The sequence below is a fragment of the Paenibacillus sp. NPDC101420 genome (assembly GCF_050277435.1).
In the GTDB taxonomy this organism is placed as follows: Bacteria; Bacillota; Bacilli; order Paenibacillales; family Paenibacillaceae; genus Paenibacillus_AQ.
In genome coordinates, this window is record NZ_JBNNSE010000001.1 from 865071 (window position 1) to 980413 (window position 115343).

General features: G+C 43.9%; 120 protein-coding genes, 1 tRNA gene, 1 other RNA gene and 1 riboswitch (2 of these 123 cut by a window edge). Of the genes, 41 read left to right on the forward strand and 81 right to left on the reverse strand.

Going from position 1 to position 115343, the window contains the following annotated elements:
• Positions 1-432, reverse strand: partial view of an MATE family efflux transporter gene (locus ACQKMP_RS03980; RefSeq protein WP_427468860.1) — the 5' portion only. The gene continues 921 nt to the left of window position 1, outside the view; 432 of the gene's 1353 nt are visible here — the first part of the coding sequence; it begins with the start codon at positions 430-432; the stop codon falls past the left edge of the window.
• Positions 429-1049 carry a DapH/DapD/GlmU-related protein gene (locus tag ACQKMP_RS03985; RefSeq protein ID WP_340968776.1) on the reverse strand — a complete coding sequence of 207 codons (621 nt, stop codon included), beginning with the start codon at positions 1047-1049 and terminating at the stop codon, positions 429-431. The genes ACQKMP_RS03980 and ACQKMP_RS03985 overlap by 4 nt, the downstream gene beginning before the upstream one ends.
• A 141-nt stretch (positions 1050-1190) precedes the next feature.
• Here ACQKMP_RS03985 and ACQKMP_RS03990 point away from each other — a divergent pair, with 141 nt between their 5' ends.
• Positions 1191-2087: a helix-turn-helix domain-containing protein gene (locus ACQKMP_RS03990; protein ID WP_427468861.1), complete on the forward strand. Its 897-nt coding sequence runs from the start codon at positions 1191-1193 to the stop codon at positions 2085-2087.
• Between the two features lie 145 nt (positions 2088-2232).
• Here ACQKMP_RS03990 and ACQKMP_RS03995 read toward each other — a convergent pair whose 3' ends face one another.
• On the reverse strand, positions 2233-3144 hold the full coding sequence (locus ACQKMP_RS03995) for a DsbA family oxidoreductase (protein WP_427468862.1): 912 nt from the start codon (positions 3142-3144) through the stop codon (positions 2233-2235).
• Between the two features lie 152 nt (positions 3145-3296).
• Between ACQKMP_RS03995 and ACQKMP_RS04000 the strand changes: the two genes are divergently transcribed.
• Positions 3297-3635: a winged helix-turn-helix transcriptional regulator gene (locus ACQKMP_RS04000; RefSeq protein WP_042126439.1), complete on the forward strand. Its 339-nt coding sequence runs from the start codon at positions 3297-3299 to the stop codon at positions 3633-3635.
• A gap of 15 nt (positions 3636-3650) precedes the next feature.
• Here the strand turns inward: ACQKMP_RS04000 and ACQKMP_RS04005 are convergent, their stop codons facing one another.
• Complete coding sequence (locus ACQKMP_RS04005; protein WP_427468863.1) at positions 3651-5639, reverse strand: GTP-binding protein; 1989 nt, start codon at positions 5637-5639, stop codon at positions 3651-3653.
• A gap of 360 nt (positions 5640-5999) precedes the next feature.
• On the reverse strand, positions 6000-6959 hold the full coding sequence (locus ACQKMP_RS04010; RefSeq protein WP_427468864.1) for a methylenetetrahydrofolate reductase: 960 nt from the start codon (positions 6957-6959) through the stop codon (positions 6000-6002).
• Positions 6960-7226: 267 nt separating this feature from the next.
• Here ACQKMP_RS04010 and ACQKMP_RS04015 point away from each other — a divergent pair, with 267 nt between their 5' ends.
• A complete protein-coding gene (locus ACQKMP_RS04015; protein WP_036689594.1) occupies positions 7227-7625 on the forward strand; it encodes a cytidine deaminase in 399 nt (132 codons plus the stop codon).
• 46 nt (positions 7626-7671) lie between these two features.
• Here ACQKMP_RS04015 and ACQKMP_RS04020 read toward each other — a convergent pair whose 3' ends face one another.
• Both ACQKMP_RS04020 and ACQKMP_RS04025 read right to left on the reverse strand, forming a co-directional pair.
• The gene (locus ACQKMP_RS04020) at positions 7672-8043 is read right to left on the reverse strand and encodes a hypothetical protein (RefSeq protein WP_427468865.1); all 372 of its coding nucleotides are present in this window, start codon (positions 8041-8043) and stop codon (positions 7672-7674) included.
• 157 nt (positions 8044-8200) lie between these two features.
• Complete coding sequence (locus tag ACQKMP_RS04025; protein ID WP_427468866.1) at positions 8201-10834, reverse strand: adenosylcobalamin-dependent ribonucleoside-diphosphate reductase; 2634 nt, start codon at positions 10832-10834, stop codon at positions 8201-8203.
• A gap of 415 nt (positions 10835-11249) precedes the next feature.
• Here ACQKMP_RS04025 and ACQKMP_RS04030 point away from each other — a divergent pair, with 415 nt between their 5' ends.
• The 3 genes from ACQKMP_RS04030 (at position 11250) to ACQKMP_RS04040 (ending at position 15243) form a co-directional block, all read left to right on the forward strand.
• Entirely contained in the window at positions 11250-12995 is a 1746-nt protein-coding gene (locus ACQKMP_RS04030) for a DEAD/DEAH box helicase (protein WP_076283112.1), read from the forward strand.
• A complete protein-coding gene (locus tag ACQKMP_RS04035; protein ID WP_427468867.1) occupies positions 12992-14056 on the forward strand; it encodes a YqhG family protein in 1065 nt (354 codons plus the stop codon). Before ACQKMP_RS04030 ends, ACQKMP_RS04035 begins: the two co-directional genes overlap by 4 nt.
• A gap of 155 nt (positions 14057-14211) precedes the next feature.
• On the forward strand, positions 14212-15243 hold the full coding sequence (locus tag ACQKMP_RS04040) for a hypothetical protein (RefSeq protein WP_042186943.1): 1032 nt from the start codon (positions 14212-14214) through the stop codon (positions 15241-15243).
• 170 nt (positions 15244-15413) lie between these two features.
• Here the strand turns inward: ACQKMP_RS04040 and ACQKMP_RS04045 are convergent, their stop codons facing one another.
• Positions 15414-15602 carry a YqzE family protein gene (locus ACQKMP_RS04045; protein ID WP_042186941.1) on the reverse strand — a complete coding sequence of 63 codons (189 nt, stop codon included), beginning with the start codon at positions 15600-15602 and terminating at the stop codon, positions 15414-15416.
• Positions 15603-15784: 182 nt separating this feature from the next.
• Here ACQKMP_RS04045 and ACQKMP_RS04050 point away from each other — a divergent pair, with 182 nt between their 5' ends.
• Positions 15785-16537: an N-acetylmuramoyl-L-alanine amidase gene (locus ACQKMP_RS04050; RefSeq protein WP_231573420.1), complete on the forward strand. Its 753-nt coding sequence runs from the start codon at positions 15785-15787 to the stop codon at positions 16535-16537.
• Here ACQKMP_RS04050 and ACQKMP_RS04055 read toward each other — a convergent pair.
• The 14 genes from ACQKMP_RS04055 to ACQKMP_RS04120 all read right to left on the reverse strand — a co-directional run bounded on the left by ACQKMP_RS04055 (position 16524) and on the right by ACQKMP_RS04120 (position 29418).
• Positions 16524-17384, reverse strand: coding sequence for a divergent polysaccharide deacetylase family protein (locus tag ACQKMP_RS04055; protein WP_042186939.1), 861 nt, complete (start codon positions 17382-17384; stop codon positions 16524-16526). The genes ACQKMP_RS04050 and ACQKMP_RS04055 overlap by 14 nt on opposite strands.
• Before the next feature lie 105 nt (positions 17385-17489).
• Positions 17490-18575 carry a glycerol dehydrogenase gene (locus tag ACQKMP_RS04060; protein ID WP_427468868.1) on the reverse strand — a complete coding sequence of 362 codons (1086 nt, stop codon included), beginning with the start codon at positions 18573-18575 and terminating at the stop codon, positions 17490-17492.
• 87 nt (positions 18576-18662) lie between these two features.
• Positions 18663-19406 (reverse strand): SDR family oxidoreductase, encoded by a 744-nt coding sequence (locus ACQKMP_RS04065; protein WP_427468869.1) that lies wholly within the window; start codon positions 19404-19406, stop codon positions 18663-18665.
• A 188-nt stretch (positions 19407-19594) separates the two neighbouring features.
• Complete coding sequence (locus tag ACQKMP_RS04070) at positions 19595-20185, reverse strand: TetR family transcriptional regulator (RefSeq protein WP_427468870.1); 591 nt, start codon at positions 20183-20185, stop codon at positions 19595-19597.
• A gap of 244 nt (positions 20186-20429) precedes the next feature.
• Entirely contained in the window at positions 20430-21341 is a 912-nt protein-coding gene (locus ACQKMP_RS04075) for an alpha/beta hydrolase (RefSeq protein ID WP_427468871.1), read from the reverse strand.
• A 68-nt stretch (positions 21342-21409) separates the two neighbouring features.
• Positions 21410-21817: a MerR family transcriptional regulator gene (locus tag ACQKMP_RS04080; RefSeq protein WP_341125609.1), complete on the reverse strand. Its 408-nt coding sequence runs from the start codon at positions 21815-21817 to the stop codon at positions 21410-21412.
• A gap of 157 nt (positions 21818-21974) precedes the next feature.
• Complete coding sequence (locus ACQKMP_RS04085) at positions 21975-22403, reverse strand: DinB family protein (protein WP_042186929.1); 429 nt, start codon at positions 22401-22403, stop codon at positions 21975-21977.
• Between the two features lie 3 nt (positions 22404-22406).
• Entirely contained in the window at positions 22407-22934 is a 528-nt protein-coding gene (locus tag ACQKMP_RS04090; protein WP_149643990.1) for a HugZ family protein, read from the reverse strand.
• A 40-nt stretch (positions 22935-22974) separates the two neighbouring features.
• Complete coding sequence (locus tag ACQKMP_RS04095) at positions 22975-23754, reverse strand: ABC transporter ATP-binding protein (protein ID WP_379422107.1); 780 nt, start codon at positions 23752-23754, stop codon at positions 22975-22977.
• Position 23755: 1 nt separating this feature from the next.
• Positions 23756-24745, reverse strand: coding sequence for a FecCD family ABC transporter permease (locus ACQKMP_RS04100; protein WP_052404239.1), 990 nt, complete (start codon positions 24743-24745; stop codon positions 23756-23758).
• Between the two features lie 16 nt (positions 24746-24761).
• Complete coding sequence (locus ACQKMP_RS04105) at positions 24762-25799, reverse strand: ABC transporter substrate-binding protein (RefSeq protein ID WP_081382743.1); 1038 nt, start codon at positions 25797-25799, stop codon at positions 24762-24764.
• A gap of 312 nt (positions 25800-26111) precedes the next feature.
• Positions 26112-26786, reverse strand: coding sequence for a DUF6320 domain-containing protein (locus tag ACQKMP_RS04110; RefSeq protein WP_076298519.1), 675 nt, complete (start codon positions 26784-26786; stop codon positions 26112-26114).
• The gene (locus tag ACQKMP_RS04115) at positions 26783-28054 is read right to left on the reverse strand and encodes an alcohol acetyltransferase (protein WP_076283126.1); all 1272 of its coding nucleotides are present in this window, start codon (positions 28052-28054) and stop codon (positions 26783-26785) included. Before ACQKMP_RS04115 ends, ACQKMP_RS04110 begins: the two co-directional genes overlap by 4 nt.
• A 26-nt stretch (positions 28055-28080) precedes the next feature.
• On the reverse strand, positions 28081-29418 hold the full coding sequence (locus ACQKMP_RS04120; protein WP_427468872.1) for an MATE family efflux transporter: 1338 nt from the start codon (positions 29416-29418) through the stop codon (positions 28081-28083).
• 102 nt (positions 29419-29520) lie between these two features.
• On the opposite strand from ACQKMP_RS04120, the gene ACQKMP_RS04125 reads away from it, so the two are divergent.
• Positions 29521-30330: a MerR family transcriptional regulator gene (locus tag ACQKMP_RS04125; RefSeq protein WP_042186918.1), complete on the forward strand. Its 810-nt coding sequence runs from the start codon at positions 29521-29523 to the stop codon at positions 30328-30330.
• Between the two features lie 86 nt (positions 30331-30416).
• Here ACQKMP_RS04125 and ACQKMP_RS04130 read toward each other — a convergent pair whose 3' ends face one another.
• Entirely contained in the window at positions 30417-30788 is a 372-nt protein-coding gene (locus tag ACQKMP_RS04130; protein WP_052404237.1) for a hypothetical protein, read from the reverse strand.
• A gap of 405 nt (positions 30789-31193) precedes the next feature.
• On the opposite strand from ACQKMP_RS04130, the gene ACQKMP_RS04135 reads away from it, so the two are divergent.
• Complete coding sequence (locus tag ACQKMP_RS04135; RefSeq protein WP_339246975.1) at positions 31194-32204, forward strand: S8 family peptidase; 1011 nt, start codon at positions 31194-31196, stop codon at positions 32202-32204.
• On the opposite strand, the gene ACQKMP_RS04140 is transcribed toward ACQKMP_RS04135, so the two are convergent.
• Positions 32196-33005, reverse strand: coding sequence for a methyltransferase domain-containing protein (locus ACQKMP_RS04140; RefSeq protein ID WP_427468873.1), 810 nt, complete (start codon positions 33003-33005; stop codon positions 32196-32198). The genes ACQKMP_RS04135 and ACQKMP_RS04140 overlap by 9 nt on opposite strands.
• A gap of 232 nt (positions 33006-33237) precedes the next feature.
• Here ACQKMP_RS04140 and ACQKMP_RS04145 point away from each other — a divergent pair, with 232 nt between their 5' ends.
• Genes ACQKMP_RS04145 through ACQKMP_RS04160 form a run of 4 tightly spaced genes read left to right on the forward strand, consistent with a single transcriptional unit; the run spans position 33238 to position 35752 of the window.
• On the forward strand, positions 33238-33609 hold the full coding sequence (locus ACQKMP_RS04145; protein WP_042186911.1) for a GntR family transcriptional regulator: 372 nt from the start codon (positions 33238-33240) through the stop codon (positions 33607-33609).
• The gene (locus ACQKMP_RS04150) at positions 33606-34499 is read left to right on the forward strand and encodes an ABC transporter ATP-binding protein (protein ID WP_076283131.1); all 894 of its coding nucleotides are present in this window, start codon (positions 33606-33608) and stop codon (positions 34497-34499) included. Before ACQKMP_RS04145 ends, ACQKMP_RS04150 begins: the two co-directional genes overlap by 4 nt.
• Positions 34496-35179, forward strand: coding sequence for a hypothetical protein (locus tag ACQKMP_RS04155; protein ID WP_042186907.1), 684 nt, complete (start codon positions 34496-34498; stop codon positions 35177-35179). The genes ACQKMP_RS04150 and ACQKMP_RS04155 overlap by 4 nt, the downstream gene beginning before the upstream one ends.
• Positions 35180-35221: 42 nt before the next feature.
• Positions 35222-35752, forward strand: coding sequence for a hypothetical protein (locus ACQKMP_RS04160; RefSeq protein WP_339246969.1), 531 nt, complete (start codon positions 35222-35224; stop codon positions 35750-35752).
• A gap of 81 nt (positions 35753-35833) precedes the next feature.
• Here the strand turns inward: ACQKMP_RS04160 and ACQKMP_RS04165 are convergent.
• A tRNA-Leu gene (locus ACQKMP_RS04165) sits at positions 35834-35917 on the reverse strand.
• Between the two features lie 187 nt (positions 35918-36104).
• On the opposite strand from ACQKMP_RS04165, the gene ACQKMP_RS04170 reads away from it, so the two are divergent.
• Positions 36105-36551, forward strand: coding sequence for a hypothetical protein (locus tag ACQKMP_RS04170; RefSeq protein WP_042186902.1), 447 nt, complete (start codon positions 36105-36107; stop codon positions 36549-36551).
• A gap of 74 nt (positions 36552-36625) precedes the next feature.
• Here the strand turns inward: ACQKMP_RS04170 and ACQKMP_RS04175 are convergent, their stop codons facing one another.
• The 3 genes from ACQKMP_RS04175 to ACQKMP_RS04185 all read right to left on the reverse strand — a co-directional run bounded on the left by ACQKMP_RS04175 (position 36626) and on the right by ACQKMP_RS04185 (position 37953).
• The gene (locus tag ACQKMP_RS04175; RefSeq protein WP_042186900.1) at positions 36626-36844 is read right to left on the reverse strand and encodes a hypothetical protein; all 219 of its coding nucleotides are present in this window, start codon (positions 36842-36844) and stop codon (positions 36626-36628) included.
• A 117-nt stretch (positions 36845-36961) separates the two neighbouring features.
• On the reverse strand, positions 36962-37279 hold the full coding sequence (locus ACQKMP_RS04180) for a hypothetical protein (protein ID WP_036689410.1): 318 nt from the start codon (positions 37277-37279) through the stop codon (positions 36962-36964).
• A 101-nt stretch (positions 37280-37380) separates the two neighbouring features.
• Complete coding sequence (locus tag ACQKMP_RS04185) at positions 37381-37953, reverse strand: xanthine phosphoribosyltransferase (RefSeq protein WP_042186897.1); 573 nt, start codon at positions 37951-37953, stop codon at positions 37381-37383.
• 174 nt (positions 37954-38127) lie between these two features.
• Here ACQKMP_RS04185 and ACQKMP_RS04190 point away from each other — a divergent pair, with 174 nt between their 5' ends.
• A complete protein-coding gene (locus ACQKMP_RS04190; protein ID WP_042186895.1) occupies positions 38128-39240 on the forward strand; it encodes a YkvI family membrane protein in 1113 nt (370 codons plus the stop codon).
• On the opposite strand, the gene ACQKMP_RS04195 is transcribed toward ACQKMP_RS04190, so the two are convergent.
• From ACQKMP_RS04195 to ACQKMP_RS04205, 3 genes are read right to left on the reverse strand one after another with little or no spacing between them, the layout of a single operon-like run.
• On the reverse strand, positions 39227-42472 hold the full coding sequence (locus tag ACQKMP_RS04195; RefSeq protein WP_427468874.1) for an AAA family ATPase: 3246 nt from the start codon (positions 42470-42472) through the stop codon (positions 39227-39229). The two genes, ACQKMP_RS04190 and ACQKMP_RS04195, sit on opposite strands and share 14 nt — an antisense overlap.
• Positions 42462-43772 (reverse strand): metallophosphoesterase family protein, encoded by a 1311-nt coding sequence (locus tag ACQKMP_RS04200; protein WP_427468875.1) that lies wholly within the window; start codon positions 43770-43772, stop codon positions 42462-42464. The genes ACQKMP_RS04195 and ACQKMP_RS04200 overlap by 11 nt, the downstream gene beginning before the upstream one ends.
• Before the next feature lie 6 nt (positions 43773-43778).
• Complete coding sequence (locus tag ACQKMP_RS04205; RefSeq protein ID WP_042186889.1) at positions 43779-44915, reverse strand: glycosyltransferase family 4 protein; 1137 nt, start codon at positions 44913-44915, stop codon at positions 43779-43781.
• Between the two features lie 157 nt (positions 44916-45072).
• Here ACQKMP_RS04205 and ACQKMP_RS04210 point away from each other — a divergent pair, with 157 nt between their 5' ends.
• Both ACQKMP_RS04210 and ACQKMP_RS04215 read left to right on the forward strand, forming a co-directional pair.
• The gene (locus tag ACQKMP_RS04210; protein WP_042186887.1) at positions 45073-46476 is read left to right on the forward strand and encodes an RsmB/NOP family class I SAM-dependent RNA methyltransferase; all 1404 of its coding nucleotides are present in this window, start codon (positions 45073-45075) and stop codon (positions 46474-46476) included.
• Positions 46477-46587: 111 nt separating this feature from the next.
• Positions 46588-46683 carry a sporulation protein YjcZ gene (locus tag ACQKMP_RS04215; protein ID WP_197069771.1) on the forward strand — a complete coding sequence of 32 codons (96 nt, stop codon included), beginning with the start codon at positions 46588-46590 and terminating at the stop codon, positions 46681-46683.
• Between the two features lie 70 nt (positions 46684-46753).
• Here the strand turns inward: ACQKMP_RS04215 and ACQKMP_RS04220 are convergent, their stop codons facing one another.
• From ACQKMP_RS04220 to ACQKMP_RS04230, 3 genes are read right to left on the reverse strand one after another with little or no spacing between them, the layout of a single operon-like run.
• Complete coding sequence (locus ACQKMP_RS04220; protein WP_427468876.1) at positions 46754-47344, reverse strand: class I SAM-dependent methyltransferase; 591 nt, start codon at positions 47342-47344, stop codon at positions 46754-46756.
• 15 nt (positions 47345-47359) lie between these two features.
• The gene (locus tag ACQKMP_RS04225; protein WP_042186883.1) at positions 47360-48001 is read right to left on the reverse strand and encodes a histidine phosphatase family protein; all 642 of its coding nucleotides are present in this window, start codon (positions 47999-48001) and stop codon (positions 47360-47362) included.
• Between the two features lie 26 nt (positions 48002-48027).
• Positions 48028-48966, reverse strand: a complete 939-nt coding sequence (locus tag ACQKMP_RS04230; RefSeq protein WP_042186881.1) for a ketopantoate reductase family protein — start codon at positions 48964-48966, stop codon at positions 48028-48030.
• 163 nt (positions 48967-49129) lie between these two features.
• Here ACQKMP_RS04230 and ACQKMP_RS04235 point away from each other — a divergent pair, with 163 nt between their 5' ends.
• Entirely contained in the window at positions 49130-49699 is a 570-nt protein-coding gene (locus ACQKMP_RS04235; protein ID WP_042186879.1) for a TetR/AcrR family transcriptional regulator, read from the forward strand.
• Between the two features lie 5 nt (positions 49700-49704).
• Here the strand turns inward: ACQKMP_RS04235 and ACQKMP_RS04240 are convergent, their stop codons facing one another.
• The 11 genes from ACQKMP_RS04240 to ACQKMP_RS04290 all read right to left on the reverse strand — a co-directional run bounded on the left by ACQKMP_RS04240 (position 49705) and on the right by ACQKMP_RS04290 (position 60703).
• Positions 49705-50688 (reverse strand): ABC transporter ATP-binding protein, encoded by a 984-nt coding sequence (locus tag ACQKMP_RS04240; protein WP_231573419.1) that lies wholly within the window; start codon positions 50686-50688, stop codon positions 49705-49707.
• Positions 50689-50710: 22 nt separating this feature from the next.
• Complete coding sequence (locus tag ACQKMP_RS04245; RefSeq protein ID WP_042186878.1) at positions 50711-51493, reverse strand: ABC transporter permease; 783 nt, start codon at positions 51491-51493, stop codon at positions 50711-50713.
• Positions 51490-52311, reverse strand: coding sequence for an ABC transporter permease (locus ACQKMP_RS04250; protein ID WP_427468877.1), 822 nt, complete (start codon positions 52309-52311; stop codon positions 51490-51492). Before ACQKMP_RS04250 ends, ACQKMP_RS04245 begins: the two co-directional genes overlap by 4 nt.
• A 49-nt stretch (positions 52312-52360) precedes the next feature.
• Positions 52361-53533, reverse strand: coding sequence for a serine hydrolase domain-containing protein (locus tag ACQKMP_RS04255; RefSeq protein WP_427468878.1), 1173 nt, complete (start codon positions 53531-53533; stop codon positions 52361-52363).
• 299 nt (positions 53534-53832) lie between these two features.
• Positions 53833-54681, reverse strand: coding sequence for a DUF6612 family protein (locus tag ACQKMP_RS04260; RefSeq protein ID WP_427468879.1), 849 nt, complete (start codon positions 54679-54681; stop codon positions 53833-53835).
• Positions 54682-54798: 117 nt separating this feature from the next.
• A riboswitch (cyclic di-GMP riboswitch) is annotated at positions 54799-54890 on the reverse strand.
• 206 nt (positions 54891-55096) lie between these two features.
• On the reverse strand, positions 55097-55897 hold the full coding sequence (locus tag ACQKMP_RS04265; RefSeq protein WP_042186870.1) for a Cof-type HAD-IIB family hydrolase: 801 nt from the start codon (positions 55895-55897) through the stop codon (positions 55097-55099).
• A gap of 31 nt (positions 55898-55928) precedes the next feature.
• Entirely contained in the window at positions 55929-56693 is a 765-nt protein-coding gene (locus ACQKMP_RS04270; RefSeq protein ID WP_427468880.1) for a pseudouridine synthase, read from the reverse strand.
• 2 nt (positions 56694-56695) lie between these two features.
• The gene (locus ACQKMP_RS04275) at positions 56696-58222 is read right to left on the reverse strand and encodes an RsmB/NOP family class I SAM-dependent RNA methyltransferase (RefSeq protein ID WP_427468881.1); all 1527 of its coding nucleotides are present in this window, start codon (positions 58220-58222) and stop codon (positions 56696-56698) included.
• 101 nt (positions 58223-58323) lie between these two features.
• A complete protein-coding gene (locus tag ACQKMP_RS04280; RefSeq protein ID WP_427468882.1) occupies positions 58324-58776 on the reverse strand; it encodes a DUF309 domain-containing protein in 453 nt (150 codons plus the stop codon).
• On the reverse strand, positions 58766-59578 hold the full coding sequence (locus ACQKMP_RS04285) for a GTP pyrophosphokinase (protein WP_042126350.1): 813 nt from the start codon (positions 59576-59578) through the stop codon (positions 58766-58768). The genes ACQKMP_RS04280 and ACQKMP_RS04285 overlap by 11 nt, the downstream gene beginning before the upstream one ends.
• A gap of 30 nt (positions 59579-59608) precedes the next feature.
• Positions 59609-60703 carry a quinone-dependent dihydroorotate dehydrogenase gene (locus ACQKMP_RS04290; RefSeq protein WP_427468883.1) on the reverse strand — a complete coding sequence of 365 codons (1095 nt, stop codon included), beginning with the start codon at positions 60701-60703 and terminating at the stop codon, positions 59609-59611.
• Between the two features lie 211 nt (positions 60704-60914).
• On the opposite strand from ACQKMP_RS04290, the gene ACQKMP_RS04295 reads away from it, so the two are divergent.
• Positions 60915-61052, forward strand: coding sequence for a hypothetical protein (locus ACQKMP_RS04295; protein WP_167348489.1), 138 nt, complete (start codon positions 60915-60917; stop codon positions 61050-61052).
• Here the strand turns inward: ACQKMP_RS04295 and ACQKMP_RS04300 are convergent.
• The 3 genes from ACQKMP_RS04300 to ACQKMP_RS04310 all read right to left on the reverse strand — a co-directional run bounded on the left by ACQKMP_RS04300 (position 61049) and on the right by ACQKMP_RS04310 (position 64341).
• On the reverse strand, positions 61049-62482 hold the full coding sequence (locus ACQKMP_RS04300) for a L,D-transpeptidase family protein (protein WP_427468884.1): 1434 nt from the start codon (positions 62480-62482) through the stop codon (positions 61049-61051). The genes ACQKMP_RS04295 and ACQKMP_RS04300 overlap by 4 nt on opposite strands.
• 134 nt (positions 62483-62616) lie before the next feature.
• Entirely contained in the window at positions 62617-62859 is a 243-nt protein-coding gene (locus ACQKMP_RS04305; RefSeq protein WP_042186857.1) for a ferredoxin, read from the reverse strand.
• A gap of 150 nt (positions 62860-63009) precedes the next feature.
• Positions 63010-64341 carry a DNA polymerase IV gene (locus ACQKMP_RS04310; protein WP_371915713.1) on the reverse strand — a complete coding sequence of 444 codons (1332 nt, stop codon included), beginning with the start codon at positions 64339-64341 and terminating at the stop codon, positions 63010-63012.
• A 179-nt stretch (positions 64342-64520) separates the two neighbouring features.
• Here ACQKMP_RS04310 and cimA point away from each other — a divergent pair, with 179 nt between their 5' ends.
• Complete coding sequence (gene cimA, locus ACQKMP_RS04315; RefSeq protein WP_042186855.1) at positions 64521-66140, forward strand: citramalate synthase; 1620 nt, start codon at positions 64521-64523, stop codon at positions 66138-66140.
• Positions 66141-66236: 96 nt separating this feature from the next.
• On the opposite strand, the gene ACQKMP_RS04320 is transcribed toward cimA, so the two are convergent.
• Positions 66237-66800, reverse strand: coding sequence for a TlpA family protein disulfide reductase (locus tag ACQKMP_RS04320; protein ID WP_427468885.1), 564 nt, complete (start codon positions 66798-66800; stop codon positions 66237-66239).
• Between the two features lie 151 nt (positions 66801-66951).
• Here ACQKMP_RS04320 and ACQKMP_RS04325 point away from each other — a divergent pair, with 151 nt between their 5' ends.
• Complete coding sequence (locus ACQKMP_RS04325) at positions 66952-67428, forward strand: M67 family metallopeptidase (protein ID WP_339246914.1); 477 nt, start codon at positions 66952-66954, stop codon at positions 67426-67428.
• Here the strand turns inward: ACQKMP_RS04325 and ACQKMP_RS04330 are convergent.
• From ACQKMP_RS04330 to ACQKMP_RS04340, 3 genes are read right to left on the reverse strand one after another with little or no spacing between them, the layout of a single operon-like run.
• Positions 67410-68159 carry an exonuclease domain-containing protein gene (locus tag ACQKMP_RS04330; protein WP_042186851.1) on the reverse strand — a complete coding sequence of 250 codons (750 nt, stop codon included), beginning with the start codon at positions 68157-68159 and terminating at the stop codon, positions 67410-67412. The two genes, ACQKMP_RS04325 and ACQKMP_RS04330, sit on opposite strands and share 19 nt — an antisense overlap.
• Entirely contained in the window at positions 68156-69229 is a 1074-nt protein-coding gene (locus ACQKMP_RS04335; RefSeq protein ID WP_427469209.1) for a DUF294 nucleotidyltransferase-like domain-containing protein, read from the reverse strand. Before ACQKMP_RS04335 ends, ACQKMP_RS04330 begins: the two co-directional genes overlap by 4 nt.
• A 39-nt stretch (positions 69230-69268) precedes the next feature.
• A complete protein-coding gene (locus tag ACQKMP_RS04340; RefSeq protein ID WP_042186849.1) occupies positions 69269-70663 on the reverse strand; it encodes an ammonium transporter in 1395 nt (464 codons plus the stop codon).
• A 546-nt stretch (positions 70664-71209) separates the two neighbouring features.
• Between ACQKMP_RS04340 and ACQKMP_RS04345 the strand changes: the two genes are divergently transcribed.
• Positions 71210-71644: a MerR family transcriptional regulator gene (locus ACQKMP_RS04345; protein WP_042186848.1), complete on the forward strand. Its 435-nt coding sequence runs from the start codon at positions 71210-71212 to the stop codon at positions 71642-71644.
• A 35-nt stretch (positions 71645-71679) separates the two neighbouring features.
• The gene (locus ACQKMP_RS04350; protein WP_042186846.1) at positions 71680-72351 is read left to right on the forward strand and encodes a zinc metallopeptidase; all 672 of its coding nucleotides are present in this window, start codon (positions 71680-71682) and stop codon (positions 72349-72351) included.
• Between the two features lie 35 nt (positions 72352-72386).
• Here the strand turns inward: ACQKMP_RS04350 and ACQKMP_RS04355 are convergent, their stop codons facing one another.
• Both ACQKMP_RS04355 and ACQKMP_RS04360 read right to left on the reverse strand, forming a co-directional pair.
• Positions 72387-73301, reverse strand: a complete 915-nt coding sequence (locus ACQKMP_RS04355) for a LysR family transcriptional regulator (protein WP_042186843.1) — start codon at positions 73299-73301, stop codon at positions 72387-72389.
• Positions 73302-73305: 4 nt separating this feature from the next.
• On the reverse strand, positions 73306-73941 hold the full coding sequence (locus tag ACQKMP_RS04360) for a rhomboid family intramembrane serine protease (RefSeq protein ID WP_379422159.1): 636 nt from the start codon (positions 73939-73941) through the stop codon (positions 73306-73308).
• Between the two features lie 116 nt (positions 73942-74057).
• Here ACQKMP_RS04360 and tpx point away from each other — a divergent pair, with 116 nt between their 5' ends.
• Positions 74058-74576, forward strand: coding sequence for a thiol peroxidase (gene tpx / locus ACQKMP_RS04365; protein WP_042186841.1), 519 nt, complete (start codon positions 74058-74060; stop codon positions 74574-74576).
• A gap of 298 nt (positions 74577-74874) precedes the next feature.
• On the opposite strand, the gene ACQKMP_RS04370 is transcribed toward tpx, so the two are convergent.
• From ACQKMP_RS04370 to ACQKMP_RS04380, 3 genes are all read right to left on the reverse strand, one after another.
• Positions 74875-75264 carry a DUF1499 domain-containing protein gene (locus ACQKMP_RS04370; protein ID WP_042186839.1) on the reverse strand — a complete coding sequence of 130 codons (390 nt, stop codon included), beginning with the start codon at positions 75262-75264 and terminating at the stop codon, positions 74875-74877.
• A gap of 159 nt (positions 75265-75423) precedes the next feature.
• A non-coding RNA gene (gene ssrS, locus ACQKMP_RS04375) (6S RNA) lies at positions 75424-75615 on the reverse strand.
• 104 nt (positions 75616-75719) lie between these two features.
• Positions 75720-76544 (reverse strand): YesL family protein, encoded by an 825-nt coding sequence (locus tag ACQKMP_RS04380; protein ID WP_042186837.1) that lies wholly within the window; start codon positions 76542-76544, stop codon positions 75720-75722.
• A gap of 186 nt (positions 76545-76730) precedes the next feature.
• Here ACQKMP_RS04380 and ACQKMP_RS04385 point away from each other — a divergent pair, with 186 nt between their 5' ends.
• A complete protein-coding gene (locus ACQKMP_RS04385) occupies positions 76731-76826 on the forward strand; it encodes a hypothetical protein (RefSeq protein WP_042186834.1) in 96 nt (31 codons plus the stop codon).
• A 120-nt stretch (positions 76827-76946) separates the two neighbouring features.
• On the opposite strand, the gene ACQKMP_RS04390 is transcribed toward ACQKMP_RS04385, so the two are convergent.
• Positions 76947-78593, reverse strand: coding sequence for a DEAD/DEAH box helicase (locus tag ACQKMP_RS04390; RefSeq protein WP_042186833.1), 1647 nt, complete (start codon positions 78591-78593; stop codon positions 76947-76949).
• Positions 78594-78925: 332 nt separating this feature from the next.
• Between ACQKMP_RS04390 and ACQKMP_RS04395 the strand changes: the two genes are divergently transcribed.
• The 4 genes from ACQKMP_RS04395 to ACQKMP_RS04410 all read left to right on the forward strand — a co-directional run bounded on the left by ACQKMP_RS04395 (position 78926) and on the right by ACQKMP_RS04410 (position 83084).
• Positions 78926-79747 (forward strand): YitT family protein, encoded by an 822-nt coding sequence (locus tag ACQKMP_RS04395; RefSeq protein ID WP_379422162.1) that lies wholly within the window; start codon positions 78926-78928, stop codon positions 79745-79747.
• Positions 79748-79939: 192 nt separating this feature from the next.
• Positions 79940-80128 carry a hypothetical protein gene (locus ACQKMP_RS04400; RefSeq protein WP_036689649.1) on the forward strand — a complete coding sequence of 63 codons (189 nt, stop codon included), beginning with the start codon at positions 79940-79942 and terminating at the stop codon, positions 80126-80128.
• A gap of 230 nt (positions 80129-80358) precedes the next feature.
• The gene (locus ACQKMP_RS04405) at positions 80359-81567 is read left to right on the forward strand and encodes a putative glycoside hydrolase (RefSeq protein WP_076283173.1); all 1209 of its coding nucleotides are present in this window, start codon (positions 80359-80361) and stop codon (positions 81565-81567) included.
• A gap of 143 nt (positions 81568-81710) precedes the next feature.
• Positions 81711-83084, forward strand: a complete 1374-nt coding sequence (locus ACQKMP_RS04410) for an MATE family efflux transporter (protein WP_042186826.1) — start codon at positions 81711-81713, stop codon at positions 83082-83084.
• A 65-nt stretch (positions 83085-83149) separates the two neighbouring features.
• Here the strand turns inward: ACQKMP_RS04410 and pfkA are convergent, their stop codons facing one another.
• Both pfkA and ACQKMP_RS04420 read right to left on the reverse strand, forming a co-directional pair.
• Entirely contained in the window at positions 83150-84121 is a 972-nt protein-coding gene (gene pfkA / locus ACQKMP_RS04415; RefSeq protein ID WP_042126307.1) for a 6-phosphofructokinase, read from the reverse strand.
• A 66-nt stretch (positions 84122-84187) separates the two neighbouring features.
• On the reverse strand, positions 84188-85270 hold the full coding sequence (locus ACQKMP_RS04420) for a tetraprenyl-beta-curcumene synthase family protein (protein WP_042193615.1): 1083 nt from the start codon (positions 85268-85270) through the stop codon (positions 84188-84190).
• Between the two features lie 201 nt (positions 85271-85471).
• Here ACQKMP_RS04420 and ACQKMP_RS04425 point away from each other — a divergent pair, with 201 nt between their 5' ends.
• The gene (locus ACQKMP_RS04425) at positions 85472-86719 is read left to right on the forward strand and encodes an MFS transporter (RefSeq protein WP_427468886.1); all 1248 of its coding nucleotides are present in this window, start codon (positions 85472-85474) and stop codon (positions 86717-86719) included.
• Between the two features lie 212 nt (positions 86720-86931).
• Here ACQKMP_RS04425 and ACQKMP_RS04430 read toward each other — a convergent pair whose 3' ends face one another.
• Positions 86932-87129: a cold shock domain-containing protein gene (locus tag ACQKMP_RS04430; protein WP_042126303.1), complete on the reverse strand. Its 198-nt coding sequence runs from the start codon at positions 87127-87129 to the stop codon at positions 86932-86934.
• Between the two features lie 174 nt (positions 87130-87303).
• On the opposite strand from ACQKMP_RS04430, the gene ACQKMP_RS04435 reads away from it, so the two are divergent.
• From ACQKMP_RS04435 to ACQKMP_RS04460, 6 genes are all read left to right on the forward strand, one after another.
• Positions 87304-87537: a hypothetical protein gene (locus ACQKMP_RS04435; RefSeq protein ID WP_036689271.1), complete on the forward strand. Its 234-nt coding sequence runs from the start codon at positions 87304-87306 to the stop codon at positions 87535-87537.
• Between the two features lie 6 nt (positions 87538-87543).
• On the forward strand, positions 87544-87714 hold the full coding sequence (locus tag ACQKMP_RS04440) for a hypothetical protein (protein ID WP_167348490.1): 171 nt from the start codon (positions 87544-87546) through the stop codon (positions 87712-87714).
• 220 nt (positions 87715-87934) lie between these two features.
• Positions 87935-89725 carry an oligoendopeptidase F gene (gene pepF, locus ACQKMP_RS04445; protein WP_042186822.1) on the forward strand — a complete coding sequence of 597 codons (1791 nt, stop codon included), beginning with the start codon at positions 87935-87937 and terminating at the stop codon, positions 89723-89725.
• Positions 89726-89812: 87 nt separating this feature from the next.
• On the forward strand, positions 89813-90124 hold the full coding sequence (locus tag ACQKMP_RS04450) for a LapA family protein (RefSeq protein WP_042186819.1): 312 nt from the start codon (positions 89813-89815) through the stop codon (positions 90122-90124).
• Between the two features lie 2 nt (positions 90125-90126).
• Entirely contained in the window at positions 90127-91167 is a 1041-nt protein-coding gene (locus ACQKMP_RS04455; protein ID WP_042193612.1) for a M42 family metallopeptidase, read from the forward strand.
• Complete coding sequence (locus ACQKMP_RS04460; RefSeq protein WP_379422169.1) at positions 91151-91981, forward strand: hypothetical protein; 831 nt, start codon at positions 91151-91153, stop codon at positions 91979-91981. The genes ACQKMP_RS04455 and ACQKMP_RS04460 overlap by 17 nt, the downstream gene beginning before the upstream one ends.
• A gap of 54 nt (positions 91982-92035) precedes the next feature.
• On the opposite strand, the gene ACQKMP_RS04465 is transcribed toward ACQKMP_RS04460, so the two are convergent.
• The 10 genes from ACQKMP_RS04465 to hemE all read right to left on the reverse strand — a co-directional run bounded on the left by ACQKMP_RS04465 (position 92036) and on the right by hemE (position 102448).
• On the reverse strand, positions 92036-92548 hold the full coding sequence (locus tag ACQKMP_RS04465) for a tetratricopeptide repeat protein (protein ID WP_042186815.1): 513 nt from the start codon (positions 92546-92548) through the stop codon (positions 92036-92038).
• Between the two features lie 12 nt (positions 92549-92560).
• Positions 92561-94498 carry an ABC-F family ATP-binding cassette domain-containing protein gene (locus ACQKMP_RS04470; RefSeq protein ID WP_042186813.1) on the reverse strand — a complete coding sequence of 646 codons (1938 nt, stop codon included), beginning with the start codon at positions 94496-94498 and terminating at the stop codon, positions 92561-92563.
• A 54-nt stretch (positions 94499-94552) separates the two neighbouring features.
• Positions 94553-95155, reverse strand: a complete 603-nt coding sequence (locus ACQKMP_RS04475) for a TetR/AcrR family transcriptional regulator (protein ID WP_042186811.1) — start codon at positions 95153-95155, stop codon at positions 94553-94555.
• Positions 95156-95166: 11 nt separating this feature from the next.
• A complete protein-coding gene (locus tag ACQKMP_RS04480; protein ID WP_339246883.1) occupies positions 95167-95970 on the reverse strand; it encodes a DUF92 domain-containing protein in 804 nt (267 codons plus the stop codon).
• A 23-nt stretch (positions 95971-95993) separates the two neighbouring features.
• Positions 95994-96617 (reverse strand): fumarylacetoacetate hydrolase family protein, encoded by a 624-nt coding sequence (locus ACQKMP_RS04485; RefSeq protein WP_042186808.1) that lies wholly within the window; start codon positions 96615-96617, stop codon positions 95994-95996.
• Positions 96618-96653: 36 nt separating this feature from the next.
• Positions 96654-97385 (reverse strand): glycerophosphodiester phosphodiesterase, encoded by a 732-nt coding sequence (locus ACQKMP_RS04490; RefSeq protein ID WP_427469210.1) that lies wholly within the window; start codon positions 97383-97385, stop codon positions 96654-96656.
• 21 nt (positions 97386-97406) lie between these two features.
• Positions 97407-98795: a CapA family protein gene (locus ACQKMP_RS04495; protein ID WP_427468887.1), complete on the reverse strand. Its 1389-nt coding sequence runs from the start codon at positions 98793-98795 to the stop codon at positions 97407-97409.
• A gap of 181 nt (positions 98796-98976) precedes the next feature.
• Positions 98977-100398 carry a protoporphyrinogen oxidase gene (gene hemG / locus ACQKMP_RS04500; protein WP_427468888.1) on the reverse strand — a complete coding sequence of 474 codons (1422 nt, stop codon included), beginning with the start codon at positions 100396-100398 and terminating at the stop codon, positions 98977-98979.
• Entirely contained in the window at positions 100395-101351 is a 957-nt protein-coding gene (gene hemH, locus ACQKMP_RS04505; protein ID WP_427468889.1) for a ferrochelatase, read from the reverse strand. The genes hemG and hemH overlap by 4 nt, the downstream gene beginning before the upstream one ends.
• 35 nt (positions 101352-101386) lie before the next feature.
• Positions 101387-102448 (reverse strand): uroporphyrinogen decarboxylase, encoded by a 1062-nt coding sequence (hemE, locus tag ACQKMP_RS04510; protein ID WP_427468890.1) that lies wholly within the window; start codon positions 102446-102448, stop codon positions 101387-101389.
• Between the two features lie 278 nt (positions 102449-102726).
• Between hemE and ACQKMP_RS04515 the strand changes: the two genes are divergently transcribed.
• Positions 102727-103947, forward strand: coding sequence for an MFS transporter (locus ACQKMP_RS04515; RefSeq protein ID WP_042126273.1), 1221 nt, complete (start codon positions 102727-102729; stop codon positions 103945-103947).
• 7 nt (positions 103948-103954) lie between these two features.
• Here ACQKMP_RS04515 and ACQKMP_RS04520 read toward each other — a convergent pair whose 3' ends face one another.
• A complete protein-coding gene (locus ACQKMP_RS04520; protein ID WP_427468891.1) occupies positions 103955-104584 on the reverse strand; it encodes an O-methyltransferase in 630 nt (209 codons plus the stop codon).
• 198 nt (positions 104585-104782) lie between these two features.
• Between ACQKMP_RS04520 and ACQKMP_RS04525 the strand changes: the two genes are divergently transcribed.
• Together ACQKMP_RS04525 and ACQKMP_RS04530 are read left to right on the forward strand one after the other, a co-directional pair.
• Positions 104783-105922, forward strand: coding sequence for a THUMP domain-containing class I SAM-dependent RNA methyltransferase (locus tag ACQKMP_RS04525; protein WP_042186795.1), 1140 nt, complete (start codon positions 104783-104785; stop codon positions 105920-105922).
• Between the two features lie 203 nt (positions 105923-106125).
• Positions 106126-108096, forward strand: a complete 1971-nt coding sequence (locus ACQKMP_RS04530; RefSeq protein ID WP_427469211.1) for an LTA synthase family protein — start codon at positions 106126-106128, stop codon at positions 108094-108096.
• An 86-nt stretch (positions 108097-108182) separates the two neighbouring features.
• Here the strand turns inward: ACQKMP_RS04530 and ACQKMP_RS04535 are convergent, their stop codons facing one another.
• From ACQKMP_RS04535 to ACQKMP_RS04575, 9 genes are all read right to left on the reverse strand, one after another.
• The gene (locus ACQKMP_RS04535) at positions 108183-108422 is read right to left on the reverse strand and encodes a DUF1450 domain-containing protein (protein ID WP_042126265.1); all 240 of its coding nucleotides are present in this window, start codon (positions 108420-108422) and stop codon (positions 108183-108185) included.
• Positions 108423-108463: 41 nt separating this feature from the next.
• On the reverse strand, positions 108464-108766 hold the full coding sequence (locus ACQKMP_RS04540; RefSeq protein WP_042126263.1) for a HesB/IscA family protein: 303 nt from the start codon (positions 108764-108766) through the stop codon (positions 108464-108466).
• Between the two features lie 125 nt (positions 108767-108891).
• Positions 108892-109143: a hypothetical protein gene (locus ACQKMP_RS04545; RefSeq protein ID WP_076283188.1), complete on the reverse strand. Its 252-nt coding sequence runs from the start codon at positions 109141-109143 to the stop codon at positions 108892-108894.
• A 110-nt stretch (positions 109144-109253) separates the two neighbouring features.
• Positions 109254-110462, reverse strand: coding sequence for a M14 family zinc carboxypeptidase (locus ACQKMP_RS04550; RefSeq protein WP_379422184.1), 1209 nt, complete (start codon positions 110460-110462; stop codon positions 109254-109256).
• A 207-nt stretch (positions 110463-110669) separates the two neighbouring features.
• The gene (racE, locus tag ACQKMP_RS04555) at positions 110670-111476 is read right to left on the reverse strand and encodes a glutamate racemase (protein WP_042193608.1); all 807 of its coding nucleotides are present in this window, start codon (positions 111474-111476) and stop codon (positions 110670-110672) included.
• 254 nt (positions 111477-111730) lie between these two features.
• Positions 111731-112183, reverse strand: coding sequence for a YtxH domain-containing protein (locus ACQKMP_RS04560; protein WP_052404235.1), 453 nt, complete (start codon positions 112181-112183; stop codon positions 111731-111733).
• A 100-nt stretch (positions 112184-112283) separates the two neighbouring features.
• Positions 112284-112949 carry a helix-turn-helix transcriptional regulator gene (locus ACQKMP_RS04565; protein WP_042186789.1) on the reverse strand — a complete coding sequence of 222 codons (666 nt, stop codon included), beginning with the start codon at positions 112947-112949 and terminating at the stop codon, positions 112284-112286.
• A 59-nt stretch (positions 112950-113008) separates the two neighbouring features.
• Positions 113009-113449: a DUF86 domain-containing protein gene (locus ACQKMP_RS04570; RefSeq protein WP_042186787.1), complete on the reverse strand. Its 441-nt coding sequence runs from the start codon at positions 113447-113449 to the stop codon at positions 113009-113011.
• A gap of 210 nt (positions 113450-113659) precedes the next feature.
• Positions 113660-113947: a Dabb family protein gene (locus ACQKMP_RS04575; RefSeq protein WP_042126253.1), complete on the reverse strand. Its 288-nt coding sequence runs from the start codon at positions 113945-113947 to the stop codon at positions 113660-113662.
• Positions 113948-114111: 164 nt separating this feature from the next.
• Between ACQKMP_RS04575 and ACQKMP_RS04580 the strand changes: the two genes are divergently transcribed.
• Together ACQKMP_RS04580 and ACQKMP_RS04585 are read left to right on the forward strand one after the other, a co-directional pair.
• Positions 114112-114696: a helix-turn-helix domain-containing protein gene (locus ACQKMP_RS04580; protein ID WP_076283191.1), complete on the forward strand. Its 585-nt coding sequence runs from the start codon at positions 114112-114114 to the stop codon at positions 114694-114696.
• Between the two features lie 147 nt (positions 114697-114843).
• Positions 114844-115343, forward strand: partial view of an MBL fold metallo-hydrolase gene (locus ACQKMP_RS04585; protein WP_042186783.1) — the 5' portion only. 304 nt of this gene lie beyond the right edge of the window; the window shows 500 of its 804 coding nt (coding positions 1-500); the start codon lies at positions 114844-114846; the stop codon falls past the right edge of the window.

Consider the following 115343-nt stretch of genomic DNA (forward strand, 5'->3'; position numbering starts at 1 on the left):
TTGAGATATTCCGCTTATCAGATAGGAGAACGAGATCACTCGCAAGAAACTCGATCCATATTGAATTAACTCGACGTCAGTTGTGAAAAACCTCATTAATTGATCCGGCATTAACAGCGATATCCCAAAAAAGATAGCGGATATAATAATAGACATCGTACATCCAATACTAAAGACTCGTTCAATTGTCATTAAATCTTTCTTTCCCCAATACTGTGCAGTCAAAATCCCTACACCTGCTGCCAATCCCATGTAAAACAGTGTTAAAACAAATGTAATTTGCCCAGCCAACGATACAGCAGACATTGTAGACTGGTTTATAAAACCTAACATGAATATATCTATTGTCACGGCTAACGATGAAATGAGGTTTTGTAAAGCAATCGGAATGACCAAATTAAGCAATTGACGATTGAAATGCTTATCTCTCATCTCAAACGTGCTTCTTCATCCAGATCTTCCTTAGTGATCTCTTTGTCTTTGTAATAGTATTTTTGGTCGTGTTCATTAATGGTGCGCATCACCCTGCATGGATTACCAACAGCAATAGAGTTAGCCGGAATATCTTTTGTTACAACACTGCCGGCACCAATAACGGTATTTTCTCCAATAATGACCCCTGGACAAATTGTAACATTCGCCCCGATCCAACAATTGTTCTCAATTTTCACCGGATCAGCATACATATATCCTCTGTAATCTGGATGGATTGGATGTCCCACTGTAGCAATCGTTACAGATGGACCGAACATAACATTTTTTCCGATAATAATTTTAGTGTCGTCAACAAAATTACAATTAAAATTAATGTACGTTCCATCTCCAATCTCAATGTTCGTACCATAGCAAAAGTAAAAGGGCGGCTCGATCCACACCTTTGTTTCTTTACCAAATATCTCTTGCATGAGTTGTGTACGTTTTTCTAGATTATCTGGCGCTGTTATATTAAAGGCATGCATTCTTCTTTTTGCCTGTAGTCTGTCTTCAGGCAGTCCTTCACAGTAATCAGTAAATAGTTTACCGGAGGCAATACGTTCTCTCATCGTCATATTTCTGGCTCCTTATAATATCTTTTGGATTTTGTATTATTGTCGAGCAATATCAAAATTGTATAATTTCTTAGTAGTCCTATCCACCGAAATCAAATATAATTCTATTAAAATCGTATTTTGTTTGAGGGAGCTGTGATTGTGAGTGCAGAGCTGGAAGTATTCTCTGATTTATCGGAAGAACTAAATTATAATCTTCCTGATTTTCCGCTATACGTACGAAAAGGAGCACTTAATCATTTCGATAAATATGCAGCAGCATGCCATTGGCATCCGGACTTGGAATTTATTTTAGTACTAGATGGGGAGATGGAGTATTTTGTAAACGGAGAAATTGTACTGATTGAACGAGGTAACGGAATATTCGTTAATAGCAAGCGTATGCATTATGGTTTCTCCACCAATAAATTGGATTGTACATTCATTGTCGTTGCTGTCCATCCTTCACTACTCGGAATAAACACACATGTAGGCAAAGTATATTGGGATGAGAAATTCGGTTCTAATACTGAAGACTATATTATGATTACTTCACAAAGCACGTGGGGAAAGGACATCCTGTATTCCTTACATCGGATTTATGAAGAAATGAACAGCACTCCTTGCAACCCACTACGCCTTCTTTCACTGGCTACATCACTATGTGCAGACGTCGGAGATCATTTACAGAGGGTTCCTGGGCAGATAAATGATGACCAGTCATGGATTGCCGTTTGGAAAATGACAGGATTTATTCATCATCATTTTGACCTTAGAGTAACCCTGAATGACATCGCTACCGCTGGGTCTGTTTGCAGGAGCAGATGCTGCGAGTTGTTTGGCACATACATTGGCCAAACGCCTAATACTTACCTAGTGCGATATCGTATTCAAAAGAGCTCCGAGATGCTGATAGGAACTAATCGATCGATTAGTGAAATTGCGATGAACTGCGGATTTCAAAGTGCGAGCTATTTTTCATCAGTTTTCCGTAATGAGACTGGATTGACGCCTCAGAATTACCGAAAGAAATCTCGAACACCTTCCCATTCAAATTAGCTTATTGACGGGTGCTTCCCAAGATCATTCCGATATTTAATTTATCATTTCCCATTATTTTCTCCTCTATTTGGTTTATCAAAGCGAATGCCAAAGAAGCCAGTAATTCCAAAGTTCTTTGGGTTACTGGCTTCTTTCATTATAATTAAGATACGACGTATGATTCACCTAAAACACGCTTAATACTGTATGACCCCTCTATCATTTCCGTGGCTATAAATGACTCCATATCACTAGATTCAATATCATACAACACTTCAATTTCCTTGGAGAACAAAATGTTTCCTTCCATGATAAGTTCAGAGAGAGGTGGAACATTTTCAGCTTTTACATCACCATTGTAAACTTGTTGAAGTCCGTCGACATAGGCTTCTAATGATCGTGCCCCCACAATTTTAACACCTTTATTTTCTTCATTCACCAAGATAATGGTTGGAAATCCACGTACACCAAGTCTGCCTGCTAACTCAAAATCCTGCTCTAACAAATCTTGTGCCGACCCAAGAGCAGCATCCGCCACTATTTCTTCGCCATTTAGCCCAATGTTGTTGACTATATCAACTAATGTTTTCTCCTCTCCAATATTCTGATTGAAGGCAAATACAGCTTCTCTTGCCTGACGCAAAAACTCATTTTCTTTAGCCGGATATATATTTTGTATAACCTTGTATACTCTAGATGGCGGGTACGAAGAAAGAATCGGATTGTTTTTCCACAAAGAACCATCGATAGGCATACGTGAATGTAAACCGACTTCTCTCCAATGCTCCGCAACATCTGAAGGCTGTTGAATGCCATTGGAGACATCTGCAAAACCATGCCAGCTAGAAAGCAAACCACCCATAATCGTCTTCACGTTAAAATATTGTCCATACTGCAGAATAAAACGATTGAGTACCGGCTCAAGCGCCCAACAGTGGGAACAGATCGGATCAGTTGCATAGTAAAGTGTGATTTTTGGGGACTGTAGATTAAAGTCGATCATTTCCATTTGCTCTTCATCCCCTGGCCCACAGACACCGGTTTTAAGGTCACACATCATATTTGAATTATTCATATATAAATCACCTTTCGCTGGAGAATCAAAGAAAGTGCCCTCTTGTAGAAGTTCTTTGTATGGGAGTATTATAATACCAATACAAATTCAAACAAGTACGTTTATTTTTAATACTAAGTATCTTTAATAATACTATTGGAAAGGAGTTATGTATGAAATACGAATTTAGACTTGATCAATTATGTCCTGCAACCTTCGCATTCCATGTAATCAGCGGAAAGTGGAACCTCCCGATCCTAGCCATTCTTAGTGAGAACGACAACATACGCTATAACGAGTTAAAAAGAAGACTGCATGGAATAACAGGGACTACCTTAACCAACTCACTGAGGGATCTTATAGAATATGGAATCATTCATCGGGAGCAGTATAACGAAGTGCCACCAAGAGTTGAGTATTCTCTGACTTCATCTGGAAAAGAATTAGTGCCTTTAATTGAATCCGTTGTTGAATGGGGACAAAGAAATATTGGGGTGAAGGATAATTCCTAGACTGCTTTCTCACTCCTATTCCTGAATCTCCAAATGCATATACGAAGGCGCTTCATCCCAAGGAACGCTATATCCCGCTCCCTTTGCACAGAACATAGAGCTGGAGGTGTACTCAGGATCAGCGCTGCGGTCGTATCCAATCCTTGCGATGACCTGTTCCGGGTTATGACATGGCTGATAACCGCCTAACTTCATCGAGATTGCTCCCTTGCCCTTCGTGAATGATGCAAGCTCTACTGCATAATGCATGAACGTCGCGACAGGCGCACGTCCCTGAATAAACATCGATTCACCTAGCATTTCTGGCGGGTCAAATTCACCATGGGCCAGCTGTATATCAGACATTACGCGTCCGATAAGCTCTACATCGACTTTGATTTTGAATTGATAATAGGGTTCCAGTAGAATCTTGTTCGCTTGCTCCAATCCCTGCCGCAGTGCCCGCAGTGTCGCCTCCCGAAAGTCACCGCCATGAGTGTGCTTCTGATGCGCCGCCCCGGTTAAAAGCGTTATATGCAGATCGGTGACGGGAGAGCCGGTAAGAACTCCACGATGGTCCTTTTCAAGTAAATGCTGACCGACGAGATGCTGATACCCTGTGCTGAGCTGCTCCACATGGCATGTACTGCGATATGTAATTCCCTCACCACGTTTCGCAGGCGCAAGCCGGAGATGCACCTCTGCATAATGCTTAAGAGGTTCGAAATGCCCACAACCAATCACAATGTCTGCGATCGTCTCTTTGTATAATATCTCTGGCTTGGAGAACGATACCTTGAGCTGGAAACGGTCTAACACCACCTGCTGAAGTACCTCTAGCTGGATCATTCCCATCACATGAACATGAATCTCCTCCAGCTTGTCCTCCCATGTCACTTGCAGCGTAGGGTCTTCGGCTTGCAGGATCATGAAATAGCGTAGCACTTCTCTGGATGATATCCCCAAATTGAATACAACTTTGGATTTCAACGCTGACACAAGACGGGATTCTACTCGATCTGAATGATTACCTATACCCAGTCCAATGGCTGCATCAGTTAGGCCCGTAACGGCAACAAGCTGTCCCGCGGAAGCTTCATCGCATGAAGTATATTTCCCCCCATGATAGATACGAATAGAAGTGATTTTCTGGCTTAACTCCTCATGTTCTGAAGTTCTATAGCAGAGATCCTCCCGTACCCGTAATTTCCCAGCTAATATCTTCATAAAAGTCAGTCGCGTGCCTTGCAGCTCATGACGCACCTTATATACTCGTGCCCCGAATACTGCGTTTACTTCATAAGTCGATTCCATTAGTAGTTGCATCGTCTGCATCCATTCCGCAATCCCCTGATCCATTAGAGCTGCTCCACTCATAACGGGAAAAACCACCCGTTCTTTAACCATTTGTTTCAGCGTAGCCAATACCTGCCCAGGATCAATGTTGTCTTCGAGATATGCCTCCATCAAGGCTTCATCTCGCTCAGCAACGGCGGTAATAACCTCTTCAGGCAGCATGCTCTGATCTAGACCTTTTGCCAAATACAACATATCCGGCGAAAATTGCTGTCTTAACGCTTTTAGCACACGCTGGACGTCAGCACCGGTACGATCTATTTTGTTAATAAATATAAAAGTGGGTATGCCATATTCCTGTAGCAATTGCCAGACCGTCTCAGTATGCCCTTCAATGCCCTCCACAGCACTTAAGATGACTACCGCATAATCCATGACCTGTAAAGCGCGCTCCATCTCAGCTGAAAAATCGACATGCCCCGGTGTGTCAATGAGCTGATACGATTGTTCGTTATATTTCATCACCGCCTGGTCAGCAAAAATCGTTATCCCCCGTGCCCGCTCCATCTCATGACTATCCAAAAAGGCATCCTGATGATCGACTCTCCCCCGAGTCTTAATTCCGGAAGCATGGTATAGGAGCTGCTCTGCGAAGGTGGTTTTGCCGGCATCAACATGTGCTAGCAGTCCGATGGTGATTGGTGATGCTTCTGACAGTTTACAATACATATTTCTACCATCCATTCAGTCAATCTGTTATATAAGAATCGTAGCCGAAATCTAGTAGCTTGTACAGAATCTCTCACCACCGACAGCATGCGGTAACGCCCGAAGATCCATATTATCCAATGACATAACCATCCTCGATGAAGGATTTAGCTAGAATAATATGCAAGAAAGACACTAGACAAGCTATTGAGATGATGATCATGTCCCTATTAACTTATAAAAAAACGGTAACCCTTAACAGAAAGGATTACCGGCTCAATGAATAGTAAGTTTTTGTGGTTTTTCATTTTAAACGAGAATTCACTGTTAGAAAATTCAATGCGATAACGTTAATATTTCTAATCTCCTTAAAACAATTAATCATCTACTCTCTAGACTCAACAGCTTTTTATCTAGAAATGCCTTTACATCTTTAGCAAGCTGAATGGATGCTTCAATTTCCAACTTAGTTGTTGAAACACTTTCAATGCTGCATCCAATTGGAATTCCCTTCTCCAGCCCGAACTCAAATAGTTCTTCAAATATTTTTTGAGATAGCTGAATTGATTTATCCAAAATGTCGTTCGAGTATTTCAACTCGTTTTCTAACCATCCCGGGATACTGATCCCCAACCATTTCATAAATTGTAGTGTTTTCGCTGTGCCACATGGTGCAAGATTAAATAAAATAGGAACCATTTCAAAACCCTTATTTGTATTGTAATAATATAAATCAGACAATAAATTCTTTGATGCCTCTACATTATAAGTTGCCTGAGTGATAAAAAAGCTGCACCCATTGTTAATCTTTTCGACAATCCGTGTATGCTCATCATTCTTTTTTATATGTCTTTCAGGAATGACAACTCCTCCAAAATTCAAATTACTATTTAACTGTTTGCTTAGCTTATAAGCATCTGGTAAATTCAATTCCACCTCTTGCTTACTTGACGAAGCGCCCACATACACGGAAAATCTGTCTTCACTTTCGTCAGTCTTAATCCAATCCGCGAACGAAGCTCTTGTATCATTACCGACGCACCGATAAATTATTTTCGGGACCTCCACTTGTCTTAAATATTTATCACCATAGACAGCCGGATCAATCGTTGGTAAATATGGGTAAGGTCTTTCATGATCAACTCTTTCTGCTTCCTCCTGGACGTCGTAAAGAATTAAAGCATCTAAATCAACGTTTTTAAGTCTTTCAACCTGTTTCTGTGCAATTTCTGATATCTTTTCTGGTGAATGGCTTGCCTTCGGTGGTGTCATCCCATATGTTAAAATACCAGGTTTCTTGCTCAATATTTTTTGTTTAAATGTACTCTCTGCCGCTCCCAAAATAAAAAACTCCTCTACACGTCTCTTTTAAGTTAAGGCTACCATGGCAGGCTTAATATGTATAACTTATATTTACTATATCTAGTTATATTTTAAAGCTATGATTCCCTATTGGTACTTATCGAGTAGTACATCATGGAGGCGGAACTTCTAGATTTTAATGTTGACAACCATTTGGTCTGACTATAATATTAGAAGTCCTGCCAACCTTAAAGTTGGCGATAAGGGGACCGAAAGGTTCATTCTTATTTAAAAAGGGTGAGTATTATGAATAAAGAAGAATTAATGGAAAGCGCACGTAACACAAAGAAAGCTGCTTATGCCCCTTATTCTAAATTTCCAGTTGGAGCAGCCTTATTACTTAAAGATGGAAATGTTATTAATGGAGTAAATGTAGAAAATGTATCTTTTGGTGCTACTAACTGTGCAGAGAGAACAGCAATCTTCACAGCTATTACAAAGGGCTATACTAAAGGTGATTTTCAGGCTATAGCTGTAGCAGGTGACACAATGGATTTTCTGCCGCCATGCAGTATCTGCAGACAAGTATTATCGGAATTCTGTTTGCCCGACATGCCTGTCTATTTAACCAATGAGAAAAAAGAAATCTTAGAGCTGAGTTTAAGGGATTTATTGCCTTACGCATTCAAAAATTTAGATATGTAAAAATAATACCTACCATAGTGGAATATCAAAAACACGCGTACCTGTGTTAGACAAGTACGCGTGTTTTTGTGTTTAAAAGCTTATTTACCTTTATCATTTCCAAAGCATTTCTTACACTAAATTCAATAAATTCTTTATCATAGTCTGTATGTAGTTCTATAGTATCTAAATTATCAAGCAAAATAAGGAATTCACTTTCCAGTTTTTCTATTCCTACATCAAATGCAAAAATATTCGTATTCTTTAAAGAATATATTAACTCACATCCGAGTTCACCAATTAAATCATTTCCCCAGAGAGTTTTTCTGCATGATTCGAAACCAAACAAATTATTATGTGGTGCGGGTACCTGCTCCTCCAAAAAATTAGTATCTACAATTATTCTTCCCTTTTGAATTACACTAATTATCAAACTCATATAGTTAAAACCTCTCAATGAACATCATCAATAATAAAAAAACAAGCGATCCATTGAGATAAAAGATTAACACTTCCTCTCGATGATCGCTTGCTTTTAGTAGCTATGCATAGTCACATTTCTAGTTTTCCCATAAAACATTTATTGGCTCTACCGTTTACCCGCAGCGACTATACCCGCAATTGCCACAAGTCTTACAGCCCTCAATATTAATCAGCGAAGCGCCGCCGCAAGATGGGCAAAGATCACGTGAAGCGCTAGTGTGGTTATGCGCACCATGACTATCATCGGTAGACGTTGCCGCAGGAACGCTCGCTTTCAACTCCGCATTTAAAGCTTCATTGAAATCTTCTAGCTCCAAAGTTGCTGCAATCGGTGCAGGCAAATGATCATCATGAGCGTTATTCAGTACATGAGTCTCCAATGCCTTAGCTACAGCATCTGCAATGGATTCTACTCGATTCGCACCGAAGCCGATTGCACCTGATCCGCCGATACCTTTCAGATGTTTGATTAATAATTCTACCTTCTCACCATGATCTCCATAACGGAGGAACAAGGAGCAGACACGACCGAGTGCTTCTGCCATCGCAAAGACATCAGAACCTGCTTTACCTACATTCAGGAATATTTCTGCCGGTGTGCCATCTAGATCATTGATCGTAATATACGCCATACCAAAAGGTGTGTTAATTTTATAGGTTGCTCCGCGCAGAACCTGCGGACGTTTCTTGTATTGTTTATCCAGCTCTTTAGTAGGAGCTTGAGGTGCTGGGCTTGCCGCTACAACATTTGCACTTGCTTCAGGAGTCGCTGCAACTTCAACTGCTGGAGCTACCTCTTCTACTGCATCTTCCTTCTTCGAGGTTTGCAGAACTTGTACATCACGGCTACCATCACGGTAGATCGTAACGCCTTTACAGCCCAAATCGAAGGCCATTTCATATAGCTCAGCCGTCTCTTCTACTGTGAAGTCAGACGGGCAGTTGGCTGTCTTGGAAATCGAGCTATCTACCCAGCGTTGAATCGCTGCTTGCGCACGAATATGATCCTTAGCTGATAAATCCATCGAAGTCACGAAATAATCTGGCAGCTCTTCACCTGGATGAGCTTCAAGCCATTCTTGGGCGATTGGAACGAACTGCTCATCGTAGCCAAGGCGACTTTGACGGAAATATTTAAAGGCGAAATAAGGCTCAATACCTGTCGAGGTGCCTACCATTGTACCTGTGCTACCTGTAGGTGCTTGTGTTATCACTGTAACGTTACGCATGCCATGTTTACGAATCGCTTCACCAACCTCTGGATACGTTTCGAGCATATTTTTCATAAAACCGCTCATTAAATATTTCTCTGTGTCAAAAGCTAGGAAAGATCCCTTCTCCCCAGCAATCTCTGCAGAAGCAAGGTATGCTTCACGAGCCATAAAGCCGTAAAGCTTGTCCAGAAACGCCAAAGATTCCGGGCTACCGTAACGGATGTTCAATTTGATCATCAGCTCAGCAAGACCCATCGTTCCGAGACCCACACGGCGTTCGTTTTTCTGATTCGCTTCATTTTCCGGGAAATGATAAGGCGTCTTATCAATGACATTGTCCAAGAAACGTACGGAATAACGCGTCGTAGTCGCGAGATCTTCCCAGTCTACATCATGATTCTTCTCATCGTAGAATTTGGACAGGTTCACAGCGGACAAATTGCAGACTCCCCAGCCTGGCAGTCCTTGCTCCCCACATGGGTTCGTACAAATGATCGGATTAAAATACCAGCTGTTGGACATCTGATTGTAGTATTCCATGAACACAACGCCTGGCTCAGCGGATTTCCAAGCGGATTCAATAATGGTGCGCCACACATCACGCGCTTTAACGGTGCGATAATGAATAACGTTTTTGCCTGCAGCCTTCCACTTGTCTAGATCGCCATCCCACACATCGTTGTACTCTGGATCTGTAGTATCCGGAAATACGAGATCCCAATCCAGATTTTCTTTTACAGCCTTCATAAAGCTATTGCTCACACATACCGAAAGGTTCGCATTCGTAACTTGACCCATCGTTTGCTTTACGGTAATGAAGTCCTCCACATCTGGATGCCAGTCATTAATCATGAGCATAAGTGCACCACGTCGGCTACCGCCTTGTTCAATTAATCCAGTGGTATAGCTAAACAGACCGCCCCAAGATACAGAACCACTAGAAGAACCATTAACACCTCTCACAATTGCCCGGCGTGGACGTAGAGAGGATAGGTTAATCCCTACACCGCCACCACGAGCCATAATTTCTGTCATTTCAGCCAACGTCTGCATAATGCCGCCACGGCTATCTTTTGGAGAAGGAATTACATAACAGTTGAACAGGGTTAGTTCTTCACTAGCGCCTGCACCAGCAGCAATTCGACCACCCGGTACGAGCTTCCAATCATCCAGAATCGAACGGAATTTACCCGCCCATTCTTCTTGAAGCTCAGGCGTCTTCTCCACAGAAGCCATAGCTGTAGACAGACGATCCCACATTTCCTCTGGTGTTTTTTCTATATTAAGCGTCAGCTTTTCAACATCTGATTTCACAAGTTCGCCGCTGCGCGTCTTCACGGTTACGATTCTGCCGTTACGTTCTACGATCTCTCCGACTTCCTTCGTGGGAAACTTCGGATCATCTTTTGTTAGAACGAGTACAACATCGCCCACTTTAGCATTATTGCTGTCGGCATCCTTCCAAGCATAACGATCCAAAAATATTTTTTCACTTAGCCCTTCAAGGCGTTGCTTACGTTCCACTTTACCCAATAGAAAAACCTCCCGCAATGTAGTAAATATTAGTTCCAGTTCAGGTGTGGGCGTACATTTTGTGACCCACAACAAAAACTTCCTTACACTTATCTTCCGTCTTACGGGTGTATGTAGGAAGTTCATCTTGTCAATAACAAATAGCAGCTACGCACTTTAAAAAAATCACATTTTCATGCTTTTGTCACAATATATTGTGTGCGTCAGCTTTTAAACTATACCACATATTGTATCGAAGGTCTTTTTCGAAAATAGAGTCAAGCAGCCGAAATATCGCAAACCTTGCCGCGTTTTCTCGCTTTTACTCTCTTTTTTAAAGGCTATCAAGAAAAATAGAAGGTTATGAATTCTCTTGTTTAAGAGCATACTACTCCTACGAATGATGATATAAATTAGCACCTGAGGAGGCTGTACCATGACGCAATTATTCCGTAATTCTCTACCTCACAAAGGTGGAAAGTCAGCGCCTATACTGCCTGTTCCTCTTTCTTTTGACCGGAATTGGCTGCAGGATCTAGAACTCAAACTAGATAAAGGTGGTCCATGGGGAGACTACCGTCTGTCCAAGCTTGCTGTGCAAGGTGAACAAACGGGTCTAGTAACCAGCTTCGATGAGCTGCAATGCATGAAACATTTATCCGGATTATCCCCGCTTCCTCATCAGCTCGATACCGCGCATAAGGTTTTGTTTGAGATGTCGGGCCGCGCGATTCTTGCAGATGAGGTTGGACTAGGAAAGACGATTGAAGCAGGACTTGTACTCAAGGAATATCTTGTCCGCGGTCTAGTCTCTAAAGTGCTTATTCTGGTACCCGCTTCCCTCGTATTGCAGTGGGTCCGCGAGCTGAATGCCAAGTTTGGCATCTCTGCTGTTGCACAGAAAAAAGCATATTCCTGGGGGAATGCGATTGTCGTCGCATCTATGGATACCGCGAAGCGCGATCCTCATAAAGAGATGCTGCTGGAAAATGAATATGACATGTTGATTATTGATGAAGCGCATAAGCTAAAGAACAAGAAATCGACCAATTATCTATTTGTACAGCAATTACGCAAAAAATATTGCCTGCTCCTAACCGCTACTCCCGTTCAGAATGATCTGGGCGAGCTATTTAATTTGATCACTTTACTGAAACCGGGGCAACTAGGAAATCAGGGTGATTTTGCTTCGAATTTCGTCGTTGATAAACGCCAACCTAAGAATGAAGGTCAGCTAAGGGACGAGCTATCGAAGGTGATGATCCGCAATCGGCGTGGCGAAGGTCCAGTTAATTTTACGAAACGAAAAGTCCGTAATATTCCGCTAGTTCTTTCACAGGAAGAGAGAGTATTATATGACGCTGTCACTTCTTTTGTTAAAGATCAGTATCAGGAATCAGGCGGCAATCTTAGCAGCATGCTTTCCTTGGTAACGCTTCAGCGTGAGGTGTGCAGCAGTAGGGATGCCGTCTTCATCACTTTAGTTAATCTGATCAAGAAGCTGCCTGCTGATTCGCCGAAACGCGATCGGATGATGGAGCTATTGCAGACACTTCGTACGGTTAAGACCAATACCAAAGCCGAAACAACACTATCTCTCATTCAAGAAATGAATGAAAAGGTCATCGTTTTTACGGAGTATCGCGCGACTCAAGAATATTTGCTTCAGTATTTCCGCGAACATGGGCTAATGTGTGTTTCTTATTCCGGCGGGATGAATCGTGGTAAAAAGGACTGGATGATGGACCTCTTCCGCGGTCGTGCTCAAGTCATGATCGCTACTGAGGCGGGTGGTGAGGGCATTAACCTGCAGTTCTGTCACCACATGATCAACTTCGATCTGCCTTGGAATCCCATGAGAGTAGAACAACGGATTGGGCGGGTGCACCGGTTAGGTCAGGAAAATGACGTGGTTATCTATAATTTGTCCACGCAGGGCACGATTGAAGAACATATTCTGCATCTGCTACACGAGAAGATCAATATGTTCGAAATGGTCATTGGCGGGCTGGATGTGATTCTGGAGCGCTTTGAGAAGAAAGAATCGCTGGAGAAAAGTTTATACAAAATCATGCTCGAATCCCGCTCCGATGAAGAGCTGCGACATGAGTTAGATCATATCGGTGAATCCCTAAGTGAGTTGACTCAGGGTATTAAAAAGGAAAGTGAGACTTCGACATGACCCTCAACTCACAGGAAGTACGTAAACATGTAATGGATTATCTGGAGGCGACAGAATGCTCCATTATTGAAGTATCGCCCATTCACGTAACTGTAAAGCTATCGCCAAGAGCTGACAGAATGCTTACAGATCGACCTTATTATTGGGGATTCGTGGAGCGTACTGGTGTTGATCCGGAGACACTCTCCTTCACTTTTGTATTTGATCCGGAAAAATACGATAGCCAGGCAGCTATAGAAGTTCCGCCAACGGTAAATCGCAGCATCGGAGCATTGAATCCGCCAATTACCGGAAACCCAGCGATGGGCGCCACAACAGATGCTGAGGCTAGCGCAGATCTATTGAATCCAGCATCACCTGAATCTAATGTGGTTCATGTCCCCTCCTCAAATCCAGAAGATAGCATCCTAGCCCGCTACTTCGGTATTGTACCTGCATTGCCCCGAATTGGGCCCGGTATGATAAGACGTGAAGATATCATCTATGGTAGCAAGCGCCTGCAGCAAATTTGGAGTGCGGCGCAAGATGAAGGGAAATGCCTTTACTTATTTGAAGATCCCGGTAGCAGGCAGCGGAATACACTCTTCTCTGCAGCTTATGAACCGTGGCTCGGCGTCTGCTATAAAGTGGAGATGAGCTGCGATTTGAAACGGGAAGAACTGCATTATCTTGGAATATCGCTGACAAAAGGGACCATCATTGATGACTTTAACACTAAGATAGCCTCGCGGGAGATGATCCCCCGTTTACCAGAAAACGTCCATATTCAGCCTTATGAATTAACAGTGACAGCCGCTACAGATTTATTAGAGGCTCATCTTACCTCTCATCTTGCCGAACTCGATTACACTTGGGCAGAACAGGCACGTGAGCGTCTTAGAATCGAGCTGGCTATCATTGATATTTATTACGGAGAGCTGCTGAAAGAGCCTGATGAAGAAAAACGTTTAGGCACTCAAGAGCAGTATAACCGTCGTCGACAGGAGACCATTTGGCAATATGAGCCGCAAATTGCAGTTTCTGCGATAACCTACGGACTGTTTCATCTGCGAAGCCTATAGAATGCGACCCTACTCGCTAAAAGCAGGCAAAAAAACAAGAGAACTTCCGCCTTCAAGCGCGACAGCAAGCAACAGCCTTTTTATAGCCTGTCCACTACAATAGAGTAAAGCTTAACTTTCCTGACATTTCTTAACAAAGAAAGGTGATCGACGCCATGAAAATAAGTTTGCGGCGGAGGCTGAAACTTGCGGGTCAAGGATGCCTCCTCCTGCTTCTAAGCTTTGGACTGTTTGTATCCAGTTCTGGTTCCCCTTCAGCGCTGGCGCTGGCTAGAGTAAGTGTGATCCAGTCAGTCACGCAGGATGCAATTCCTGTATTGAAGATGAGTACCTTACCTTCTCCGAGTACGGTCCAAGAATTCGCTAAGGCTACACTGAACAAGCTCGCTGCAGAAGCTCCATTTACAGCCTGGAAGGATGCAAGGATAGAATATTATCCCCTTGGTCCAGGTACACATGGCTGGCTTGTAAATGTAATGAAAGGCGAAGAGCGGATCGGATACATGATCATTTCCGCCACCGATACAGGCGGATATATGCTAAGTGAATATGGAGCCGGCACTTACGGACTCCCATACAGTTTAAATGATCTGCGCCAGTTTTTGGTGCAGAAAGGTCTCATTACATCATCTTTTTCAGGAACAATAAACCTTACTGCTTTATATGCACCACTTCTACCGGTCTGGAAAATAACCATTGACGAAAAGACGGTTTACATCAATGCTTCCGTACCGCAAATTTTACCTTGGACACTGAGCAAGGCGGAAGAAGTCCTTAAAGAGCAGCCTCCAGCAACAGATGTAATTACTAATCTTAATCCTGACGTATCACCGTTATCGGCCTTCAATAGTGGAGGGTCAGATGATCCTTACGAAGATATCCTATGGCTGACTGCTCCTAAACTAACTACAGTGAGCGGCGACAATATCGCACTTCTGATCAGACCTAAGGAAAGCATCGCTTATCAAGCTGCTGGGCGAAACGACCTTGTCGGGGCACCGTTTATGATTACAGGCTATCAGAGCTGGCAGTCTTCTCAAGGTCAAGCTGAGAACAATAAAACTACCGTATACGCGGCCTCAGGCCCTGAAGGAAAACGATACTTACCACTCACTGCACTACAAAATAATGGAACACTGCATAAGCTGCCAGACAGAACGACCAAAGCACTCGGATATAATCGTTAACACAAGCATAAACGCCTTCGGCGTCCTTATGAGGACGGTAAGTGTTTATGCGAGAAATAGAAGGATAATTTATAACGTAAGCATATAAATTCTTATATTTAAACAAATGCAAATAACCTTCCACTGCACCCATGAATAATGGCACTGGAAGGTTATTTGCTATTTAACCTTTAGTCTTTTTTATCATGACTCCACTTGCTTCGCCAGATAGACCACCCAAGCGGGAGCATGCCAAACCATTTCTGTGACCACGGCTGCTTCGTAGCCGCTCTACGAGCATGAATGGCACGCGGATCCTCGATATATACGACTACCTTCTCCGTTATATACTTTACAAGCTCATCGCCACCGGAAGCCATTTTAACACCTCCTAAAATGTAAGTGAATTCAGATTATCAGCATCCGTTCCATGGTCTTAGTGTGCACCACTCCACTTGGATCTAAACTACAGACTTCTGATTTGTCGAATAGGTTTACCTATTAAAGCACAATCTAACAAAGAATCCAGAAGACGTTATTCACTTGCAAGGAGGCGTTTCACTTGAACAACTGGAGAAAACAATCCTTTTCCAGAACAGCAGCTGCTCTATGTGGCTTTCGAATCACTCTAACTACCCTAGGACTACTAATGTTGTTTATGGGCAGCTCCTTAGCCTCTGCGACACCAGAGAAACCTGTGATGAAGGATGACCGTCAGCATTTATTAGGTCACGGACATCGTATGATCCTAATTGATGCGGGACACGGAGGCATCGACGGTGGAACTTCCTACGGTAATATTCTTGAAAAAGATATCACCTTAGATATCTCACGTCGATTATTTCTACTTCTGGGTAGCGATGGCTTTGACGTTGCTTTAAATCGCAATGGAGATTATGCCCCAAGTGATGAGAACCGCTGGCTGCGTAGTAAATCTCGACATCTGCGGGATCTTGCACAGCGTAAAGAGCTCGCTGAGACATTACCTGCTACTGTAGTGGTAAGCATCCATATTAACTGGGCGCCTTCCCCTTCCAAACATGGTCCACTTGTATTGTACCGTCAAGAGGGCCGTAGCTTCATGCTTGCTAAGTCCATTCAGCATCAGCTAAACAATCTTTACGATGTCGAGGCTCATCCAAGACCAGGCAAGCCCTTTTATTTACTCAACAAAATAACCGCCACAACTGTTATCGTTGAGGCGGGTTTTGTAAGCAGTCCGACTGACCGCGCAAAGTTATGCACCCCTAAAGGGCAGCAACAAATCGCTGAAGCCATCGCTGATGGTATTGTAGCTTATCTTATGGAAGTTTAAGTTGGGAGCTCCATTTCATCTCGTTTTTAACCAGATCAGAAATCCCTATAAACTCAACATTGTCTTTCATCTGTTCAATACCGCTGCGGATTCCTGCGGCGGTCTCTTTCCCAAATACACCAACATGACCAATCGTTACACAAAATCGTTGATCCTTCGCCATGTCTTTGACGAGACCCATTTGTTTCAGAACATGACTTGCTGTATGTGTGTCATCTAAAAAGATATGGTTCTCTACGCGTGGCAACCCCATACGATAAGCCATATTGCCAGCAACGGAACGGTAGTTGGTCTTGCTGTCTACAAAAAATAATCCTCGTTCTTTGCATACAGATAAGATTACTGCCATAATCCGCTCATCTCCGGTAATTTTCGAACCCATATGGTTATTTATCCCGATCGCATAAGGAACATTATCGAGTGCTGCCTCAACCTTTTGTCGTACTTCCTCATCGGACATTTTAGCCAATATGGCTCCTGGTCCAAGCCATTTAGGATTACCTTGGCGCGGCTCCATCGGCAAATGAACCAGAACATCATCTCCGCGTTCATGGGCGCGGGTGGCATCCTTTACGGATGTAGGTAAAAAAGGCATGACGGCTACAGTAAGCTTTATCGGTAACGAGAACATTTCGTCTGTCCCCTTCATGCCATTGCCGAAATCGTCAATAATGATAGCGACCTTATCACGTTTGGGTGCACTCTCTTCAAGCTGCGTATTTGTAGCGTTGTCTTTAGACGTGGCAGCAGAGACAGCCGGCGTAGCCGGAACAATTGTGGTAATCAATACTGCAGCAACAGCAAACCAATTCAGTAAGTAACGTTTAACCTTTCGACTGTCCTTCATCAAGAGGAACGCCTCCTTCGTCTTAAACAATTGTTCTCATTGTTTGGTTCAAGAAGGTTAAATATGTACGGGGAGGGTTCGCAATAATTTACAATCGAACTGTTGCTAATGCCCGCGCTTGTCTGTGGCAAGGATTGCTTCCAGCACATCCACAGATTGAACTTCAAATGGCATATTCTTCATTGGGCTATCCTGGGAGCAGCTAGCTTCTGCAACCACCATTAATTTATCCATATCGCTACTGGTGATCCCAAGCTCCTTAAGTGTAACGGGAAGGCTGACTTTTTTGCAGAAAGCAATGACCTGAGTGATCTCATCTTCTGAAGCCTTCTCCAAGACCAACTGCACGATCGTAGCAAAGGCAACCTTCTCACCATGTAACACATTCCTGCATTCCTCATGCAGGGTCAGTCCGTTATGAATAGCATGGGCTGCAGCAAGCCCACCGCTCTCAAACCCAACGCCGCTCAAGTAAATATTAGCTTCAACAATATGTTCCACTGCAGAAGAGGTGCTCCCCTGTTTAACATCCAGGAGTGCGGATTCACCTTCAGCAAGAAGTGTGTCCAGACAAGCACGTGCTAAAGAGAATGCTGCGATTGTGCTAGTCCCGCCTGCATGAGTAACCGCTCCAGATTCACGGCAAGCTCTTGCTTCGTAATAGGTGGACAAAGCATCACCCATTCCAGCCGCCAGCAATCTTGCAGGGGCTTTAGCGATGATATCTATATCTGCGATCACCATATCAGGATTTCTTTTTAATGGAAGGTAATAGTCGAAGTCACCTTCGTCCGTATACAACACTGATAAAGCGCTGCAAGGTGCATCCGTCGAGGCCACTGTGGGTACAATAACTACCGGGAGACCCGCCATGTGGCTTACTGCTTTTGCCGTATCTAAGGTCTTGCCGCCACCGATTCCTAAGATAACCTCAGCGTCCTTCAGGCCAAGTTCTAACACTATCTCATCCACCTGATTAAGGCTGCACTCACCCTTGAATTCGCGCATTATAAGGTGAATATCGTTCACTTCAAAGCTGTGTAAGATATCCTCCTTGTACATGGAAAAAATATAAGGATCTACAATCGCAAAAGCTCTGTTCGATCCTAGCTGCAAACAATAATCTCCCAGTTTACGAATCTCGCCATGCCCCTGAATATATTTAGTCGGTGAACATATGATCTGCGTCATGGTTTCACTCCTCTTTTTGTATATTCTTTTATTCTAAGGAGTGTTGCTTCAGACTGGCTATAAAAAAAGATGCTATAGACTTTTGTCTTAAATAAATCCCCCGTTCACACGAATCGTCTGGCCCGTAACCCACTGTGATTCCTTACTAGCTAGAAACAGAACTACACTCGAGATGTCCTCAGGCTCACCTAAGCGTCCAAAAGAATTCATACTCCCAACATTCGCAATCTCTTCAGCTGACTTCCCAACTGTGAAAAGTTCCGTATTAACAGGACCTGGCGAAACCGCATTAATCGTGATTCCTTTTCGTCCAAATTCTTTAGCTAACTGACGAGTGAATTGTTCCACTGCTCCCTTTGTTCCCGCATAAACGCTGTAGGTTGGGAACATCTGGCCTGTAACCGATGTCGAGAAATTAATGATCCGTCCGCTCTCACTCATATGTTTAGCCGCTTGCTGGCAAGCAAAAAAGGTACCCTTCACATTGATAGCGAACTGTTTGTCGAAGTCTTCTTCCGTCATACTCGCAATCGGCTTTGTGATCATAATGCCTGCGTTGTTAACGAGAATATCGATTTGTCCATAAGCTTCCAATGTGGCTTGGAATAATTGTTCTAGATCTGCTACTTGGCTGATATCCGCTCGGATAGCGATAGCTTCTCCACCCTTTTGCTTAATTTCGTTCACAACTTCCTCTGCCTTGCTTGAACTGCTTGCATAATTAACAACAACCTTCGCACCATGTAACGCCAAGTTCTCCGCAATTTCCCGTCCCATACCTCTTGAAGCTCCAGTCACTAATGCAACTTTTCCAACCAAATTCTGATCCATCTTTTATTCCTCCTATTCGTTTACCTTTCTTGTTGGTCTGATTATAAATCGAACACTCGCAAATAACAAGTGACAATTATTATTTTTTGTCATTCAATATAATTGTTCTCCAGACGCAAAAAAACCTTCCGATCTTCATCAAAAGGTTTAGTCCATCATTTTTCTATTATGAAATATGCTATAACAATTTATGACGAAAATCCGGAAAGCATCAAATCCCAAACAGAGGCAAACTCCTGATCAATCGAACCCGACTGCCACTCTTTCGCGTGAGCAGGATGATGAAATCGTGATGTTGCATTAAAAATAGCTCTTGCCGCAACCTCTGATTCCAACGCTTTAAACTCCCCGGTTTGTATACCTTTTTCAAGAATGCGTGCGAGTTGCCCAATTAATTGATCTACGTGTTGGGTAATCATATCTACGGCTTCTAAAGTTACAGAGGCGTACATAGCAAACATTTCGGAATCATCTACAGCATAGCTCCGTTTACTGCGAATTAGAGTATCTAACCACAGACGTAGCTGCTCTTTGGCATTCCCATCAAATTGCTCAGTAACGTCCTTCAATGGGGCTAAAATATTTTGATGCAACCATCTTTCGGTTACCGATTCGCGCAAAGCTGCTTTACTGGAAAAATGTCTATATAGCGTACCATGACTAACTTTCAGTACCCTCGCTACATCAACAACTGAAGTCTTATCCGGGCCAAAACGCCGGAGTACTTGTTCAGCCGCATCCAAAATGTTTTCTTTAGATAATGGAAGATCATTCGACATCGGTATTTCCCCTCGCTCTATTTCTGATGGTTCTTATCATAGCATATAATATTCAAAAACGAACTGACAATAATCTTACTTTGTCATTTGTAAAATCATTATCAGTATATACGTGCACAAACTTATCAAACTAAGATCCACATTTCAGTATCCAATTCTCATCAGCCGCTGAGTACTTACCATACCCCAACAACAAAAAACCTCCTTGATTTCTCAAGAAGGTTCATTTCTTTCATCTACTTACTCACTCGTCCAGCTTCGCCCTAACAAACTTACCAATCTTCGTAATCGCCTGCTCTGCTTCTGGGAGCATGTACGCTAAGAAATGAAAAACACTCCACATATTATCCCATATTTCCAGTTCCACATGAACACCCGCTCCTCTCGCCCGTTCAGCCAACCTCGTTGAATCGCTTAATAGCACCTCATGGTCGCCTACTTGAACAAGTAAATCAGGCAATCCCTGCAAACTCATTCTTAACGGCGATAATATTGAAGCCCACTCGGTTCGAGTACCTACATATGATTCAAGTATCCGTTTATTCCCTTCCAAGCTACCTGTCGGATCAAGCTCCGCACGACTATGATACGATTCACCATCCAAATGAACAAGATCTGTATGCGGCGAGATTAAAAAAGCACCTGCTGGTAACTCGCTCCCCTCATCTCTCAAACTAATCAGTGTCATCAGCGCAAGGCTGGCTCCAACAGAGTCTCCTCCAAACACGATATCACTGGCAGAATATCCGTTCGCAAGCAACCACCGGTAAGCCCCTGTACAATCTTCATTAGCGGCGGGATAGATATACTCGGGTGCAAGGCGATACTCAATAATTAGTACTTTCATGCCACTCGCCTTTGCAATTCGTGCTGCTAGATCCCGATAAAACTCACAGGTTCCTGAAACAAAACCACCACCATGAAAATAAAGAATCACTTTATCATCAGGTGGAGCTGCTTCCACAGGAATGATCCACTCTCCGCTTAATGGCCCAACCCTGACCCGCTCGACTGTAACATCCGTATGACTGGGCATATTCGCAGCCGCCTCAACCATTTCTTGCCGGATATGCTCTACAGACTTACTTTCAAACCGATTGTTTTGTTTCAGGTAATCTTTGATCGCTGCAAGCTGTTCTATACTCGTCTTTTCCATATCGATAATCCCTCCTACAGGTCTTTTCAACTCAAAGTGTAAAGCCTGTAGGTGACTACAAGGTCAAGTTAAGATTCCATTTTCAGGATTTCTAGCGTTGACTGTACTCCAGGATGTTTATCCTTGGCTAATAAATTTTTTCTCAAGTCTGCGAGAGAAGCAAGCTTTATCTCCTGCTTTGCAATTTCATTGCGGACTCGATCCATTTTTTTATCTACAACTTTCACAAAATCATCTATGCTAATGCCACTGCTTTCCGATTTTAACAATGCCTTTTTAATTTCCTTTAGGGTGAATCCACATTGCTTAGCATTATGTATAAACGTAAGTCGACTTAGCGCTTCTTCAGAATAAAGACGGTAGCCGGCTTCCGATCGTATAGGTGTACTAATTAGACCCATTTCCTCATAATACCTCAGTGTTTCCATATTCACATTTGCCATCTTGGCCATTTGGCCTCGCAAGTATTCCGTCATGATATACGCCCCCTTGGAATTCCCTATATTATACCAAAATCCAGATAATACAGAGGGTATCAAAATAGAGCCAATAATTAATCGGGATCAATTTAAAACTCCTTATTTACACACAAAAAAACGGCATTTCTGCCGTTTTCCCATGTCTACTCTTCTACTACAACACTTCACTTCGAATCGCATTTTTCTGTATTAGAGAAATCTGTCCGGCATGAATACCTGTGTGATACATAAGTCTTCCTACCGCTTCAAGCGGAGTAGATGTGCCAAAAGACGACTCTACGCTTACATGCCAAGCATCTTCCGGAAGCTCCCGCATCGCTGCAATCAGATTCTCGTTGGAAGCAGACAGCAGATCCACCAGTTCACTTAGTGTAGTATATGCTGCGTCATCGGCTTGAGGTTTAGGTCTACCAAAGAACCACTCTGCAAACATAAATTCTACCTCGGCATTATGAGAAATCAATCCTCCGATGGATGAATTCCCTAATTTAAGATTTAAATCTTCTTCCGGCAATGCCTTCACCATTTTATGAAATCGCTCTTGAACCGCTTGCCAGATGGGCAGTACTGAAGTAATAGTCATCGGCTATTTGCTCCCCTGTACAGCTGCTTCTTCGTCTTTCTTCTTATCAATAACAACGTGATTAAATACATTTGCATCTACATCAATATCGAACGCCAACCCAAAACCTACAACATAACGCCCCTTCAGCGGAGTTAGTTCGAACAGTGAAAAATCCAGTCCGCGCAGCAATTTCAGCATGGCCTCACCATGGTCAGCATTGAACAATTCAAAAATATCCTCATATCCATCATTGCCGATATTGCTTGAGGTACAACTCCAGCGCACACGCTCAGTTGCAAATTTATTGTTTGTTTCAGACTCATCCGCAATTAGAAAGGCGTCCACAAAATCATTATTTTCCATATAGCCATAGTGCTCTGCGATCTTACTAATATAGATATACAGCTTGCCGTCTTTCTTTACGAAAGGCGCATAACTAATAAAGGGCTTACCTTCATCATCGATCAAACTCAAAATCAAGTTCTTACGTTTATTAATAAATTGCAAATAGTTTTCTTTATTTTTCTCCACATCTACAGGCTTCTTCATTTAAAATCCCTCCATGAATAGGTTGTGTCACACTATGAATCTATCGAACAGTACTCAACAAATGAATACGAGGTTTCTTCTCTGTGGGCACATACTGGACTTCCGCGTCCATCCGGTATATATCCCTTATCATATCGGTTGTCATGACTTCATTCGGTGTGCCATACATCGCCTTCTCACCTGCCTGCACTACAACGATACTATCGCTATAAGTAGAAGCTTGATTGAGATCATGCAGCACCATTACTACGGTCATGCCCATGTCTTGATTTAACTCGCGAACAAGCTCAAGCACTTCATGCTGATGCGAAATATCCAAGTACGTGGTTGGTTCGTCAAGCAACATGATAAGTGGACGCTGCGCTAAAGCCATTGCAATCCAGGCACGCTGTGATTCACCACCTGACAATGAAGCTACGGCTCGGTCCTTATACTCCATCAAATGTGTCTTTTCAAGGGCCCAATGAACAATGTCCATATCCTCTTGATTCAATCTTTCAAACCACTTTTTGTGTGGATATCTGCCATACGAGACCAGATCGATCACAGTCATATCACTCGGTGCTTGATTCTTCTGGCTCAGCATGCACATTTTTCGTGCGACTTGTTTGGCGCTCATGGTCTTCAGATCCGTACCATCGAGTATGACCGTACCCGTATGATAAGGAATTAGCCGTGATACCGCTTTGAGCAAAGTGGATTTGCCGGAGCCGTTCGGTCCTATGATGGAGACGATCTCACCCTTTTTTACGGAAAAAGAGAAGTTGTTAATCACGCTTTTCTGCTCATACCGAATCGAAATGGAATCGACAGTAAACATGTTAGAACGCCTTCTTTCTCATCAGGTATAGAAAATATGGTCCGCCAATCACAGCCATAAGGATACCCGCAGGGATATCTAGGGGTGCAAACAGGGTACGTCCACCTGTATCCGCAATTAACAGAACCAATGCACCAAGAGCCATACTCATCGGCAAAAGATATTTGTAATCTGAACCTACGAGCAATCTCGCCATATGAGGTACAACTAGACCGACAAATCCGATCATTCCAATGGCTGCTACAGAAATAGCCGCTAGAAATACTGCCAGCAAGGAGAGCAGGATACGAATTCGGTTCACATTTTCACCCAGATTCGAAGCCACCTGATCACCCAGACGAATGATATTTGCCTTACGAATGGCAAAGAACGATAGGATCCAACCTGCAATCGCATATGGGAAGACCATCATCAACGCATTATTCCCTTTTGCCGCAAGACTGCCGTTAAGCCATTGAACCGCTGCAGGGAGTCTATCGCTGTACATGATTGTTAATAGTCCAATGAGTCCTCCGCAAAGCGCATTCACAGCAACACCAGATAAAATAATAGTGATCGGTGAAATACCGGTTCGTCTCCAAGCTAATGCATATACAATACCAGCAGCAATTAGCCCTCCAACAAAAGCGGCAATCGGAATGAACTCAGTATACTGTGGTGCAGCAAGCATTATAACAAGAACACATGCAGCCGCGCCGCTAGTTACACCCGTCAATCCAGGATCAGCAAGTGGGTTACCCATCACAGCTTGCAGCAGTGCGCCCGAGATCGCTATATTCGCTCCGATGATCATCGCCAGTAACACACGTGGCAATCGAATATCCCATATGATGGTGGCATTCACCGCCTTAGACGATGAACCAAAGATCGTGCTTAGTATGTCTGATACCGGAATGAAAACAGAGCCTAATCCGATGGCAATAATCGCGGCAACGAGCGCTAATAGAACCGTTACAATAACAACTATTCTGCTACGAGATGTATTTATCACTTGCTGTCTCCTTTAATTATTCATAAAAGTATTTTGCGATTTCAGTTAGAGCTGTCTCTGCGTTAATGATCGAGGTTACGCCGAACACACTGTAATCTAAAATCTGGATTTTGTCGTTTTTATAAGCGGAGAGCTTCGTCCAAGTTTCATTTTTCTCTATTTCTTTTTTAAATTTGTCCTTTGTCGCTCCGTGGTCACCTGAAGCCAATACGAGAATGACGTCAGGATCAGCGGCTACGACGTTCTCCATATTAATAGGTGAGTAAGTATCGGTAACTTTAAGTACAGAAGTAGCAATATTATCAGCACCAAGCTTTTTCACCAAACTACCTAGATAAGATTTCTCACTCATAACCATGAAGGAATCAGAGGTTCCAATAACGAGCATCACGCTCGGCAGTTCTTTTCCTTCGGCTAATTTACTTAGCTCATTTTCTTTATCCAATATCTTACTCAAAGCCGCATTCATCTCATCTTTTTTATTAAAATAAGTACCTAATACTTTAAGGCTAAGCTTTAAATCCTCGAAGGATTCTGTGCGTAGATACGCTTTTTGCAAATCCATGCCTTCCAGTGTCTTATCCAGTGTGCTTCGAAGTGATTCTGCTCCCAGCAGCAAGTCTGGCTCAAGCTTTGTTACTACTTCAAGATCCGGTGCCATTGGCGAACCAATTTTATCTATCGATTCAAAATCAGCAGGGATTGGATTGGTGGAGGTTGGCACCCCAACTGGTGTGATTCCAAGCAAGTAGAGCATTTCTGTTAATGGTACAGATGTAGTTACAATTCGCTGTGGAACTGTGGCTGGAAACTGGCTTAATGCTTCATTGAACAATGCTTCATCTACACCATCATTCTCCAGACTGTATTCCTTTCCAGCATCCGCTGTTTTCGCTGCTTCTGTTGTATTCGCTGCATTTGCTTCTTTCGTTTCATTAGCAGCTGTATTCGTTACGGCTTCATTCTTGGTTTGATTGTCCGCTGTATTGGTGGACGAACATGCAGTCATTGCAGTAAGCGCTGCAACAACCAGAAGTACTAATAATTTCTTCAAAATCTATCCCTCCGAGTATGTATAATTATACGTTCCAAGTAGTGATAATGATTTTCATTTTCATCTACCACTCCTATGATAATGGTTATCATTAGGAAGTGTCAAGAATTTTATTTTAATTTTAAACTAGCAAAAATACCTTAAACATCCCATTAAAAAGGACAACCTTTCTTGTAGAAAAATAGGAATTCGGTGTCGTATGAACCCTTCACTTTCTTAAATCCACAAAAAAACCACATCCAAAGGACGTGGTTAATATGCATAATAAACCTAAATATTTAATTATAGACTGGAATAAATCTATCTCGATTATTAATAATGGAATCTTCTTCTGATTTCGCTTATAAATTTCCGGTCAGAAAAAATTATCATCCCAATAATGGTTAGGAGTGAGTATACGATAGAGAAAACACTGGTCCAAATGACATGAGACAAATTAAATACAAACAGAAGCATAGGACATAAATTAATAAAGAACATCGCTAAAATATAGCCTATATCATGACGCCATAATGATTTTTGAACAATTGCGAGCACAGTCATAATAAACGTAGCTGCCACTCCAAACAGTGGGATTGCATAGTTGGTAGACCATCCCCTAAAACCAACGAATATATCGATCACCAAAAGAAAAATGGACAACATGACATAGTGATATAAAATTTTCCTGCCAATATGTTTATTAGATAAAATGGTGTCTTTAACAACGATCCACGCATAGATAAGACCTGTACTTACGATAATTGACCATATTCTCGGATTGATATGATAGGTCAACGCATTAATTGTAATCGAAAGCACGATCGCAGATATAGTCAAAAAGAGGAACAATTTAGCTACCGTAAATGGTTTGGTTTCCTGATAGATCTCTTTATAGGACGGGTATTCTGTCGTGCTCTCTCCCCTGATCTTAATTGGCTTGGAGCATAGTGGACAACGATAATGTTGATTATCAACCGTCACGTTGCAACGAATACATTTGGTCATTCGCTAATCCCCCAATCGTTTGAGTAGATTTTAACTTCAAGTCCAGCCTCACCCGCTAAGGTCGAAAAGAAATATTGCAATATATCGGATTCCACTATATTTCTGGTAAACGTGATCACCAGCTTATCATTGACTGAGCTGATCCCACAGTTCATAGGGCTTTTATTGGATGGATAGACTAATGCCTCGATTAGCTCTACGTGCTTGTACATTTGCTGTGGCAACATAATATTGCCGATATTGGACAAGGTCAGTGTTCTTTTACTTTCCCCAAGCATATGAAACCCTAAATTCACGAACCAGTTCTTCAAAAATAACGGGACAAACAACGTAGCTTTGTTCCGTTCAAGCGCCACATTATTGTAAATGATATTTTGCAAATTTTCTTTCCCCGTTTTATACTTCAGCATCTCATTCATTCTAAAAATTAATTCATCCAGTGTGGTATCTTCCGTAATCCGCGCACCAAGATTAACTACGCCAAAGAAGTTACGAAGAGTACGTGAAGGGAATGCTTTGCGCAAATTGACAGGCACTGCGATAACCACGGGAGCGTTACTTTTGCTATATTTGATTCTTGTTTGATAAATAGAATAACTCAGTAATGCGGATAAATAAGCAGTGATCGTACTTCCTTTTTGCTTAGCGAGGGCATTTAATTGGGAGGCACTTATGACCCCGTGTACCACGTTATTTCCGAACTGTTCGAAAGCGGTACCTTTAATGTGGTACGCTCGGCTGTTTCTAACCGATTCAACATAACAATCCTTGTAGTATCTGCGAAAAGCATCCTCCATATCATGGATATCCACTCCTGAATCAGCGAGTAAAATCCGGTCCTCAGTGTCAATTTCATGTCCCATATACATTAGATAATAGTACAGCAGTGATTTTAAAAACTCGACAGCCCCATTACCATCCGTAAGCGCATGGAACACTTCAACAGAGACTCTATTTTTGTAGTATAAAACCTTAAATAAATATCCATTGTTTGTAGTTGGATCAATGTTGCGACAAGGATACTGCTGATCCTCAGCGATCACAATTTTATCCGTGCTAGACTCTAAATAATTCCAAAACACACCCCTGCGAAGCTTCACAGTGAACATCGGAAATCTGTCGAATACCGTATCGGCGGCTTGCTGTAACGCATCCACATCTACAGGATTTGTCAGAACAGCTGAGATCCGATAAACGGAAGTGTTTTTTGTGTTTGTAACGGATGGAAATAGTTTTGCTGCGTTATCAAGTTTGTACCACTTTTTCACTTCAAAACTCCTCTTTTATTCTGCTGTTACTGGTTGATACTCCACTTTTGCATTGTCTTCCTCAAACAAACATAGCTTACCACGACACAGATTATCTCTGCCACTACAAAGGAAAGCCATAAGCCGATGTTACCAAACATTAAAGGAAGGATAAAGAAATTCCCCATCAACAAGACATACCGTAAAATCGCCAAAATCGCGGATGTTCTTGGATTGTTAATGGCTGTGTACAAAGCGTTAATTATAATATTGGCCCCTACAAAGATAAAATTAAAGCTATAAAATGTGATGATTTCACTTGATGTAGTCATGACCTGAAGATTGTCTTTTACAAAAAGAGAAATTAAGGGAGATTTAAAAATAATCAATATCGCTGTACAAACCACACCAACTAATGTCACTATTTTAATCGCCATGGTAATCAATTCCGTTATACGGCTATATTCCTTCGCTCCGTAATTCACGCTGCTAATGGCTCCTAACCCTCTCGACATGCCCATGATAACTGCATTAACTACAAGTGAGATATACTGAACTACCGCAAATGAAGATACCCCTATTTCACCAAATTTAGAGATCAAAATCCAGTTGAAGATCATAGAAGAAAAACCCGCACTGAATTGCGTAATCGCTTCTGAAGAACCGTTATAGATCATCCTTCCGATTGCTTTAAAATCCACTTTCCATCTACCCACTCTTAAAATGCTATCCTTTGAGATAAAATTCGAGAAAAATAATATAAAAACAATCGTTGCACTGATCCCAGATGCCAAAGCAGCACCGGTAATCCCCATATCGAAAACGCAGATAAAAATTAAATCCAAGATGATATTCAAAACTACACTCAGTAAATTACCAACCATATAAAGCTGGGGTTTCCCCATAGATTGCAATGAAATACCAAGTAAAATATTAAAAATTACAGGCACGACAAATACACCAAAAGTCTGTATGTAATCAACAACCATAGGAAAAAGCACTGAATTTGCTCCAACTATTCTAGCCAGTACATGAGGAAAAAAAACTACCATTATGAAAATAACTACGGCTATCATGAGCAATGTGTAAAAAGCATTATTGAAGTAGTGGTTGGCTTTCCCCTTGTTCTGCTCTCCCAGACTAATAGCGGTTAATGTATTTCCTCCAATAGCAATTAAGATCCCTATACAGGAAATAATATTAAAAATCGGTGAAGCCATATTCACTGCAGCTAGCGCATTAGGTCCTACAAAACGCCCCAAAATGATTCCGTTAATAATTCCGTACAGACACATAGAAAGTGAAGCTACGATCCCAGGGATTGCATAACCGCGAAATAGTTTGGAAATTGGATCTTTTAATACATTGAGTTCTGTTGTCTTCATCTTGTCATTCTCCATTCACTGTTTTGAAATTTTAGATAAAAATCAGTACAATGAACACTATAATCTCTTGTGTAACACAAGAGTCAACGGGAGAACGATGCAATGAACAACTATTATTCTATTGGTGAAACAGCAAAACTAGCAGACACAACTATCGAAACCTTGCGGCATTATGACCGAATTCACTTGCTGAAGCCTGCTAAAGTAGATCCCTCCTCCGGTTATCGCTATTATTCAGATAAAGAGCTTATTTATCTTGATGTCATCAACTTTTGCAAAAAAAAGAATATGCCACTTCATAAGATTAAAGATGTTTTTACGAATGATAATCTTGATTATATTATTAATTTTCTTAAAACAAAGGACGATGAAATCGAACAAGAAATCAAGCAGCTGAATAAGACAAAATCACAGCTTAAAGCTTTACAAAAACAATATGAAAATCAAGCTTATTTATCCGATGTCCCTCTATCCCCCACCCATTTTTCAACTAAGGCTTTGGGAGAAAGAGCGATCGTAAAAATCCACTCCCTACAGAAACCCAGCCTCGAAAGTTTCCATCAACTGCAGAATGCGCTAAATCAACAGCTTGAAGATGAGCCAAGAGATGCATTCGCCTTTGATCTTCGTGCAAATATTATGACTACGTTGGAGCCCAGTGAGAATCCATCTGTCTTTTTTGTAGTTTGTGAGAAGTACCCTGAACAGGCCGGCTGTATTTCAATATTACCTAAAGGAATTTATCTCTATGGTTATTGCTCGGAGGAGCAGAGAATGGAAACGATGCAGAATATCGCTGCATATGCTAAAGCCGAATATAATACGGAGATTCCATTTGTCATCCAGACAGTCATTTTCACCGGAATGTTTCAGTGGGTGTATGAGATTCAAGTATGGTTAAAATCTGCATGATCTAAAATAAGACAAATAAAACAGCACGCGGCGATATAGGATCGACACGTGCTGTTTACTACAGAATTAAAGCTGATTTGTCCAAACTAAAATCTAGCGACAAAAAATTCACGGTCTGCTGGGACGTTAAAACTCTTCAAAACTACTCCATTCTCGTCTCTTATTGTCAGCAGGTAAGGTACTGAAGTTAATGTGCTAATCGTAGGAAATCTGACCACACCGAAATCATCGAACTCAGCGTTCACAGTAGTGGTACCATTTTTTAATGTAGCGTTCCAGCCCGAAGAATCTTTAGGTGTGCTATTCGTACCTAAACTTGTAGCGAGAACCACAAATCTGTCCAATGTCTGTCTGATTCTCCGTTTCTTCCGGGTTGCAGCTGCTTTCACTCTTTTTGCCGCGAGGGCTTTGGCCGCCATAACGGCTTGCTTATTGACTGGCTTCTTAATCATTGCCATTTACTTCACCACTTTCTTTTTAGGATACGATAGTAGATGCAAGATTTGGAATGCTTGACCTCACTTTTACCTACTATTCTAGAAATGTACTTTATTCCTAGATTCATAGATTCGTACCCACTGGATCAGTGATGCATATAATGCACTTGTGAGGTGATCCATTAATAAATGAGCCGACAATTTTGGCCAGAGCAATATAGTTCAAGAATCCATAGCGCGCTAAGAAAAAGAATTCAACACTCCCAAGTCCGTCGCGGTACATCCGCTAAAATTCCTATCATTATCAAATTCAAACAAAAAATGACCCCAGCACAGCTGAAGTCATTAAAAAAACATTTAGAATCACACGACTTTCCTATCAAACATCATCTCCCCATACTAAATTCTGTATCATCACGAGTTTCGATGAACTGTCTGAAACAGATGTGCAGTTGGCATGGAATCGATAAAATCTATGTTGACGGAATTAAAAAAACATCACTTTATATAGCGACACCATCCATCGGTTCTACATCCGTCCAAAAGAAACAGGGACTTACCGGAAAAGGAATCAACATTGCCATTCTTGACACAGGAGTGTATAGGCACCCTGATCTGATTCAGCCCTGTAACCGTATCGTAGCTTTTAAAGATTTTATCAATCACAGAAAACTTCCCTACGACGATAACGGCCATGGGACTCATATCGCAGGGGACGCGGCAGGCAACGGATGGATGAGTAAAGGAAAGTACAAAAGCCCTGCTCCAAAGGCAGGGATCGTCGGTGTTAAAGTACTCGATAAAAATGGCGACGGATATGACTCCACGATTATTAAAGGAATTGAGTGGTGTATTGCGAATCGAAAGCGACTAAAACTACGTATCCTTTCGATGTCATTAGGGGGTACGGTAAATTCAACTTGTGCTGATGACCCGCTGTGCCAAGCCGTAGAAAAAGCAATAAAGGCTGGACTCACTGTTGTGATTGCAGCTGGAAATAGCGGCCCTGGACGCAGGACGATAGAATCTCCTGGTATTAGTCCTTCTGCAATTACCGTAGGTGCAGTGGATGACCGTCGCACGCTCACACAAAAGGACGACCGGATTACCTCGTATTCAAGCCGCGGACCTGCACCGGGAGGGCGAAAGAAACCAGACCTCGTAGCTCCTGGCGAAACCATTATCTCTCTTCGTGCGCCTCATTCCAAGCTAGATCGCGAGCTTCCTTACTTGCGGATCGCTAAAAATTACTTTGTGCTGTCCGGTACCAGTGTCTCAACACCTATAGTCTCTGGTGTCATTGCTCAATTGCTGCAGAGAAATCCCTCATTAACTCCTAAGCAAGTGAAATCCATACTAAAAAAGAACACATTCTCTCTGAAACTCCCCCCTAACACAGCGGGCTCTGGTGAGATCAATGCAAGATTCTTATTGTGATTTTGCTTCCTTCTTTAAAGCTGTGATAACAGAAACTGATAACACTTCAGTAAATTTACCCGTAGGCTCCATTTCTAATAAAGAAGATTTCAAATCCGCTTCAAATCGTTCCAACTGATCTCCAAATAAGCGCTTTGAAGCATAGGAAGTGGAATACAAATTGCCAAGAATAGAATCCACCGTCCATGTCACTGAATAACTCGGTAAAATCAATCTTTCCACATCCTTAAAGCTAGATCGCGCAACAATATCCTCATGTCTTTCTTTAGGATGAGTATAGATGCTGTCTCCTGCGATTCTTTCGTTACCTAACCAGCGTTTCACTACTTCATTTACCTTAAGCTGCCAAGATAATGGCTCTTGCCCTACATTAAAAGTATCAATAATTGCTAGACCGCCATTATTGTCCGAACTGTGGTATAGGATTTCAAGAATAGACGATCTATCCATCCAGTGAAACGCTTTGGCTAGGATGGTAAGACGGAAGGAACCCCAGACGTTCTGCAACTCTTCTGCTCTACCAAGCATCCAACTAACGTTATCAACCCTATGGATTTTTGATAGACGATTAGCCTCTTCCAACATTCCACTTTCCGTATCTACACCTATCATTTCTTCAAACCAATCACTAAATCTTAGTCCCAGCTGACCCGTACCACACCCTAAATCAAGCAGACGGCCTTCTCCGTTAAGCGAAAACTTCTGAATTAAGAACCGAATAAGGGATGAAGGATACTGCGGTCGATATTTTGAATAGTACACTGCCGTACCTTTAAATAAATCCGGACCATATTCATTCATAGTTTCACCCTTCTCTTGTTTTCTAATAGGACAAAATCATAGCAGACATCCAACTAAAATAAAAGGCAGTTCGGTGTGAATCCGAACTGCCTTTTATTTATGCTGATACGCCAATTCACTGGATTTGGGCTCAAAGGATCAAAAAATCCACATAGTAATGATTGACAAATAGGTCCGTTGCATATATGGTTAATTACATAACTAACTAACCAATGAACATGGCGGTGAATACATGGGAAGCTTAATGGATGATACTCGACCGATATTTATGCAGATCGCCGAACGCATAGAAAATGACATCATCGAAGAAACACTGTTGGAGGAATCACAGGTTCCTTCAACAAATCAATTTGCTGTTTTTTACCAGATCAATCCGGCGACGGCTGCGAAAGGTGTGAATTTGCTTGTCGACCAAGGAATTTTATACAAAAAGCGAGGTATCGGCATGTTTGTAGCTTCTGGAGCGCGCACAGTATTGATGGAAAAGAGAAAAGAGCAATTTTATGAGCAATATGTTGTAACTATGATCCGTGAAGCAGAGAAATTAGGAATTACGTTGGATCAATTAACGAAGATGATTCAGAGGGGAGATAATCGGTCATGAATGAAGTCGTTGAGATCAAGGGACTGACCAAGTCGTATGGAAAGGTAACCGTCATCCAAGACATTAGTTTTTCTTTAGAAAAGAACAAAATCTATGGTCTGCTTGGCAGAAATGGTGCGGGCAAAACAACGATCATGCACATGATTACAGCACAGTTATTTGCTACAAGCGGTGATTTAAAGGTGTTCGGGGAACATCCCTATGAGAATAACCGCGTACTCAATCAGATTTGCTTTATTAAGGAAAGCCAAAAGTATCCGGATACGTACCGTATTATCGATGTTCTAGAGGTATCCGAGTTATTCTTCCCTAACTTTGATCGGGACTACGCCCACTCCTTAATCAAGGACTTTAATCTCCCCTTAAAAAGAAGAATAAAGAAGCTGTCCAGAGGAATGCTCTCGGCGGTGGGCATTGTAGTAGGCCTGGCGAGCCGCGCTCCGCTGACTATTTTTGACGAACCTTATTTAGGTCTCGATGCTGTAGCAAGAAGCCTGTTTTACGATCGACTAATTGAGGATTATTCAGAATATCCGCGAACAGTTGTCTTGTCTACACACTTAATTGACGAGGTAAGCCAGCTATTAGAGCATGTCATTGTTATCGACAACGGTAAGCTGATTATCAATGAGGATGCTGAAGCTCTTCGCGGGCGGGCTGCTAAAGTTATCGGTGCGGCTGCGAAGGTCGAAGATTTAATCACCGGTAAAGAGATCATCTCTCGTGAATCCTTTGGCGGATTACTTTCTGCCACTGTTATTGGCTTAAACTCAACAGATCTATCACGTGCTGAGATGCTTGGTCTGGAGATCTCCCCGATATCTTTACAACAGTTAATTGTTCATCTTACAAACAGAAAATCCCAAGAGAAGGGAGTTGCAGTGCAATGAACCAAATGACAGGGATATTAAAAATGCACTATAAGGATAAATGGTTTTGGTTGTTTATGCCTTGGATTATATTATTGTCCAGCTTTTTGGTTAATCTTGTCATAGCTTTTTTCCTGCAAGAACCAATGTATACCGGCGGCCTAGTCTCAATCTTTATTTATATGTTTGTCATAGGTATCATCATTTTAGTACAGACTTTCCCCTTTGCCTTGGGCTTAAGCCTACGGAGGATAGATTATTTCTTCGGCACATCCTTGATGGCCGTTATAACAAGTGCCGGCTTCTCACTACTTCTGTTCCTGCTATCTATTATAGAAACCAAATTAACATCTGGATGGGGTGTGCAGCTACATTATTTTCACCTACCATACTTGAATGATGGTACCGTCCTAGAGCAGCTGTGGATCTATTTCATGATCTTGTTGCATATGTTTTATTGGGGATTTGTTATATCCAGCATCTTCCGTAGATTTGGTAGAAGCGGCCTATTCATTTTCGCGGCAGTCATGTTTATTCTGTACAGTGTCGCTGGATTGTTAATGACATATTATCAGTGGTGGGTAGATGTATTTAATTGGTTGGCTAGCCATACCGCATTTGAACTTGCCTTGTGGAGTATGCCCTTGACGGTCTTGTATGCACTCTTATCGTTCTGGATGCTTCGGAAGTCTACAGTATAAGACTCTGCCTGGAATATTGTTAATATTTATAGGGGGTACTGTATGGATTATGTGAGGGATTACGCCATGTATGCTTCTATATTCGGTATGTTTAGTTTTAGTTGGTTTGGTTGGGCACAAGAAAACCCCAGATCCAGCTGGCGAAAATATATTGGCATAGCTTCTGGTGTATCCCTTCTCGTCTGCTTGATTGGTGTCTATTTAAGTGTGACGAACTGGGATGCTCCCTCCGTATTAAATGACAAGACCTCTTTTGATAATTATCTGATTTCTGTCTATATTGAATTATTGTTGGCTGGTGCTGGAGCTTCTATATTGATGAAATGTAAGTATAATGATTATGTTGCTCCTTGGATTGCCTTTATTGTAGGGATTCATTTTATTGGCTTAAAAAGTGTGTTTAACGATTTCAGTTTATACCTTTTAGCAGCACTTCTAGTTGCAATCTCTATCGTATCACTGTTCATATCTAAAAAACTTAAGGTCGCAAACAGTGCAATTACAGGCATTGGTGCTGGGACAGTTTTGTTCGCCTTCGCTCTATTAGGGTTAATTCGATATTTATCAATCTAGATACGAGTATGCTAAAGTTACCTTCGATTAATTATATTCACAAAAAAAACTCCCTTGATTTCTCAAGGGAGTTTCTTGTGATGCGGTCGAGAGGACTCGAACCTCCACGATATTGCTACCACACGGACCTGAACCGTGCGCGTCTGCCAATTCCGCCACGACCGCACATCATAATGACTTCATATCAAACTTGCGGTCACAAGATAGATCATACCATGCTGAGATTAAAGCGTCAATATATTTTCCAGCTTTTCTTATCGATCATTATTTTATGGATAATTATTGCTTTTAATTCCGAATATAAGGTATAATGAGAACAAAAGTTCGCATAATATAAATGAGGTGATTTATAATGGCGACTACGAAGTTGAAGACATCCATTGTTGATGAAGATGTTACTAAAGAAGAACTGTCCCTTGTCAGAAGCTATTTGCTGCTAACGTTTATTCATAAAGTTTTCGAGCGTGACTGCCGTGTAATCAGCAAAAGTGGTCTATTTAAGACCCCTCAGCTTTATATGGAGCTCTTGTCTGGTGCCACTAAGAAAACTTCACTAATGCTTCAAGAGGTTACGCGTGAATTGAGCTCACATGATCTGAAGATCACAACCGTTCGCCAAGATCAACGAGGAGTCGAGGCCTTGTACTCCTGTAGAGGATATCAAGGTGAGATGAATATATTATGGCCAGGATTCCGTAGAGAGATGATGCTGCGAATGCGTGCGTATCTCGGACTGTCCACAGAGCTCTCCATACTCTCCAGAGAAGAAAGTGACTCCCAGCTAGCTTTAAGTATTTAAACCGTCAGAGGCATATATGTAAGCAGAACAGCTCCCCACCCAATTTGGGTAAGGAGCTGTTTTTGCTGCGGAAACTATATATTATCAGGTTCTTTCCTTGGTTCGCTGAAGGGTTGGAATAAATAATTCCGATCTAGCTTTACTACTCGTCTATTCTGACGACGTATCATCACCTGCGAATCATCCCAAGCCAGAACAATCCCTTTTACATCATTACTTTCTATGCCGTCCCGCACCACACGAATTTTCTCGCCGGAAATTCGGTATGCATCCAATTGTTCATCGCTAATCATCATGAATTCCTCCCTCTGTATAGCTTATCCTATTTTCATCCAGAAAAAAGACCCAAATGAAAAATCATCTGGGTCTCGTATAAGTAATTGACCAATTGCATGTCTACTAAAGCATTCTTATATCAGCGCTTCATTCTTCTCGAACCAGAAATCAAGAACTTTAGCGGACATCACACGTTGCTCCAGATACTCCACTTGGTTTGTTGTGAATTTCTCCCTCCAAGGGAAGGAAAGTTCCTCACATAAACCTTTGATTGTCAGAAGTTCTGACCAAGCTACATAGCGTTTGTACCAAAAAAACTGAGGATGTTCAATCATATAGGGATACAGATCGTCGAATTCCGTGTGTTTGCAATCCAGCGCACGCTCGAAGTGATCCTTGGCCTCGGTTAATTTATCAATAAAAAATTGCTCAGTCACCGGTTCTTTCCCCATTGTGACGCCTCCTCCCTATGTCTGATTTTATTATAAAGGAAAATCTATAGGGTGAAAAGCAGTTGTTTGAAAAATAGGCCTGTTCTTATCTCAAAAACGGGTTAATCCCCAAATTCAATGGTGCCTCCGCTAAGAGAAGTAATTCTTACGAGTGACTCCAGTCGGATGCCTTGTTCTTTGATCGTCCGGGCTCCAGCCTGAAAGCTTTTTTCCACTACAACGCCAAGACCTACCAGCTCAGCGCCAGAGCGCTCGATGATCTTAATCAATCCACGTGCTGCATCACCATTAGCAATAATATCATCGATAAAGAGGATTTTATCCTCTGGAGAGATGAATTGGCGAGACAACATAATGTCGGTAACAATACCTTTCGTAAAAGAAGGAACTCTTTCACAAAGTGCGTCCGGATCTGCTAACAGTGTTTTTTTGCGACGTGCAAAAACTAACGGCACCTTTAACTCATATGCGGTGGCAAATGCCACGGCAATGCCCGAGGATTCCACGGTCACAATACGTGTAATTCCGCAGTCCGCAAACCTCCCGGCAAACTCCCGTCCCATTTCCATCGTAAGCTGCGGATCTACCTGATGATTCAACAGTGCATCCAGCTTCAGCACTTCATCCGAAACGACGACACCTTCCTCCAAAATCCGCTGTTTCAACACTTCCATGACTTTGAACCTCCAATACCCTTTATAATCGCAGACGTTCCGTACAAATGAATCACGGAAGTCATGTCCTACTGATCCTCATCATAACCTGTACTATACAGAGTGCACAAGGCAATCCTGCATAGCACACATTATGATTTTTCTTTTGTTCTTAAAACTATTAGGAGGGGAGCCATGAAATCACATGTCCGAACATTACAGATCGCATTCACTTACATTGGCACCATTGTAGGAGCCGGATTCGCCACCGGACAAGAAATATTAAAATTCTTCACTCGTTACGGACACTGGGCAGTCCTGACCATCCTGCTCTCTACTATACTGTTTATATGGCTGGGTACGAAAATGATGGTCATCGCTCGGCGCATAGAAGCAGAGTCTTATGAAGACTTTAACCGACACCTCTTCGGCGACCAAGTCGGAAGCACCATCAGTTTGTTCACGATGGTCATCTTAATCGGTGTCAACAGTATTATGCTTGCAGGCGCGGGCGCTATTTTTCAAGAGCATCTTGGATTTCATTATCAAACAGGGCTAATACTCACGCTGGTTGGTTCTTATTTTCTGCTTAAACGGGGAATTTCCGGTATTCTGCAAATGAACAGTCTGATCGTCCCATTAATGCTTACGCTGTCACTCATCATTATTTTTAATACCTTTCAAATTCCAGGAGCTCAGCGGTTCTTATTCCTAGAAACGGATCGGACAATCTTTGGCGCTTGGATGTCGCCGCTGCTCTACACCGCCTTTAATCTAGGTATGGCTCAAGCCGTATTAGTTCCCATGGCTCGACATACGGATGAAGAAAAATCTCTTGTCTGGGGCGGTATTATTGGTGGTGCCGGAATTGGCTTTATGTTGATCGCCGCACATTTCGCGATGAGCTCCCAGATGCCTGATATTCTCCAATTTGAAATCCCTATGGGCAACATCGCCATCCGGTTGGGTACTGTAGTACAAACTATATATTTGTTGCTGATCTTTTTGGAGATCTTTAGCACTTTTGTCGCTGACATTTATGGTGTCACCATGCAGCTTAAACAACGAATTCCAGTTAAACCCGCATTGATTACGCCGATTCTGATGTTGGTCTGTTATTTACTGAGCCAATTTGGCTTTAGCTCTCTACTCTCCGTGTTCTACCCGATCTTCGGAGCTTTGTCGATGGTCTGGGCTGTCATGCTACTACGTACGCCATGGTCTACTCCACCACGTAGCGATTCCTCATCGGGTTCGAGTGGAAAAGGGAACAGCCTTGTATCCATAAAACCAGTTACACGGAAATAACTGCTGCTGTTGGAATGATTCGTGCTGCCGCTTCCGCCACATGCTTGTGACAGGTCATCATCACAATCTGGCGGGAGACCGACAGTTCACCAAGCAGTGAAAGCGCAGCATGAAGACGAGCCTCGTCAAAATTGACGAATAGATCATCGAACAGCAGTGGTAACGATACTTGCCGAGACATCGTCTCTGCAAGTGCCAAGCGGATGGAAAGGTACAACTGTTCTGCCGTCCCACGGCTGAGCAGACCGCTGTCCAGCAGTCCAGCATCTTTGTGTTCCGCTTTTAGTTCTTTATGACCTAGAGTCATAACTACTCTTTTGTATTCCCCTTCGGTCAGCTTGGAGAAATAGTCAGATGCAAGCAAAAGTACCTGCGGTTGCTTCTCCTGTTCATAAATACGGCGGGTTCTTCCGATTAATTCAGCAGTTAATGCTGCTACCGCATACTTATCAGCCACGATTCGCAGAGCAGCTCTCTGCTCTTCCAATTGCTGAATAACAGAGTCCTCCATACAACGCTCTTTCAAATACTCCCTTTCCTGAAGCAGCTTTCCTCGTTGCTCCAGCAGGGTGTTCCACATTTCTTCTTCCCGTTCAGCTAGCTCTTCAGCTGCCGTACGTTCCTTCTGGAGTGCTGAAGCATCATGATGATCTAATAATAACTGCAAGGCGTTAACTCGCTCATCCTCCCAGCCTCCAAACATGGCTAGCTCCCACTGGCGAATGGATTTATTCAGCTCACTACGCCGCTGTACAGCAGCCGATCTCCTTAAGAAATCCTCCCCGCCTGTTGCTCCGCCTTCGTCCAACAGATGGTCACGCTGTTCTCTTAACTCACCTAATACCCTATGGCTCTCCTTAAGCTCTTCCAGAAGCTCTTGTAACCGTGACTGAATGCCTTCCCGGCGAACCAGGTCCTTTTTCAGTTCATCCCAAGCTCTTTTTCGAAGTTCCAGCCAGCTTAGTAAAGTTAGTGCAGATCGTCGCTGTCCATCGTGCGGATCCATATCAAAGCTAGTTGCCGCTACACCAGACTCGTCTAAAGGATCAGTACCTGATTCATAAATGAGAGCAAGCAGCTCCTCCTCGAACACGTTACACTCATCTTCCAGCTCTTTCAGACGTAAAGAGAGCTTATTCTCTTGGCGCAGCAGTTCGTTCCCCTGCTCCACCATAGCGAAGATATCCGGCAGCCCTTCCGGAGACAACCCTTCGGGCAATCTGCGCTCACGCAGCCATTCTTCATAGTGCTCAGCAGTTTGCGTAAAAGCCGTCTCTGCCAGGCTCATTTCTTCCGCGAGCAGCTTCTCTTGGCCTGCCAGCGTCTCCAGCTCCGTGCGGCAGGCATCCCGCTCGGCGGCATAGCGTTCAATGCGCTGCCGCCAAGCGGACCAAGCCTCCATGAGCCTGCGAAGCTCCCTCATGGAGGCTTCCAGCCCGCCTGCGTCAGGGCTGGACCCCGGGGCGGCCGATCGCCGCCCCGGCATGGCGCTCTCCGGCTCCGCCCCGGAGAGCAGCTGCCCCCGCAGCCGCAGCATCTCGGCTGCGGCTGTGCCCACGTCCCCGCCATGCACTGGCGGGGACGCTTCCGGCCGGCGCGCTCCGCTGAGGCCGGCCCAAAGGGCCAGATCGGCCGCTCCAAGCAGGCCGATCGCGAGCACTGCGCTGACCGGCGGAGCACCGGTTAGCCACAGCGCTGTGGGCAGCAGCACGGTTAGTGCTGCCCCAGCCCACAGCAGGCGCCGGTAGAGCGCGGCCATGCGCTGCGCGCTAGGGCCGTCACTTCCGGCGCCGGGGCCGCGCTGCGGCCCTTCGCTGAGCTGCGCTTCGCGCCAGCGCTCGGCCGCCTGCTGCAGCTCGTCCCACAGCTGCAGCACTTCTCGGGCGCTGCGCGGAGCCAGCTGCGCAAATGATTCGGCGCCGGTTGCGTGTTCACGCGCCAGCGCCCGTTCTGCTGCCTGCAGCGAAGCTGAGGCAGCGGCCAAGCGGGAACGCAGCGTCTGCCGTGCTGCGCCCTCCGCTTCCATGCGGCGATCATAACTTGCGAACGCCGCCGCAAACCTCCGTGCAGCTTCACGATCCGCCGCTGCACCCGAAAATGCAGTCAGCTCTGCCGCGCTCCAGCTGACATCAATGCCTCGCAGAATTCGCTGCAAATGCTCATTCAGCGCGGTCAATTCACCTTCTAGCCGCTGTCTTTCCGCTCGCAGGTTTTCATAGCTGCTCCGATGGCGATCCAGCCGCTCCAGGGCAGGCCCCTGCGCTGTTAACAATGCATCCGGCGGATTCTGCACCAGCTCAGCCGTAAGCTCACTTTGCAGACGTTCATAACGAGTTACTGCTCCCTGAGCATTCCGAATTTCACCTTCAAGTGCCTGATAGCGAATCGCTCCATCTTCAGGAAAGGTTGTAATCTCTGGCAGGTCCTGCAGCTCGAGCTGCGCATCGCTCCATTTTAACCACAATTCACGAACATCCTGAGCTTTGCGAAGCATCACGAGCTTGTCTCCTGTAAGCTTACGTTGTTGTTCCAGTTGATCTAGCTCAGATTCCGTAACCTTTAATGCTGCTATATTACCGTTATAACGTGGAAGATAAGAGCGGCTCTCCGCCATCTGACGCTCTAGTTTCTCAATAGCCTGAACGATTTTAGCAGCTTCCTGCAGCTTGCCCCGAGGTTTATACAGCTTCTCAGCTTCCTGTACCAATCGGCGTTCCGCACGCATGATCGTTCCACCACCGCCCATACCCGCGTGAAAGAGAAAGCTGCCCATCTCTTCTGATTGAAGCGCAGCAAGCTCCTGCAGTTCATCGAGAGAGACCGCGAACAATTGATGGAACATGCTCCGAGAGATACCACCAAGCAAAAGACGCTCCATTTCAGCTTGCCCTAGCTCTTGCGTTGTTCCATTCGGATGGTTAACCGTGATGTTCAGTTTCTCATTTCTTCCTAAGCCCTCACCACCAGCTGTATGGCGACGAATGGTCCACAGGGCACCATTACTATCACGTGCCTTCAGTATTCCCCCATGTAATCCGCCTTGCATAGGTTCATACCTCTCCGTAGGGTTACCACGACTTGGAATTCCAAACAGCATGGAGCGAATAAACTGTAACGTCGTGCTTTTTCCTGCTTCATTACGTCCATAGAGTATAGTAACTCCTTCCGATAGTTCAATCTCTCGGTTATGCAAACGTCCGAAGCCATGGATCTGCAAATGTTCAATTCTCATCTTCTGGAGCACCCTCCATTCCACCGAGCATTGTGATTCCCTGTTCTGCTGCACTACGAAGCCAACTTAACTTCTCCTCTTGACTTGTCACCGAGAGCAGCTGTCGCAGCTCCTGATTCTCCATGAGCGGCTTAAGCGCACTGTTTATTAATTCTTCAAGCGCTTCTGCTGAATGTTCCGTACGCTCTGTAATTCTCAGCATTTCTCCAAGAAAGCTATCCTCCTCTAATAACCGTTCACGATCAATAGCTAACCCGGATTCTACAGCGAATCCTTCCACCCAGACAAGTCCTTTATAATCTTTACGCTCAGCCCGTACCGCCTCACGGCGCTGGAGTTCAGACAGCAGATCCTCTACCGCTCCTTTTTCAGCTAATACTTTATGTACGTCCCCGCGTCCAATCAGACGAAATCTGACCACTGACATCAGCTCCGGGAGTTCCTCCCTGATATCGTCAATCTCCTGCTCCACCCTTTGTATCCATTCTGCTTCATGACTCAATCCCTCAATGGACAGATCCCTTACCTGCCAGCGAACATAATCAAGCTCATGAAAATGGGGCGTGGCACTTCCAGCCTCATCAACATCCACAACATAACAACCCTTTGGTCCGGTTTCCTTAATGCTACGTCCTTGTATATTGCCCGGGTAAATAATCGCCGGTTTTTCATGCAATACACTACGTTTATGGATATGTCCAAGTGCCCAATAATCAAAACCCCGTTCGATAAGGTCCCTACGACTGCAAGGAGAATACGTCTCGTGCAGCAAATCACCGTCTACATTCCCATGCAGCATAGCAATATGAAACAGACGGCTGCCAGGCTTTCGAGAAAAGGTCACTGCAGTGTTGTCCGTAACTTTCGCAGTCGGATAGGAGATTCCACTAACAATAGCCACTTCTTGACCATCTTTGCGACGGTAAGCAATAGCGAGATCTGGCTTCTCTCCTCCAAACACGGTTACATGCCTGGGCATTTCTGTAGTCAGACGCAATCCGTCAAGTGGATCATGATTGCCATGGATCAGAAACACGTGTATTCCTTGCTGACTCAGTTCCTTGAGTGCTTCCTGAAATCGCAGTTGACCCTGTAAGGAAGCGTCAGAAACATCGTATACATCTCCACTGATGACGATAAAATCAACATTCTCTTGGATGGCAACGCGGACAAGCCGCCCAAGGGCGGCGAAGGTCGACTCACGTAAATAAGAACGAATGGCTGGCGAAATATGCGCCAGCCCAGCAAATCGGCTATCCAGATGTAAGTCAGCAGCATGTAGAAATCGAAATGGAATCATAGCTGCTCACCCCTTTGTTCCTGAGGGATACTGTAAGTATGTCTTTTTAAGTTCATTAGCGACACGAGTCAGCGAATACAAGCTTTTCGCTTTATCCCAAGCCGAACGAGAAAGCTCATAACGATAAGCCGGATCAGATATCACCTTCTCTAAAGCGTCAGCAAGAGCAATCTCATCATCAGGACTGACGAGCAGGCCATTCACACCATCTTCAATCTGCTCCGGTATCCCGCCTACATTCGTCCCAACTAAAGCCAAGCAGCTAAGCGCTGCTTCTGCAAACACCGATCCGAAGGCCTCCGCCCGAGAAGGCAGCACGAAAATATCAAAGAAAGGCATGAATTCTTCCGGATGGAGCGTATATCCATAAAAAATCGTTTCATTATAAATCCCTAATTGCTTAGCCATGTTTTCCAAATCCGCACGGGAAGGTCCATCTCCAATAATATGCAGTACATATTCATGGCCGCGATTTTTAAGCTCAGCACAGGCCTTGAGTAAAGTATCAATTCCTTTGGCTGGAACTAGACGAGTCACAGTCACTAGCTGTGGTACAGCGTTGTCATGCGGGACTGGCTTAAACCTTTTCTCATCAAAACCATTCGGTATTACTCCTATATTAGAAGGATCTAGAATATAAGGCGCCACATACTCTGCAAAAGCTTGCGACACAGTCATTAACCGATCACTAACATGCTCAAGTTCGCGGTATAGCGAAACTAGAAACTGATGTTCCAGCCCACCTTCAGAAATAGCTCCATTCAGAATCAGCTCTCGCTCATAACTGGAATGTAAGGTTTGAATTAACGGAGTATTTGGAAATACTTTTTTCATTGCTAAACCAGCAATTGGATGATGGGAATGGATAAGATCATATGTCTTGCTCATTCGTAGTTTAGTCCACCATAGATAATCACGGTAGGTCTGAATATATTTCTGAACGATCTGACTTTCCCCAAACTGGGTCCAATCAAAGGTCTCGAATATGACTTCTTCATGTCCCTTGTTGCGAATCCGCTTAGGTAACCAAAACAAATCCATCTCCCAGCGGCTTGAACGGAACCTTTCCTGAAGATAAGGGATCATGGATGATACACCACCGGGTTGCTCCGGCGGGAAGAAGAGCGCTTGCAGCAAATTCATATGGTACATCCCCTTTACAATTGCCTTACGTACAGTAAGACTTGGCAATTATGATATAGTTGTGTATATGTAGAATTTCAGGTACGATTACGTTCCCCATACCTTGATTTTATCGGTATAAACATGAAACAGCAACTAAGAAAAAGGAGAATGATCTATGAAGGAAGAACAGCTGCCTGCCTCTTACACCGCATATATACAAGAAATGCTGGGGCAAGAGGCAAATGCTTTTCTAGAAAGTTATTCAGCACCACGAACGCAAGGGCTTCGCTTTAATCCATTGAAAAGTATCTCGGATTCAGGTCAAGTCGCAGTAGAACGCACAGTCTCACAGTTTGATCTGAAACCTATCCCATGGTGCCCTGATGGTTATTATTATGAAGAGCCCGCTCGACCAGGCAGGCACCCTTACCATGCTGCTGGACTATATTATATTCAGGAGCCTTCCGCAATGTCCGCAGCTGAACTGCTGGCACCTAAACCCGGTGAAACCGTCCTCGACCTTGCAGCAGCCCCTGGGGGGAAAACTACGCATATCGCTGGTTTAATGCAAGGACAAGGCTTCTTAATTTCTAATGAAATCCATCCAGAGCGCGCAAAAATCCTTGCAGAGAACGTAGAACGTTTAGGCATTAAGAATACCCTCGTAACCTGTGCAACGCCAGAGCAGCTGTCTTCGCGCTTTCCACTTGCCTTTGACCGAATTATGCTAGATGCTCCTTGCTCAGGAGAAGGCATGTTTCGAAAAGATCCAAATGCCGTTCAAGAATGGTCTCCTGACCATGTGGTTATGTGTGCGGCGAGACAATGGGACATCCTGCAGGACGCCTACCTTATGCTTAAGCCTGGGGGTACTCTGGCCTATTCTACTTGCACCTTTAACCGTCAAGAGAATGAGGAGACCATTGCCCGATTGACGGATCGGTACCCCGATATGGAACTACTTACCTGCAAGCGCCTTTGGCCACATTTAGAAAAAGGCGAAGGCCACTTTGTTGCACTCCTACGTAAGCACAGTGTCACCGAAAACGATGTTAATGATGATGCCAAACGCAGCACCAGTAAACGTCGGAATAAAAACAACCCAAAAATTAATTCTTCCGTACGCGATGCGTACCAGTTATTCCAAGACTGGGCTTCGTTAGAGCTTCCTGGTTTCTCATATCAAGGCGTCCCTCTGCTGTTCGGAGAATCCCTATATTTACTGCCTGAATCCTTTAATGGCAACCTCCATACTGGGCTGCTGGATGGTTTGCGTATTCCTCGTGCCGGGCTACATATTGCCCATTTGAAGAAAAATCGGATTGAACCCGCTCACGCCCTAGCGATGGCGATTCAGCACACACAAGTAACACGTAGTTTTGATCTCAGTAGTGGGGGGCTGGAAATACATGCTTGGCTCCGGGGAGAAAGCTTACCAGTGCCGGTTGAATTACATGGATGGACACTTGTAACTTTAGATGGATTGCCGATAAGTTGGGGCAAAGCAAGTGCAGGCCAACTTAAGAATCATCTTCCTAAAGGACTTCGCATCTTAAAAGCCCATATTGACGAGCAATAGGCCATAGACCAGTACATCCAGTCCACTTTGGCATATGATGTCATTATCTCAGAAAGCTGCGACACCCGCCGTAGCAATGAGAATAAGACATACGTTAAGGAGGAATATATCATGGGTGAATTTCATGGAGGAGCCTTCACTTCAACTGGTGCGATCTTGGTACTCTTTATCTTGCTCGTAATCATTTCCCGTTCGTTGTTCGTTTAATACCATTCCGGCTAAATAGACGGTGAAATTAAAGCGGCTGTGTCGTCCTTTTTGGGGCGGTGCGGCCGCTTTATTTCTTTCCAGCATAACATTTCCATTTGTTGTTCTCGTGAATATTTACCGTTTGAAAGCCAGCTTTCCGAAATAAATGATCTATCTCTTCGTTCTTTGTATATTGTTTCATGTGATAATTAATTTTATAGACCTCAGAAATAATAACAAACGTTCCGCCTGCCTTCAGCACCCTATACACTTCACTTATATCATGTTCAAGATCGGGCCAGAAATAATGCGTCTGAATAGCCGTGATCGTCCCGATAAATCCATCATTGAACGGTAAAGCCGATACGTCTCCCTGACTAATCTTCACCCTACCTGCGGCAACAGCCTTATTGTTTTTTTGAATGGATGTCTCCACAGCTTGCTGAGAATAATCTAAGCCGTAGATTTTCTGATATTTATTATGTTTTGCAAGCGTATGTATAGTTTGACCGCCACCACAGCCTATGTCCAAAATAGGGGCGTTGTTCATCTTTTCTATTTTTTTAAGCCCCCACGCTGTTATGCTGGAATGTGCCTGGTTCATGATCTTGATCATGATATTCCCCACGAATCCTCTCGGGTTCTTGGCTTGATCGATCAGTGCATTCAATAATCCCATATTTGTACCTCCCAATCAATTGGACATACCAGCAGCCTGATCACTTGATATATGTTCCGTAAGATTTTCAGCTGTAACTACCCACATATCTGCTTGATACTCTATTTTATGAATACTTGTATATGAAGTCGGGAAATGGGCATTCTTATTGGTCCACGTTAGCCCTTTTAAAATATGATAAATAATATTAATTACGCCACCATGCGTTACCACAATTACATTTTCTTTTGGATCAGTACTCTCCAGTTCATTACATAGTTTTGAGAAACTTATATTAATTCGCGTAAAAAAATCCTGCGGACTTTCTCCTCCTGGAAATCTCTCATCCATTCTTAATTCTGAGAAATAGAGACCCGGGTATCGTTCATTTGCAATTTCATGGGGCATTCCAGCGATTACACCATTATTCGTTTCTCTCCAAGACTGACTGCTTTCAACAGGCAAGCTTAGCGCTCTGGCGATCTCATTTGCTGTATCTAACGCACGCTGCAAATCACTGCTAAGGATACGAGTGATGTTAAAGCTAGACTGATTTTCCTTAAGATAACAACCAAGTCGTTCGGCTTGTCTATAGCCCTCTACTACAAGTCCACGTTGACTCCAACCCCCACGATAGCCTTCATCATCTATTCCATGCCGTATAAAATATATAGCCATCGGTTGTACACCTCCAAAAAAGATTGTTATACATTTGCATTAAACTTCGAGATCGCTTGTTTTTGAAGTTGATCCCAATGGGGCGTCGCAATGTTTGCTTGTTGTTTCAACTTATCAAACGAATTAAACAAAGCTGCAATTTCGCTGAAAGAACCATCTACAAATTTCATAAAGGGTAATTTATGAATTATTTTCAGACCATAGTATACACCCTGTTTATGTTTTCGAATAAAGTCTACTTGACCTGCTGGAGTGATCGTATAGTCTAGCTTCTCCATCATTTGAAACCCTTCGTCCATTACTGAAATGGCTTGTTTTAATAGCTTCTTATCTTTAGATACCTTTTTCAAATCCCCGTCATGAAGATAATTAAGGGAGTTCAAAGCCACTATAGGCACGATATGACTTTTGAGCCAAGCATCCATATCCTCATGATAAGTTAGCTTATACTTAGCGTTCTCAAACGCTTTTTCCAGTAAGTGTTTTATTGGGATCTCACCGTCAAGACTGCCAAGTACCATTTGCCCACCTGCGTGTATTTTGATAACTCGACCGCTCGCTTCACGAATTCCTGCGCTAAGCTGAAATCCAAAGAGTATATTTTTTCTTACATCGCTCATTTCCTGAAGATTCTTTTGCATTTCGTGAGCATCGCCATTATTACCCACAAGAATTATATTCTGACTCTGATTTTTAGCTAAAATAGGTAATACGGCTGGAAAATCATTGTATTTCATAACAACAAAAATAAGATCATAGTGATCATCCGGTTGAAGCTCTGAGATGACTTTTACAGAATCCATAGTGTTTTTAAATTGAAAATAATGGCGAAGTACAAGACCATCTTTCGTCAATTGCTCTGCACGCTTCCCTCTGGCAAGCACTGTGACATCGTTTCCCCCACGCACCAGGACATGTGCAAGATAGCTGCCTAAAACTCCCGCTCCAAAAACTAATACTTTCATGTTCAACTCCTCTATCCCTTTTTAGACATTTGTTGAATTTCGATCAACTGTTCGATAAAATCAGATTATCACATCTCCGGTAGGGTTCAATCGTTAGTTTGATCGGTTTTGTTGATTTTTCAACAAAATACAATACATTGTTTAATAAAAAGGGAGTATTACCATGGATAGAAGAATTAAAAAAAACCAAACAGCCATCATGAATGCATTAATTCAACTAATGGCTGAAAAAGATTTTGAAAAAATAACGATTAACGAAATCGCAGAGCGCGCTGATGTAAACCGCGGAACGATTTATTCCCATTATGCAGATAAATATGATCTGATGGATAAATGCCTGGCGGCTCAGCTCCAGCAACTAATCGAAAGCTGCTCCGCTGTGGAGGATGAAACCGAACCCAATCCCTCTAAGGCGTCATTACTCCGCACGCTGGAACAATTGGAGGAGAATGCTCTCTTTTATAAGACTTTATTAAGAAACAAAGCTTTGCTCTCCTTTAGAAACCAATTACAAGATATGATAAATAATCAAATCAAAACACAATTCTTAGAAAACAATTTAAACCTAGATAAGTTAAGTAAGGATATATCCGTACAATTTTTGAGTTCGGCAACTGTCGGAGTGATTGAATGGTGGTTTACCCATAGTAATCCTTGCTCTGCAAAAGAAATTACTGAAAAGTTATGGTCAATGCTCGATCTGAATCTGCAAATGATCCGTTCCCAAGCTTGACAATGTTATCCCATATCCATCTCATAAATGGAGCTGATGATCTTTTCAATTTGGATCTCCTTAATGGATATATCAAGAATCTCTACCTTTTCGCTAAGAATATGAAGAAACTCACCCATTTTACACTGCTCGGTATCGATCTCTAATTCCACTTCGTAATCCGATATTCTTTCCGATATCAGAGTCCCAGGCAGGTCAATATCTCCAATCGTTGTAGCTGCAGAAAGCCTGACCACTTTTTTAGCGCCTAGATGAAGTCGAAGTTCGGAGAACTTATCGTCATATACTTTTTTACCTTGATGAATAATTAGTACTCTTTGCACCAAACGCTCCACATCTTCCAAGTCATGTGTCGTTAGAATAAATGTGGTGCCTTCCTGATTCATTTGCTTAATGAATTCTCTGATTCTTTGTTTAGCTATAACATCCAGCCCGATCGTCGGCTCATCCAAAAAAACCACTGGCGGAGAATGAAGCATTGCCATAATAAACTCGCATTTCATTCGTTCTCCCAGTGAAAGGGTGCGCGTAGGCTTAGTGATAATATCACCAATCTCAAACATACTTACAAATCGATCTAGTCTTGTACGAAAGTCATTCGTAGGAATATCATAAATTTCCTTGTTCATATAAAAGCTATCCAAAGGAGGAATGTCCCATATTAACTGCGATTTCTGTCCGAACAGTACTCCGATTTGTTTTACATATTGATTTTTCTGCTTATGAGGGTTGTATCCTAGAACATTTATCTCTCCCGATGTGGGATAGAGAACACCTGTCAGCATTTTAATAGTCGTAGATTTCCCCGCGCCGTTTGGGCCCAAAATGCCAATGATCTCTCCTTTTCCAACACTGAACGAAAGATCTTCTACAGAGGTGATAATCGATTTTTCACGGTGAAACAGACTTTTAAATACGCTTTTCGCATCTTGTCCACGGTGATACGTTTCATATTGCTTAGTTAAATTCTTGACGGTAATAATGTCCAATGTAATTCTCCTTCATACAAATTCATCCTCCGGCACTTTTGTAACTACGAAGCATGTACGTATAGAGCCAAATTCCGAAGGCAGCAAATAACACACAAGGGATAATCGCTATAAAAAAATAGGCTTCCCATCGTCCAATCAGAGTAGATGCTGGAAAATAAGCAATCATGGAAACCGGAAAAAGAAAAGAACTTACGGCTACGACTGCTTTAGGGAAAATCGTCCCTGGATAACGCCCAAAAGACTTAATGCTCTCAAACATCTCCGGCAAGCGGGAATTCGCTACCCATTTGAAGGAAATTGCTGCCACAATAAGCGCCACGCCGAACATAACAAGCAGCCCTGCGCCAAACAACAACAGGAACAAGAACCAAGAGCCGATGGTCATCCCATCGATTCCGCTAAGTGCGTATACGAACATGATTACTCCTCCACCTAAAAGCCCGATACTTTCGAACTCAAAAGATCTGGCCAACAGCAGAAAAAGGCTCGAGGTTGGTTTAATTAATACCACTTCCAAAGTCCCTTCTACTACATGAGACATTGTATTCCACATAATTCCGTTAAAAAAAATCCCGGCACAAGCCGTAGACAAAATGAACACAGATTGAATTAATAGTGCCTCTTTAAAGGTCCATCCTTCAAATGAAGCATTCGAATTATAGATGAACACCGTTACTAGGGGAAACAACACATTCCCTATGAGCATGATAAGGCTATTAAGAATAAAATTAACACGATAAGTGATAGCAGAAGCAATATTCGCCTTCATGCAGGTTTTATATATTTGATACATACGTTTCATGCGCCCACCCCCGTAAAATGCTTAAGCGATACCGCATACAGCACCCGGCAGACTATTCCGGCAATAATAACGGCTACAAGCTGCAACAACAAAACTTGGGGAATAGGTAAGGTTATATCAGCTAAAGTATAGCTACCTGTATAGACCATTGCAGGCAGAAAGGTCGTATATTGAAACGGTAAGAAAAAGGAAGCCAGCTGTAAGGATTTTGGGAAAAAGACCAATGGAATCAGTGATCCTGAGAATATCCCCTCGCAAAGACTGAAAAAGTTACGAATACTGGAGGATTGCACCATCCAAAATGCGACCATGCCAATACTATAATGGATGAAAAAGTTCATCATGAATGCCATAGCTATCGATAGCATTGCGTATAGTAAATTTGCGGGTAAAACATCAATATGAAAAATAAAGAAGAAGATCATAAAACAGGGTATAAATTCAAATAGAAGCCCAAGTACCCTATGCCCTGCCTTCTGAGACAATGCATAGAACATATGATTCATTGGTCTTAAAGAGAACGTAATGAATTTCCCGGTGCGAATGAGCATTTGTAAATTCCAATCGGCAAAATCCATGGTCAAGTAGTTGATCAACATCGTGGCACAAAAATAAGAGAGCATCTGAGAGAGCGACATCCCGTTAATAGAGGATTCTCCACTATAAACAGCGCTCCATATGTAATACTGCACCAAAAAATATAGCGGGCCTACAAAAATAGAAACCATCGAATGCGTTCTGTACGCACTCCATTCCTTATAAGTAACAAAAGCAACCGCTCTCATAACGCGAAAGCGGTGCTTTATCTTCTCAAACATAAGTCACATCCTGCCTATCTTTGATATCTCACAACATATAATCTTATTCTTATTCGAGTCCGGACCAGATCACATTGTTTGTACCGAAAATCGCTCTACCGTCCCATATATTTTTATGAAAAGGGATATACCAAACGGCAATCAGCTGTTCAACCGGATCAACGACCAAAGAACAAGACCCCCATCCTTCATGAAAAAAAGTGCCTTCAGAATAAGATGTACTTTCATTATATCGAAGGTCTGGCCCAAGACCGTATGGTCTATCTGCTCCTCCATCTCCCCATGCGTAGTTTGGAAGTTTTTCAGAATTGAACCGCTTGGTCATTTTCTGAACAGCCATCCGACTTAAGATATGACCACCTTCGTATTCCCCATGGTTAAGCAGCATGATTCCGAACTTTTGTAGATCATTAACGGTTGAATACATTCCCCCACCCGTTCCGGGAGTCTTGATTTCTTCCTCAGACCTTTGTTCTTCATCCGTAATTTCCCCGTTTTGCAGCTTCTGAAGATATTCCTTGGCTTCTTCCGAACGAATAGCGATCCTACCAGCTTTCTCAGGCGGTATATCAAAGAAAGTATCTGTCATGCCTAACGGTTTTACAATGTTGTCCATTATGTAATCTTCTGCAATAACACCTGTTATTTTCTCGATAATTGCACCAAGAACCACGTATCCGAACGATGAATACATCCATTGAGTCCCTACCGGAAAACGAATACCATAGGAAAGTCCAGCTTTAATCCAGTTTTCTTTTCCAAGCTCTGATTCATAAATATACCACCATGCACTTTTATAGTAGGTATCACTTATAGTGCCATGATCAGGTGCGATGCCGGAGGTATGCGTCAGTAAATGAGCAATTGTAATCGGCTTAAAAGGATCGGCATCAAACTCCGGAAGAATAGAACTAACTGGCTGCCCCATAAAAATTTCACCATCATCTGCTAGCTGCCAGATCGCTGTTGCCGTAAACAGCTTAGTAATAGAAGCGATTCGAAATATTGTATCCGTTTTCAACTCTTGGCCGCTATCTTCTTCGTAACTGAAGCGCCCCCCCGCTCTATTAGCAAATATTTTTCCATAACGACTAAGAGAATAAATATAGCCATCGGCTACTTTCTTATTACAGAGATCCTCATAAAAATGATTAAGTGCCTCTAATCGGTCCTCCCTGTAATTCACTTCGTTCAGCTTGCTAAGCTCTGTGGATGATAACATTATTCGCACTCCCCCTATCAATCATTAAAAAGAATAGCAATTCTCAAAAATGTAAATTTAACCTAACTTATAATACCTTTTCAATATAATAGTTACAACATGATATTTCATACACTATTAAATTAATTCAGATTATTAATCACATAAATAGCATGTACTAAAATCCTAATAATTGGTAGGTCAATTTTATATTTATTTATTTTTTACATATCTCACTTCCTGTTGGCTACTGTCATGAATGGAGCAAAAAGCGCTGTTCTACTGAACAGCGCTTTTTACTCCATATGAAAACGACCTTATTATTCTAGTTCGGCGGGCTTTACAATGGTTGTACCTTTGTTATTCTTGGAATACTTAGCTTCGATTTTCGTGTTGTATGTATCCTTTTCTCCATCACTTATCAGCACATAACTCAGATCGACTGTCAGTTTTTCCGTCTGCCAGGTCTTAGTATTGACGAATAATTTCCACGTTACGCTTTTGGGTTGAACTGTCTCACCATCCCAGAGGTTCTCCTGGTCATAGAGCTTGATTATTCCCTTAGCTGCTGTCGGATCGGTTACCGTGAATTGCAGGACTGTCTGAGCACCAGCAGTGCTGACTTTCATAGATTTTTTATATTTTTTTACCGAATCAAGCATGGAAACAGGATCGTATTGACCTTTGGAGTAAAAAGAATCCCACTCCATCTTCTCCAGTCCAATCCAATACTGCGCATCAGGATCGATTGGCTCACCGTCATCGTCGTAACCTTCATCTTCAGATTCATCGATCAGTTCACTTCCGTCTACAAGATAGTAAAACTCCTTGTCATTGGCATATAGACTGTACGTTGTTTCTAAAAGACTACTATCAACGGTGCCGGCTGCAGCAAAATTCGGCAGTCGATTAATATCCAGCTTCAGTGTGTTAGTGTTGCTGATACGTACCCCACCGCTCTGAATATCCTGTTTTTTGATCACATCTAAGTGAAAATTCTTTATTGCTTTAGAGGCTGCCGTTACTTTGCTAATCATTTGATCCGCGGTTACTGCTGTTGTGGTAGCGGCAGACACGACTTCAGGATTAGACATCCATCCGATCGTTCCGGACAGCAATAAAGCACCTACTGCCAAACTAGTGCCTATTGTTTTGAAAAAACTGTTCATGTACTTCCCCTTTCGGCCCCTTGCGATAATGTAACGCCGTATAGGTCGAAATAATAAAAGAGCTCAAAATTGACTACATATTCTTAGAGCTATCCTTTATGCTTCATAAGACATCCCTATGGCGGCCTGGCGATCATTTCCTTCTGTAGAAAGGCTTTAGACCCATGGCTTTGTGTCATCATCTTTCGATGATTTTACCTTTAACGCGGACAATCAATTAGTTTTAATTAGCTTACGGACGCATGTCCCACCGCTAATTTTATCATGGTTATAATTACCTGTAAACGACTTATCTTCCATTTCTATTTACCGTCGATTTACTCGTATCCTTATGTCAACGTAAAAAAAAGCATAAAACAGGACTCCAGTCCGCTTTATGCTTTGCATCTAAAATTATTTTACAGGATCAAAAAGATTAGGATAAACAATATTTAACCAGCGCATCACGCACACCATGCTCATTGTTCGAACCCGTAACAGCATTCGCTGCCGCTTTTACCTCTACAGGAGAATTATCCATCGCCACGCCCATCCCCGCATAGGTAAGCATAGAAATATCATTAAAATAATTACCGATTGAGAGGACTTCTTCTTGCGGAATTCCCAGCTTCACAGCGAGATTTCTTAATGCGTTTCCCTTAGAAGATTCGGGATGCATCAAATCAACGAAAAATTCACCACTCCGCAAAATATTGTACTCAGGAGCCCAAGTACGCCATTCACGTTCAGCTTCGTCAAGGATTTCTGGCTGTGTAAATACAGTAAACTTAACAACCGGTTCACGGAAATCTTCCCATGCGGGCAGCGTCGCTGGCACAATACGGAAGTGCTCATACATATAATTAGCTTCTTTAGTCAGATTCTCTACATTATCAACATACATATCAAAAGCAGTATTCACATCATAATGAATATTGTGCTTACGGCAATAGTCAATATAGGGGTCAAGACCACGTGCATCCATACCATATTGGTGCAGCACTTCTCGATCTTCCACTCGTACCGTCGCTGCTCCATTGTGACCAAGCACGTAACCAGTCAGCCCCATTTCCTCCATGAAAGGAATCGAGTTCTGTGGACTGCGTCCCGTACACAATACGATTTGACCGCCAAGACGTGTAACCTCAGCAATAGCTTCCTTATTCTCAGAGCTTAAGTGGTGATCATCATTTAATAGCGTACCGTCCACATCTAGTGCAATCAGTTTGTATCTCATACTCCACCATCCTTGTCTTTCTTTTTCTATATTATCCTTGAGATGATTCTGCGCCTAAGAGTGCCAGTTCCTCTAACGTCAGTTCCCGACAAGCTCCAAGCGGCAGACTTTCATCCAGCTTCAATTCTCCCATAGATACACGTTTCAGAAAAGTGACTTTTTTGCCTACCGCCTGAAACATACGCTTCACCTGATGAAATTTCCCCTCAGTGATGATAAGTGAAATATGGGAAATCACTTTGCTGCCGCGCTCTCTTCCAAGAATGGTTAAGTGTGCAGGTAAAGTAACGTAGCCATCTTCCAGCTCCACCCCTGCTGCAAAAGCCGCGACATCATCCGCGTCTACATCGCCCTCGATGGTTGCCTCGTACGTTTTCGGGACATGCTTACGTGGCGACAGCAATTCATGGGCAAGCTTCCCATCATTAGTGATCAGCAGCAGTCCCACAGTATCCTTATCTAGCCTTCCTACAGGAAACGGTTCAAACTGTGCATACTCGTGCTTTAAAAGATCCAAAACCGTCCGATCCCGCTTGTCCTCCGTAGCTGACAGGACACCCGGGGGTTTGTTCATCATAAGATATATGAATTCACGGTAGGTAACAACTTCTCCCCCTACCTCTATTTTATCGGCATAAGGATCCACATGGAACCCACTATCTTTTACCACGGTCCCGTTCACCAATATTAAGCCTTGTTTAGCTTGTTTACGGATATCACTGCGCGACCCCACTCCAATATGGGACAACACTTTATCTAATCGTTGTTTTTTGGCGGGCTTACCTGATTGGCTCATTGCTACATCCACCTCCAGCCTGCGGGATATTCGTTCTTGAGTATGCCATCCTGCCACTTACCCCAGCCTGCGCTGTAGCCATCAATGCAGACCAGAACGTATCCCTTTTGGGCACTTCCTATTCTAATAGAGAGACGTTCTTGAGAAATCGACAACGTCTCTCCTTTAAGATAGGAAATAGCTTCATGATTCGTACTGGAGAGTGAGACACTTCGGCAGCTTTCTTCCGGATGCAAAGCTGTAGCCATTGGATGCCCTGGAATAAATCTTCCGTTACGGATTTGTCCTACATACCATCCCGGGCGGATCGTCTTTAATCCATTTAGTCTTTCCTTAGGAAGTGGAGAAATGTACAGATGGTCACCGAACAGAACCGGATATCCTTGCGGTTCCCAACCAAGCTGATCTCGCACAAAATTTTCATACGCAGTCAAAGCTTGCTCGTCACCTGAAACTTGCCGACCACGGTCAGCGCCACCAGTAGGTTTGTGAGAGGGTTTCCCTTCTTTCCCCCGTCTTCCTTCTGATTTATTGGATGATTTAACGTGTGCTGCACTTTTTGGAGTAGTAGTTCTTGCTCTTGCAGATTCGTTTAACTTGACCTCTAAGTGATCACGTTCCTCCATTGAGCGCTTAGTTCCCCCATGTTGCAATACAGCCATGAAATGTCCTTCGCCTTTCACCTTATGCGGCCACAGTCTTGCTGTTCCTGAGAGTTCTCCGAAGCCAGGAGCGAATGAGCCTGTACCTCCTACCGTCACCACTGAGAATTGTGGATGTTCAGAAATAAACTCGGCTATAATTTCCTCATTTTCTTCTGTAGCAAAGGTACAGGTGGAATAGACAAGTGTACCTCCCGGTGCCAATGCTGTTGCAGCAGAACGTAAAATATCCCGCTGCATGGAAGCATATTTGGCAGGTGTACCTGAATCCCACTGCTTCACCATGTCTTCATCTTTACGGAACATCCCTTCACCAGAGCAGGGAGCATCAATCAAGATCTTGTCAAAAAAAAGCGGGAATGCAGCCGCGATATGATCTGGACTTTCGTTCAGTACAATACCATTACGAACCCCATACAGCTCCAGATTTTTAGCTAGAGCTTTAGTCCGTTCTGGATGAAGATCATTACTAACCAGCAATCCTTTACCTAACAGCTTGGCTGAAATCTGCGTAGATTTCCCCCCAGGGGCGGCACATAAATCAAGTACACGATCACCTGGTTCAATATTAAGCAATTCCACAGGTGCCATCGCACTCGGCTCTTGAATGTAATATAAACCTGCGTGGTAGTGAGGATGTTTACCAGGTCTAGCCCCATTCTCTGTATAAAATCCTGTCGGACACCAAGGAATGGGTTCCAGTCCCAAAGTAGAAAGAGCCTTTAAGCTCTCCACGGAAATCTTCAAGGTGTTAACACGGACGCCTCCGTATGGGGTTTCCTTATAAGAATCCGCAAATTGATTATAATCTGTTCCCAGCATGTCCATCATACGCTCGCTGAAAGAACTGGGCAATTGTGCCGCCATGATGCCGTCCTCCTGATAGTATTGCAAAAATTTAGGTGTTTAAAGATTCAAGGAACACCCCTACGGGTGTCCCTTATACAATACTCATATATAGAGGATCTTTACTTACGATGAAAGGATGTCGGTCTCTGAGGACCACGTCGTTGAGGGTTATTCGGTGTGATAGCTACAGCTGCATTCTCCACTTGGTCCGCTAGACTCGGATCAATAATCTCTATGGTTAGATCGTAATAAGAAAATGGCCGCTCATCATATGATGCTAAGCGCCGAACATAATCTTTCACTTCCTCCACGAGTTTCGCCAAATTAATGCCGAGTGTCGCTGCTGGATATTCTTCCAGTTTGGCAGAAGCACCACTCAGCATAATAGCTGCACCGCGCACATTCTGATTGCGAAAATGGTATAACCCTACCGCTACTTGAAGAAGTGCTTTGTACAAAGGATTTCGGTCCTGGGCAAGCCACAGTTCTTCGAGCACCTCGTGACATTCAAAATAATCCCTGTCACGATTAAAGTACACTAGGTATTCCAAGTACAATGGTTCATAAGCCATCCGGCAAACTATCCTTTTTAGCTGCGGAAAGGAGTCCCCGCACATGATCTAGAAGTTCCTTCATCGCTTCCATATCCTGAACCTGCCATATTTCGTTAAAGCGAGCCTGCGTATCTATAGCCTCATTCACCAAGTGATAGAAATACAATTGATGAATGGCCTTGAGAATCTGAGTGGTCATATTCGAGTTTTCCTCGAATGTCTTCTGTGCTTCCAGAATCTCTTCCCGAATACTGGACATTTCACTGTCGAGGATCGATGCTGCTTCAGCTGCCGTCTTTAGTCGAACACGCATTTCATCGGGTAGACTCTCCCGATATTTATAGTTCAGGGAATGCTCTATGGTAGCCCAGAAATTCATAGCTAGCGTACGAATTTGGATCTCCGCGAGCACAATTTTCTGGCCAAGCGCTGTTTGCACAGGATATTTAATAATCATATGGAAGCTGCGGTAGCCGCTCTCTTTATAATTAGTGATGTAATCCTTCTCATAGAGTACTTCAAGATCCTTACGGGCCCGGATATATTCCGCCACTCTGCGGATATCCTCTACGAATTGGCACATGATCCGAATTCCTGCAATGTCTTCAATCCCCGTCTCCAGATCTTCCATCTTCACATTCAGCCGTTTAGCCTTTTCCAGAATGCTTGACAGCCGCTTTACACGCCCCGTTACGAATTCTATCGGCGTGTATTCCTCTCTTTTCTTCAACTCCGAACGCATTGTTTTGAATTTAACTTTCAATTCTTCCACAGTCTGTTCATATGGAAGCAAAAAAGTTCCCCAGTCCCTGCCGTCCATCGCCTTCGTCCTCCTGTCCTTTCGTCTCCTTCAGTGATGATCAGCGCCCACTGCTTCAGAGATATGACTGAATCCATCCCGCCGTAATAGCTGCCGTAATCCGGCATGCAATTTGCGGTTAACCTCCGGTCCTTCGTAAATGAGAGCTGTATAAATTTCGACCAGACTCGCACCTGCTCTTATCTTGTCATACGCATCCTGACTGGTGAAAATGCCGCCTGATCCTATGATCGGCATCTTCCCTTCCGTCTGGCGATAAATACTGCGAATGATCTCCGTTGAGCGGTCCCGCAGCGGTTTGCCGCTTAAGCCCCCCGTCTCATTAGCCTTTTCATGACTAAGTCCATCACGGTTCAATGTAGTATTCGTAGCAATAATACCATCCATACCAGCTTCTGTCAGTGTCTGAACCATATACTCCAGCTCTTCATCAGTTACGTCTGGTGCTATCTTAACCAACAAGCTTTTGGTAATCCCGGTCGCTTTACGCTGAATCTCCATTTCTTCCTTCACTTGAGCCAGCAGGAACGATAATTCACTGCCATGCTGGAGATTGCGAAGACCAGGTGTATTCGGCGAGCTGATATTGACCACAAAAAAATCACCGTACGGATAAAGCGTACGGATGCACTGACGATAGTCTTCATGAGCCGCTTCATTACTAGTTATCTTATTCCGGCCAATATTAACTGCTATAGGAATTCTCCGATTCTTTAATTTCTTCAGACGCTGTGCCATAGCATCAACCCCTTCATTATTGAAGCCCATTCGATTAATCAGTGCTTCATCCGAAGGAAGACGGAACAAACGAGGGCTATCATTACCTGGTTGACCCTTAGGGGTAACCGTGCCCACTTCCATAAATCCAAACCCGATCGAAGAGAATCCGACTACCGCATCGGCATTTTTATCTAAACCTGCAGCAAGTCCAACTGGCGTCGGGAAATGCGTGCCAAACAGATCAACCGCTAAATCCGCCGTTTCAGGAACTCCGTACATTAAACGTAGCGCCGCGCTTCCACCTGGCACTGATGACGATTTATCCAATCCACCTATGACGAGATGGTGAGCCTTCTCGGGATCAATCTTGAAAAAAATTGGTTTACCAAAATTACGATACAACACCGTTCTCGCTCCTTAAGGGGTACTTCACTAATCCACGTGTCTACCCGTTTCTGTAGGTTTCTTCTTAATTTTAGCCTTTTCTTGAACAAAAGAAAAGTATTTTACAGTGCGAGTATGTTGAGTACATAACGCAGAGTATAGTAATTTTGTTGTAAACGCATTACAATATAGGTGTAATCAGCGATTAAGAGAGAAAGAAGGTATGCCCAATATGTCTACTAAACGTAAACCACCAACTTTGCAGCAAAAGAAAGAAGAAGTTAACCGTAAAGCGCTAATGTGGATTGGCGTCAGTTTAACTTTACTAATTCTTCTAATCATCGTTCTGTTTATCGTTGCAGGAAACTAATTCAGCCAGTGGTATACTTTGTGGGGGTTGGTCTGATCATGCTTAGCAGTAGAGCTGAAGCGTTTAGCCGGCACAAGCTGCTTTTCAGGCAGAACCCCTTTACTAATCACTACTGTTGTACCTTTAGGAATCAGCGCGAAGAGCTCCTCCACATCTTCTCGGCCCATTCGAATACATCCAAGCGATTCATCCTTACCAACACTGTCAGGCTCATTCGTGCCATGAATAGCATAATTACTGTCCGAAAGCTGAAGCCCCCTGCTACCGAAATCCCCATCATCTCGACCATTTGGATTGACGACTTTATCTGTAATCACGAAATTCCCCTCTGGTGTCTTATCTCCGCCAAGTCCTACCGCATAATTCCGTAGAATAATAGAACCGCTGACTACCGCCAACCGGTGATTTTGTTTATCCACAACGACCCTCAGCGGTTGATCAAAAAAAGGAACGTCTCTCGCAACACTTCCACTCACACTTAATGCTGTCGGTATAGTCCTCACACCATCGTTAGATGAGTTTGAAGGCTCCGCTATGTCTTCTGTTCCCGGTGCCATCTTGTTCTTAGCCACCGCTTTAAGAGGGCTGAATTCCCGCTTCATGACGGTTGTCGTCCCACCTATCCAGTTCTCAGGAAAAGATCCCGTCAAATCCGCTAATGTATCTGGAAGCTTCCCTTTAGCATCTTGATAAGCCCGGATTGCACTCCATAGTGTGGCAAGCTCCTCTTGGTCACCCTGCCATTCTGCTCCATCCTTGGCGAGTTGCCCTTGCTCTGGCGGCTCACATGCACATGCCTTAGGATCGTAAGACTGATATACCATCCGTCCCTTTCCATTCTTTTGCAGTGTGAAATTTAGCGGAAGCTTCTCTTTCCAGAGCAGCCATTTTCCCTCTCGCTCCATCCCTAACACAGCAGCTTCAAAAGGTTCTTTACGCATTAGCATTTTCGCCATTAACTTTCCTTGCGAAGCCTCAGTTCCATTTTCTTGCGCTGTATACATCACTTTTTTCGCCTCAATAACCGGCTCTTGGACGGAGTCTTTTGGATCTGGCAGATCTTTGACTTCTGGAGCTGCCGTGTCTTGAAGGACTTCTTGTTCTTCAGTAACACCAATACCCGGAGCCACTGCTGAAGGTACCATTAACAGTATAAGAAGCATTAGCGCCAGTGATATGTATCTCAATCTTTGTTGGCCGCGCTCACGCTGGCGACTCGCTTGCAGCAATCCATCTTCGTATTCGCGCAGCATTTCAGCAGGTACCTTACTATGCTCGAAAGCCTCATACACTTCACCAGCCTGATTGAAGCAATAATTAGCTTTTCCATGTTGACCGTTCTTATAGTATTCCTTCCCCAGCAAGTACCATGCCATTTTGTTATCTGGGTGCATCTGTACATATGCTTTGAGGTGCTGTGAGTTCTTCATCGGAACCTCCGAGAGTTTATAATTCCTACTTTATTAATATCGGTCAGACACAGCAAAAAAGACATCCCTAGCCGAACAAAATGTTCGCAGAAGATGTCTTTATCTGGTGTCGCACGTTACTCTTTATCGAGTAATTAACCTTCTTTGTTAAAAGGTTCGTCCGCAATTTTAATGGAGTCGGTTGGGCAACCATCACAGGAATCTTGGAGATCATCAAACAAATCGTCCGGAATCGCTGTCACACCGCAGTTTCTGTCATTTTCGTAAATAACTTCTGCCAAACCTTCGTCATCGTAATCAAAAATATCAGGAGCCGTTGCGCCACATGCACCACAAGCGATACAAGTGTCTTTTTCGACCCAAGTGTACTTAGCCATTTTTTTCTCTGCCTCCCGTTAAGCAATGCTGCGCTGTTGAACCAGCGTCTTATTTTTCTCATATTAATATAAAAAGAATACAATTTCAATTGATTTTCAATACGTTTGCATTTCTGACGCATTCTATAGTATCAATTTCGACACGTTTTATCAATCTTTATCTGACTCAACAGACAACAGATTATCCTTTTGCAGTGAGGTGCCTCGTTCCTTATGATTACGTAGCCTTGCAGAATGGGTGTCACTTAACATCCCAGCGGTCAAAACTGCATTTTCACCAAACTTATTGCGAAGCATATCCATGGCCTTGGTCAGTGACTCTTTCTTAGGCTGCTGTTCGTAATCGAACAAATCCAACTGTATTGCAGAATCCTCTTTAGCGATCAATCCTTGCAAGGTCACACCAAGCAGTCGAACAGGCTTCTCACCATTCCAATGTCGAACATAAAGATCACAGACAGACTTGTAGATATCTTCTCCACTCTCTGAAGGCGCCTCAAGCTGCCGCGAACGAGTAATGGTCTTCATATCCGGTGTCCGAATGGTAAGCTGCACACCTGAAGCCACAAGCCCTTGCTTTCGCAAGCGCCGCGCTACCTGATCACTTAGATTCAGCAAAATGGGGCGTACCTCAGCAAGGCCAATAACATCCCGCGGCAGTGTAGTGGTGTGTCCGATCGACTTACTTTGCTCTCGCTCAGGATTTACTATCCCATGATCGATGCCGTTCCCTGCACGCTTTAGCCATGAGCCCATAACTCCAAAATTCTCAACCAGCATTTTCTCATCAGACGCCGCTAATTGACCAATGCTGTAAATTCCCAGCTTACGGAGCTTCTCTGCCGTTTTTCCACCGATACCGAACATTTCATTACATGGCTTATCCCATAAAATCTTAGGTACATCCCGCAGCCGCAGCACCGAAATACCATTTGGCTTTTTTAAATCCGAAGCCATCTTCGCCAGGAGCTTATTTGGAGCAATACCAATGGAGCATGGCAAGCCCAATTCTTCCATTATACGGCGCTGAATAGTTTCCGCAATTTCCATAGGCGTACCGAATTGCCTGGAGCCAGTTATATCTAAGTAACATTCATCTATCGACACTGCTTCCAGTAATGGTGTATAGCTATAAGCAATCTGCATAAACGCATTAGAATATTTGCGGTATAAATGGAAGTCCGGCTTAATAACGATAAGCGATGGACAAATACGTAGCGCCTTCTGAACCTGCATACCCGTCGAGATCCCCAATCTGCGGGCGACATACGAACAAGTAACAATAATCCCTTTCCGTAATTCAACGCTACCCGCAACCGCAGTAGCCTTACCTCTGAATTGGTCAGGATCCTCTGCCTCATGTACCGAGCAATAAAAAGCATTCATATCCACATGCAGGATAACCCTGCCACTCGTTGGATAATACTGATCAACATTCTGCACAATATCTACCTTCTTATCCTCAGGGTCTCTATTGTCCAATTTAGAATACCTCTCCGCTGCGGTTAGGTCAACTTAAGAGGCTGTAAAGTTCTTTGTTACATTCCCGCGTAAAAATGCTATAATGTATAAATTCATTTCCCTTGCCAATGCTTCCGATGTGAGTTTTGCACGAAGTGAATCCGGAAGACGAAGCTTACAAAACTTTTAGGAGGACACTCATGTCTAAGTCCATCTCCATCTTCGATACTACATTACGCGACGGCACCCAAGGTGAAGGCATCAGTCTGTCGGCTGACGACAAGCTGAAGATTGCCAAGAAGCTCGATGATCTGGGTGTGCACTATATTGAAGGTGGCATCCCGGGAAGCAACAATAAAGACATTGAATTTTTTAAAAGAGTCAAGGAGCTTCATCTGAACGCCAAAATCACAGCGTTCGGCAGCACACGGCGGAAGAATTCCTTGGCCGAAAACGATGACAATTTAAAACGTATGATTGATGCAGGAGTTCCTGCTGCTACACTCGTCGGAAAGTCTTGGGATTTTCATGTACACACTGCATTACAGACTACGCTTGAGGAGAATCTCGCCATGATTGGCGACTCCATATCCTACTTGAAACGCAAAGGCCTTGAAGTAATTTTTGACGCCGAGCATTTCTTTGATGGATACAAGAACAATCCTGAATATGCAGCAGCCGTTCTGTCCAAAGCCCGGGAAGCCGGAGCAGATTGGCTTGTAATGTGCGATACCAACGGTGGAACATTGCCTTTTGAAATTCATGAGATTGTTACCGCTCTGGCTGGGCAGCTACCTGGAGCAAATCTCGGAATTCACACTCACAATGACTGTGAGCTGGCGGTAGCTAATACACTTAGCGCCATCGGTGCTGGAGCACGGCAAGTTCAAGGTACCATTAATGGTTACGGCGAACGATGCGGCAATGCCAACTTATGTTCCATCATCCCTACCCTTCAGCTCAAAATGGGATACCACTGTATTCCTGGTGATTCTTTACCGCAGCTTACGAACACAGCACGCTATATTAGTGAAGTTGCCAATGTTAATCTGCCGGTAAATCAACCTTATGTCGGAAATGCAGCTTTCGCACACAAAGGTGGAATCCATGTCTCCGCTATCATGCGTGATTCACGGACCTATGAGCACATCGCTCCTGAGCTTGTCGGGAATAAACAACGTGTGCTGGTCTCTGAACTGGCTGGACAGAGCAATGTGCTCTCCAAGGCGCAAGATATGGGTTTGAATTTGGATCCAAGCAGCGAGCAAGCTCGCCGGGTGATCGAGAAGATCAAAACGATGGAGCATCAGGGGTATCAATTCGAAGGTGCCGATGCCTCGCTGGAGCTATTGCTTCGGGAAGCTACTGGCGAGATGAACGAAACCTTTACCTTTGAATCCTTCAAGATGTTAGTCGAAAAAACCGCAGAGCATCCAGTTGTATCTGAAGCCTTCGTTAAACTGAAGGTTGGCAATGAGAACCTTTATACCGCTGCTGAAGGTAACGGTCCGGTCAATGCACTCGACAACGCTCTTCGTAAAGCGCTGCAGACCTACTTCCCGCAATTGAAGGAAATGCATCTATCAGACTATAAAGTCCGTGTTATAGATGAACAGGATCAGACTGCTGCGAAAGTACGGGTATTGATTGAATCCAAGAACTTCACAGACACTTGGAGTACGGTAGGCGTCTCCAGTAACGTCATTGAAGCCAGCTGGGAAGCGCTTGTTGACAGTATGCGCTACGCACTTCTGAATCAACTCTCGCTGGAAAATGAACAGTCTGGAAGTACTGAACCTAGAGGCCTGGTGAATCATTAATTCATACCTTTCATAAGCATTCATATGACGAAGAACCCCCTTCAACAGTTTAACTGTAATGAAGGGGGCCTTTTATAATTCTTTGGTGTAGATCCTTTATGATTCGGTAAGCTTGATAATTTTTTTCTCCAGTTCTTCCGGACTAAGAATGCCCAGAATAATCTCTGAGATCACTCCATTCTTGTCAATAAGCACATTGGTAGGAAATACTGCTCCGTTATATTTGCTGTACACCTCATCTTTCACATCAAACATAACCGGGAACACAAGACCGTATTTCTTAATAAAACGTTCTGCATTGGGTTTATAATCCTGACTACTCACATTAATACCGTAAATATCTAGAACATCCTTATACTTAGTGGCCATGGTGTTAAGCTCCGGAGCTTCCTCCTTGCAGGGATCACACCATGAAGCCCAGAAATTAACGAGGACTGCCTTCTCTCGCGGTCCGTCAACTACATATGTAGCCCCATCCGTTCCTTGGAGTGAAAATGAGGGAGCGCGCAGTCCAGCCTTGGGTCCTATTTTCATTGGCGGCTCATCTTGTTGTCCAAAAACAGCGGTAGCCTTCGGCTCACGATTATGCCACACCGCAAACACAGCTACACATACAATAAGAATCACTATCGTGATATTCAATTTATTTACTGCTTTCATAGGGATCTGTTCCTTTTCGAATGGAATAGTTTTCTACTATTGTACCCTCATTAACTTCAATTTCAAACCATCCATTTTTTAGACAAAAAGAAAAAATAAAAAGAGGGTATCGTCAGCGACGAAACCCTAATGAAGAGAGAGGGGTGAACAAATGGCAGCATTACAGGGAAATGTCCAGCCTATAAGACTGAAATATTCCGTACAGCAAGCACTGGGGAAGCACTTGCTGTCCAGTTACCCGCATGAAGCATGCGGTGTCCTGCTGGGTGCTGCCGCAGCGGGTGGCATGCTCATCGATACTTACGTACCTATGCGCAACGTAGCGCCAGACCCGCTGCACACATTTGCTCCCCACCCTGAAGAGTGGATTCATGTTCTTTACAATGAGCCGACACTCATCGGTTTATTTCATTCCCACCCAAATTCAGAACCTGTACCTTCGGTTGCCGATTATAAAGGATTAGCAGCACTTGGATCTGAATTTAAGGTCTACCTTATTGGTTCTCCCAGAACTGAAGATGGCTGCTCTCCATTTCTGAATGGATTTTATATTGAGCGGTATTCAAAAGAACAAGGAAAAGCTTTCCCTGAACTATCTCATGCCCCGCTTCACGTTCTACTTAAATAAGCATATAAATCGCCTAAGGTATCTACTTGGCCCCGCTCCGAAATTTCGCGAAGATAAGCCACCCACAGCCGGGCTGTCATTTTGGCATCCTCTAATGCATTGTGACGTCCATGAATCGGAATTTCATGGACAAATAACAGTTCATCGAGTGTATAGTTATTTCGCTGCGGCTCGAGCCAACGTGCAAGCATCATCGTGTCCAGCACCCGGTGTGTAAGCTGAACTTTAGAAGTTCTCCATAGCGCGGCATTGAGAAAAGCTTTATCATGCGAGCTTGCATGTGCCACTAGCACATTTTGCCCCACAAAGGACATGAAATTATGAAGGCCATCAATTAAGGAAGGGGCGGACCCAGTCATCTCTTCCGTTATCCCTGTTAACCTCGTAATATCTTCTGGAATTGCCGTCTGACAATTCACCAAGGTGTAAAAGCATTCATCTTCCTTAATTTCCTCTCCAACAACCTTAATAGCACCAAACGACATAATTTCATCTCCATGCTGATGAGAAAATCCCGTCGTCTCTAAATCAAATATAACCGTCTCCAGTTCAGACAGCGGAGTACGCAGCACCTCAGGACGACGCTTCTCACGCATGAGAGATCGGATATAGGCCATTTGCTGCGCAGTCTGATGAGCAGTTTCTCCCCCTCTCATCGAAGCGATTGCCGACGGCATTCCACCTTGTCTCAGGTTGTTCCAGAATCCTCCATTCTTGCTTGGCTCCCTCATGTTCGCCACCTTTCCGCTGAGCGGAGCTGACGCTGCAACGCCCGATGAAGGCGTCTAACAAGCAGCAGACTTTCACGCAGCTCAGACAATAGCTGCTTATTCTTCAGTTCACTCTCAGCAATATAATCACTGCTGATTAACAAGCCATTCTGGACACTAAATGGCGTGTTCACTCGCATCCGCATCGCCAATAAGAAAGCCCGCCGAATATCATCCAGATGTTGATATTTGTGAAGTCTTTTAAGCTCTTCAATTCGCTCTAAGGTCGAGCTAGCTCTAATATGATGCAATAACGATAAGCGCCTAACAATGTTCACTACCGGGATATAGACTCCATACTTAATGTCAAATCCACCTGCATAATCCCCAAAGCGCTCTGTTAACACCTGTCCCAGCAGATTTAAAGTCGCTTTATGGCGGACTGTATTGCGAAGAACAGCCACAGACAACTCCTCATTGTCAATAAAACCCTCATAGAAAGCCTCTTGCCACAATGCTGATAACTCCGTACTTCCCGCAACATGACGCATATCTGAAGAAATGATAAGATACCGAATTGGCTCCCATTCCAACTGGGTTCTCCATTCCTTCAGCTGCTCCTTCCATTCCGATAACGTCTTCCTCCACATCCCTTGGGAGCACATTACCTTGCCTGCACATTTCTCATATCCCACTTCTTCAAGCAGATCGGATAACATCATTCCAAAAAATTCAAAGTATCTATTCTTCTCCCCATCCGGTTCACCCGCAACGATCAAACCATTATCCTGATCGCTCCACAGTGTAGCTTCCTGCCTTCCACTACTGCCAAACACAATAAAGGAATAAGCACAGGGAGGCGGGCCATAGCCCGCCTCTTTCATCTGCGCCTCACATATTAGTACTGCAGTCTCTGCAATAAGATCATGCATTGTATTCACACGAAACATCCATTCCTCAATCGGAATTACATTCAACTGTTCCAGTAGAATACTTTGGCAGGCAATTCGCCTCTCCCTAAGTTCCTGTGGCGAACCGGCTAAAACGATGGCCCTAAAGCTTTCTTCATCATACCCGTCTGTTAACTCCATCGAAGCCACACGGTCCGCCTCCCTATCTGAGGATTCATATTATTGTTTAAGGGTTTTAGATTCCGATTCTGCAATTAATTTCATTTGTTCAGGGTATCCGTAAGTACCATGCTCACTGATATCCAGACCCATCAATTCTTCTTCTTCCGTAACACGAAGTCCTGTTGTTACCTTCATTACATATAAGATAATGAATGAAAGCACGGCTACGAAAGCAAATGTTCCTACTACCCCAAGCACTTGAACACCCAGCTGGTGGAAACCTCCACCGTAGAACAATCCTGCTTCCCCTACCAAAGCACCTTTAGTAATAAGATCCGGTGCAGCGAATAGACCCGTGGAAACCGCGCCCCACATTCCCGCAATACCATGTACCGAGAAAGCATAGATTGGATCATCAAGTCCTGCACGTTCCAGCCATTGGGAAGTCATGAATGTGAACGCACCCGCTACTAAACCAATAATGATTGCCGCCCATGGTTCAACGTAAGCACATGCACCAGTGATCGCAACCAATGCAGCTAGAACACCATTCAGCATTGCTGGAATATCAGATTTACCAAAATACAACCAAGAAGCAATTAATGCCGCCAAACCGCCTGCTGCTGCTGCGATATTCGTTGTTAATGCTACGTGACCAAAGAAACCTCCCATTGGGGACAAAGCACTACCTGGATTAAATCCGAACCAACCAAACCAGAGGATAATCACACCGAGTACAGTAAATACTTGGTTATGACCTGGAATAATAACAGGTTTACCTTCTTTATTAAACTTACCAAGTCGTGGCTTAAGCAATATGGTTGCTACTACCGCTGCAGTGGCACCTGTAAGATGGACAACCGTGGAACCTGCATAATCTTGCATTCCCAGCTCAGCCAACCAGCCGCCGCCCCATACCCAGTGTGCTACGACAGGATAAATTACGATTGAGAATAAAATTCCGAATATAATGTACACACTGATCTTTGCACGTTCTGCCATGCCTCCAGATACGATAGCTAAGGAAACTGCTGCAAACGCCATTTGGAACAAGAATTTAACATTTAAAGTAACATCAGAAAATGCAAGTGATTCAAATGAAGATGCTGTTGAATCTCCGCCATACAAGAAGCCTGTAGTACCGAAGAAGCCGTTACCGTTACCGAAGCCAAGTCCAAAGCCAACGGCCCAGAAACATACACTCGCAATGGCTAGTGTCAGTACCGTCTTACCGGCTACGTGACCTGCATTCTTCATTCTAACTGATCCTGCTTCAAGCATCGCGAACCCTGCTTGCATAAAGAAAACTAAGATGAATGCCAGGAAGGTAAACGCGGTATCCAATCCGACCTGCAAATCTGCATTTGTTGGACCGTCCGCCGCAAAAGCACTTACCGGATAAACCATCAGCGTAATCATGGCCAGTAACATCATCAACCATTTCTTTTTCATTTTTACCCCACTCCCCAATGTTATATTTTCTAACAAAGCGTGAAACTCTTAATGTCATTATAATCAGAAGTCAGGTAAATTGACAAGACTATTTTTGGGAATGTTTTTATTTTATTTTCACTAAACTCACAAATTCTCCATAGTACACTTGGACTATCTCAGTATTTTAGGCCCATACAGCTATGAATTCATTGAAATAACTACGTGAAGATCCACTCTAATATTACTTTTTTATCGAATTATCCTTACTGATTCTCCAATAAACATAACATTAAATGTCATGTTTATAGTTAGGATTTATTAATGAGCATAATCGGTTCAAATTTGATATCACATAGAGTTTGAGTGTATTGTATATAAACAACGCATTTCATTTCATGAATTAACCTCTCTTTAATGCATATACTTTATGAAAGTATGACGTTTGACTGTATGGTTTCCAGTTTGTTATCATTACAGATAGCATAATAGAAACCACCAATATAGGAGACGACTATCCTTTATGGACAGTCGAATTCGATTAGTGAGGCGAGGTAGCATGGGGATATGATTCTATATCGAATTGGAGAATTAGCTAAGGCTGCTCACATCAGTGAGCGCACCATTGATTATTACACGAAATTGGGGTTAATCTCCCCAGAGTCAAGAAGCACCAAAAATTACCGACTTTACAGTCATGAAACCTTGGTCGACTTAGAACGTATTAATCAATTAAAGCATGACAAGTATTCATTGGAAGAAATCAAATCCATGATGAGCAAATGGAGCGAGGCTACTCCTGAAACTGACGTATCTGATAAATTAGTCGAGCTTGAGCAGCATATGCAACGACTAGAACGTGAAGTAAAGGCACTTGAACCCATTATAAGCGGTCTGAAGCCGGGACAGGCCAGACGCGCGCTCTCTAACTTACTCCCACAAGGAGTGGCCTGCATGGAGGCGATTCGGCTTCTATTGCTTACGCAAGGACCGCCAATGTAAATACCATATTTACAATACAGTGGAGGAATGCAGCTATGGGAATGTATCTATTAGTAATTATCGCTTTTATTTTTTCATTATGGGCCCAGTTCAGAGTTAAAGGGACATTCAGCAAATGGTCCAAGGTCGCCAACTTAAACGGTCTGACAGGATATGAAGCAGCTAGACGCATGCTCGACGCAAATGGACTTCACGATGTTCCGATTGAGCCTGTAAGAGGTACGCTTTCTGACCACTATGATCCGATTCACAGAGTTGTACGCTTATCAGAGCCTGTTTATTATGAGAGTTCTATCGCAGCAGTCTCAGTCGCTTGTCACGAAGTGGGTCACGCCATTCAGCATAAAGTAAGTTATCCTATGTTAACACTACGTCACCGGATGTTCCCAGTAGTTAATTTTGCATCAGGTATAGCACCATTCATGCTTATGGCAGGATTTATTTTCGGTTACTTTAATCTCGTAGGCCTTGGTATCATTTTCTTCTCGGCCGCTGTTGCCTTCCAGCTTGTGACACTCCCAGTTGAGTTCAATGCCAGCAACCGGGCACGTCAAGTCATGGTAGAGCAAGGCTACATTCGTAACGAAGAGGAACGCGGAGTAGCCAAAGTCCTAAACGCAGCTGCATTAACGTACGTTGCCGCCGCGCTAGTCTCCTTACTCGAACTGCTTCGTTTGATTACCGTCTTTTTAGGTAACCGCGACTAATACAAAAATACAACACAAAAAGAAACCCCGGAAGGCTAAGAGCCAACCGGGGTATTATTTTGCCTCGCTTTAAAATAGGATATCAAAAAAGTCCGAAACGAACGCGCAACCAGCGGCAACTTACTATCTGTTCGGTAAATCAAACCAACCGTCCTCGTCACAGCAGGCTCCACAACCCTTACCTGAGCTGGCTGGAGAGGATTCGTCTGATAGAACGCCATCTCCGGCAGAAGGCTTACACCCATCCCTGCCGCCACTAAACCACGTATGGTATCAGTCTCCCCACCTTCGAATGCAATCTGTGGTTGAAATCCCGCCTGCAAGCATGCTTGCCAAACGATCGGCCTCAAAGAATAACCTTGACTGAATAGAACAAACTTTTCATTTTGAAGCTGTTCCAGTCGGATCTCAGATTCTCCTGCCAGCTGATGATTCTGAGGAAGTATTGCAAATAACTCTTCAGTCATAACAATATCTCCAGAGACATGCTCATCATTTTCCGGAAAAGGCGAAATAAATGTTAAATCCACCTCTCCAGATAATACGTCCTTTATCAGCGAAGGGTAAGAGCCCTGCTTAAAGCGAAACTTAACATGGGGATAGTGCTGGCGGAATTCTGCAACGATAGTCGGGATAAGATGAGTTCCAAGACTGTGAGGAAACCCTATACGAATCTCTCCACGTTCCGGATCTAGAAATTCATGCACTTCATTTACCGAATGTTCCAATTCCTTAAGAATACTATCCACCCGCTTGCAAAAGAGCTGTCCAACTGGCGTAAGCTGCAAATTACGCCCTTTTTGCATGAACAAGTCAACCCCAAGCTCTTGCTCCAATTGATGAATCTGGCGGCTTACCGCAGACTGCGCTACATGAAGTTCCTCCGCCGCTCTTGTTACATGTTCTTTTTGGGCTACCTTTAGAAAATATTGCAGCTGTCTTAGCTCCACTCCATCATCGCCCCTGTCTTAGGCTTTTTTTAAATATACGAATAATAAGTCCATATAGGAAAAAGCCAGAAACCAAGCCTCCGATATGCGCAACCCAATTCACCTTTGGTGTTGCAAACGACATAATGATCCCGATTACAAGCAAACCGTATAACGTCTTTCGCGAGCCTTCGTCCATCATCGCCCGTTGAATAACAGCAATGTATAAAAATGCGCCATAGACGGCGTAGATTGCTCCAGAAGCACCTACCGAGACCGTACCTACCTCTAATACTGAGCGACTGCTGATTGCAATCGTTAGAAAATTCGCAAGAACTCCACCTACCACATAAAGAATTGCATATCGCCACCAGCCAAGCAGGCGCTCCAGAGGCGGTGCAAATACCAGTAGAGCGAAGCTATTAAAGAATAGATGGGAAAACCCATTATGTAAAAAAATAGCCGCCACATAACGCCACAGTTCCTCTTTATACGGGCTAACATCAACTATAGCACCAAAATCAACAAGTGTTTGTATATTGGTGGATCCACCATTGAACGCCATGAGCATAAACATAATCACATTAGCTACAATGAGAAGACATGTTACCGGGTAATACCGGAGATAACTTTTCCAATTTTCATACCGAATAAATATCATTACACCCATCCCTTTACATTTATATCTTGCTTTGTTGGACATCTCCCTGTAAATAAGATTATAATTTATTGTGGCAGTAAGAGCCAATATTACAATTCGAGGAGGAAAACAAGGATATGACGCAAGAAAGAACAGGCGTAGCTACTTTCAAAAGCAGCCCCATCACTCTCGTAGGACCCAAGCTTACAGCTGGTGATCCCGCTCCTGATTTTGTTCTAAGTAAGAATCTACTGGAAGAAGTGTCTCTTAGTGATTATGCCGGTAAAATCAAGCTGATCAGTGTTGTACCTTCTCTAGATACTGGTGTATGTGATGCACAGACCCGCCGGTTCAATAGCGAAGCTGCAGAGCTAGGTGACGATGTAGTTATCCTCACGGTAAGTATGGACCTACCATTTGCTCAAGCCCGCTGGTGTGGCGCTGCAGGGATCGATCGCGTAATCACTCTATCTGATCACAAAGCAGCCTCATTCGGACAAGCTTATGGCGTACTAATCAAAGAATTCCGGTTAGATATGCGTTCTATTTTTGTACTAGACAAGAACAACACACTCACCTATGTTGAATATTTGAGTGAAATGACCGAGCACCCTAATTACGAAGATGCTATAGCTGCTGTGAAGAGTTTGCTCTAATTCTCTAGAACAGTAAGTTAGCGGCCATTTTCGACAATACTTACTTATCACTGCAAGCATAAATGCCTTTGTCGTCCTTACAAGGGCGACAAAGTGTTTATGCGAGAAATATAAGACATAAACTATAGGTGTAGAACTTATACTTTCTTATATTTTGAAAAAAGCGGAAGAAGGTCCATCCTTCTCCCGCTTTTTTTGTAATAGAAAGATTTATCGATAATATCCAGAGCAGTCAACATTTGCGTAAACGCATTCATACAATCCCTAAGTAAGAAGGTTTAGTAAGAATCTCTGAAAATTAGTCTGCTTTGTATTTTCCTAATTTTTTGTCCAAGGACGCATATAACCGCTGAATGACACGGTAATTAGCACCCAAATCACCTAGCGAACCTCTAGATGCAGAGTACATATCTACGCCACAACGTACAGGTGTGGTATTGAGCACAGAGACAGTAATGTCCAGTGTACGGCCGAATGCCGTTCTCTTCTCCAGAGTGATCTCACCTACTGACTCCACTTCATGAAGCACCTTGAATCCAGGAATCTTCTTAAGCGTTGATGAAACTTCCTCCCAAGCTTTGTCTTTCGTTAGATTGTAATAACGCGTTTTTAATGTCGGATCTTTTGCGCGGTCGCTTGTTCCATCATGACTACGGAATAAACCGACCAAGGTTCTTTTTAACGACAAAATTCTTCCCCCTCTACAAATCCCAAGTTCATTATTCTAAGTGTAACACTCTTGTCTCAGGAACAAAAGGGTATTACTCACTTTCTCCTTGTTCCAGACACACAAAAAAGCGCCCGTTCCCAACTTTCACGGGATACAGGGCGCTTTGGCCTAAACAATAGAAAACCCGCTTATGCCGTCCGGCTACAGTGTCTTCTGAACCTGCTAGAGCAGGTGGGTGATCGCAGAAAACGTTTTTGAATTCCCCAAGTCATATAGACAGGGCTGTTCAGCTGCGCTTCGTGTAGATCTCCCAAGACATTATCATTGGTTCAAAACAACGAGCAACCGTAACGAACATCGCAGGATTTGTTATTATTATATTGCGTTTTAACGAAAAAGTAAACCTGTATGCGCTTTATTTTACACTGGAATTAAATTACTGACGATTTCCGAGTGCTTAATACTCGTCTTTGTTAAATACGTTTTACATCTTTATCCTCAACATCATCTTCATAATCATCATCGTCATCGTCGTCATCCTCTTGATTGTTCAATGCAGCTTCTCGCTCTTCTTCCTCTTTCAGTTTCTTCTGCTCCACCTGCAATTGCAGTTTATTATAGGTAGCATAGAAGTTAAAGAAAGCAGCCATCGCAATCAACGTTGGAATACAGATGAAATACAGTGCTGGATATCTAAGACCAATATAAGCTAGCACTGCAGCTGCAATCAAAGTTGAGAACACGCGAATTGGACGTGCTATAGTCAGCAATATTGAATTAGTCATCACTTGTTTAAAGCTCATTTGATAATGAACGACAATAGAAAAGAAGTTAAACATGGACACCGATAAAATAATCATGAGCACTAACATCAAAATACCAACAATTCTGAAGTTAGGCATTTGTGTCATGTAAACCGTTACATCGACGTACATAATAACGAACATCAATGTGTAGATAATTCCACCGAGCATACTTTTTAAATAATTCTCTTTATACCCCTGAAAAAACGTACGAAAAGTTCCTACATCCGTGTTCCCCATAACCCATTTGCGCACAACGGTAAATAAAGCCGCCGAAGCAGGAAATACTGTAAATGGCGCCAGAATCCCCATAGCCCAGTTCAATGTGAGCTGCTCATTTACTCCACCTGAGCTTGTCCCAAGCATCATCAATTTCATCAATCCGAAAAATAAAAACGGGGCGGAACATAGTGCCCATAAGATATTACTAGCTGCGATACGTGTAATCCATTCTGTGATGCGGTATAAACCACCCATTGCTCCTTTAAACTCCAATTCCCTTCCTCCTCTGTCTCTTGCATACTGCTTATCTTAACTATACCTCATTTGACCTACTCTTTTCCATAGCCCAACTTTCTGAATTCTAGGTCATCGTCTATACATTAAGTCTATAGAGTCCATATATTGGGATTGTGACCATAAGAATTTCCAAAATCACCACATTCTAAAGGAGGTTATTATATGTCCTCACCTGTTGGCTACGGCGGCTGGACTTCCACTGGTACGATCCTCGTATTGTTTATCCTGCTCGTTATCATCACTCGTACTTTCATTTAAATAAGCTGCTAATTCAATAAACACCCTTATATTTCAGCACAAAGAAGACGAGAACCGCTATTCGGCATCTCGTCTTCTTTGTATTTTGATAAATCATCACCCGCGGGTTCTGATCAAGTATTAATTATCGAAATCTTCGCGTTTTGCTGGACGCGTGCTTGTGCTGCTTGGGCGAGTAGATGGTTTGCGGTCCGCACTGCGGTTCGCTCCACCATCACGGCCAGCTGCGCCATCACGGTTGCCTTTATAGCCACCGCCATAACCGCCACTGCCACTACCATAGTTACTGCCACCGCTGCTGTAGCCACCACGACTTCCGCCACCGTTGTTGTCACGGTTTCCACGGTATCCACCAGTGCTGCCACCGGAAGTACCACGGTTGCCACCATAACCACCATTAGGTTTGCGGCCACTGCGAATGTCGTTCTTACCACCACGACGTTTAGCACGGATTGGATCTTCAGGAGTCAATTCAATTGCAGAATCCTTCTTATCACCAGTCAGAAGCTTCATTGCAGCTGACAGCAATTGTACGGAATCATATTGCTCAAGCAATTGAATAGAAATACCTTTGTACTCATTCAATTCACCGTTCTCAACCATTTCAAGCAAGCGCTCTGCTGTTACGCGTTGTTTACCTTCAATAGCCTCAGCCATAGTTGGCAATGGTTTACGAGTAATACGGTGACGAGTAACGCGTTCGATCAAATGCAGGTGATCCATTTCGCGTGGAGTAACGAAAGACCAAGCTGTACCCTCTTTACCAGCGCGACCAGTACGACCGATACGGTGTACATAGCTTTCTGGATCTTGCGGCAAGTCAAAGTTAATTACATGAGTAACGCCAGATACGTCCAAACCACGAGCCGCTACGTCAGTAGCTACCAGCACATCAATGCTGCCATCACGGAATTTACGCATTACAGCATCACGTTGGTTCTGAGACAGGTCACCATGTAATCCATCAGCTGAGTATCCACGTTTTTGCAAAGCTTCTGCAAGCTCATCAACCCGGCGCTTTGTGCGTCCGAACACGATTGCAAGCTCAGGTGATTCCATATCAATCAAACGACTAAGCGCTTCGAACTTTTGACGTTCAGGTACTTCAACATATGCTTGATCAATCAGCGGAGCACTGATTTGTTTCGGAATAACGGAGACGTGTTGCGGGTTGTTCAGGAATTGCTGTGCAAGACGTTGAATGTTTGGAGGCATTGTAGCCGAGAACAACATAGTTTGACGTTCTTCAGGAACGAGCTTGAGGATTGTCTGAATATCTTCCATAAAGCCCATATCCAGCATTTCATCTGCTTCATCCAATACAACAGTTTGAACATCATCCAAACGAATGGTTTTACGGTTGATATGGTCAAGCAAACGTCCAGGTGTACCAATAATAATTTGTGGTTTCTTCTTAAGACCACGGATTTGGCGACCAATATCTTGTCCGCCATAAATTGCCAACGAACGAAGACCTTTAAAACGGCTTAGCTTACCGATTTCTTCTGATACTTGAATGGCCAACTCACGTGTTGGTGCCATGATAAGTGCCAGAATTTTTTCGTCTTCGCGATTAATCTTCGAAATGAGGGGGATACCAAAAGCAGCAGTCTTACCTGTACCAGTCTGTGCTTGACCGATCAGATCCGACCCAGTCAATGCCAATGGAATTGACTGCTCCTGTATCGGTGTTGCCTCCTCAAATCCTAACTCTGTGATTGCTTGTAGCACTTTTGGCTCCAAGCCAAATTCTGCGAATGTTTTCAAATTATTCATGCTCCTTCTATACAGTGGACATTCCACATGCTTGTCTGTATTCTTAAGTAGCGGTAAACACATTTATATGCTGTCCAATCATGCTCTTTTTTCTGCATGATATAGCGCTTTTGGGACGAAAAGCCTCCCTTTCATCAGGTACTTCATTGTACCTGAGCAACTGTAGCTTTACATCCGATGCAATGCAAAAATACCATTGTAACGTCCTACTCAAGAATATCCTGTACATTATATCACAACTCTAAGTAGGAATACCAGTGGGTTCCTTTCTTTTCATTGCATACATGGTTTATTTTTAAATTTATTTATAGAGGTGGATTTGCTTGTTAAGACAGATTTGGAATTGTATTGCAGTTATTTTTGGGGCAGCGTTGATCGCCAGTGGATTTAATCTTTTTCTAATCCCTCATCGCTTACTCAGCGGAGGAATATCCGGACTTTCGATGTTAGTGGGTTACTTTACACCACTAAACATAAGCCTCTTGTACTTACTCTTTAATATTCCATTGCTTGTAGCTGGTTGGTTCCAGCTAGGCCGGAGATTTATTATGCTAAGCATGTTATCCGTTGTGGCAACAACCTGGTTCTTGACGATCATTCCCGAATATTTGGTAGCTACTGATATGCTGCTTTCTTCTGTATTTGGTGGCGTGCTGGTTGGTATTGGCTGTGGCTTCAGCTTCCGTGCAGGTGGTTCATCCGGAGGTTTTGATATCCTGGGATCCATCATCACTAAATTCCGCGATTTCCCAGTTGGAAACGTGGTGGTTAGCTTAAACGGACTCGTTATTCTTGCCGCGGCATATTTTGATAAAAACTGGAACTTGGCTCTTGCATCAATGGTATCTATATATGTAACTGGTAAGGTACTGGACATGATTCACATCAGCCATTTAAAGGTAACCGTATATATAGTAACAAATCGTACAGATGAGCTCCTTCAGCATCTAATGGGGCTTCAACGCGGTGTCACAAAGATTAAAACAGAAGGCGCTTATTCTCATGTTGAAAAGGACATGCTAATGACAGTAACAACCCGCTACGAACTTGCTGAACTGCAACGTATTATCCGCACGACAGATCCTCAAGCATTTGTAAATATTGTCGAGACAGTTGGTGTTATGGGTTCCTTCCGAAAAAGATAAAAACTGGCAATGAAAAGTATTAATTTGGAAAATGCACCAATCACAGAATTGTGATATATTATAATCACGCAGAACCCTAACAATTTCATAAAGATTGAGATTTACCCCTCTTTTTTCCAAGCACTTCGTTTTCCGATGATTACTGAATTCCATTCAGACCTATCGAAAAAGGAAAGGGTGATTTTTGTGGAAATGGAAACGGTAAAGCTGTCAGCAATCGTCATGAGGTGGTATCCTGATATGATGCCGTTTCTCAAACAGGACGAATTAAATTCCGTAATCGTTCTGCGTGACGGGCTTAGTATTCTGGAACCTGCAGATGCCATGGATATCATCCATTACAGTATCTGTGAACATCAGAATTCTGCGTATCTTCAATGAGTAAGCCGCAAGAGAAGTCTTGATAGTTGCCGCCTTAAGTTCGGCCATGTTGCCGTGTTGAGGCGGCATTTACTTTTTAACAATACGTTTAGAATCTGTGTGTCCCGGTTATATACATCAAGGATGGATTTTCAGACCCGATCTGAGCCAACATTATTACAACACTGTTCTTTTTAGAAGCAACCGTTCCTATATAATTTAGGAAATGTACATAAAGGGAGAGAATACGAATGAACATCACCTGGGCTCTACTGATGATGGCCTTGGGAAGTGTAGGCGTGCAACAGAATCAACATGACGCTGAAGTGGCAATTGCATTGAAGTCCGCCATGAATCCCCCCATCATCGCTACGCAAAATAATAATTCAAATGGTTCAACTCCAGCTCCAAATGCTACAGCAGAAGCAAATGACTCACAAAGCATGCTACACGCAGATCCTCAGCCGGATGCGCCAAAAGTAAAAGGCATCTATGTTACCGCATACAGTGCCGGTGGAGAACGAATGGAAAAGCTTCTTTCTTTACTTGATCAGACGGAACTAAATTCTATGGTCATCGACATTAAGGATGATGCAGGTTACATCACGTATAAAACCGATAATCCTGAACTTCAGAAACTCGGTAATCCGCAGCCATTTATTGGCGACATCAACAAACTGATGGAAAGATTGAATAAACATGATGTATATCCTATCGCTCGAATTGTTGTCTTTAAGGACTCTATACTTGCCAAAAAGAATCCGCAATTATCCTTTGTTAATGCAGACGGCACAGTATGGAAGAATAAAGGCGGCGATAGCTTTGTTAATCCTTATAATGAAGATGTCTGGAAGTACAATGTCGATATCGCCAAAGAAGCTGTCAAACTCGGCTTTAAAGAAATTCAATTCGACTATGTGCGCTTTCCTGAAGGATTCGAAAAACGTGCAGACACACTTAAATACACCAAAACTAGCGATTCTCGCGTAGATATCATTTCTAATTTTGTAAAATACGCAAAAGCAGAGCTTGCTCCACTTGGTGTTCGTGTATCCGTAGATATTTTTGGATATGCCGCATCTGCTCCTGCTGAGGGCATAGGACAAGACTTCGTTAAAATATCCAAGAATGTGGATGTCATCAGCCCGATGATTTATCCGAGTCATTATTCAACGGGATGGTTTGGAGTGAAAGAGCCTGACTTAGATCCGTATGCTACCATTAAAGGCTCCATGGTTGATACCCATAAGAAGCTTGATCCTCTAGGCAGCTACAAACCTGTTATTCGTCCTTGGATTCAAGATTTTACAGCAAGCTGGCTCGGAAAAGGTCATTATATTAAATACGGTAAAAAACAGGTGGAGGATCAAATCCGCGCTTTAAAAGATGAAAATGTAGAGGAGTTTCTGCTCTGGAACGCCAATAACCGATATACCTCCGATGTCGATTATGAGAAATGATGTATATAGCCCTTATTATGTATAATTGAAATCAGGTATGATATATAAAGATAAAGACCCGGCATTTGCCGGGTCTTTTAATGGAGAAAAAGGGAACTTTTACTGTAATCAATAAAAACCAACAAAGAATGAGGCAAAGAACGATGATACAAACCACCTCTTTAAAACAAAAAGCAATACAATTCTTTCATATTTTATTTCCAATTCTGGTTACACAGATTGCTTTGTCAGCGATAACCTTCTTTGATACAAACATGTCAGGTAAGTTTAGTACAGCCGATCTGGCAGGTGTGGCGATAGGAACCAGTCTCTGGATCCCAATTCAAACGGGCTTAAGTGGAATCCTTATGGGGATTACCCCCATCGTCTCTCAGCTCATCGGAAGCAAAAAAGAAAAGGAAGTAGCCTATCAAGTCACACAGGGAATCTGGTTATCACTGATCGTCTCTGTAATTGTCTTACTAATCGGGAGCTTCGCCTTGTCACCTATCCTTAATTTTATGAATCTGGAGCCGACTGTAAGAGATGTTGCATTTCGTTTCCTAAGTGCGATCTCCTTCGGAATTATCCCGCTGTTTGGATATACAGTTCTCCGTAGTTGTATAGACGCTCTGGGACAAACACGAGTGTCCATGTTGATCACACTCATAGCCCTACCCGTGAATGTTGGTTTGAACTACTTACTAATCTTCGGAAAATTCGGGTTTCCTCGACTTGGTGGTGTTGGAGCTGGAGTGGCATCAGCTATCACCTACTGGGTAATTTTTTCGGTTGCCCTGCTGTTCATTTATCGAGTAGAACCCTTTGCAAGCCTTAGAATCTTCCGAAAGTTCTACTTTATATCGCTAAAAAGCTTCAAAGATCTACTGAAGATCGGTGTACCTATTGGCTTCTCGATTTTTTTTGAAACCGCAGTGTTCTCCGCTGTAACCTTGTTGATGAGTCGGTTCGATACTGTAACGATTGCAGCTCATCAAGCAGCCATTAATTTTGCAACTACGTTATATATGATTCCGCTCAGTATCTGTATGAGCCTTACCATTCTCGTCGGCTTCGAGACTGGATCTGGCAGGCAAAAGGATGCCCGTCAATATGCCATTATGGGAATTGGACTTGCGGCTATCCTCTCCCTGGCAACTGCACTCCTGCTCTTATTTGCCGGCCATCATGTAGCTGGTTTATACACTGATGAACCTGATGTCATATCATTAATTCAGCATTTCTTAATCTATGCGATCTTTTTCCAGATTTCCGATGCGATTGCAACACCTACACAAGGAGCACTTCGTGGCTATAAGGATGTTAATCCAGCCTTCATTATTTGCTTTATAGCTTATTGGATTATAGGGCTTCCTACAGGCTATGTACTTGCTACTTATACGGATCTAGGAGCTTATGGTTATTGGATCGGCTTGATCACCGGTCTTGCGATTGGGGCTACATTGCTCTTGACTCGGCTTGTTAAAGTTCAACGCCGTTATGCCACACAATATGCAGACGCTCAAGCACATCACTAATGATCAAAAGAATACAAAAAAAGGAACAGTGCGAAATTCGCAGCTGTTCCTTTTTTGTATGTTAATTATTGAGAAAGACGGGATGCAAGCTCGTACAACTCCACGTCAAAGTCTTTCTTCGTATTCACTACAAGATCGATATCTGTAAGAGTTAGTTCTCCCTTGATGATACCGCAACCTTTATCAGACTCACCTTCAATTAGTTTACGAACGGCAAAGTCACCAAGACGGCTAGCAAGGTTCCGGTCTCCAGGTGTTGGTGTTCCTCCCCGCTGAATATGTCCAAGTACAGTAACCCGTGCATCCAGAGAAGCATGACGATCTTTCAACGCTTGGGCCACATCTTCGCCTTTACCCACACCTTCTGCAACGATGACGATACTGTGACGTTTACCTCTGACAAAGTTGTCGCGCATACGATCCGCAACTTCATTCAAGTCATATGGCATTTCTGGCACGAGAATTGTTTCTGCTCCAGAAGCCAGACCTGCATGTAGTGCGATATCTCCACAATGACGTCCCATAACTTCTACAATGGAAGAACGCTCATGGGAGGACATCGTGTCACGCAGCTTGTTAATAGCATCTACAACGACACCAACTGCTGTATCAAACCCAATGGTGTAATCCGTGTAGGAAATATCATTATCAATAGTTCCCGGTAATGCCATCGTCTTGATACCGAGTTTACTTAGTTTATTAGCACCTTTATAAGAACCATCTCCACCTATAACTACTAGGCCATCGATGCCCATTTCATTAAGAATATCTGCACCCTTTTGCTGACCTTCTGGTTTTGTGAACTCCAGACATCTTGCAGATTGCAGAATGGTTCCCCCACGTTGAATAATGTCACCAACACTGCGAAGATCCATAGGGAAGATATCGCGATTCAGAAGACCTTGATATCCACGTTGAACTCCAAAAACTTCAATGCCATAATAAAGTGCGCTTCTTACAACCGCACGAACAGCGGCGTTCATACCTTGTGAATCTCCACCACTAGTCAGTACTGCAATTTTTTTGATTTTTGACATTCTGTTGTTCCTCCTTAAAGTTGTGCAATGCCCCATCCGTTGTATAGATGAAGCTTCGCAGCCTTGTTACAAAAAACGATTGCGTATCCAGCGGCTATTAGCGAAGAAGAACAGCCTTGTAAGCGGACTTCCTCTCATCAGGCTTTTAGACACAGTGCGAACTTCCCGCTGTTCGCTAACTTTCGGATCAGATAAATAAAGTGCCAGCAATCCCTCAATCACCATACGATGCATAGATGATTCCGGAAGTTCACGTACATCCTTACGGGCCCACTCAACCATGGAAGCGATCCGACTTAACATGGTATCCGTGTCGTCATAATAATTGCAGAAATTAAGATCGCCGCCTGCTCGGTCCTCTTCCTGATCAATCAAATAATCCAGCATAATGTGCAATCCACAAACATGTGGAAAATATGCAGCTCGAATCGATTCCGAAGAAGACTTACTTAGCTTCGGATCACATGCAGATAGAAAAAGCATGAATACGCCTAAAGTAGAGCCCGTTGCAGCTGCAAACTCGTTCCAATGCAGATGCGGAGCACGGCTACCCTGCTGCTCCCACCATTCCTTCAGGGCTGTTTCCCTGAGTTCCGGGCGGATATGCTTATATACCTGCAAATCTGTATACAGCACAGCCAAATCACGAATCTCCGCTGCAGCAGCGGAATAACCTGGCAGCAAAGAGATCATCTCCTGGCATTTTCGAACTAGCCTATACAAGTACCCGCCGTCATTCTGTTCATCGCGAAGCGCATAATAATTGACAGGTTCAGCGTTTGGATCAATGGCATCCAGCATAGATTGATGCAGCAGCCTGAAATCTGCAGGATCAAGCGAAGTACTGCGATCACATAAGTTATCTAGATAATCACTGATAGTTTGATAAGCAACAATAAGCGGAATAAGTATATGTCTCATCGATAAATTGCCGGCGGCATAAATACCTCCACCTATGCAGTGAAACTCCTTTGTTTCAATGCTGGCAAGTGCTTGCTTCCGGAGCTCGGGATCGGGAATCCCATTCGCATCTTGGCGCCAGAAGTCCAGACTTTCTCTCACTTCTGGCAGCACGTACTTATAGACCCTGTTCATAAGCCCAATAGGGCCACGCGGGCTAAGGTAACGGCCTTGCTCTAATTCACTCAATGATAGTGCCTCCACATTGTTGTCTCCTTATCCAAATCACCACTTATTATAATATGATCAGACGTATTTGTACAAACAACAAAATCACTTTCGTAAAATTATGAAAGATTCAGAAATAACGCAATTCAAGAATAAAACACATAACCCTTCATTGCTTTATGCTATACTAGCCATATTTCAATCTCAGAGGAGTGCACTTTCATGTTTTCAAAACGGACCGGAAGCCCTTACAGCGATCAGAATTGGCTTCGTTCCTTTCTTTTTACGATTTATGGCACTAGCGTTCTTGTAGTATCCTACTTTCCTTTATTCTACACACTTTTAGGGTTTAGCAGTTCTCAGGTGGGCTACTTGTATTCTCTCGGTCCCCTCATCTCCATCCTATCCAATCTCTTCTGGAGTATGATGAGCGATAAGCTAGGTACCATTCGAAAAATCATGTTTATTTTACTCGCGGGGCAATTAGTTACCGGACTTCTATTAGCCAGAGCGACCGAATTTTCTTCCGTTATGCTTATTTTGTCCTTTTTCTACTTCTTCTATTACCCAGTTTTTCCGCTTGCTGATACAATGGCCATCAAAATTGCGGAGCGACACGGACGAAACTTCATTACAATTCGTGTATTTGGCTCATTAGGCTATTCTTTCTTTGCTTTAACCGTCGGGTATGCGCTTAGAGCTTTAGGTGCTACTTGGAGTCTTACCTTATGTATTATTATCATTATAATCGCACTTCTAATTACAATTGGCCTAAAGGATGTCAAAAAAACTGTTCCAGAGCTCCCCAATCAGAAGGCTGTTACTACCAAACCAGGCAAGAAAGAGCATGGGCTTAAAGATATCCTTTTGCGAAAAGAAGTGCTGTGGTTCTTCGGATGTGTCTTTGTACTCGCACTGGGACATAGAATGAACGAAGCTTTTCTCACCATCAGTTTAAAGAACCTGGGCGCTGGTGAGGAAGTGATCGGCTGGGCATTACTTGCCTCAGCACTAAGTGAAATCCCTGTATTATTTATACTCGGCAAATACGGCGACAAATTTAAAGAACTGCCCTTATTAATTTTAGCCAGTCTCATGTATGCCCTTCGCTTTCTACTAATGGCGCTCGCCGATCACCCAGGCTCTATAATCGCGATTCAAGCCTTGCATAGCCTGACATTTGGCGTCTTTTTTGTAACATGTGTCCGCTATATCACTCGGATTATTCCTGATCGTCTCCGAGCAACCGGTCTTGCAATCTACACAGTTGTTTGGTCAAGTGCAGCTGGACTTCTAAGTGGTACATTTGGTGGAATGATCTATCAGGAAGCAGGACGCTTCACCTTCTATATGGTAGCGGTTGGCTTCAGCCTTCTTGCTTTTGTAGGCTTTTTAGGACAGCATTTATTGGATACCCATCGAGATTCAATGCGCTATTTCAAGAATAAGAACAAAAAAGCTTCCCTATAATAGAACACTTCTGATACTCAAAAATATTAAAAGGTCTTAGCTATCCCTTCGCTTGGGAATGCAAAGACCTTTCATCTAAATTGATGTCTATTAGACGTAAAAAAACACAGTTCCCGAAAGAACTGTGTTCTATAGTTGGTAACCACTCTTGCAAGGGCTTGCCAAGTAAATTATATATTTATAGCAGACAGCTTAACTGTCTTTGCCGTTTCTTATAATTTTACTACGTTTTCAGCTTGCGGTCCACGATTACCATCAGTGATATCGAATTCTACTTCTTGACCTTCGTCCAAAGTTTTGAATCCTTCACCTTGAATTGCTGAGAAGTGTACGAATACATCTTCGCCGCCTTCTACTTGAAGAAAACCATAACCTTTTTCTGCGTTAAACCATTTTACTGTACCTTTCAATTGAACAACCTCCTAAAAATAACCGCCATATATGGCGTATAACTATATTATACTGCAATCTTTTACTCAAATCAATCTATCTGGATCTTTAAATATGTGATTTAATTTGCTTTTCCCTTGACCAGTGCGTTATCATTGAGCCAAAAGCCAAAAATCGCCAGGGTGGTAATGATAATGATCAAAAAACATGAAATATACAAAACAGACAAATGGAATATGATGACGGTAGAAGTTCAAGGACGTTATATTGTACTTCGCGAAATCTCCGATCAATGGGGAGAAGAAACACATACTTTCCTTAGTCGTCCAGCTATGATGCAGTGGGTGAACAACCGATTCAACAAAGAATCTTATAAAGATAATGAAGAAGAGTATAAAAATATCATCGCAGCCTTCAAACAGGTATAACAGAATATGAACACAGAAAATATCGCGATTTATGTTGTCCTAGTCTTATGTCTAGGCGCAGTTCTAATTATGACCAAGGATCGTGTCCCGCCGCAGTTTAAGCGGGGCATGGCCTTAACTGCAGTCATTATGATTCTGTTCGCCTTCATCTTTGTTATTTATAGCTTATTGGCATAACTTATACTTTCATATATTTAAAGAAGACTAAATATTAATAATCAGGACTTAATAGGGCATAATAAGCCGACTCTACTTTCAAGAGGAGGATGTTATGCCTATTTCACCCAAGTCCATCCCTCTTCTACTTGTGCTCAGCTTGCTACCGGGTGATTTATCATCTACAGTATTGCCGAGGGAGATTATGCCTACTACATCTCATCATTCTAGGAGGGTTTCTATGGAAAAATTATTGAAAAGAAGCGAAGTACCTGCTGAGAATCGTTGGAAGCTTGAAGATGTGTTTGCTTCTCAGAAGGATTGGGATGCAGAATTTGCTGAAGCTAAATCCTTAATCAAAAAAGCTGCGGATTTTCAGGGTACACTAGATTCCGCGGATGCTCTAAAAAAATGTTTTGAAATGGATGACAAGCTGTCCATCCTAACTGAACGACTCTTCGTGTATGCACATATGCGTCAAGATGAAGACACAGCTAATCCTGACTCTCAGGCTTTGTCCTCCAAAGCGAAAAAGCTTGGTATTGAAGCAGGTGAAGCCTTATCTTTTGTAACCCCAGAAATTCTGGCGTTGCCAGTTGAGAAGCTCGACCAATTCATCGCTGATCCGAACCTATCCGCTTATAAATTCACCTTAACTGAAATGAAACGTGAAAAAGCCCATGTGCTTTCTAAGGCTGAAGAAGCACTGCTAGCTCAGGTCGGAAATTTAGCTCAAGCACCTCAGAATATTTTCAGTATGCTGAACAATGCGGATCTGAAATTCCCTAAGATCAAAGATGAGGATGGCAAAGAAGTTGAACTGACTCATGGCAACTATATCAAGTTTCTCGAAAGTAACGACCGTGAGGTTCGCCGAAATGCTTTTAAGGCAGTCTATGATACCTACCGGAAGCAGAAGAACACTATCGCAGCAACGCTTAGCGCCAATGTGAATAAAAATGTGTTCTACTCACGAATTCGCAAATATCCTTCTGTAATGGAAATGTCACTCTATGGTGATAACATTCCTAAAGAGGTTTACACCAACTTGATTGATACGATTCACGAAAGCCTTCCATTGATGCACCGTTATATGAAACTGCGTCAGAAGCTGCTGGGTGTCGATGAGTTACATATGTATGATCTGTTTGCACCGCTTGTTGATGAATATAAATTAGATATCACCTATGAAGAAGCCAAGAAAATCACTAAAGAGGGTCTCAAACCGCTCGGTGAAGATTATCTGAATGTGCTGCAAAAAGGCTACGACAACGGATGGATCGATGTGTATGAGAACGAGAATAAACGGTCCGGGGCTTACAGCTGGGGGCCATACGGTACGCATCCTTTCGTACTGCTGAACCATAATGATAATTTAAACAGTATGTTTACACTGGCACATGAGATGGGCCATGCATTACACTCGTATTTTTCGGATAACGCTCTGAATTATCGGGATGCGCAATATACGATTTTCCTAGCAGAGGTTGCTTCTACTACTAACGAGGCGCTGCTAATGGATTATTTACTCAAAAAGTCTACAGATCCTAAAGAAAAAATGTATTTGCTCACCTACTATGCTGATCAGTTCCGGACAACAATTTTCCGGCAGACGATGTTCGCTGAGTTCGAGAAAATCATTCATCAGCGTGTTGAAGAAGGTGAATCGCTTACTCCACAAGATCTTTCGAGCATCTACTATGACCTGAATGTTAAATACTATGGTAAAGAAATGGTTGTAGATCAGGATATCGAGATGGAATGGGCGCGGATTCCGCATTTCTATAACAGCTTCTATGTTTATAAATACGCAACCGGCTTCTCAGCAGCGACTAGCTTTGCCAAACAAATTCTTGAAGAAGGCAAACCTGCGGTGGATCGTTACCTCGGCTTCCTGAAGAGTGGCGGCAGTGACTACTCCATTAATATTCTGTCTAAAGCTGGTGTTGATATGTCTTCTCCTGAGCCGATTCGCGAAGCGATGAGTGTCTTCGAAGATGTTATCGCTCAAATGGAACAGTTGACCAAATAAGGCAGAGAGCTTAGTATTGCATTAATCCCTTGCCCTATTTGGGCAAGGGATTTTATTCTGTTATATCCCCTGAGGAGGAAGAATTCAATGAGAATTCAATGGTCTTTAATTGCAGGTCTAATCTTTGCGCTGCTAACAGCCATATTTGCAGTCATCAACGTGGATCCCGTTCAAGTCAATTTCGGTTTTGATGTAGTTAATATACCGCTGATCCTAGTTATTCTGGGCTGCGCGTTAATTGGTGGAATCATCGTGGGTTCTTACGGTATTTTTCGCCAGTACAAACTACAAAAACAAATTAAAAGCTTAAATGCTGAGCTAACCAAACTTCGTGATGCCGACACTTCTTTAGATTCTTTTAACACAGACAATGATGGCCTGACAGGAGGACTTAACTAATGATTACTATTCAACCAAACGAAGATTACATACTCTCAATCCTAAAAAAATTGCTGGATACACCGAGCCCCAGCGGCTTCACAGCACAAGTAATGAACCTTGTTGCCGAAGAAGCGGCAGCATTAAATGTACCGCTAAGCTGGAATGAAAAAGGCGGCGTAATTCTAACCGTCCCAGGCCTAGATCCTTCCCGTACTATCGGCATCAGCGCTCACGTGGATACACTTGGAGGCATGGTTCGCTCTATTAAATCTGATGGTACACTGCGACTGACCTCTGTTGGTGGCTTCACTATGCACAGCATCGAGAATGAATACTGTGTGATCCATACCCGCAGCGGCAGAACCTATACTGGAACCATCTTAACCAGCCATCCATCCGTTCACGTATATCCAGATGCTCGTGATTTCAAACGTTCAGAGGAGAACATGGAAGTACGGATTGATGAGCTAGTATCTAACAAAGAAGATGTACTTAAGCTAGGCATCTCCGTTGGTGATTTCATTTCCTTCGATGCACGTGCGGTGATTACACCTAGCGGGTATATTAAATCCCGCCATCTGGATGACAAAGCGAGCGTTGCTGCCCTTCTTGGCCTGCTGGAAAGCATGAAGCGCGAAGGCTGGAAACCGCTCCACAACCTTTCTTTCCTCATCTCCAACTATGAGGAAGTGGGACATGGCACAGCTTGGATTCCTGGCGAGATTAATGAAATGATCGCAGTCGATATGGGCGCCATGGGCGACGATCTTAGCTGTAAAGAAACCGATGTGTCCATCTGTGCAAAAGATTCTTCAGGCCCTTATGATTATGTTATGACTGGCCGTTTGATTGAGCTGGCAGAAGCACTTGCTATTCCTTATGCCGTTGATATCTATCCAATGTACGGCTCCGATGCTTCCGCTGCCCTTCGAGGCGGCAATAATATTCGTGCCGCACTGATCGGCCCAGGCGTACACGCCTCCCACTCCATGGAACGTACACATAAGCAAGCTGTAGTAAACACTGCTAAGCTTCTCGCTGCTTATGTGGGCACTAACTGAGGCAAGTACTGGCAAGTTAAAGCAGCTCTGGAGACGTAGACAATGGCTGATAGTCTCACTTCTGCTGCTCATGATAGCAGTATCAGCAATCTCGATGTTCCTGTTTTCCAGAAGCCACAAGGAAAATCCCTTTGATGGTCTTCCACACGCTTACACTTATTTAGAGACCGTGAGTCCAGAAAATGTTCAACTCTATATGATGTCACTTTCACCCGAAGATATTAAACTCAGAGCCGCTGGTGCACCCCTTCAGCAAGTGATTGCTTATGGGATTAATGGAGGCTTCTTCTATGGAGATGCACTTCTATCCATTGCTATCATGAATGATATCCCCACTAACGGTGTTAAAAAGGCGTACGGCTCCGGCTGGTTTAACGCTAAATATGCGCGCGGAACCCTGGTCTGGGATGGTGCCAGTCGTAGCTTTTCCGTACAGGTCGTCTCATCGGGAGAAGAATTGAACGTTACGGATCGCCAGCATTATTTTGCGCAAGGCGGCATTAGTATGAATCTGCAGGATGAGGATCTCTGGGAAGATGTGATAGCGAAAGAACATCTTCCTTATTCGGATGAGAAACGAATGCGCTCAGGCATGCTGTATGACGATAATGGCAAGCTGTGGCTGATTGTTACGCCAACACTCTCGACGGCGGCAGAGTTCCGTTCAGCCATCCTACAGAGCGTGCCTGCTGAAGGTCTCGAAGGTATTTTTCTAGATGGTGATGGCTCCTCACAGATGAATGCTGATGAAATCATCTTACCTGGCGACTCTCGTGCCGTGGTGCAAATGATCGCGGTGGACGGAACGAAATAAAGCAAAAAGAAGCGATACTCTACTATTAGAGATCGCTTCTTTTTGTGATTTTATTCAATCCCAGACTTGCTCCAGCTTATCTGAGTAATATGAAATGGCCTTACTATAGCTTCTTATTCCTTCATCCGCAGAGGTTTCAGCCAGCAATTTAAGCAACATCCCCATAGCCAGACTATGATCTCCGAGATTGTGCAAGGTCATTGCAAGGAACACCGGAAATTCCTTATTCTCTGGGTACTCGTGAATGGCCTGCTCCAATATTGCTTTGGAATTCTCATATTCTCCGAGTGTTCGGTAGGTGCTGCCCAGTCCCAATAGAGCGCCGACTTTCTGCTCCGAAGATAAGCCTAGTGTTAAGCTTTTCTCATAATAGGGTATTGCCTCGCGTTCCAGACCGAGCACATCATGCGTCCACGCTAATTGATACAGAAGTTCTGCATCATTACCATTCTGCTCATACAGCTCTAACAGCATCATTCTGGCTTCTTCAGCTTTACCTTCGTTTCGCAGGGCTACAGCTTCCACAAGTTGATTCTCCAAACTGAGCCCTCCCTTATTGTCACACATGGACAATCCGTTTTATGCTTTACCAGCGATTTTCTCTGCAAGCTCATTCAGATAGGTCCAGCGCTCCATTAGACGCTCCAGTTCTACTTCGGCAAGCCTCTGCTCTTCCACTAGCTCCTGCAGTCTCCCGGAGTCAGCAAACGCTGCTTCCATCTCCGCACTAATATCCGTCAAGCGCTGTTCTGCAAGCTCGATCTGCTCGTCAATTCCTTCATATTCACGCTGTTCCTTAAAACTGAATTTGAGTTTGGTCTTGGAAGCTGATGATGCCGCTGTGTTACTGACTGTTTCTGTAGTCTCTTTACGCTTTGCATTCCCGTCATCTTTGTTCGATTCTGCATTGCGTGAAGGAACATTTTTGGCCAGCCATTCTTCATATTCCGTATAATCGCCAACATGAAGCCGAATTTCTCCATTTTCAAAGGCAATCAGCTTGTCTATAGTCCGATCCAGGAAATAACGGTCATGGGATACGGTAAAGACGACGCCCGGGAATTCATCCAGATAGTCTTCTAAAACAGCCAACGTGCCAATATCCAAGTCGTTCGTAGGCTCATCCAACAGCAACACGTTTGGTGCTCCCATCAATACACGAAGCAGATAAAGGCGTCTTTTTTCGCCACCAGACAGTTTGGAAATCGGCGTCCATTGCATCGCAGGAGGGAACAAGAAGCGTTCGAGCATTTGGCCTGCGGTAATGACGCTACCATCAGCTGTACGTATGACTTCCGCTTCTTCCTTCACATATTCAATAGCTCGCATGCTGTCATCCATATCCTGATGTTCTTGTGTAAAGTAACCCAACTTAACCGTCGCACCAAGCTGAACCTCTCCCTTATCCGGCTGCAGCTTACCTGCAATCAGATTCAGAAGTGTTGATTTACCGCTACCATTTGGACCTACAATACCTACGCGATCTTGTGGTACAGCAATATAGGTCAGATCTTTAATCAACTGACGACCATCCAGCGATTTTGACAGTTCATTGATTTCAATGATTTTGCGACCCAAACGTGTGGATGCCACCGAAATATCCAGCGAACCGTTCGAACTGCTTCCTGTACTTTCTTTCAGCTTCTCAAAACGGTCGATTCTTGCCTTTTGTTTCGTTGATCGAGCTTTAGCTCCACGACGAATCCAAGCAAGCTCCGTACGAAGCAGGTTCTTACGCTTTTGCTCCGCAGAGGCTTCACGCTCTTCACGGTCGGCTTTTAGCTCTAGAAAACGGGAATAGTTGGCCTCATAACGGTATAACTGTCCTCCGTCCAGCTCTAGCATGACACTTGCGACACGCTCCAGGAAGTAACGATCATGCGTTACCATTAAGAGGGCGCCACGCCGTTTCTGTAAATATTGCTCTAGCCAAGCCACGGAGTCCGTATCAATATGGTTCGTAGGCTCATCCAGAATAAGAAGCTCAGATGGCGTAATCAGGGCAGCCGCAAGTGCTACACGTTTCCGTTGACCACCAGACAGCGTATCCATCAGCGCATCGAATTTCACTATACCCAGCTTAGTAAGTACGCTCTTAGCTTCACTCTCCAAATGCCAAGTACCTGCTGCATCGATAGCCTGCCCAATCCGCACCAGTTTGCCTTCCAGTTCTGCATTACCTGGCTCTTTTTCAAGGCGAGACATGATCTCCATATACTCACGCATGGTAGCAAGATCTGGATCATCTCCGGCGAAGACCTGTTGCAGTACTGTATTTGTCGGCTCATAAGGAGGGTTCTGTGCCAAGTACTGCACTCGAACATTATTTCCGATCGCAATTTGCCCATCATCCGGGGTATCCAGACCGGCAATAATACGTAAAAACGTAGATTTACCCGTTCCATTCACACCGATCAAACCAATTTTATCCCGATCGTCCATACCAAATGAAGCATCACTAAAAAGTACTTTCTCTCCATAACTTTTGGAAAGATGTTCCACGGTCATAATATTCATGCTATTTCCTCGCTTGCCTTATATTTTCATAAAACCGGTCGCAGCATGAAGCTGCTATTCCACCGGTCTATCATCCTGACCTAAATTCAAGTAATCCATAGCCCCTTTAATAAAAAGACCCGCAGCGAAACCAGCGCGTTTATGCGCATCTTCTTCCTTAAAAGATGGATCGAACAAAATATCCATCTTCAGTCGATCCAACATCCCTATGTAGGACTGCGCCATAAGCTCAGGCTCAGACACACCGCCCTCCAGCAATACCTTCACCACTGCCTGCATATATTCTTCCATAAAAAGCGTCATATACGCCACAAGCTCTGGGTTATTGTTCGGTGCGCGGAAAAAGAGCTTCGTGTGTCGCTTACGCTCATAATAATAGTAAAGATGATGTTTGGCGATAATTGACAGTTTACCTGCCAAAGTATCACTAGCCTTCAGCTTTTCCTGTAATTGCTGAAGGAATCCCTCACAGTCCCGGCGCGTTACCGCCATGAACAATTCTTCTTTACTCTTGAAGTATAAATAAACGGTGCCCTTAGCAATTCCGGCCTGAACCGCAATTTCCGACATCTTCGTTTCGTAAAATCCACCTGAACCGAAGAGCTCGTATGCGGCATCCAGAATGGCAGTATGTTTATGATTGGACGTGCTGCTCATCGGTTCCTCCTTTAAAACATCATCCCACACAATAAGGCAATAGCCCCTCCGACGATAGAGCTAATAGCATTGACTGCATCATTAGTCATCCACTTCCAGCCACGTGCGTATTCAACCTTTTTACCGCAGTGATGTGTACTTTCCACTTCGCGTCCGCATACAGTGCAACGATTCATCTGCTGAACGGTTGCCCCTAGGATAGAATCTGTGAACGCACCCGCAAGTCCTCCAGTGAGTCCAGCCAATGTAAGCAACAAGAAGGATTGATCTGGCATGCCGGATATCATCCGTAGCAGCCATGAAGATGCACCGATAAGTGCACCTCCTGCGGCGGCGGCCAGCGTACCCAGACTGGATACGCCACCCGAGGCACCGGCCGGAAGTATTTTACCTGTCAGGACAGACCGAGGCGGCTTCTTGCTGAGTGTACCAATCTCCGTAGCCCATGTATCAGAGGTTACCGTTGCCATAACGCCGATAAATAAAAATTCCCAATGTTCCATCGGAACAATCGCATTCAATAGAACGAAAACCATCCCAAGCCCACCATTAGCAAAGACCTGCCCAGCATCTCGGCGACCTGTCTTGGCATAAGTCAGCTCAAGCTCTGCCTTATTATCATGATGAAGCTTAGACAACAGGCTTGAAGAGATGAAAAAAACCAACAATATTCCAAACCAAAAGGCATTTCCAGCACCAAAATAAATGGTCCCCATGGCTACCGCGGCAAGCATGCCGGAAAGGCTTAAGGATTGTTTCCTATAAGCCGCCCCCGCAACTAACAAAGCGCCAAGGGCGCCGATAATCCATAACATAGATTCATCTCCAACAGATGTTTTTAGCCGATCAGGCAAGTCCCCATCAGCTTGTCACCCCAGTACAATTCAAACGAATCTCCTGATACGGTAGAGCCTACACCTTCTGGTGTTCCTGTGAAAATCACATCGTCTTTACCCAGCCCGTAACGCGCAGCGATAAAATCGACAATTTTTTGGAGCGAAAAAATCATATTTTTAACATTACCTCGCTGAACTTCAACACCATTTTTTAAAACCGTGAAATCCGTTCCTTCCAGCTCTTCCTTGTCAGGAAACGCAATGTAAGGTGTGAGTGGAGCAGCGTTCTTAAAGCCTTTAGCTGGAGTCCAAGGCAGACCTTTCTTCTGCAGATCATTATGCACATCACGCAGTGTGAAATCCAGTCCCAGAGCCATAACATCCACCAGATCCTCCACGCTCATACCCGGTACATAATCACGCGCGATCCGTAGCACAAGTTCTCCTTCATAATGAACCTGACCTGAATCCTTTGGAAGCTGAATGACTGCTTTATCGAGGGAAACCGCCGCATGTGAGGGCTTCAAAAAAATGAGTGGCTCTACGGGGACATTATTTCCTAATTCCTCCGCATGTAGCTTGTAGTTCCGTCCAACACAATACAAATTATTAACAGCAGCGCACACAGACAATCAGCTCTCTTTCCCATCGAATTGGATTATTTATACTTTTAGAAATGTATCGCCCCAGATATCCGGACGGTTTGTACAAATCATTATATCAGAATGCATATCTGCTAAGCGACGCATCTCTTTTCCTTTGTTCACTGTCCAAGCCATAATCTTCACACCTTGCTCCGCCAAAACCTTAGCCAATCTAGGATTTAAACGCGAAAAGCTAATCGACAAAAGAGAACACTCCAGTTCATGCAGCCTTCGAGCAGGATTACCAAACCTTGAATCAAAAATTAAGCCTGTACGAAAGCGGGGGTCTATTTCCTTGATTTTTTTCAACACATCTGTGTCAAAAGAGGTCAAAATCACGTCGTCCCGCATGCCTTTAGAGGAAATAAGATCCGTCACCTTCTGTTCGATGCCAGGATACATATTGCCCACTGTTTTCAGTTCAATATTGAGACGAAGTCTACCGGAGGCTAAAGAGAGCACTTCTTCCAAGGAAGGCACCCGCTCTCCCCGAAAAGAACGCCCTTTCCAGCTACCCGCATCGAGACGCCGGATATGTTCCCAATCCATATTCCTCACCTTACCATGACCATTGGTTGTACGGTCCAGTGTAAAGTCATGAATGACAACAGGAACACCGTCCTTGGAGAGCTGGACATCCAATTCCATCCAGTGTACAAAAGGCATGGCAATGGCCATCCGGATCGCTGCTAATGTATTCTCCGGAGCTTTACCGGAAAATCCCCGATGGGCAACACATAAATTGTTCATCATAAGGACCTCCCAGGAACCCTATTTTCTAACTTGAGTCACTTTGCCGTCACTGTTGATCTTAACTCGACCAGCAGATAAAGACTCTATTTTTTTCAGCAAAAGCTGTCCGTTCACCTGATTCATGGGCACGGGCTGAGCTAGCTCAGCAGTCATAGGCTTCAGCTGTAATGAACATTGACCTTTTTTACTACATTCCGCCTGAAATACAGCAGTTTCCCAAGTGGCAGGTACCGTTGATCTCGTAAAAATAAAATTACCAGTGCTGTAGGCGATCCACTTGCCTTTGTACGGCTCCACACCTTGCAATACATGTGGGTGACCACCAATGACAAGATCAGCTCCCGCATCGACAAAGCTACGTCCAAGGGTCTGCTGAGTATTATCGAACTGCTCTACCCGTTCTTTACCCCAATGGACAACTACGACAACCAAATCAGCTTTTTGTTTAGCTGCAGCAATCGCTTTAAGTCCTTCTCTACTATCATATACTGAAGCAAGCCCGGGTTTATTTTTTCCCGCCATCCAATCAGATGCAGGAATCACCCGTGTGAACCCCAGCAAGGCGATCTTAATCCCTTTACGCTCAAAATATTGCGCTGAGAATGCTTCTTTACTATTGAGTCCAGCACCAACATAAGGAATGCCTCTTTCCGAGAGATGACTCAGCGTGTCTCGCAGGCCTTCCTCCCCTTGATCAAGCGTGTGATTGTTCGCCATATTTACTGCATCCACTCCGGCTGCTTTAAGAGCATCTAGTGCTTTGGGCGAGCCTTTGAATACGTATTGCTTATTAGCGGCGCCAACCCCACCCGTGGTCACAGGAGTCTCCAGATTCACAATCGTAAGATCATCCTTCTTGAACATTCCATCGAGCGCGGCATACGAATAGTCGTAACCTTTCTTTTCGAGCAATTCCCCGGCTTTCCCCGAAAAAATAACATCTCCACCAAAATTCAAGGTCACTGTATTGCCAGAAGCCTGGTCATCTGACGGAAGTCCAGACACAGAACCACCATCTGCGACTTGGGAGCTACCTTCCTCTGGCGAAGGGGTCTCAGTTGGTACAGGCGCCTGTGTTTCAACATTTTCTTCTTTCTTTGGCTCTGGTGTAGGTGAAGCTTCCGGAGTTACCGTTGGAGAAGGGATGGGAGACTCCGTGGCTTCAGGCGTTGCAGTCACTATAGGTGCTGTCTCCTGAGCAGTACTATCAGGCGTAGGCGAAGCCGTCATTTGCGCCACTGGAGGTGGCTCAGAACTTCCCTTGAATCTGTCATCCATAAAACTATAGCTGAGCGCCACAATAATCATCAGAAGTAGACCTGCATTGACCCACATCCAGGCCGTTCTGCGCTTACGTTTGCTCTTATGTTTGTTCTTCTGTCTAGAACGCGATCGCGGCGGATACATTGTTTCTATGATCTCCTCTACTCTCAAATTGGTTCTATTATAGCATACCTAGCACCTGTCCCTCCAAATACGAGAGTCCAGTAAAATAGTATAATCTAATATTTAAACAAAAACGGTGAAGCAAAAAAAATCTTCGCTTCACCGTTCATTATATAATTCTAGATCTCCCGTAAATGAACAATTAATTCGATATACGCTTTGCAGCGCTTTGTGCTGTAAGCTTAGCCTGCTTAACACAATCGGGCATTGCCACTCCATCATATCCAGCTCCAAAGACATATATCCCAGGAAGTGTGGTCTCAAGCTCCCTATGGAATTTAGAAAGATTGTCAAGATGTCCAACAGGATACTGTGGCATCGAATGTTCCGAACGAGTAATTTCCGTAAATATAGGTTTCGCTGTAATGCCCATGATCTCTCGTAAATCCTTACTCACTAGCTCCGTAAGAGCCTCATCTGGAAGGTGAACATTCTGCTCATCTCCGGAACGGCCTACATGACAGCGCATAAGTACTTTATCATCTGGACTCGTATGCGGCCACTTCGTTGACGTCCATGTACAGGCAGTAATATTGCGCCCTTCCTTACGTGGCACAAGAAAACCTGCTCCAGCATCATCAATTTCGATATCCTTCTTGTCGAAGGCCATGACTAAGTTCGCAACCGATACATAAGTTACCGCATCGAGTGCTGAAACATCCACATGTGGACGCAAAAGTTCGGCAGTAAAAGAATTTGGTGTGGTGATATATATTTCATCCGCAAGCAGCCGTTCGCCACTTTCCAGTTCTAGCTCATAACGAGAAGCATTAGTTCCTGTAGCATGTATAGAGACCACCGCAGCTTCAGTTCGCTGTTCTACATCATGCAGTTCATGAATCAAGCCATGCACGAGACTTTGTAGTCCTTTTCGAAATGTCAGAAAAGTGCTGTTCTTTGTGCTCGTATTTGTCTTGGAGGAATTCTGTTCTTTAATGATTCCACGAATAAGACCACCATACTGCCGCTCTACTTCTCCAAATTGCGGAAAGGTAGCCTGTAGGCTGACTTTGCGTAAATCCCCAGCATACATACCGGCTAATAGCGGTTCGGTCAAATTCTCCATCACTTCAGTACCTAAACGTCGCTCAATCAGCTGTCCGAGGGATTCATCGTCATTACTCCGCTTAGGAGGAAGGATCAAGTCCATCAGCGCGCGTATTTTGCCACCGAATGAAACCAGAGCACTTGATAGAAATGGCTTTAGTTCAGTAGGAATTCCAAGCACAAGACCGGAAGGCATAGGATGAAGCTTGTCACGCTGTAGTATATAGGTCTTCTCTGCCTTTGGATCTGTGTTCACCAGCTCGTGATCTAGCTCTAATTCCTTAGCCAATTCAATCATCTCTGTTTTGCTAGCTAAAAAAGAATCCGGACCCTTCTCAATCACAAATCCATCCCGGTGCAATGTTTCGATCTTCCCGCCAAGAGTCTTGTCTTTCTCTAGCAGTACAATATCAGGTTTCACACCAGCTTCTTTGTAAAACTTACGAATGTAAAAGGCGGCGCTGAGTCCACTCAGCCCACCGCCTATGATAACAATTCGCCTAGAGGGACCAGTCATGACTGACCGGCCGACATTTGATTCAGTCTTGTACGAACAACATCGCTCAATACGGACATGTACGCAGGATCGCTGTTTAATGATTCAATCCGCATAAGACGCATATCCAGCTCTGAAGCTACGGCTGTTGCCTCGATATCAAGGTCATACAGCACTTCTAAATGATCGGATACGAACCCGATCGGTGCCACTAGAACATACTCTACCTGTTCCTTGCTAAGCTGCTGAAGTGTATCCAGAATATCTGGTCCAAGCCATGGTTCAGCTGTCCGTCCTGCGCTTTGCCACGTAAACTGCCAATTGGTTATCCCCGCTTGATCTGCAATAGCCTTTGAGGTCTCCAATAGTTGATCTTTATAAGGATCGCCCATAGCTAGAATACGCTCTGGAAGACTATGCGCGCTAAATAATACCCTTATCTCATCGCGAGTAGCGCCTGCTTCGATATATTGATCTATTTTCGCAGTTACTCTCCGGCCTAGAACATCGATCAATACTGGGTGCATATGGTAGCTCTCCACAAAACCCATGTTGATTTTACATGCATCAGCCTTTTCCTGAGCACGTTTAATGTAGCCACCCACGCTCATGCTTGAATAGTGAGGGGCAAGCACAACACCAACCGCTTGGGTAATGCCGTCCTTCGCCATAGCCTCGACGCCGTCCTCAATAAACGGATAGGCATGCTTCAAACCCTGATAGCAGACAAATTCAACATCCGCCCCAGCTTTATCCGCGTTTAATGCTGCCTGTAATGCAGCTACTTGACGGTCTGTGTTCTCCCGCAGCGGGAATACACCCCCGACGATCGCTTCATAGCGATCTGTTAATTCTTTAAGCTGCTCCGCTGTCGGCGGATTACCTCGCCGAATATGAGTGTAATATGCTTCAACGTCTTCTAAGCTTTTAGGAGTGCCATACGACATGACGAGAACACCTATTTTTGCTGTCACGGATTCCATCCCCTTATAGATTTAATAGGCTATTTTTAAGAACGCAGTTTGGCTGATTCTTTCAATACTTCCTGTGAATATTCGTGAATATATACCGTTAATTCTCTAAGCTTATCTAAAGAAGCCTCCGGGAATAAGCCGTGACCCAGATTGAAGATATATCCCGGCTCTTGTACCCCTTCATCAATTAACGCTTTCGCTTGCTCCTTCAAGACGTCCATCGGCGCTGTAAGTAAATACGGATCCAGGTTGCCTTGAATCGCAAATTTCCCACCGGTTCTGCGGCGACCTTCGGACAAGCTCACACGCCAGTCCACCCCGATTACATCCGCTTGAAGCTTCGTAAGACTCGGTAGCAATTCGCCAGAGCTTACGCCAGGAAAGTATATTTTCGGTACATCAAGATCGGATAATTCGGAAAAAATACGAGAAACCGTCGGTAACACATACTTTTCAAAATCGCGAGGCGCAAGGGCACCGACCCAGCTGTCGAACAATTGAAACGCTTTTCCACCACTACGCACGTGACTGCGGAGGTAAGCGATAATCATATCGCCGAGCTTGTCCATTAACATTTCCCAGACACGGGGTTCACTGTACATTAGCTCTTTAGTCCGAATATATCCTTTGGAAGGTCTGCCTTCGATCAGATAGCTGGCAATTGTAAACGGTGCGCCTGCGAAAGTAATCAAGGGCACGTCCAGCTCCTTATCCAGAATAGCAATCGTCTCCAAAATATGTCCGAGATCGCCTTCAACATCAATGGGCTTCAGTCTCTCGACATCTGCTGCAGAGCGAATCGGATTCTCGATCACAGGGCCAATATCTTTGACGATATCAAATTTCACACCGATAGAAGCGACCGGATTCATAATGTCTGAATACAAAATGGCCGCGTCCACACCTAGCTTACGCACAGGCATCAAGGTTACTTCAGCCGCCAACTCAGGCTGTTTGCAGATTTCAAGCAATGAGTACTTTTCCTTGATTTTACGGTACTCGGGATCATAACGGCCGGCCTGCCGCATGTACCATACGGGAACGTGCTCCGTATCCTGCTTTCTGCAGGCGCGGATAAAAGTGTCGTTGTAGGTCATGATAAGATCTCCATTATATTTTATAAGATTTTTTAAAATAAACGCTTACCGTCCTAATAAGGACGCCGATGGCGTTTATGCTTGATCGGCATACTTACTATTATGCCCTTTTTAAAAGGTTGTAACAAGCAAAACGAAGATCGTGGAATGACAATCCTATGACATTACTATGACATGTATTGCACTTTTGAAGCTAAAAAAATGATATACTGATAAAATGTCTATTTTTCTGTGAATCATTTATTTTCTGAAATTCTTTGAAAGGAAGTGAAAGCACTTTGAAGAAATGGGAGACATGGAAGGTCAACCTCTTAGTGCTTTGGTTCGGACAATTCTTGGTAAATGCCGGAATGACGATGATTACACCGTTCCTGACCTTGTATCTTGCTAAGGATCTTGGAGTTCAGGGTGAGCATGAAATTGGAATTTGGGCGGGCCTTATTTTTGCCGCAAACTTTTTAACTTCTTTCATTTTCCAGCCACTATGGGGAAAACTTGCTGACAAATATGGACGTAAAATCATGCTCCTGCGCTCCAGCTTTGGCATGGCTATCGTTATGGTGTTGATGGGCTTCGCACAATCCCCTATGCAGCTGCTTTTACTGCGACTGCTAAACGGTACAATCTCCGGCTTCAATCCCGCTTCCATCGCACTCGTTTCGGGTACTACTCCGAAAGCACGTATGGGATTTTCGATGGGGCTGATGCAGTCGGGTTCTGTTGCAGGTACCATCCTTGGACCACTTATTGGTGGTTTTCTTGCTGATTTAATCGGATTTCGTCCGATCTTTTATGTCGTTGGCGCCTTGCTCTTCATCGCCTCTCTGCTGGCATTATTTCTCGTTAAAGAGAAATTTGATCGTGCAGAAGCCGCACAGGAGCCACAGGTGTCAGTAATGGAAGGCTTGAAGGAATTGATCAAGATCCCTCAGCTCCCGGCGCTGTTTGGTGTAACCTTTTTGCTGCAATTTGCAATGATCAGCCCCATGGCCTTGCTGCCACTGTATGTTGAAAAGTTAAATGGGCCTGCTGAGAATATAGCCTTTTTAGCCGGAATGGTCAGCGCAGTTACAGGGATCTCCAACATGCTGGCTTCCCCCTTGCTCGGCAAGCTGAGTGATAAAGTCGGCGCACACCGCATTCTGACCTACGCGTTAATCGGGGCCTCGCTATTCCTGATTCCGCAAGCATTCGTTACTAGCGTGTGGCAGCTAATTATTGTCCGTTTTCTCATGGGGATTTTTATGGGCGGCCTATTGCCCAGCGTTAATGCGCTTATCCGGTCTTATACCCCTGACGGGAAAGAAAGCCGCGCATTCGGCTTCAACGGCAGCACATTGTCACTGGGCAATATGCTGGGAGCTATCATAGGCGGCTTTCTATCTGGTTATATTGGTATTGAGGGACTGTTTATCATCTCCGGAAGCTTGTTGCTGTTGAACACCGTATGGGTCCGGGTAAAGCTATACAAAGCTACTCCGCCACGGCTATTTCGCTAATTTTCTGCTATTTCACCATTGCCAACGCCAGTCCATCATAGGCTGGCAGACAAGTGCTGATCAGACGGTCATCGGTGGCGATCATTTCATTGAAATGCCGTACAGCCAGAATGGCAGGTCCATTTCGATCTGTATTTAGCGTCCGTCCGCGGAGAAAGATATTATCACCAGCAATAATCGCGCCTGGATTAGCCATCTTGATGGCATATTCCAAGTAATTGGTATAGTTAATCTTGTCTGCGTCGATAAAGAAGAAATCGAACTTAGCTCCCTCTTCGTTCAGTGCCTTCAGGCTGTCCATCGCGGGTCCGATTCTATATTCCGTAGAATCCCCGAATCCGGCCAGTTCTAAATTACGGCGAGCAAGCTCGGCATAATCGGCCCTCAGCTCTAGTGAAGTCAGCTTGCCACCTTCAGTAAAGCCGCGAGATAAGCAAATCCCGCTGTAGCCGCCAAGTGCGCCAATCTCCAAAATACGCGTGGAGCGAGACAGTCTAACAAGCATAGTGAGTAGTCTTCCGTACCCCGGCTCGACAGACACCTCCGGCATCCCCGCTTGGACGATAGCTTCTTTTACCTGAAGCAGGATTTCGTCCTCGGTATAAAGTTGTTCACTGTATTCTTCTTGGGTAAGCATAAAGATTCTCCTTTGATGATCCCCCGTTTTCTCGAATGAAGGGATGACGGGGAAGATTTTATGGTTTATGGAATGCCGGGCATTGTGAAGTGTCCCGCATTCCCCTATACTTGTATGGATGCTTTTCTTATGGTATTGGCTTTTCTTATTGTACTGGCTTTTTGTATTTATCTACAAGTTAAACGGAGTTGAGAGTATTTGAGCAAATTACAATTAATCGCTACTGCCCCTATGGGATTAGAAGCTGTAGTAGCGCGCGAATTAAACGAACTGGGTTATGAGACCACGGTCGAGAATGGTCGTGTATTGTTCAGTGGTGATTATATCGACATCTGTCGCTGTAATTTATGGCTGCGTACATCCGACCGCGTATTAGTAAAAATGGGTCAATTCCCCGCTAAAACCTTCGATGAGTTATTTGAGGGTGTTAAAGCGCTGCCTTGGGAAGACTGGATTCCCGAGAATGGAGAATTTCCGGTTGAAGGACGATCCCATAAATCACAACTAACGAGTGTACCCGCTTCCCAAGGGATTGTCAAAAAAGCTATCGTCGAGAAGCTGAAGCTCTCCTATCATACGGACTGGTTCCCAGAGAACGGACCTCGATATGTGATCGAAGTGATTCTGTTAAACGATATCGCGCTTATCACGCTAGACACCACCGGACCTGCTCTTCACAAACGCGGATACCGCAGACAGGCTACAGAAGCGCCACTGAAGGAAACGATGGCAGCCGCTTTAATCCAGCTTAGCCGCTGGAATGGCCACCGTCCGCTATATGATCCATGTTGTGGTTCGGGAACATTGTTGATCGAAGCCGCGATGATCGCTTGGAATATCGCACCGGGACTACGGCGTTCCTTCCCTTCAGAACATTGGCCAGTCATCCCTAAGCATCTGTGGGAAGAAGCTCGCGAAGAAGCTTTCGATGCCGTACGAGACGATTATCCATTGCAGCTAACCGGCACGGATATCGATCCTGCTGCTATAGAAATTGCTGAAGCCGCTGCTAAAAGCGCCGGCCTATCCGGAGAAATAACCTTCACCGTGATGGCTGCCGCCAAAGCAAGACCCCAAGGCGAATACGGCTGTATCATTACCAACCCGCCATATGGTGAACGGATCAGTAATGATAAAGAGGTGGAGAAGCTGACTCGCCAGTTTGGTGAAATGATGCTGTATCTACCGACTTGGTCATTCTTTGCAATTAGTCCTTATAAGGAATTCGAACAATATTACGGCCGTAAAGCGGACAAGCGTCGCAAGTTGTATAACGGACGTATTGAGTGTCAATATTATCAATACTTGGGTCCACTTCCACCTAGAAATCCAAAATAATTCGGAAGACAATTACGCCAAGCATAAACGCCTTCGGCGTCCTTAAAAGGACGGTAAGCGTTTATGCGAGAAATATAAGAACGGACATCTACCTCGATTGAGGACGGTGTCCGTTTCTTCTTACATACTCAACTTCTGCGCTAGGAGGCTTTAACGTGTCACGAGATCCATTTAGTAGGAGCAGCTCATCCATAACGGATAGAATGATCACCATTGTCCGCTCCCGTTATATTGGTTACATCCTTTTTCTTGTCCTTATGCTCGCTAAGCTAATGTTTCTTCACAGCGGCCTGCATGCTCCTAATATTGATATGAACCGTCTCGACAAGCTCATTGCTCTCGGTTCAGTTATGCTGTTATCATTTTGGGTGTTATGGCTCCCCCGACGTGGACAAACCATAGCCTTGATAATCATAAACGTGCTCCTGACATTACTTATTTATTCTGATATTGTCTACTATCGCTACTTTCAGGATTTCATCACCGTTCCCGTTCTTTTTCAAGCCGGACAGATGGATGCACTTGGCGGAAGTATCTTTGCACTACTCCGTCCCTCTGATCTCTACTTGTTCGCGGATTGGCTGATATTTCTGGTTTACACCATTTGGGTAGTGTTATTCCGTCGGAACACGCCTGCCTATAATAATGGACAGCCTTCCTATTATGCTCGCACAAGTCATTTTCGTCCCTCTTCACGCTTAATGAGAGGACTAAGACGGAGCGTTAACGGAGTCGTTGCATTGATATTAGGCTGTATTCTGACCTTTGGCCCTATCCACTCTTACGCCACTACGTGGGCCAAGGGTTTATTCACTGGTAACTGGTGGAGCTTGGCGATGTATAACGTTACTGGACTCATTGGATTTCACGGTTATGATATTTACTTGTATGCCAAAGATCATTTAGGCCCGCAGCCTGAGCTTTCACAAAAGGAAGCCAGCTCCATGAAGCTCTGGTTCAATGAACACAATGCTGAGCAAAGTGCTCTTAACGACAGCTTTGGAAAATACAGCGGAAGCAACATCGTTGTTATTCAGGCCGAAGCTTTTATGAATTTTGTAGTGGGACGATCGATCAATGGACAAGAGGTCACACCTAATTTGAACGCTCTAATCAAAGAGAATACCTACTTCAGTAATTACTATCATCAGACCTCACAAGGACGAACCTCCGATGCGGATTTCGCCTCGAATGGTTCACTGTATCCGCTGGTCTCCGGCTCAGTATTTGTCCGTTACCCGGATCATCAATTTGACACGTTACCTGCCATTTTGAAGTCCAAGGGCTATAGCAGCAATGCCTTCCATGCGTATGAAGGAAGCTTCTGGAATCGGCAGATTATGTATAAGGCGATGGGGTATGACCATTTTTATAGCAAAAAAGACTTTAAGATCGACGAGCCCCTAGGCTGGTCATTGGGAGATAAATCATTCCTGCGGCAGTCCCTAAATATTATGGATTCTGTAGAATCGATCCAGAAGCCCTTTTACTCTTTTTTGACTACACTATCTAGTCATCACCCATATTCTCTCCCTGCGGCTAAGCAAGGGCTTGATACCGGGGAGTTTAAAGGTACCATCTTCGGAGATTATTTGCAGGCTGTTCATTATACAGATGAAGCTCTAGGTGAATTGGTGAGGGATATGAAGCAGCGTGGGTTGTGGGATAACACGATCCTTGCCTTTTATGGTGATCATGATAACTCTATCCAAGAAACCTCTTATTACGAACAATTTCTTGGTAAAAGCTTAAGTAAGCTCGACATGCATCAAATCATGCATCAAGTTCCATTACTCATTCATCTGCCGGGTAATAACACCTCGGTGATTGATTCTAATCCGGCTGGTCAATTGGATCTCACACCTTCCTTACTCCATCTGCTTGGAATCTCACAAGATCCTTATTATCTCATGGGTAATAATCTGTTCAGTGGCAAAGAGCGACTTGTGACACTGCGAACCGGTGCCTTTGCCGATGCGAAGCGCTCCTATCTTCCAAGTGAAAATGGACAATTCAACAGCGGCACCTGTTATAGCCTCGACAGCCGCGAAGCCATTGACGTTGCGGGGTGCAGTACCGGGTTCGAGACAAGTAAGCAACGACTGCAAATCTCAGACGATATCATGAAATACGATGGCATCCAGATGCTTCGAAAGGAAGAATCTGCACCATAAAAACTTCATTTATAAAACAAAAAGCCCTAAACTCCGTCATCAACACGGGTTTAGGGCTTTTTAAGTTGATGGATAAGACCTCTGTATTATTTCTGAACGGCCGGTTGCTTGATAAAAGCTTCTACCTTCTTCAACACTTCTTCCTCTGTTGGAGCACTCACATAACGACCATTAACATATACAAAGGCCCGTTTGCCACATGGACCACAGTACGACTTACAGCCGACCTTGATCTCTGCATCAGGCGCCATCTTTTGCAGTTTGGGTATGATACTCTTCAATTTCATAAAATTACATTCATCGCACACTTGTATATCGTTAGCCATGGAGCAACCCTTCTTTATGTCCCAAATTTAAGGCGAAACGTTTAGTGATCGCCGTGATTACCTTTAGACGGATTAGTAATAACAAAACCTTCTTCAGGAAGATATAAATAATCAACGACCACACCATCAAGGAGCGGTTGATTCGGATCAAGAATAACATCGATTTCTTTATCTGTCGAGACTACAACATCATTCTCATTAGGCGTGTCCAAATCCAGTCCGTAGTGAGCATGATCACCGTGAGCATGCGTAATCGCTACGCGAAGCTTCAACTCGCTGTTTCCTTCAAGTTCCATTTGTTTCTTTATCACTTTAGCCGCATTGCGGGTAATTTTGACCTTCATCTATCATCCATCTCCTAGTACTTAAATTAAATACTCAATTACCTATTTTAAAGGTAATTGATATCTAAAAGCAACTATATTAACAAATTAGATACACAATCCGAGGTAGATCTCACTTCACTGCCTCATTTTCCGGCCTGAAGTGCCGGGTATTTTCGTCCCATCCGTGACACGAACCAGCCCATAAGAAGCATCGTCACACCAATATCATCGATCGGTAAAAAAGGCATAAAATCCGGCAACACCCAATAGAGCAGCACTGGGATTGTGAATAAAAGCTTGTCCCCTATTGCGACTTTAGGGGAGATCACATATCGCCAGGAACTACTGAAGATAGTAGACCATTGTTTCAGTGACAGCAGTTTTTTCAGTTTCATAGTGACCCTCCTCCCAAGTAAAAAGGATACAGCCGCGGATAACGTGTAGTGACGACAGCGGCCATACCCTATGGTTTATGTTACGCAAGTTTACTGTAATTGTTTCATAATTATTTCACATTGGATAGTATCGTTCCCAAAATTAGACCCGTTTCTAGCGCCATATCCTCAAAATCTGCCAGTGGCAACGGATTTTTGCCGATCCCCAGCTCAACTGTAAATCCTGGTTTGCGAAAGGTCTGGATGAACCAATCCTTATACCCGGCATCGCTGCCAGTTAATTCGACTGCACGATAGCTGCTCGCAGCGGCCAATCGTGTTGCTAATTCGCGGCTTTCGGGAGGCTCATATCCCCGGTAATTCCAGTAGATCTCTCCTCCTTGGCTATGCAAAGACACTGCAGCTTCTCCGGGCGCGTTCTCAGCAAGTACCGCTAGAGCTGCTGCCTCAGGTTCACTTAACGCCTCAGGACCACTGTAATCACGTGGAGAGGGCAGGGTTACACCACGTCGTTCCCGTTCCTCTTCCCAATGAGCAGGGAACTGATCCCCGAGATCCACACCGCGTATATTGGCCTTCCAATGGCGAAAACTCCGCCGTCCCCCGTTCCATTTCATAAGGTCCTCATAATAAGGGTGGCCTGGTAAAACGCCCTCCTGCACTAACTCCACGCCGTCAGGGTTAGCCATGGGTACAGCCCATAGGGTCCAATTATTGTACCATTCCTCTGGACGATGACCATTCCATGCCAAACCTTTAGCATAAGCTGCTGCATACTCTTCTATGAACGACATCAGGCAAGGCGAGGTCAGCCATTCATTAGCATGTAGAGCCGCATTAACATGCAAATGGCGGGTTCCATTGCCTATTTTAAGCACATGAATTGGCTTGCCGAGCACACTGTTGCCAATTGGATATGCTTGAATAAAAGGATATTGTGCAATCAGGCTGCTGATATCGTTCTCAACATCAACCGGACCGTACTCTCCACGTAAGAATACCACTCGCTCTGGAATCGGAGGCGGAATGACGAGCACTTTTCCCGGTGTACAAAAGCGCCCTGAGGACACACCTGGATTAAGCTTCTCCAAATCATCTAAACTCACATTGAATAATGAGGTTATGCGTTCAAGATCGTCCCCTTCCTGCACCGCATACCTTTTACGCGGCGAAGACGGCAGGAATAAAACCTGACCCGGATATAAATAAGACTGTCTCCCAACCCATGGATTGCCTTGAATGACATGCTCAGGGGTTAATCCATGCAGGGCGGCAATTCGGCTTACGGTATCTCCCCTGCTTGCAATATATTGTCGCATTAGGTCTCATCCTCTCGGCCTTAAATTGCTGATACGGTGGATACAAAAATAGCAGCAAACAGCACTTAACTCTATTGTATGCAAGAGCCACTACCCTGCATGAAGGAGAAATGAATCACAAGAAAATAGGCTGGGAATTATGCTTCCCAGCCTATTTTATCTTTCACTCCGTAGAGTTTGTCCCTATTCAATTCAACATTGCTCTGCTTATAACGTGGATACTTGCCATACTACTGGGGTGCGTTTAATTTGTTCTCCAAGCCAGTCTCGGGCAATTCGCTGAAACATTTCAGCATCACCACTGCAGAAGAACTGATGAATTGGACTTTCATCCCCGATGGACAGCTTGCCTTTATCGTATAAAATCGTGCTGATCTCACGAGCTGTCTCATCTGCGGAACTGATCAGTTTGACTCCCGGTCCCATGGTCTCTCCAATAGGCTCAACAAGAAATGGGTAATGAGTGCATCCTAAAATTAAAGTATCGATGTTATTATCTTTAATGCCTTCCAATGCCTGCTCTACAATTTCATAACTTTTCTCTGAGCGGAACATGCCTTGCTCAACGAGTGGGACAAGCGCCGGGCAGGCTTGACTTACAACCTCAACAAAAGGAGACAGCTGCTTTAGTGCGTTAGTATAAGCCCCGCTGCCGATGGTTCCTATTGTACCGATCACGCCGACATGTCCGCTTTTGGTCGCGCTAATTGCAGCACGGGCTCCGGGATGAATCACCCCAATGACAGGAATAGAGACCTTGGCTGAGATATAATCGAGTGCCGCTGCTGTTGCGGTATTACAAGCGATAACAATCATTTTAGGATTAAACTGGATCAAATAATCTACAATTTGTTCTGTAAACAGTGTTACTTCCTCGGTCGAACGGGGTCCGTACGGAGCTCGGGCCGTATCTCCGAAATAAATGATTTTCTCCCGCGGGAGCTGCCTCATCACTTCTTTGACAACTGTTAGCCCTCCCACACCTGAGTCTAATATTGCAATAGCTTGCTGCACGAACACACCGCTTCCTTCTACTTGTTTTGTGTAGCTTATGTAAGCCGAAAACAAAATGTACCTGACTTTCAGCCCCAATTGCAGATATTACTCCTTTTGGACTCTTAGTTCAAGCCAAGACTTTTGCCATCATTTAACAGGTCTATAAGAATGAAATAAAAAAGCCACCTTCCGCCCAATGCGAAAAAGCGGCTCTATTAAAAGAGAATAAGTACTTTTTGACCGTAAAACCAAACACTCCATCCACTGTTTCATTATGCGATTTCGTTATTGTCCTTGTCATCTAGCTGAGCTTCTTCAAGACTAGCTTCTTCACTGCTTACTTCTTCATTTACAGGCGATACCTCTAACTCCGTTACCTCTTCCAAAGTGGCCGCTGCCTCTTGAATCGTTTCTTCCGTAGCAATTCCACTTACTGCTACAGTAGCAGTATCTTCTTCTACAGCATTCGAACATGATTTGCTCCATTCGCGAACCTCATGGACTACATGACCTATAGAATCCTTAGCTTTGTCATACAGCTCAACGCTCTTGTCTCCAGCCTGCACGGCAATTCCCTGCACCTTTTCAATGCCAGCAGCTGTTCCTTCCGCAATATCCTTGCGCAGCTCTTTACCTGGCTTAGGCGCGAACAGAAGTGCTGTCACTGATCCAACCACACTTCCGACTAAAGCTCCCCATAACAAACCTTTTGTGTCCTTTTTCATCGTTTCATCTCTCCTTTAAATTCATTGCTCCCCGCTCTACCGGGCTAATGCCTATATCTGCTATATCATAAGCAGCAGGAGTTTGTCTTGTGACTAATTATTACGACTTTTCAGAAGTTTTGTCTGTTACATTTTTGGGTGCAATTGCGTATCGGCAGCATTGTCCGCCTTCTGCCATACATTCACTTCGTGTAACCTTAGCATCCAGCAATTCCTCAAATAGGCTATGCTCGCATTGACAAGCTTTACGATACTGAGTAGCCACCTGGCGAATCGGGCAGTTGTATTCTTTTATGACATACGAACCATCCTCTTCTCGGTTCCACTCCGCCATATATCCACCAGCGTTTTGGATCGACGATAACTCAGCTACTCGCTCTTCCAAATTCCGGCGTTCCATCATCGGTGCATACTGGGTGAGCATCCGGCGACGGCGTCCCTCAAACAATGTATTAACAGCTTCCAATCCACTGCCATAATCCAATTCACGCAAAAGCTCCAAAGCCAGATTATGATAACTTTTTGGAAAATACTCTTCGGACTTCTCCGTTAAAGAATACATATGTAAAGGCCGCCCCATCGCTTGCCGAACCACTTTTGTCTTAGCAAGTCCCTCCTGCTCCAGCTGAAGCACATGACGGCGGACACCCATCTCAGTAATTCCCAATTCTTCTGCCAGCGCGCCGATGGTCAGTGGTCCTTTCGTCTTCAGGAGCGTCATTATCAAGTGTCTTGTCGATCCATTTTCCTGCCCCATCTTCATCATAAAGGAACCCCCTCTCTTTCACGGCTACCGCCTATTTTATATGATTCTATCTTATGCTATTATAGCGTTACACCGGACCCAAGTTCCTGATCCAAATAATTCCCTACTTCAACAGCAAACTTCTCTAGCACCTCTGAAAGGATTGGTGTGAGCGGGTGTAGTGCTTCTCTTTCCCAGGCAAAATAATCCTGCACGAGCGGCTTACGAAGTGCGACAAGCTCTATTAATCGCTCGTAGATCTCACTTTTACCTAGTACTTTTTCTTCATGTATAATTGAAATGATATCCTCATAACTTCCGGCATCACGCATAATAAAGCCGTCAATCAGACAACTACCAACGTCCGTAACCACCTCTATCGCCAGATGAAGGCAGCGTTCTTGTATTAGTCCGGTTAAAGTATTGCCATCCCATGAAGCTGTTACAGTCCGAAGACCTGTAGTTATATCTGGGATTTGAGCAAGAATGGTTTCGATTTGTTTGCGGTTGACATAATACACAGCAATACCCCCATGTCAAAAATAGTTAGAGAAATCTGCATTATCCCTACTTACCGCGTTTGCCGCGGCGTTTCAGCCAAAAGAACATAATGAAACATGCCGCAAGAAAAACGACCAAATAAGTTAACGCTTCCATCGGATACTCGAGCTCACGCATTCCTGTCACCGCTTCCGGTATAAAATGATGATGCTTGTTAATCAGCAGATCGCTTAGATTACGTAATCCACAGCAATTGAAAGTTCTTTAACTTCATTAATATGAGCTATAACTTCCTTATGCGCCGGATGAACCTGATAAGCCTGTAAATCATCCAGTGAAGCTACCACCGTAACTAGAGCAATATCAAAGGATCGATCAGAATGAATGATATCAGCACCCACTTCAATCGAAAGGAGCTGCGGGATTTTACCTTCCATATTTCGCAGTACGGCTACCGTTGCCGCAACGCTTTCTTCGGACCGGTCCTTCAATTTAAAAAAAACAATATGCTTGATCATTCTATCTCGCTCCCTGTTGTAATATTGTAATTAGATATTAAAAATATATCATAAGCGTACGCGTTCTGGAAGAAACTTAAAAAGTGATGTCAGAAATAGCAGCATTAACCATTGCCGATGTATATGAAAGTGTTGTAGTATATTTTTAAAAAATCGGAGGAATTATGCCTAGTAACCAACAAGAAACTCATAATATCCAGGCGTGGTCTCTGATCAACCGCAAATATCTTGGACAAGGCGTTCGTGTAAAAAGATTCCGCCGTCCAAAGCGCAGCCAGATTAGAAACCGTGTGTTACTTGCTGTATTGATGGCTAAGGATATCAAACTTTCACGACTCGCAGAAGATCTTGGTATATCCTCTCGCAGCGTAAGCGCCTGGGTATACGAAGGTCGTATCCCTTCCAACAATAACATTGACAAGACCTGCCGCCTACTCGGGTACCCGCCCCACATTTTGTTCAATGAAGCACTGATTCGTCAGAGTCCAATTGTATGTCAACCAACTCCTTCACGATTTATGAAAAGAAGTATTACCAGTTCGCCTCGCAGCAATGTGATTCTAACCGGCCTCTGTATGGTTTACGATTTTTCCGTAACCGATGTAAGTATTTGGATAGGTGTTCATCCCGGGACGTTTCGAAAATGGCTGCACAGCAGCCATCTGCCTACCCCTGCTCTGCAGGAAAAAGCCGAAACCTTCTTCCGAATTCCACGACATATTCTATTTGCAGACTGCGGAACGCTCTAATGTGATCCTATCGCTTAATAAGTTCAAGGCCAGCCCTTCTTCCTTAATTAGGAGAAGGGTTTTTTGCCATATTTTTTTCTTAAAAAAGGGTCATACTACTGTTTAGGTACATTGTTCAGTACTAAAGAACGGAACAGGAGGCGTAAGATGAGACTTGACGGAATACTATCTGAAGGCTACACCGATACTTGGGACGTGGCCCCCGGTGTCATCGGACTACGAACCATGTTCGTAAATTGCGCATTCATCGGCCAGCCCAATTCGGACTGGATCATTGTAGATACGGGACTTAGCTCTTACACAAACAGAATTATAGATTATGCTAAGGAGAAGTATGAGAAGCCTCCGGTGGCAATTATCCTGACTCATGGGCATTTCGACCATATCGGGGGTGTGAAAAAGCTTATTGAGGAATGGAATGTACCCGTGTATGCTCACCCACTAGAGCTTCCTTATCTAACAGGTAAAGCGGATTATCCTCCAGCCGATCCGGCCGTAGGCGGCGGGCTGATGAGTATGGTGTCCTCATTATTTTCACATCATGGTATCGACCTTGGATCAGCCATACATCCTTTACCCGAAGACAGAACCGTCCCCGGAGCAAAGGGCTGGAAATGGATCCATACACCTGGACATAGTCCTGGACA

Bases quoted from the DNA above. Each gene is read 5' to 3' on its own strand.
- ACQKMP_RS04180 (WP_036689410.1), bottom strand. From the start codon at position 37,279: ATGGGGAAAGAACCGGTGACTGAGCAATTTTTTATTGATAAATTAACC.
- ACQKMP_RS04075 (WP_427468871.1), bottom strand. From the start codon at position 21,341: ATGGAAAAGACGAGTATAGAACAGCTTGCAGCGATCAAAGATTACCTG.
- ACQKMP_RS04490 (WP_427469210.1), bottom strand. From the start codon at position 97,385: ATGAACAATTTATGTGTTGCCCATCGGGGATTTTCCGGTAAAGCTCCG.
- ACQKMP_RS04360 (WP_379422159.1), bottom strand. From the start codon at position 73,941: ATGATATTTATTCGGTATGAAAATTGGAAAAGTTATCTCCGGTATTAC.
- ACQKMP_RS04065 (WP_427468869.1), bottom strand. From the start codon at position 19,406: ATGGATCAGAATTTGGTTGGAAAAGTTGCATTAGTGACTGGAGCTTCA.
- ACQKMP_RS04155 (WP_042186907.1), top strand. From the start codon at position 34,496: ATGAACCAAATGACAGGGATATTAAAAATGCACTATAAGGATAAATGG.
- ACQKMP_RS04135 (WP_339246975.1), top strand. From the start codon at position 31,194: ATGAACTGTCTGAAACAGATGTGCAGTTGGCATGGAATCGATAAAATC.
- ACQKMP_RS04060 (WP_427468868.1), bottom strand. From the start codon at position 18,575: ATGACGCAGATCATATGTTCACCGACTAAATATATTCAGGGGCATGGC.
- ACQKMP_RS04285 (WP_042126350.1), bottom strand. From the start codon at position 59,578: ATGGACGGCAGGGACTGGGGAACTTTTTTGCTTCCATATGAACAGACT.
- ACQKMP_RS04480 (WP_339246883.1), bottom strand. From the start codon at position 95,970: ATGTTATGGATTATCGGCGCCCTTGGCGCTTTGTTAGTTGCGGGGGCG.
- ACQKMP_RS04255 (WP_427468878.1), bottom strand. From the start codon at position 53,533: ATGTTATCATCCACAGAGCTTAGCAAGCTGAACGAAGTGAATTACAGG.
- ACQKMP_RS04120 (WP_427468872.1), bottom strand. From the start codon at position 29,418: ATGAAGACAACAGAACTCAATGTATTAAAAGATCCAATTTCCAAACTA.
- ACQKMP_RS04245 (WP_042186878.1), bottom strand. From the start codon at position 51,493: ATGAAACGTATGTATCAAATATATAAAACCTGCATGAAGGCGAATATT.
- ACQKMP_RS04235 (WP_042186879.1), top strand. From the start codon at position 49,130: ATGGATAGAAGAATTAAAAAAAACCAAACAGCCATCATGAATGCATTA.
- cimA (WP_042186855.1), top strand. From the start codon at position 64,521: ATGTCTAAGTCCATCTCCATCTTCGATACTACATTACGCGACGGCACC.
- ACQKMP_RS04330 (WP_042186851.1), bottom strand. From the start codon at position 68,159: ATGAGGGAGCCAAGCAAGAATGGAGGATTCTGGAACAACCTGAGACAA.
- ACQKMP_RS04030 (WP_076283112.1), top strand. From the start codon at position 11,250: ATGACGCAATTATTCCGTAATTCTCTACCTCACAAAGGTGGAAAGTCA.
- ACQKMP_RS04465 (WP_042186815.1), bottom strand. From the start codon at position 92,548: ATGTGTGACAATAAGGGAGGGCTCAGTTTGGAGAATCAACTTGTGGAA.
- ACQKMP_RS04475 (WP_042186811.1), bottom strand. From the start codon at position 95,155: ATGAGCAGCACGTCCAATCATAAACATACTGCCATTCTGGATGCCGCA.
- ACQKMP_RS04000 (WP_042126439.1), top strand. From the start codon at position 3,297: ATGAAATACGAATTTAGACTTGATCAATTATGTCCTGCAACCTTCGCA.
- ACQKMP_RS04080 (WP_341125609.1), bottom strand. From the start codon at position 21,817: ATGACGGAATACTTGCGAGGCCAAATGGCCAAGATGGCAAATGTGAAT.
- ACQKMP_RS04325 (WP_339246914.1), top strand. From the start codon at position 66,952: ATGGCAGCATTACAGGGAAATGTCCAGCCTATAAGACTGAAATATTCC.
- ACQKMP_RS03985 (WP_340968776.1), bottom strand. From the start codon at position 1,049: ATGACGATGAGAGAACGTATTGCCTCCGGTAAACTATTTACTGATTAC.
- ACQKMP_RS04300 (WP_427468884.1), bottom strand. From the start codon at position 62,482: ATGAAGAACTCACAGCACCTCAAAGCATATGTACAGATGCACCCAGAT.
- ACQKMP_RS04295 (WP_167348489.1), top strand. From the start codon at position 60,915: ATGTCTACTAAACGTAAACCACCAACTTTGCAGCAAAAGAAAGAAGAA.
- ACQKMP_RS03995 (WP_427468862.1), bottom strand. From the start codon at position 3,144: ATGAATAATTCAAATATGATGTGTGACCTTAAAACCGGTGTCTGTGGG.
- ACQKMP_RS04340 (WP_042186849.1), bottom strand. From the start codon at position 70,663: ATGAAAAAGAAATGGTTGATGATGTTACTGGCCATGATTACGCTGATG.
- ACQKMP_RS04110 (WP_076298519.1), bottom strand. From the start codon at position 26,786: ATGACCAAATGTATTCGTTGCAACGTGACGGTTGATAATCAACATTAT.
- ACQKMP_RS04225 (WP_042186883.1), bottom strand. From the start codon at position 48,001: ATGGCTATATATTTTATACGGCATGGAATAGATGATGAAGGCTATCGT.
- ACQKMP_RS04560 (WP_052404235.1), bottom strand. From the start codon at position 112,183: ATGAAAAAGGACACAAAAGGTTTGTTATGGGGAGCTTTAGTCGGAAGT.
- ACQKMP_RS04145 (WP_042186911.1), top strand. From the start codon at position 33,238: ATGGGAAGCTTAATGGATGATACTCGACCGATATTTATGCAGATCGCC.
- ACQKMP_RS04565 (WP_042186789.1), bottom strand. From the start codon at position 112,949: ATGATGAAGATGGGGCAGGAAAATGGATCGACAAGACACTTGATAATG.
- ACQKMP_RS04220 (WP_427468876.1), bottom strand. From the start codon at position 47,344: ATGGGATTATTGAATGCACTGATCGATCAAGCCAAGAACCCGAGAGGA.
- ACQKMP_RS04210 (WP_042186887.1), top strand. From the start codon at position 45,073: ATGAAGGAAGAACAGCTGCCTGCCTCTTACACCGCATATATACAAGAA.
- ACQKMP_RS04020 (WP_427468865.1), bottom strand. From the start codon at position 8,043: ATGAGTTTGATAATTAGTGTAATTCAAAAGGGAAGAATAATTGTAGAT.
- ACQKMP_RS04335 (WP_427469209.1), bottom strand. From the start codon at position 69,229: ATGGAGTTAACAGACGGGTATGATGAAGAAAGCTTTAGGGCCATCGTT.
- ACQKMP_RS04160 (WP_339246969.1), top strand. From the start codon at position 35,222: ATGGATTATGTGAGGGATTACGCCATGTATGCTTCTATATTCGGTATG.
- ACQKMP_RS04085 (WP_042186929.1), bottom strand. From the start codon at position 22,403: ATGACTATTACTTCAGTACTGCCCATCTGGCAAGCGGTTCAAGAGCGA.
- ACQKMP_RS04320 (WP_427468885.1), bottom strand. From the start codon at position 66,800: ATGAAAGCAGTAAATAAATTGAATATCACGATAGTGATTCTTATTGTA.
- pepF (WP_042186822.1), top strand. From the start codon at position 87,935: ATGGAAAAATTATTGAAAAGAAGCGAAGTACCTGCTGAGAATCGTTGG.
- ACQKMP_RS04275 (WP_427468881.1), bottom strand. From the start codon at position 58,222: ATGGCGGCACAATTGCCCAGTTCTTTCAGCGAGCGTATGATGGACATG.
- ACQKMP_RS04040 (WP_042186943.1), top strand. From the start codon at position 14,212: ATGAAAATAAGTTTGCGGCGGAGGCTGAAACTTGCGGGTCAAGGATGC.
- ACQKMP_RS04260 (WP_427468879.1), bottom strand. From the start codon at position 54,681: ATGAACAGTTTTTTCAAAACAATAGGCACTAGTTTGGCAGTAGGTGCT.
- ACQKMP_RS04250 (WP_427468877.1), bottom strand. From the start codon at position 52,311: ATGTTTGAGAAGATAAAGCACCGCTTTCGCGTTATGAGAGCGGTTGCT.
- ACQKMP_RS04460 (WP_379422169.1), top strand. From the start codon at position 91,151: ATGTGGGCACTAACTGAGGCAAGTACTGGCAAGTTAAAGCAGCTCTGG.
- ACQKMP_RS04070 (WP_427468870.1), bottom strand. From the start codon at position 20,185: ATGTCGAATGATCTTCCATTATCTAAAGAAAACATTTTGGATGCGGCT.
- ACQKMP_RS04055 (WP_042186939.1), bottom strand. From the start codon at position 17,384: ATGAAGGACAGTCGAAAGGTTAAACGTTACTTACTGAATTGGTTTGCT.
- ACQKMP_RS04230 (WP_042186881.1), bottom strand. From the start codon at position 48,966: ATGAAAGTATTAGTTTTTGGAGCGGGAGTTTTAGGCAGCTATCTTGCA.
- ACQKMP_RS04015 (WP_036689594.1), top strand. From the start codon at position 7,227: ATGAATAAAGAAGAATTAATGGAAAGCGCACGTAACACAAAGAAAGCT.
- ACQKMP_RS04045 (WP_042186941.1), bottom strand. From the start codon at position 15,602: ATGGCTTCCGGTGGCGATGAGCTTGTAAAGTATATAACGGAGAAGGTA.
- ACQKMP_RS04520 (WP_427468891.1), bottom strand. From the start codon at position 104,584: ATGCTTACCCAAGAAGAATACAGTGAACAACTTTATACCGAGGACGAA.
- ACQKMP_RS04535 (WP_042126265.1), bottom strand. From the start codon at position 108,422: ATGGCTAACGATATACAAGTGTGCGATGAATGTAATTTTATGAAATTG.
- pfkA (WP_042126307.1), bottom strand. From the start codon at position 84,121: ATGTCAAAAATCAAAAAAATTGCAGTACTGACTAGTGGTGGAGATTCA.
- ACQKMP_RS04170 (WP_042186902.1), top strand. From the start codon at position 36,105: ATGGCGACTACGAAGTTGAAGACATCCATTGTTGATGAAGATGTTACT.
- ACQKMP_RS04005 (WP_427468863.1), bottom strand. From the start codon at position 5,639: ATGTATTGTAAACTGTCAGAAGCATCACCAATCACCATCGGACTGCTA.
- ACQKMP_RS04130 (WP_052404237.1), bottom strand. From the start codon at position 30,788: ATGGCAATGATTAAGAAGCCAGTCAATAAGCAAGCCGTTATGGCGGCC.
- ACQKMP_RS04385 (WP_042186834.1), top strand. From the start codon at position 76,731: ATGTCCTCACCTGTTGGCTACGGCGGCTGGACTTCCACTGGTACGATC.
- ACQKMP_RS04175 (WP_042186900.1), bottom strand. From the start codon at position 36,844: ATGATTAGCGATGAACAATTGGATGCATACCGAATTTCCGGCGAGAAA.
- ACQKMP_RS04150 (WP_076283131.1), top strand. From the start codon at position 33,606: ATGAATGAAGTCGTTGAGATCAAGGGACTGACCAAGTCGTATGGAAAG.
- ACQKMP_RS04575 (WP_042126253.1), bottom strand. From the start codon at position 113,947: ATGATCAAGCATATTGTTTTTTTTAAATTGAAGGACCGGTCCGAAGAA.
- ACQKMP_RS04035 (WP_427468867.1), top strand. From the start codon at position 12,992: ATGACCCTCAACTCACAGGAAGTACGTAAACATGTAATGGATTATCTG.
- ACQKMP_RS04125 (WP_042186918.1), top strand. From the start codon at position 29,521: ATGAACAACTATTATTCTATTGGTGAAACAGCAAAACTAGCAGACACA.
- ACQKMP_RS04425 (WP_427468886.1), top strand. From the start codon at position 85,472: ATGTTTTCAAAACGGACCGGAAGCCCTTACAGCGATCAGAATTGGCTT.
- ACQKMP_RS04090 (WP_149643990.1), bottom strand. From the start codon at position 22,934: ATGAAGAAGCCTGTAGATGTGGAGAAAAATAAAGAAAACTATTTGCAA.
- ACQKMP_RS04190 (WP_042186895.1), top strand. From the start codon at position 38,128: ATGAAATCACATGTCCGAACATTACAGATCGCATTCACTTACATTGGC.
- ACQKMP_RS04265 (WP_042186870.1), bottom strand. From the start codon at position 55,897: ATGAGATACAAACTGATTGCACTAGATGTGGACGGTACGCTATTAAAT.
- ACQKMP_RS04205 (WP_042186889.1), bottom strand. From the start codon at position 44,915: ATGAATTTGCTGCAAGCGCTCTTCTTCCCGCCGGAGCAACCCGGTGGT.
- ACQKMP_RS04400 (WP_036689649.1), top strand. From the start codon at position 79,940: ATGGAAACGGTAAAGCTGTCAGCAATCGTCATGAGGTGGTATCCTGAT.
- ACQKMP_RS04405 (WP_076283173.1), top strand. From the start codon at position 80,359: ATGAACATCACCTGGGCTCTACTGATGATGGCCTTGGGAAGTGTAGGC.
- ACQKMP_RS04450 (WP_042186819.1), top strand. From the start codon at position 89,813: ATGAGAATTCAATGGTCTTTAATTGCAGGTCTAATCTTTGCGCTGCTA.
- ACQKMP_RS04200 (WP_427468875.1), bottom strand. From the start codon at position 43,772: ATGATTCCATTTCGATTTCTACATGCTGCTGACTTACATCTGGATAGC.
- ACQKMP_RS04540 (WP_042126263.1), bottom strand. From the start codon at position 108,766: ATGAAGGTCAAAATTACCCGCAATGCGGCTAAAGTGATAAAGAAACAA.
- ACQKMP_RS04470 (WP_042186813.1), bottom strand. From the start codon at position 94,498: ATGAATATTATGACCGTGGAACATCTTTCCAAAAGTTATGGAGAGAAA.
- ACQKMP_RS04215 (WP_197069771.1), top strand. From the start codon at position 46,588: ATGGGTGAATTTCATGGAGGAGCCTTCACTTCAACTGGTGCGATCTTG.
- ACQKMP_RS04140 (WP_427468873.1), bottom strand. From the start codon at position 33,005: ATGAATGAATATGGTCCGGATTTATTTAAAGGTACGGCAGTGTACTAT.
- ACQKMP_RS04530 (WP_427469211.1), top strand. From the start codon at position 106,126: ATGATCACCATTGTCCGCTCCCGTTATATTGGTTACATCCTTTTTCTT.
- hemE (WP_427468890.1), bottom strand. From the start codon at position 102,448: ATGACCTACAACGACACTTTTATCCGCGCCTGCAGAAAGCAGGATACG.
- ACQKMP_RS04185 (WP_042186897.1), bottom strand. From the start codon at position 37,953: ATGGAAGTGTTGAAACAGCGGATTTTGGAGGAAGGTGTCGTCGTTTCG.
- tpx (WP_042186841.1), top strand. From the start codon at position 74,058: ATGACGCAAGAAAGAACAGGCGTAGCTACTTTCAAAAGCAGCCCCATC.
- ACQKMP_RS04350 (WP_042186846.1), top strand. From the start codon at position 71,680: ATGGGAATGTATCTATTAGTAATTATCGCTTTTATTTTTTCATTATGG.
- ACQKMP_RS04095 (WP_379422107.1), bottom strand. From the start codon at position 23,754: ATGTTTACTGTCGATTCCATTTCGATTCGGTATGAGCAGAAAAGCGTG.
- ACQKMP_RS04410 (WP_042186826.1), top strand. From the start codon at position 81,711: ATGATACAAACCACCTCTTTAAAACAAAAAGCAATACAATTCTTTCAT.
- hemG (WP_427468888.1), bottom strand. From the start codon at position 100,398: ATGACTGGTCCCTCTAGGCGAATTGTTATCATAGGCGGTGGGCTGAGT.
- ACQKMP_RS04440 (WP_167348490.1), top strand. From the start codon at position 87,544: ATGAACACAGAAAATATCGCGATTTATGTTGTCCTAGTCTTATGTCTA.
- ACQKMP_RS04195 (WP_427468874.1), bottom strand. From the start codon at position 42,472: ATGAGAATTGAACATTTGCAGATCCATGGCTTCGGACGTTTGCATAAC.
- ACQKMP_RS04580 (WP_076283191.1), top strand. From the start codon at position 114,112: ATGCCTAGTAACCAACAAGAAACTCATAATATCCAGGCGTGGTCTCTG.
- ACQKMP_RS04435 (WP_036689271.1), top strand. From the start codon at position 87,304: ATGATCAAAAAACATGAAATATACAAAACAGACAAATGGAATATGATG.
- ACQKMP_RS04550 (WP_379422184.1), bottom strand. From the start codon at position 110,462: ATGCGACAATATATTGCAAGCAGGGGAGATACCGTAAGCCGAATTGCC.
- ACQKMP_RS04305 (WP_042186857.1), bottom strand. From the start codon at position 62,859: ATGGCTAAGTACACTTGGGTCGAAAAAGACACTTGTATCGCTTGTGGT.
- ACQKMP_RS04270 (WP_427468880.1), bottom strand. From the start codon at position 56,693: ATGAGCCAATCAGGTAAGCCCGCCAAAAAACAACGATTAGATAAAGTG.
- ACQKMP_RS04495 (WP_427468887.1), bottom strand. From the start codon at position 98,795: ATGTATCCGCCGCGATCGCGTTCTAGACAGAAGAACAAACATAAGAGC.
- ACQKMP_RS04280 (WP_427468882.1), bottom strand. From the start codon at position 58,776: ATGGCTTATGAACCATTGTACTTGGAATACCTAGTGTACTTTAATCGT.
- ACQKMP_RS04345 (WP_042186848.1), top strand. From the start codon at position 71,210: ATGATTCTATATCGAATTGGAGAATTAGCTAAGGCTGCTCACATCAGT.
- ACQKMP_RS04545 (WP_076283188.1), bottom strand. From the start codon at position 109,143: ATGAAACTGAAAAAACTGCTGTCACTGAAACAATGGTCTACTATCTTC.